This is a genomic window from Clostridium sp. TF11-13AC, from assembly GCF_003481065.1.
GTDB lineage: Bacteria > Bacillota > Clostridia > Lachnospirales > Lachnospiraceae > Otoolea > Otoolea fessa.
In genome coordinates this window covers 1-115,343 of sequence record NZ_QUKJ01000007.1, presented here as the reverse complement: position 1 = coordinate 115,343, position 115,343 = coordinate 1, and the positions used below count along the sequence as shown (strand labels likewise).

Annotated in this window: 103 protein-coding genes and 2 tRNA genes (1 of these 105 running past the window's edge); 19 read left to right on the top strand and 86 right to left on the bottom strand. The window is 49.6% G+C overall.

Features of this window, described 5'->3' with window-relative positions:
- The 7 genes from DXD12_RS12960 to DXD12_RS12930 all read right to left on the bottom strand — a co-directional run.
- Positions 1-349: the 5' portion of an ATP-binding cassette domain-containing protein gene (locus DXD12_RS12960; protein ID WP_118638494.1), read on the bottom strand. It extends 281 nt beyond the left edge of the window; 349 of the gene's 630 nt are visible here — the first part of the coding sequence; its start codon is at positions 347-349; its stop codon lies beyond the left edge, outside the window.
- Position 350: 1 nt separating this feature from the next.
- Entirely contained in the window at positions 351-1,121 is a 771-nt protein-coding gene (locus DXD12_RS12955; protein ID WP_243105394.1) for an ABC transporter ATP-binding protein, read from the bottom strand.
- A gap of 159 nt (positions 1,122-1,280) precedes the next feature.
- Complete coding sequence (locus DXD12_RS12950; RefSeq protein ID WP_118638493.1) at positions 1,281-2,090, bottom strand: ABC transporter permease; 810 nt, start codon at positions 2,088-2,090, stop codon at positions 1,281-1,283.
- The gene (locus DXD12_RS12945; protein ID WP_347561392.1) at positions 2,087-3,073 is read right to left on the bottom strand and encodes an ABC transporter permease; all 987 of its coding nucleotides are present in this window, start codon (positions 3,071-3,073) and stop codon (positions 2,087-2,089) included. The genes DXD12_RS12950 and DXD12_RS12945 overlap by 4 nt, the downstream gene beginning before the upstream one ends.
- Positions 3,066-4,760, bottom strand: coding sequence for an ABC transporter substrate-binding protein (locus tag DXD12_RS12940; protein ID WP_182457088.1), 1,695 nt, complete (start codon positions 4,758-4,760; stop codon positions 3,066-3,068). The genes DXD12_RS12945 and DXD12_RS12940 overlap by 8 nt, the downstream gene beginning before the upstream one ends.
- A 275-nt stretch (positions 4,761-5,035) precedes the next feature.
- Entirely contained in the window at positions 5,036-5,986 is a 951-nt protein-coding gene (locus DXD12_RS12935) for an HD domain-containing protein (protein WP_118472547.1), read from the bottom strand.
- Between the two features lie 23 nt (positions 5,987-6,009).
- Positions 6,010-7,284 carry a S1C family serine protease gene (locus DXD12_RS12930; protein WP_233430292.1) on the bottom strand — a complete coding sequence of 425 codons (1,275 nt, stop codon included), beginning with the start codon at positions 7,282-7,284 and terminating at the stop codon, positions 6,010-6,012.
- A gap of 279 nt (positions 7,285-7,563) precedes the next feature.
- Between DXD12_RS12930 and DXD12_RS12925 the strand changes: the two genes are divergently transcribed.
- The 3 genes from DXD12_RS12925 to DXD12_RS12915 all read left to right on the top strand — a co-directional run bounded on the left by DXD12_RS12925 (position 7,564) and on the right by DXD12_RS12915 (position 12,219).
- Complete coding sequence (locus DXD12_RS12925; protein WP_117796702.1) at positions 7,564-9,969, top strand: endonuclease MutS2; 2,406 nt, start codon at positions 7,564-7,566, stop codon at positions 9,967-9,969.
- Positions 9,970-10,034: 65 nt separating this feature from the next.
- Positions 10,035-10,748, top strand: coding sequence for a response regulator transcription factor (locus DXD12_RS12920; RefSeq protein ID WP_107001860.1), 714 nt, complete (start codon positions 10,035-10,037; stop codon positions 10,746-10,748).
- Between the two features lie 52 nt (positions 10,749-10,800).
- A complete protein-coding gene (locus DXD12_RS12915; RefSeq protein WP_107001859.1) occupies positions 10,801-12,219 on the top strand; it encodes a HAMP domain-containing sensor histidine kinase in 1,419 nt (472 codons plus the stop codon).
- A gap of 29 nt (positions 12,220-12,248) precedes the next feature.
- Here the strand turns inward: DXD12_RS12915 and DXD12_RS12910 are convergent, their stop codons facing one another.
- From DXD12_RS12910 to DXD12_RS12880, 7 genes are all read right to left on the bottom strand, one after another.
- The gene (locus DXD12_RS12910) at positions 12,249-12,881 is read right to left on the bottom strand and encodes a helix-turn-helix domain-containing protein (protein ID WP_022358806.1); all 633 of its coding nucleotides are present in this window, start codon (positions 12,879-12,881) and stop codon (positions 12,249-12,251) included.
- The gene (locus DXD12_RS12905) at positions 12,862-13,539 is read right to left on the bottom strand and encodes a DUF3990 domain-containing protein (protein ID WP_107001858.1); all 678 of its coding nucleotides are present in this window, start codon (positions 13,537-13,539) and stop codon (positions 12,862-12,864) included. The genes DXD12_RS12910 and DXD12_RS12905 overlap by 20 nt, the downstream gene beginning before the upstream one ends.
- 225 nt (positions 13,540-13,764) lie before the next feature.
- Positions 13,765-15,348, bottom strand: coding sequence for an L-serine ammonia-lyase, iron-sulfur-dependent, subunit alpha (locus DXD12_RS12900; RefSeq protein ID WP_118638492.1), 1,584 nt, complete (start codon positions 15,346-15,348; stop codon positions 13,765-13,767).
- A 110-nt stretch (positions 15,349-15,458) separates the two neighbouring features.
- Positions 15,459-16,745, bottom strand: coding sequence for a TRAP transporter large permease (locus DXD12_RS12895; RefSeq protein WP_118469282.1), 1,287 nt, complete (start codon positions 16,743-16,745; stop codon positions 15,459-15,461).
- Positions 16,746-16,754: 9 nt separating this feature from the next.
- Positions 16,755-17,273: a TRAP transporter small permease gene (locus tag DXD12_RS12890; protein WP_118469284.1), complete on the bottom strand. Its 519-nt coding sequence runs from the start codon at positions 17,271-17,273 to the stop codon at positions 16,755-16,757.
- Positions 17,274-17,348: 75 nt separating this feature from the next.
- Positions 17,349-18,413 carry a TRAP transporter substrate-binding protein gene (locus DXD12_RS12885; RefSeq protein ID WP_022358811.1) on the bottom strand — a complete coding sequence of 355 codons (1,065 nt, stop codon included), beginning with the start codon at positions 18,411-18,413 and terminating at the stop codon, positions 17,349-17,351.
- Positions 18,414-18,516: 103 nt separating this feature from the next.
- Positions 18,517-19,557 carry a proline racemase family protein gene (locus DXD12_RS12880; RefSeq protein ID WP_207663959.1) on the bottom strand — a complete coding sequence of 347 codons (1,041 nt, stop codon included), beginning with the start codon at positions 19,555-19,557 and terminating at the stop codon, positions 18,517-18,519.
- A gap of 365 nt (positions 19,558-19,922) precedes the next feature.
- Between DXD12_RS12880 and DXD12_RS12875 the strand changes: the two genes are divergently transcribed.
- On the top strand, positions 19,923-21,032 hold the full coding sequence (locus tag DXD12_RS12875; RefSeq protein WP_118629596.1) for a helix-turn-helix transcriptional regulator: 1,110 nt from the start codon (positions 19,923-19,925) through the stop codon (positions 21,030-21,032).
- A 64-nt stretch (positions 21,033-21,096) separates the two neighbouring features.
- On the opposite strand, the gene DXD12_RS12870 is transcribed toward DXD12_RS12875, so the two are convergent.
- Positions 21,097-21,456 (bottom strand): DUF1622 domain-containing protein, encoded by a 360-nt coding sequence (locus tag DXD12_RS12870; RefSeq protein WP_118472544.1) that lies wholly within the window; start codon positions 21,454-21,456, stop codon positions 21,097-21,099.
- 277 nt (positions 21,457-21,733) lie between these two features.
- Here DXD12_RS12870 and DXD12_RS12865 point away from each other — a divergent pair, with 277 nt between their 5' ends.
- The gene (locus tag DXD12_RS12865; RefSeq protein WP_118469287.1) at positions 21,734-22,720 is read left to right on the top strand and encodes an ornithine cyclodeaminase family protein; all 987 of its coding nucleotides are present in this window, start codon (positions 21,734-21,736) and stop codon (positions 22,718-22,720) included.
- 156 nt (positions 22,721-22,876) lie between these two features.
- On the opposite strand, the gene glyA is transcribed toward DXD12_RS12865, so the two are convergent.
- The 9 genes from glyA to DXD12_RS12820 form a co-directional block, all read right to left on the bottom strand.
- Entirely contained in the window at positions 22,877-24,124 is a 1,248-nt protein-coding gene (gene glyA / locus DXD12_RS12860) for a serine hydroxymethyltransferase (protein WP_022358816.1), read from the bottom strand.
- Between the two features lie 225 nt (positions 24,125-24,349).
- A complete protein-coding gene (locus tag DXD12_RS12855; protein WP_118523632.1) occupies positions 24,350-25,498 on the bottom strand; it encodes an FprA family A-type flavoprotein in 1,149 nt (382 codons plus the stop codon).
- A 133-nt stretch (positions 25,499-25,631) separates the two neighbouring features.
- Positions 25,632-26,075, bottom strand: coding sequence for a ribose 5-phosphate isomerase B (rpiB, locus tag DXD12_RS12850; RefSeq protein WP_022358818.1), 444 nt, complete (start codon positions 26,073-26,075; stop codon positions 25,632-25,634).
- 210 nt (positions 26,076-26,285) lie between these two features.
- Entirely contained in the window at positions 26,286-28,877 is a 2,592-nt protein-coding gene (gene clpB / locus DXD12_RS12845) for an ATP-dependent chaperone ClpB (RefSeq protein ID WP_107001854.1), read from the bottom strand.
- 199 nt (positions 28,878-29,076) lie between these two features.
- A complete protein-coding gene (aroE, locus tag DXD12_RS12840; RefSeq protein ID WP_118638490.1) occupies positions 29,077-29,946 on the bottom strand; it encodes a shikimate dehydrogenase in 870 nt (289 codons plus the stop codon).
- Positions 29,947-29,994: 48 nt separating this feature from the next.
- Positions 29,995-30,774, bottom strand: a complete 780-nt coding sequence (locus tag DXD12_RS12835) for a shikimate kinase (RefSeq protein ID WP_118570134.1) — start codon at positions 30,772-30,774, stop codon at positions 29,995-29,997.
- A 164-nt stretch (positions 30,775-30,938) separates the two neighbouring features.
- Positions 30,939-31,826: a shikimate dehydrogenase gene (locus tag DXD12_RS12830; RefSeq protein ID WP_022358823.1), complete on the bottom strand. Its 888-nt coding sequence runs from the start codon at positions 31,824-31,826 to the stop codon at positions 30,939-30,941.
- Between the two features lie 99 nt (positions 31,827-31,925).
- Positions 31,926-33,947 (bottom strand): FAD-dependent oxidoreductase, encoded by a 2,022-nt coding sequence (locus DXD12_RS12825; RefSeq protein WP_118638489.1) that lies wholly within the window; start codon positions 33,945-33,947, stop codon positions 31,926-31,928.
- Positions 33,948-34,019: 72 nt separating this feature from the next.
- The gene (locus DXD12_RS12820; protein WP_118638488.1) at positions 34,020-34,976 is read right to left on the bottom strand and encodes a LysR family transcriptional regulator; all 957 of its coding nucleotides are present in this window, start codon (positions 34,974-34,976) and stop codon (positions 34,020-34,022) included.
- Positions 34,977-35,434: 458 nt separating this feature from the next.
- On the opposite strand from DXD12_RS12820, the gene DXD12_RS12815 reads away from it, so the two are divergent.
- From DXD12_RS12815 to DXD12_RS12790, 5 genes are all read left to right on the top strand, one after another.
- A complete protein-coding gene (locus DXD12_RS12815; protein WP_118638487.1) occupies positions 35,435-36,649 on the top strand; it encodes an MFS transporter in 1,215 nt (404 codons plus the stop codon).
- A 31-nt stretch (positions 36,650-36,680) separates the two neighbouring features.
- Positions 36,681-37,445, top strand: a complete 765-nt coding sequence (gene aroD, locus DXD12_RS12810; RefSeq protein ID WP_338126570.1) for a type I 3-dehydroquinate dehydratase — start codon at positions 36,681-36,683, stop codon at positions 37,443-37,445.
- Between the two features lie 335 nt (positions 37,446-37,780).
- The gene (locus DXD12_RS12800; RefSeq protein WP_118638486.1) at positions 37,781-38,401 is read left to right on the top strand and encodes a TRAP transporter small permease; all 621 of its coding nucleotides are present in this window, start codon (positions 37,781-37,783) and stop codon (positions 38,399-38,401) included.
- A complete protein-coding gene (locus tag DXD12_RS12795; protein ID WP_118524701.1) occupies positions 38,401-39,690 on the top strand; it encodes a TRAP transporter large permease in 1,290 nt (429 codons plus the stop codon). Before DXD12_RS12800 ends, DXD12_RS12795 begins: the two co-directional genes overlap by 1 nt.
- 132 nt (positions 39,691-39,822) lie before the next feature.
- Entirely contained in the window at positions 39,823-40,869 is a 1,047-nt protein-coding gene (locus tag DXD12_RS12790) for a TRAP transporter substrate-binding protein (RefSeq protein WP_118638485.1), read from the top strand.
- Positions 40,870-41,041: 172 nt separating this feature from the next.
- Here the strand turns inward: DXD12_RS12790 and DXD12_RS12785 are convergent, their stop codons facing one another.
- From DXD12_RS12785 to DXD12_RS12735, 11 genes are all read right to left on the bottom strand, one after another.
- Positions 41,042-41,632: a 50S ribosomal protein L25 gene (locus DXD12_RS12785; RefSeq protein WP_118469307.1), complete on the bottom strand. Its 591-nt coding sequence runs from the start codon at positions 41,630-41,632 to the stop codon at positions 41,042-41,044.
- Positions 41,633-41,867: 235 nt separating this feature from the next.
- The gene (locus DXD12_RS12780; protein WP_118523637.1) at positions 41,868-42,683 is read right to left on the bottom strand and encodes a histidinol-phosphatase; all 816 of its coding nucleotides are present in this window, start codon (positions 42,681-42,683) and stop codon (positions 41,868-41,870) included.
- A 95-nt stretch (positions 42,684-42,778) separates the two neighbouring features.
- Positions 42,779-43,522, bottom strand: coding sequence for a YkgJ family cysteine cluster protein (locus DXD12_RS12775; protein ID WP_118638484.1), 744 nt, complete (start codon positions 43,520-43,522; stop codon positions 42,779-42,781).
- 2 nt (positions 43,523-43,524) lie between these two features.
- Positions 43,525-44,580, bottom strand: coding sequence for an aminotransferase class I/II-fold pyridoxal phosphate-dependent enzyme (locus DXD12_RS12770; protein ID WP_118638483.1), 1,056 nt, complete (start codon positions 44,578-44,580; stop codon positions 43,525-43,527).
- Between the two features lie 75 nt (positions 44,581-44,655).
- Positions 44,656-45,501 carry a CPBP family intramembrane glutamic endopeptidase gene (locus tag DXD12_RS12765; protein ID WP_182457087.1) on the bottom strand — a complete coding sequence of 282 codons (846 nt, stop codon included), beginning with the start codon at positions 45,499-45,501 and terminating at the stop codon, positions 44,656-44,658.
- Between the two features lie 61 nt (positions 45,502-45,562).
- Entirely contained in the window at positions 45,563-46,201 is a 639-nt protein-coding gene (gene nth / locus DXD12_RS12760) for an endonuclease III (protein ID WP_117796723.1), read from the bottom strand.
- 159 nt (positions 46,202-46,360) lie between these two features.
- Positions 46,361-47,227 carry an NYN domain-containing protein gene (locus DXD12_RS12755; protein WP_022358838.1) on the bottom strand — a complete coding sequence of 289 codons (867 nt, stop codon included), beginning with the start codon at positions 47,225-47,227 and terminating at the stop codon, positions 46,361-46,363.
- 396 nt (positions 47,228-47,623) lie between these two features.
- On the bottom strand, positions 47,624-49,144 hold the full coding sequence (gene rlmD, locus DXD12_RS12750; protein WP_118638508.1) for a 23S rRNA (uracil(1939)-C(5))-methyltransferase RlmD: 1,521 nt from the start codon (positions 49,142-49,144) through the stop codon (positions 47,624-47,626).
- A gap of 30 nt (positions 49,145-49,174) precedes the next feature.
- Complete coding sequence (locus DXD12_RS12745) at positions 49,175-49,765, bottom strand: TIGR01440 family protein (protein ID WP_022358840.1); 591 nt, start codon at positions 49,763-49,765, stop codon at positions 49,175-49,177.
- A 91-nt stretch (positions 49,766-49,856) separates the two neighbouring features.
- Positions 49,857-50,960: a chorismate synthase gene (gene aroC, locus DXD12_RS12740; protein WP_118629572.1), complete on the bottom strand. Its 1,104-nt coding sequence runs from the start codon at positions 50,958-50,960 to the stop codon at positions 49,857-49,859.
- A gap of 25 nt (positions 50,961-50,985) precedes the next feature.
- Positions 50,986-52,062, bottom strand: coding sequence for a lactonase family protein (locus tag DXD12_RS12735; protein WP_107001837.1), 1,077 nt, complete (start codon positions 52,060-52,062; stop codon positions 50,986-50,988).
- A gap of 397 nt (positions 52,063-52,459) precedes the next feature.
- Here DXD12_RS12735 and DXD12_RS12730 point away from each other — a divergent pair, with 397 nt between their 5' ends.
- The 4 genes from DXD12_RS12730 to DXD12_RS12715 are packed head-to-tail and all read left to right on the top strand — an operon-like array spanning position 52,460 to position 56,874.
- The gene (locus tag DXD12_RS12730; protein WP_022358843.1) at positions 52,460-52,993 is read left to right on the top strand and encodes a helix-turn-helix domain-containing protein; all 534 of its coding nucleotides are present in this window, start codon (positions 52,460-52,462) and stop codon (positions 52,991-52,993) included.
- 36 nt (positions 52,994-53,029) lie between these two features.
- Complete coding sequence (gene potA / locus DXD12_RS12725; RefSeq protein ID WP_107001835.1) at positions 53,030-54,106, top strand: spermidine/putrescine ABC transporter ATP-binding protein; 1,077 nt, start codon at positions 53,030-53,032, stop codon at positions 54,104-54,106.
- Positions 54,107-54,124: 18 nt separating this feature from the next.
- Positions 54,125-54,946 (top strand): ABC transporter permease, encoded by an 822-nt coding sequence (locus DXD12_RS12720; protein ID WP_022358845.1) that lies wholly within the window; start codon positions 54,125-54,127, stop codon positions 54,944-54,946.
- Entirely contained in the window at positions 54,946-56,874 is a 1,929-nt protein-coding gene (locus DXD12_RS12715) for an extracellular solute-binding protein (protein WP_118638481.1), read from the top strand. Before DXD12_RS12720 ends, DXD12_RS12715 begins: the two co-directional genes overlap by 1 nt.
- A 395-nt stretch (positions 56,875-57,269) precedes the next feature.
- On the opposite strand, the gene DXD12_RS12710 is transcribed toward DXD12_RS12715, so the two are convergent.
- Together DXD12_RS12710 and DXD12_RS12705 are read right to left on the bottom strand one after the other, a co-directional pair.
- A complete protein-coding gene (locus DXD12_RS12710; protein WP_118638480.1) occupies positions 57,270-59,885 on the bottom strand; it encodes a hypothetical protein in 2,616 nt (871 codons plus the stop codon).
- 12 nt (positions 59,886-59,897) lie between these two features.
- On the bottom strand, positions 59,898-60,362 hold the full coding sequence (locus DXD12_RS12705) for a hypothetical protein (protein WP_118638479.1): 465 nt from the start codon (positions 60,360-60,362) through the stop codon (positions 59,898-59,900).
- Between the two features lie 409 nt (positions 60,363-60,771).
- Between DXD12_RS12705 and DXD12_RS12700 the strand changes: the two genes are divergently transcribed.
- Positions 60,772-61,203: a NifB/NifX family molybdenum-iron cluster-binding protein gene (locus tag DXD12_RS12700; protein WP_118638478.1), complete on the top strand. Its 432-nt coding sequence runs from the start codon at positions 60,772-60,774 to the stop codon at positions 61,201-61,203.
- 51 nt (positions 61,204-61,254) lie between these two features.
- On the opposite strand, the gene trmL is transcribed toward DXD12_RS12700, so the two are convergent.
- The 19 genes from trmL to DXD12_RS12605 all read right to left on the bottom strand — a co-directional run bounded on the left by trmL (position 61,255) and on the right by DXD12_RS12605 (position 83,587).
- Positions 61,255-61,749 (bottom strand): tRNA (uridine(34)/cytosine(34)/5-carboxymethylaminomethyluridine(34)-2'-O)-methyltransferase TrmL, encoded by a 495-nt coding sequence (gene trmL, locus DXD12_RS12695; protein WP_107001831.1) that lies wholly within the window; start codon positions 61,747-61,749, stop codon positions 61,255-61,257.
- Positions 61,743-62,918 (bottom strand): aminotransferase class I/II-fold pyridoxal phosphate-dependent enzyme, encoded by a 1,176-nt coding sequence (locus tag DXD12_RS12690; protein ID WP_118638477.1) that lies wholly within the window; start codon positions 62,916-62,918, stop codon positions 61,743-61,745. The genes trmL and DXD12_RS12690 overlap by 7 nt, the downstream gene beginning before the upstream one ends.
- The gene (locus DXD12_RS12685; protein ID WP_022358850.1) at positions 62,915-63,397 is read right to left on the bottom strand and encodes an Lrp/AsnC family transcriptional regulator; all 483 of its coding nucleotides are present in this window, start codon (positions 63,395-63,397) and stop codon (positions 62,915-62,917) included. Before DXD12_RS12685 ends, DXD12_RS12690 begins: the two co-directional genes overlap by 4 nt.
- A 14-nt stretch (positions 63,398-63,411) precedes the next feature.
- The gene (locus DXD12_RS12680) at positions 63,412-64,029 is read right to left on the bottom strand and encodes an AIR synthase-related protein (protein WP_118638476.1); all 618 of its coding nucleotides are present in this window, start codon (positions 64,027-64,029) and stop codon (positions 63,412-63,414) included.
- A 25-nt stretch (positions 64,030-64,054) separates the two neighbouring features.
- Positions 64,055-65,554, bottom strand: coding sequence for a VanW family protein (locus tag DXD12_RS12675; protein ID WP_243105393.1), 1,500 nt, complete (start codon positions 65,552-65,554; stop codon positions 64,055-64,057).
- Between the two features lie 127 nt (positions 65,555-65,681).
- Positions 65,682-66,407 (bottom strand): 3'-5' exonuclease, encoded by a 726-nt coding sequence (locus DXD12_RS12670; RefSeq protein ID WP_118638475.1) that lies wholly within the window; start codon positions 66,405-66,407, stop codon positions 65,682-65,684.
- Positions 66,408-66,670: 263 nt separating this feature from the next.
- Positions 66,671-68,473 (bottom strand): B12-binding domain-containing radical SAM protein, encoded by a 1,803-nt coding sequence (locus tag DXD12_RS12665; protein WP_118638474.1) that lies wholly within the window; start codon positions 68,471-68,473, stop codon positions 66,671-66,673.
- A gap of 4 nt (positions 68,474-68,477) precedes the next feature.
- Complete coding sequence (locus tag DXD12_RS12660; RefSeq protein WP_181357271.1) at positions 68,478-69,530, bottom strand: L-threonylcarbamoyladenylate synthase; 1,053 nt, start codon at positions 69,528-69,530, stop codon at positions 68,478-68,480.
- 150 nt (positions 69,531-69,680) lie between these two features.
- The gene (locus DXD12_RS12655; RefSeq protein WP_347561391.1) at positions 69,681-70,418 is read right to left on the bottom strand and encodes an N-acetylmuramoyl-L-alanine amidase; all 738 of its coding nucleotides are present in this window, start codon (positions 70,416-70,418) and stop codon (positions 69,681-69,683) included.
- 87 nt (positions 70,419-70,505) lie between these two features.
- Complete coding sequence (locus tag DXD12_RS12650) at positions 70,506-71,378, bottom strand: YitT family protein (RefSeq protein WP_107001826.1); 873 nt, start codon at positions 71,376-71,378, stop codon at positions 70,506-70,508.
- A gap of 110 nt (positions 71,379-71,488) precedes the next feature.
- On the bottom strand, positions 71,489-72,943 hold the full coding sequence (locus DXD12_RS12645; protein ID WP_118293786.1) for a sigma 54-interacting transcriptional regulator: 1,455 nt from the start codon (positions 72,941-72,943) through the stop codon (positions 71,489-71,491).
- 149 nt (positions 72,944-73,092) lie between these two features.
- Positions 73,093-74,460, bottom strand: coding sequence for a sodium/glutamate symporter (locus DXD12_RS12640; RefSeq protein ID WP_022358860.1), 1,368 nt, complete (start codon positions 74,458-74,460; stop codon positions 73,093-73,095).
- Between the two features lie 152 nt (positions 74,461-74,612).
- Entirely contained in the window at positions 74,613-75,782 is a 1,170-nt protein-coding gene (locus DXD12_RS12635; protein ID WP_107001824.1) for an alanine dehydrogenase, read from the bottom strand.
- A gap of 333 nt (positions 75,783-76,115) precedes the next feature.
- A complete protein-coding gene (locus tag DXD12_RS12630) occupies positions 76,116-76,793 on the bottom strand; it encodes an RraA family protein (RefSeq protein WP_118638473.1) in 678 nt (225 codons plus the stop codon).
- 84 nt (positions 76,794-76,877) lie between these two features.
- Entirely contained in the window at positions 76,878-78,131 is a 1,254-nt protein-coding gene (locus DXD12_RS12625) for an SLC13 family permease (protein WP_118638472.1), read from the bottom strand.
- Between the two features lie 9 nt (positions 78,132-78,140).
- Positions 78,141-79,187, bottom strand: coding sequence for a beta-propeller fold lactonase family protein (locus tag DXD12_RS12620; RefSeq protein ID WP_118638471.1), 1,047 nt, complete (start codon positions 79,185-79,187; stop codon positions 78,141-78,143).
- 263 nt (positions 79,188-79,450) lie between these two features.
- A complete protein-coding gene (locus DXD12_RS12615) occupies positions 79,451-80,332 on the bottom strand; it encodes a LysR family transcriptional regulator (RefSeq protein WP_118638470.1) in 882 nt (293 codons plus the stop codon).
- An 86-nt stretch (positions 80,333-80,418) separates the two neighbouring features.
- Positions 80,419-81,300: a LysR family transcriptional regulator gene (locus DXD12_RS12610; protein ID WP_118638469.1), complete on the bottom strand. Its 882-nt coding sequence runs from the start codon at positions 81,298-81,300 to the stop codon at positions 80,419-80,421.
- 325 nt (positions 81,301-81,625) lie between these two features.
- Positions 81,626-83,587 (bottom strand): aconitate hydratase, encoded by a 1,962-nt coding sequence (locus DXD12_RS12605; protein WP_118522515.1) that lies wholly within the window; start codon positions 83,585-83,587, stop codon positions 81,626-81,628.
- A gap of 411 nt (positions 83,588-83,998) precedes the next feature.
- Between DXD12_RS12605 and DXD12_RS12600 the strand changes: the two genes are divergently transcribed.
- Positions 83,999-84,883, top strand: coding sequence for a gamma-glutamyl-gamma-aminobutyrate hydrolase family protein (locus tag DXD12_RS12600; RefSeq protein WP_182457086.1), 885 nt, complete (start codon positions 83,999-84,001; stop codon positions 84,881-84,883).
- A gap of 321 nt (positions 84,884-85,204) precedes the next feature.
- Here the strand turns inward: DXD12_RS12600 and DXD12_RS12595 are convergent, their stop codons facing one another.
- The 4 genes from DXD12_RS12595 to DXD12_RS12580 all read right to left on the bottom strand — a co-directional run bounded on the left by DXD12_RS12595 (position 85,205) and on the right by DXD12_RS12580 (position 89,611).
- A complete protein-coding gene (locus DXD12_RS12595; protein WP_107001815.1) occupies positions 85,205-86,890 on the bottom strand; it encodes a glycosyl hydrolase family 18 protein in 1,686 nt (561 codons plus the stop codon).
- Between the two features lie 261 nt (positions 86,891-87,151).
- On the bottom strand, positions 87,152-87,406 hold the full coding sequence (locus tag DXD12_RS12590; RefSeq protein ID WP_022358865.1) for a hypothetical protein: 255 nt from the start codon (positions 87,404-87,406) through the stop codon (positions 87,152-87,154).
- Between the two features lie 93 nt (positions 87,407-87,499).
- Entirely contained in the window at positions 87,500-88,117 is a 618-nt protein-coding gene (locus tag DXD12_RS12585; protein WP_147354025.1) for a hypothetical protein, read from the bottom strand.
- A 72-nt stretch (positions 88,118-88,189) separates the two neighbouring features.
- Positions 88,190-89,611 (bottom strand): serine/threonine-protein kinase, encoded by a 1,422-nt coding sequence (locus tag DXD12_RS12580; RefSeq protein WP_118638466.1) that lies wholly within the window; start codon positions 89,609-89,611, stop codon positions 88,190-88,192.
- Between the two features lie 323 nt (positions 89,612-89,934).
- On the opposite strand from DXD12_RS12580, the gene DXD12_RS12575 reads away from it, so the two are divergent.
- Positions 89,935-90,684 carry an adaptor protein MecA gene (locus DXD12_RS12575; protein ID WP_118638465.1) on the top strand — a complete coding sequence of 250 codons (750 nt, stop codon included), beginning with the start codon at positions 89,935-89,937 and terminating at the stop codon, positions 90,682-90,684.
- Between the two features lie 139 nt (positions 90,685-90,823).
- Positions 90,824-90,994: a 4Fe-4S binding protein gene (locus tag DXD12_RS12570; RefSeq protein WP_107001811.1), complete on the top strand. Its 171-nt coding sequence runs from the start codon at positions 90,824-90,826 to the stop codon at positions 90,992-90,994.
- An 84-nt stretch (positions 90,995-91,078) separates the two neighbouring features.
- Here the strand turns inward: DXD12_RS12570 and DXD12_RS12565 are convergent, their stop codons facing one another.
- The 21 genes from DXD12_RS12565 to DXD12_RS15855 form a co-directional block, all read right to left on the bottom strand.
- The gene (locus tag DXD12_RS12565) at positions 91,079-91,801 is read right to left on the bottom strand and encodes a helix-turn-helix domain-containing protein (RefSeq protein WP_118638464.1); all 723 of its coding nucleotides are present in this window, start codon (positions 91,799-91,801) and stop codon (positions 91,079-91,081) included.
- 207 nt (positions 91,802-92,008) lie between these two features.
- Positions 92,009-92,500 (bottom strand): GNAT family N-acetyltransferase, encoded by a 492-nt coding sequence (locus tag DXD12_RS12560; protein WP_118629546.1) that lies wholly within the window; start codon positions 92,498-92,500, stop codon positions 92,009-92,011.
- 38 nt (positions 92,501-92,538) lie between these two features.
- Positions 92,539-93,870 carry a replicative DNA helicase gene (gene dnaB / locus DXD12_RS12555; protein WP_022358873.1) on the bottom strand — a complete coding sequence of 444 codons (1,332 nt, stop codon included), beginning with the start codon at positions 93,868-93,870 and terminating at the stop codon, positions 92,539-92,541.
- Between the two features lie 16 nt (positions 93,871-93,886).
- Positions 93,887-94,333: a 50S ribosomal protein L9 gene (gene rplI, locus DXD12_RS12550; protein WP_022358874.1), complete on the bottom strand. Its 447-nt coding sequence runs from the start codon at positions 94,331-94,333 to the stop codon at positions 93,887-93,889.
- Between the two features lie 2 nt (positions 94,334-94,335).
- Positions 94,336-96,384, bottom strand: coding sequence for a DHH family phosphoesterase (locus DXD12_RS12545; RefSeq protein WP_118469339.1), 2,049 nt, complete (start codon positions 96,382-96,384; stop codon positions 94,336-94,338).
- Between the two features lie 470 nt (positions 96,385-96,854).
- The gene (locus DXD12_RS12540) at positions 96,855-97,469 is read right to left on the bottom strand and encodes a cytidylate kinase-like family protein (protein WP_118638463.1); all 615 of its coding nucleotides are present in this window, start codon (positions 97,467-97,469) and stop codon (positions 96,855-96,857) included.
- A gap of 320 nt (positions 97,470-97,789) precedes the next feature.
- The gene (locus DXD12_RS12535) at positions 97,790-98,365 is read right to left on the bottom strand and encodes a biotin transporter BioY (protein ID WP_118638462.1); all 576 of its coding nucleotides are present in this window, start codon (positions 98,363-98,365) and stop codon (positions 97,790-97,792) included.
- Positions 98,366-98,383: 18 nt separating this feature from the next.
- Complete coding sequence (bioB, locus tag DXD12_RS12530; RefSeq protein WP_118492758.1) at positions 98,384-99,337, bottom strand: biotin synthase BioB; 954 nt, start codon at positions 99,335-99,337, stop codon at positions 98,384-98,386.
- A gap of 476 nt (positions 99,338-99,813) precedes the next feature.
- Entirely contained in the window at positions 99,814-101,013 is a 1,200-nt protein-coding gene (hydF, locus tag DXD12_RS12525; protein WP_118638461.1) for a [FeFe] hydrogenase H-cluster maturation GTPase HydF, read from the bottom strand.
- A 19-nt stretch (positions 101,014-101,032) separates the two neighbouring features.
- The gene (gene hydG, locus DXD12_RS12520; RefSeq protein ID WP_118638460.1) at positions 101,033-102,460 is read right to left on the bottom strand and encodes a [FeFe] hydrogenase H-cluster radical SAM maturase HydG; all 1,428 of its coding nucleotides are present in this window, start codon (positions 102,458-102,460) and stop codon (positions 101,033-101,035) included.
- A gap of 165 nt (positions 102,461-102,625) precedes the next feature.
- Positions 102,626-103,681 carry a [FeFe] hydrogenase H-cluster radical SAM maturase HydE gene (gene hydE / locus DXD12_RS12515; protein WP_243017809.1) on the bottom strand — a complete coding sequence of 352 codons (1,056 nt, stop codon included), beginning with the start codon at positions 103,679-103,681 and terminating at the stop codon, positions 102,626-102,628.
- A 90-nt stretch (positions 103,682-103,771) separates the two neighbouring features.
- Positions 103,772-104,038 (bottom strand): TM1266 family iron-only hydrogenase system putative regulator, encoded by a 267-nt coding sequence (locus tag DXD12_RS12510; RefSeq protein ID WP_022358889.1) that lies wholly within the window; start codon positions 104,036-104,038, stop codon positions 103,772-103,774.
- A 506-nt stretch (positions 104,039-104,544) separates the two neighbouring features.
- Entirely contained in the window at positions 104,545-105,309 is a 765-nt protein-coding gene (locus tag DXD12_RS12505) for an amino acid ABC transporter ATP-binding protein (protein WP_022358890.1), read from the bottom strand.
- A gap of 20 nt (positions 105,310-105,329) precedes the next feature.
- Positions 105,330-105,980: an amino acid ABC transporter permease gene (locus DXD12_RS12500; RefSeq protein WP_333489850.1), complete on the bottom strand. Its 651-nt coding sequence runs from the start codon at positions 105,978-105,980 to the stop codon at positions 105,330-105,332.
- Positions 105,981-106,179: 199 nt separating this feature from the next.
- Positions 106,180-107,037 carry an amino acid ABC transporter substrate-binding protein gene (locus tag DXD12_RS12495; RefSeq protein WP_107001801.1) on the bottom strand — a complete coding sequence of 286 codons (858 nt, stop codon included), beginning with the start codon at positions 107,035-107,037 and terminating at the stop codon, positions 106,180-106,182.
- 290 nt (positions 107,038-107,327) lie between these two features.
- On the bottom strand, positions 107,328-107,594 hold the full coding sequence (gene rpsR, locus DXD12_RS12490) for a 30S ribosomal protein S18 (protein WP_022358893.1): 267 nt from the start codon (positions 107,592-107,594) through the stop codon (positions 107,328-107,330).
- Positions 107,595-107,671: 77 nt separating this feature from the next.
- Positions 107,672-108,133, bottom strand: a complete 462-nt coding sequence (locus DXD12_RS12485; protein ID WP_022358894.1) for a single-stranded DNA-binding protein — start codon at positions 108,131-108,133, stop codon at positions 107,672-107,674.
- A 25-nt stretch (positions 108,134-108,158) separates the two neighbouring features.
- Positions 108,159-108,446, bottom strand: a complete 288-nt coding sequence (gene rpsF / locus DXD12_RS12480; protein WP_107001800.1) for a 30S ribosomal protein S6 — start codon at positions 108,444-108,446, stop codon at positions 108,159-108,161.
- A gap of 240 nt (positions 108,447-108,686) precedes the next feature.
- Entirely contained in the window at positions 108,687-108,881 is a 195-nt protein-coding gene (locus tag DXD12_RS12475; RefSeq protein ID WP_022358896.1) for a DUF951 domain-containing protein, read from the bottom strand.
- A 23-nt stretch (positions 108,882-108,904) separates the two neighbouring features.
- A complete protein-coding gene (locus DXD12_RS12470; protein WP_117796749.1) occupies positions 108,905-109,627 on the bottom strand; it encodes an NAD-dependent protein deacylase in 723 nt (240 codons plus the stop codon).
- Positions 109,628-109,729: 102 nt separating this feature from the next.
- Complete coding sequence (locus tag DXD12_RS15855) at positions 109,730-111,784, bottom strand: GNAT family N-acetyltransferase (protein ID WP_118638459.1); 2,055 nt, start codon at positions 111,782-111,784, stop codon at positions 109,730-109,732.
- 328 nt (positions 111,785-112,112) lie between these two features.
- Between DXD12_RS15855 and DXD12_RS12460 the strand changes: the two genes are divergently transcribed.
- Positions 112,113-113,477, top strand: a complete 1,365-nt coding sequence (locus DXD12_RS12460; RefSeq protein ID WP_118472505.1) for an MATE family efflux transporter — start codon at positions 112,113-112,115, stop codon at positions 113,475-113,477.
- Here the strand turns inward: DXD12_RS12460 and DXD12_RS12455 are convergent.
- From DXD12_RS12455 to DXD12_RS12435, 5 genes are all read right to left on the bottom strand, one after another.
- A complete protein-coding gene (locus DXD12_RS12455) occupies positions 113,454-113,657 on the bottom strand; it encodes a hypothetical protein (protein WP_118638458.1) in 204 nt (67 codons plus the stop codon). The genes DXD12_RS12460 and DXD12_RS12455 overlap by 24 nt on opposite strands.
- Before the next feature lie 91 nt (positions 113,658-113,748).
- On the bottom strand, positions 113,749-114,408 hold the full coding sequence (locus DXD12_RS12450) for a hypothetical protein (protein WP_118638457.1): 660 nt from the start codon (positions 114,406-114,408) through the stop codon (positions 113,749-113,751).
- A 153-nt stretch (positions 114,409-114,561) separates the two neighbouring features.
- Positions 114,562-114,948 (bottom strand): thioesterase family protein, encoded by a 387-nt coding sequence (locus DXD12_RS12445; RefSeq protein WP_022358901.1) that lies wholly within the window; start codon positions 114,946-114,948, stop codon positions 114,562-114,564.
- A 206-nt stretch (positions 114,949-115,154) separates the two neighbouring features.
- Positions 115,155-115,225, bottom strand: a tRNA-Cys gene (locus tag DXD12_RS12440).
- Positions 115,226-115,230: 5 nt separating this feature from the next.
- A tRNA-Glu gene (locus DXD12_RS12435) sits at positions 115,231-115,302 on the bottom strand.
- Positions 115,303-115,343: the final 41 nt, after the last annotated feature.

Here is a 115,343-nt window from a genome sequence, read left to right as displayed (position 1 = left end):
CTTCCCGGATGCCAAGCCGTCCCCGGCTCTCCTCATCCACCTGACCGCCCTCACTGAGAACCTGGCGCATCCGCCAGCGCGGGTTGACCGCCTGCTCCGGGTGCTGCCAGATTAACTGCACCGGCATACAGCCCCGGATATTCTCAATCGGTATGCCGTCAATCTCTACCGTTCCCGCCTCCGGTCTCTCATATCCCGCCAGCAGGCGACACAGCGTCGTTTTTCCATATCCGCTCGGCGCCACCAGCCCCACGCGCTCTCCCGGCTCAATTTTCAGGGAAATACGCGTCAGCACGTGGCGCCCGCCATTTTCATATGAAAAAGATAGGTTTTCCACCTTTAGTGACATCTCATTCTCCTCCAAAAAATTCATGTTCCGGCAGTGCCCGGTAGAGCGCCTGCGTGTATGGCTCTTTCAGATTCCGTCCCTCCCGGAAGTTCTCCGGCTTTACTTCCTCCAGAATCGTCCCGTCATAAAACACCAGAATCCGGTCCGCCATCTCAATCGCCAGTTCCAGATCATGAGTAATCAAAAGCACCGCTGCCCCGTCCTGTGCCATCTCTTTTAAATGACGGATCACATGGCGCGCGGTCATCGCCTCCAGCCCCGGTGTCGGTTCATCCGCCACAATCAGCCTCGGCTCCTGCATCAGTGCCGCTGCCATCAGGACGCGCCGCGCCATGCCGCCCGACAGCTCAAATGGATAACATTTTTCCACTGATTCATCCAGCCCGTACCGCTTCAAAAGCTGGCGGCATTTTGCCCGCGTCGCTTCATCTTTTCTGCCGCCGCAGATCTGATCCCCGACCCGCATCAACGGATCGAGGTAGGAAACCCCCTGCGGAATCAGGGAAATCCCATTGCCCCGCAGCCCGGCAAGCCGCGTCTCATCCAGAACCTCTCCCTGATAGGAAATTTTTCCTTCCATCCGGCAGTTGTACGGCAAGATCCCCAGAATCGCGTGCGCCAGCAGGCTTTTTCCCGAACCACTCGCCCCGACCACCGCCGTCAGCTCCCCACTGAAAAGTTTGCAGGAAAGGTCGCGGAGCGGATGGAGTTCGCGCCGTCTAAGCCCACGCGCGTACTGCGTAAAATATAAGTTTAGATTTTGAATTTTCAATATCGGCTTTTCCATGGAATCACGATTTTCACGCAATCTCCGTTCTTTGAGAACGTCTGTCTGTTCCAAATCTGATAGCCGCATCGTTTTTGATTGTTTCTGTCTTAATCGCATCATTTTATCAAAATATATGTTTTTCTGCCTCATTCCCAGCATCCTCTACTCATGCACGCTCCCCGGATCCATCAGCCGCCCCAGGCTCTGCCCGATCGCCTGAAATCCCAGCGTTACCAGCACCAGTGCCGCGCCCGGAAAGAGCGCCAGCCACCATTTTCCGGTAATCAGGTACGACATACTCTCGGATAAAATAACACCGATCGCCGGTTGCTCGGAGAAAAGACCGAAGCCCAGAAAGGTCACGCCCGCCTCATGCAGAATCGCATGGGGAAAGAGAAGAATTAACCCGGTCACAAATTGCCGCGATACCTGCGGGACGATGTGGTTCCAGGCAATCCACCAGGGCTTTTTCCCCAGTTTTTCGGAGATCTGCACATACGGACTTTCCCGGATCTGTAAGATTTCCGCCCGCAAAAGCCTCGCCAGCGACGCCCAGTGCGTCAGGGCAATCCCGGCTGCTACACCCCGGAATCCCTTTCCCAGACTGTAGGAAATCAGGATCAGGAGAAGCATGTGCGGGATTCCCATTACCAGATTAATCAGCCCGCATACCAATGAATCCATCAGTCCCCCGCCAAGCGACGCCAGCAATGCAAGCGCCAATGCCACCGCGGCGCTGATCGCCGCGGTCAGAAGCCCCAGCCGGATGCTTAAAGAAAGCCCCGCAACCGTCCGTTTCATCATATCCCGCCCCATCCAGTCGGTTCCAAACAGCCCGCCGGTTCCCGGAGGCAGGTTTTTTCTCGCAAAATCGACCTGCTGTGCGGCATCCTCCCAGACGATTCCAAGCACTGTCACCAGAATCAGGAAAAGGAGGGAAATTCCCAGCAGCCAGAGTGTTTTCTTTCTCATGCCCTGCCTCCTTTCCTAAGTCTCGGATCGACCAGCCGGTACAGCCCATCCGCCGCTGCATTTCCTGCAAATACAAGCACGGCACTGATGAGTGTAATTCCCATCAGAAGCGGGATATCGCTTCCCAGCCCCGCCGTGACCGCCGCCTGTCCGAGTCCCGGATAGGAAAAGACCTGTTCCACCAGCACCGAACCGCCGAAAATCTCGCTGATCGAGCCAAATTGGAGCGTAATTACCGGGAGAAGCAGGTTGCGGAGTCCATGCCGAAAAATCAGCCGCCAGCCGCTCTCGCCCCGCGCCCGCGCATAGAGTACGTAATCACTTTCCAGAATCTCAATCACTTTTTCGCGCGTGTGCATCGCAATCGAAGAAATCCCTGTCAGTCCCAGCGTACACGCCGGCAGAAATGCGTGATACAGGCGATCCGCCAGGCTAACCTCGTCCGCCGCCATTCCCACCGGGACACTGAACCCGATTGGGAAGATAGGAAGCTGCACTGTAAAGAGAAGCAGCAGCACCAGCGCCAGCCAGAAGGACGGCGTTCCCGCGATCACGATGCAATAGCCCGTAATCAGGCGATCCACCCACTTGCCCCGTTTTGCCGCCGCTGCAATTCCTAAAAATATCCCCACGATTCCCGAAAACAGCCACGCAGACAGAAGGAGCCACACTGACGCAGACGCCTTTTCCGCGATCACCTCCAGCACCGGTCTGCGGTACAGAAGGGAAATGCCAAAATCACCATGACAGATGCCCGAAATCCAGTTAAAGAAGCGCTTCCAGACCGGCACACCAACGCCCCAGTACGCCTGCAGCTTCTCGATCTGCTCCGGCGCCATCGAGCCGAGCGCCGTCTGCCCGACATTCGTCTGCAGCGGATCGACCGGAGACATCGACACCAGCAGAAACGATACCAGACTGACTGCCAAAAGCAGCAAAATCAGGTGCAGCAGACTGCGCCCAAACCATTTCATCCTACTCATAGTACCACCGATCGACATTGTTGACGATGGACCAGCCGTGACCGTGCGGATGCACCTTCTGCTCTGCGACATGAAGCCCGTCTCTCACCCAGTACAGATGATCGACATTCACCAGCCAGATCCACGGAAGATCACCCTCGGCTGAAACGCCCGTCTCGCCGTCCCACTGCGCCTTTTTCCACAATTCATACGAACTTTCCAGATCCGGTGCTGCCAAGGCCTCATCCATATAAGCGTCCACGGTCTCATTCGCATACGGCGAATATTCTGCCAGCCCCGTATCTGCCTTTGTATGGTAAATATTATAAAATTCCATCGGCGTGTGCGCGCCCCAGCCCCAGAGAAGCGGCTGCGACTGTGCCTCGTCATACGCAGTATCCCAGCCGGTGCCGCGGATCGATGCGTCAATTCCAATCTCTTTTAACTGCTGCGCCGTATCGGCTGCCAGCGCCTGACGCACCGAATCCCCGGTCGGATAGAGAAATTCCAGAATGGCTTTCACTCCACCCTTTTCGCGGATGCCGTCGGCATTTTTCTTCCATCCCGCCGCATCCAGCATCTCTTCCGCCTTCTCCACATCATAGGAAATGTTCTCCATTTCATCGTTGTACCACGGCATCTTGTCACAGACACTATATGCCGGGCTGCCGTAACCATTTAACACATGATCGATCATTTCCTGTCGGTCAATCGCCAGGTTGATCGCCCGGCGCACCTGCACATCCGCGGTAAAATCATTGCCGATTTTTACGCCATCCTCCCGTATCGTCTCCGGCACTGCCGGGAGGTTAAATCCACGGTTGTCCACTGTCTCACAATCCAAAAGGCTGAATCCTGGAACCGACTGGTCTGCATAGGACGCCGCCGTGTACGCCACATCCACCTGCCCGGCGCGCACCGCCGCAAACGCCGTGTCCTCTTCCATAAAAAGAATCGTGACCTGCCGCATCTTCGGCATGTCGCCATAATAATCCGGATTAGCTTCCAGAATCACCTGCTGTCCCTTGTCCCACTGTTTCAGGATATATCGCCCGGAGCCGATGGGATGTGTGCCGTAATCCGTTCCATATGCATGCTCCGGCACAATTCCCGTCACCGCCATCGTGTATGACCAGATAGCAAACGGGCGTTCCATCTCAAACACAACCGTCACATCATCGATCGCCTCCGCCTGTTTCAGCATTGAAAAATCGTTGACGGAACTCGTCTCTTTCAATGTGTTATAAGTGAATGCCACATCCTCCGCGGTCAGCGTCTCGCCATCCGTGAATTTCGCATCATCGCGGATCGTCACCGTCCATGTCATTCCATCCTCGGAGGTCTCCACATCCGTCGCCAGATCATACCCGATACTCAAATCTGCTTCTGTCACCGTCAGGGTGCTCTGGATCAGCGGTTCATGCATATGCTCGCCCGCGCCCCAGCCATATGCCGGATCAAAGCCCGCCTCCGGCTCTGAAGTCGGCGGCATCGCGATAATAACGCTTGTTTGGGTATTTTCCGCTGCATTTTCGCCGTTTTCAACATTTTCCGTCTGTTCTGCGCCGGAACCGCCTTTCTGCGCCTGATTTTCAGCGTTTCCGCATCCGGAAAGCATGACTGCCGCCGCTAAGGCAGTGACGCCAAGTGCCCTGGCTTCTCCGAACACCTTTCCAATGATTTTGCCTGTATTTTCTCGTTTTTTCATATTTTCTGTTGTACCCCTATATTTTTCTTTATGAAACAAAAGGATATCAGAAAAGTGCGATCCCTGCTGAACCGCTGTACCTTCCTGGTATCCTTCTCCATTTTTCTTATTTATTTTATGTGCGGCTATTTAACTCGCTTCTCTGCCAACAGCATAGACACCTGATTCCTATTTTTTCGTTCCCCCGCTTCTGCAAGGTAGCATCTGCTTGTGCAGCGCTGTTTTCTTTTTCTTATATACATTTAGACTCATTTTAGATGTCTGTTATCTTATTATTATTCTGTCGGCGTCGTCTTTCTCACATTCGTCTCCAGGAAACGGTTATATCCGAGCCAGCCCGGATTCTCCCCGCCGCTTTTTAAGACTTCCAGCATCGTCTCCATCTTCGCATCGGTATTGTCCGCGAAATTCAATGCCAGCGCCTCCAGAAGCGCCGGTTTCTTCGGGGAACCGTACTCTAATTCGCCGTGGTGCGCAAGGATGCAGTGCTTTAACTCCGCCGCTGTCTTTGCCGGGAATCCCGGAATCTCCTTAATACGGTCTGCAACCATCATCGTGCCGATCACGATATGACCTAAGAGCTGACCGTCGTCCGTATAATCATTTTCCGGAAATGCGGATAATTCCTGCACTTTTCCGATATCGTGGAACAGCGCCGCCGTCAGAAGCAGATCGCGGTTCAGCGCCGGATATGACTTCGTGTAGAAATCACAGAGTTTCATAACACTTAACGTATGTTCCAAAAGTCCGCCCACAAAACCATGATGCACACTCTTCGCCGCCGAATGGAAGCAGAATTTCTTCACAAATGCCTTATCTTCCAGGAAATAGCTGGATGCCAGCTTTTTCAGGTACGGATTCTGGAAAGACTGCACCAGAGCCGTCAGATCCTGATACATTATCTTGATATCCTTTGAGCTGACCGGAAGGTAATCACTTTCCTGATACTCGCCCTCGTCTGCCTTGCGTATGCGCTTGATATTTAACTGGTTGGAACCCTGGAAAACCGTCACATCGCCGTCCACATAGACGTACTGCAGCGGCTCAAAATCATTGATGCCCGGGGAACTTAAATCCCAGATTTTGCAGTCTACCGTGCCTGTTTTATCCTGAAGCAGCACGGAAGCGTACTCTTTTCCGTTTTTCGTCACCGCGTGCTGTTTCGTCTTACATAAATATACGTCCGAGACTCTCATTCCTTCCCGGAACTGTTCAATATATCTCATTCTGCCTATATCCTCCTGAATTTCTATCTGGCGCGCAGAGATACCAAAAATGGAATTTCCGTGTATCCGTCGCGCCCTTTCCGCATCACATTTACCGATACAGACACGCCGCTCGCGGAATTTTCAATCTGCGCCTGGAGATCTTTGAAACTTCCGATCTCCTTTGTGCCAAATTTCACAATAATATCGCCGGGCTGGATACCAGCGTCATATGCCGGGCTGCCGGAGACTGCCTCCGTCACGTAAACGCCCGCCGGAATGCCGCTCCCCTGCATCGCACGGCTCACATCCTGTCCCAGGATGCCCAGATATGCCGCCGAAGCGCCATTCGTCAGCCGCTCCAGAATCGGCTTGTAGCTGGAAATGGTGTACGCCGCCGTCCGATCCGTACAGCTCTCGCTGCGGCAGGACTCCGATGTCCAGCCGACCATCTCTCCGGCTGTATTGATCAAAAAGGTACCCGTCTGCGAATTGCTGCTGATATCCGCATACAGGATCCGCGTCAGTCCATCTGTAATCTGCACATTGCGCGCCACGTAGGATACCGTTCCGAACGAAAGCGAATGCACCTGTCCGGACGGACCGCCGATACCTACGAGGACATCGCCTGCCTTGACCGTATATGAATTGGCAAGTGAAAGCACCTGCACCTTTTTCCGCTCTTCTTCCGGCAGATTGCCGGACGGCACCGCCACAACTGCCATTCCGAGCACTTCGTCAATCTGGCGCACTGTACCAGCGATCTTCGTTCCATCCGAAAATCTCACATTGATCGAATCTGCCGCCCGCACCGCATCGGCGTAAGTAAAGATCAGAAATTCTCCATCACTCTCCGCGATGACTGCACCTGCATAATCACCCGTATTTTCCACCGGGTTTCCAAATATATCCGTATCCTGTTTGCCGGAGCTGACCGTCACGATCGACTTATCACCCTGTTCCCCGATTCCACGCAGCACCGACGTCATCGAATTGAAATTGTCTGCGGAAAACTGATAGCTGGAAAGCGCCTCGCTGACCGCCTCATCAATCTCCTGCTCCATTTGTTCCGGCTGCGCTGTCATATCCGCATCTGCACCGTCCGACGGCGAAACAGAGTCCGGATCATCCTTGGAAAACTCGACTGAGGATGTCTCCTGCATCCCATTTTCCTGAAAACACCGATCCGCAAACGGCTTTACCGCCGCAAACGAAACCGCCGCGACTCCTCCAAATGCGGCTGACGCGCATACAAAGAGAGCCACCCGCTTCGCAATCTGTTTTCTGGTCAGCGGCGGCTTCACTATCGTTTCTCTCATGAATTCCCGTTTTTCCTTTTTTTCAAGTTCTTCTGAATCCGGCATTTCACTTTCCCCTTTGCATAACATATCCTAATTATACTTTCCTTCTTAAGGTTATGCAAGAAAAAAGTGCGAATGCTTGGCTAGACGGCGGGGAATGTGATATAATGTGAACACTTGACGAGGTCTTTTCGAGTCTAGTGAGAACTTATACCTGACCACTTAATGAGGTCTTTCACGAATTTAGTGGTCACGGTATCATGTGAACACCATTTAAATTAAGAGGATTACCACAACATGAATGAAAAAGCATTAAAAACTCTCGAATATACAAAGATCATCGACCAGCTCACGGAGTACGCCTCCACAGAGATGGGAAAACAGATGTGCCGGGAACTGCAGCCGTCCTGTGATCTGGGGACGATCCGGCAGAGCCAGACGGAGACGACCGATGCCCTGACGCGCGTCCGCATGAAGGGAAGTCTCTCCTTCGGCGGCGTGAAGGATGTGCGTGGTTCCATGAAACGTCTAGAAATCGGAAGTTCCCTGGGGATCCCGGAGCTTCTCGCTGTCAGCTCCCTGCTGACAGTCGCTGCCCGCGCGCAGAGCTACGGACGCCATGAGAAATCCGAAGAATTTCCAGATGATTCCCTTGATGAGCGCTTCCGCGCCCTGGATCCGCTGACGCCGGTCAACAATGAGATCAAGCGCTGCCTGCCATCCGAGGATGAGGTCAGCGATGACGCAAGTCCGGGACTTGCCAAAGTGCGCCGCTCCATGAAGATCGTGGGCGGACGCGTCCATACCCAGTTAAATTCTATTTTAAATTCCAGCCGGACCTATTTACAGGATGCCGTCATCACAATGCGCGACGGGCGCTATTGCCTGCCGGTCAAGGCTGAGTATAAATCCCAGGTCCCAGGCATGGTGCACGACCAGTCCTCGACCGGTTCGACTGTATTTATCGAGCCGCTCGCGATCGTCAAGCTGAACAACGAACTGCGCGAGCTGGAAATCCAGGAAAAACGGGAAATTGAGTTCGTTCTGGCAGCTCTTTCCAGCCAGCTTATGCCTTACACCGACGCGATCCTCTCGGATCTTTCGATTCTGGCAGAGCTCGATTTCATTTTCGCAAAGGCAGCTCTTTCCCGCCACTATAACTGCGTGGAACCGAAATTTAACAACAAACGGTATATCAATATCAAGGACGGACGCCATCCGCTCTTAAATCCGAAACAGGTCGTTCCGATCAACATCTGGGTTGGCGATTCGTTTGACCTTCTGATTGTGACGGGTCCAAACACGGGTGGTAAAACCGTTTCTTTAAAAACCGTCGGACTCTTTACCCTGATGGGGCAGTCAGGACTCCATATCCCGGCATTTGAAGGATCCGAGCTGGCTGTTTTTGACAATGTATTTGCCGACATTGGCGATGAGCAGAGCATCGAGCAGAATCTGAGTACATTCTCCGCCCATATGACGAATATCGTTTCGATTTTAAATGAGGCGGACGCCAATTCGCTCTGTCTCTTCGATGAGCTCTGTTCCGGTACCGACCCGACCGAGGGCGCGGCGCTGGCGATTGCGGTTTTAAATTTCCTGCACAACATGACCTGCCGGACGATCGCAACCACGCATTACAGCGAATTAAAAGTCTTTGCGCTGACCGCGCCAGGCGTTGAAAATGCCTGCTGCGAGTTCAACGTCGAGACTCTCCGCCCGACCTACCGCCTGCTCATCGGTATTCCAGGAAAAAGTAATGCATTTGCCATTTCCCGCAAGCTGGGGCTGCCGGATTATATCATCGACGAGGCGAAAAACCAGATGGAGCAGAAGGACGAATCCTTCGAGGATCTGCTTGCCAATCTGGAAAACAGCCGCGTGACCATTGAAAAAGAGCGCGAAGAGATCGCCTCCTATAAACAGGAGATTGAAACGCTGAAGAACCGCCTCCAGCAGAAGGAAGAACGTTTCTCCGAGCAGAAGGAAAAAATGCTTTCCAAAGCCCGCGAGGAAGCTCAGAAGATCCTTCAGGATGCAAAGGACACCGCCGATCAGACGATCCGCAACATCAACAAGCTTGCCAAGTCTTCCGGCGTCAATAAAGAACTGGAAGCCGAGCGGACCAAGCTGCGCGGCAAGATCCAGGATGTAGACAAGAAACTGGCAGTTAAGAAAACCGCCGCACCGAAAAAAGCCGTTTCCGCGAAAAAGCTGCGTCTCGGCGATACCGTGCGCGTTCTCTCGATGAATTTAAAGGGAACCGTCAGCTCCCTGCCGAACGCCAAGGGCGATCTGTATGTACAGATGGGAATTCTGCGCTCCCTCGTCAATATCCGAGATCTGGAAATGGTCGAGGAAGCATCCATCACCGGACCGGGACTTTCCGGCACGCATACGGGCGGTTCCCGCGGATCCGGAAGCGGAAGCAGCAAGATCAAGATGTCCAAGTCCTTCAGCGTATCGCCGGAGGTCAACCTGATTGGCATGACCGTCGATGAGGCGATCCCGGTACTCGACAAATACCTGGATGATGCCTACCTGGCGCATCTTCCGCAGGTCCGCGTCGTACATGGTCGTGGAACCGGCGCTTTGAAAGCGGGCGTACACCGCCACTTGAAGAAATTAAGCTATGTCAAGGAATACCGGCTTGGCGAATTTGGCGAAGGCGATACAGGCGTTACAATCGTGACATTTAAATAAGAAATATCCATAACTGTGAAGGTACTGAACAGTTACAAATATCCAAAAAAACAGGAGGAATCAACATGGCTGAAAAGCAGCGCATTCTCATCGTAGATGACGACTACAACATTGCTGAACTAATCTCACTTTACCTGACGAAAGAATGTTTTGAAACGAAAATTGTCGGAGACGGGGAAGAAGCTCTCCGGGTATTTCCCGAATTTCAGCCCAACCTGATTCTCCTTGATCTGATGCTTCCGGGCATCGACGGCTATCAGGTCTGCCGGGAACTGCGAAGCACCTCCCAGGTGCCAATCATCATGCTCTCCGCCAAGGGCGAAATCTTTGATAAGGTGCTGGGGCTGGAGCTGGGCGCCGATGACTACATGATCAAACCATTCGATTCGAAAGAGCTGGTTGCCAGAGTCAAAGCCGTTCTGCGGCGCTACCAGCTGCCGGTGCAGATGCCTGCATCGTCCGTGACCGAACAGCATGGCAATTTTGTCGAATATCCGGATCTCATCGTCAACCTGACGAACTACTCCGTCATTTACAACGGACACTCGATCGAGCTGCCGCCGAAGGAACTGGAACTGCTCTATTTCCTCGCGTCCTCACCAAACCAGGTATTCACAAGGGAGCAGCTTCTCGACCATATCTGGGGATATGAATACATCGGCGACACGCGGACGGTAGATGTCCATATCAAGCGGCTCCGTGAAAAAATCAAGGGCAACGACAAGTGGGCGCTGACGACCGTCTGGGGGATTGGATATAAATTTGAGGTAAAACGGTAACTGTTAGTAAAGGAACTGAACTGTTACGTGAAGAGGTAACCGGAGGTTTACCATGAAATCAAACCACTACACACATTCTCTTTATTATAAACTGCTGATCGGCTATCTCATCTTCGGTCTGCTTGGATTCATCACGATCGCGACCATCTCATCTGAGATGACCTACCACCATCTGGTGGAACGCGAATCGGAGGTTCTGTATGACGAGGCGACCATGATTGCCGATCGGTGCAGCAAAGCCTACGAGGGCAAAACCATCAATCTCGACTCGGCATACCCACAGCTCGAGGCGGTTTCCGCCTATCTGCAATCGGATATCTGGATCCTGAACCATGAGGGCACCATCGTTGCGGACAGCAGCGACAGTCGTACCGGCATCGCAATCGACGATTTCGACCCGACCGCACAGGGCAACCGGCTCTATTCCATCGGACAGTATTACAACCTGTTTGACAGCAAAGTACTCTCCGTTTCCGCCCCGATCACAGGCAATATGAAGACCTACGGCTACATCGTGATTCATATGCCAATCCAGAACATTGAGGCGGAACAGAACGGATTTCTAAATATTATTTACATAACATCGATCATCCTGTTCTTCCTATCCCTGGTGGTGCTTCTTGTTTTTACAAAAGTGGTCTATTTCCCGCTCAAAAAGATTACGGTCGCAGCCAATGAATATGCAGCCGGAAACCTGGCACACAATATCCCGATTACCACCCACGACGAGATCGGCTATCTCGCCAGCACATTAAACTATATGTCCAGCGAGTTAAATGAAATGGAACAGTACCAGCACAATTTCATCGCGAACGTATCGCACGATTTCCGCTCGCCGCTGACCTCCATCAAGGGCTATCTCGAGGCGATTCTCGACGGCACAATCCCGCAGGAACTCTATCATAAATACCTGCACATCGTCATTTCCGAAACCGAACGCCTTAACAAACTGACACAGGGCATGCTGACACTCAACTCCCTGGACAGCAAAGGCTACTTAACCCGGACAAATTTCGATATCAACCGGACGATCAAGGATACCGCCGCAACCTTCGAGGGCACGTGCAGCGCGAAAGGCATCACGTTTGACCTGACCTTTGCGGATAGCATCCAGATGGTTTACGCTGATCTCGGAAAAATCCAGCAGGTTCTCTACAACCTGATCGACAACGCGATCAAATTCAGCCACGAGGATTCGATCATTTACATCCAGACCTCCATCCGGTATGAAAAAATCTTCATTTCCGTCAAAGACACCGGCATCGGCATCCCGAAGGACAGCCAGAAGAAAATCTTTGAACGTTTCTACAAGACCGACTTATCGCGCGGAAAAGATAAAAAGGGCACCGGGCTGGGGCTTGCGATTGTCAAAGAGATTATTCAGGCACATGGGGAAAATATCGACGTTGTCAGCACCGAGGGCGTGGGGACGGAATTTATTTTCAGTCTGCCGAAGGCGACGGCGCTATAGCAAATTGAAACTGTCCAATCCCTTCGCAATTACAGCAAATCTTCCATCTGGCATCCCAGTGACCGTGCAAGCGCACGCACGGTTTCTGCGGATGCTTTTTGAATCTTCTTTTTTCCCTGTTCATACTGCTGAATACTCCGCAGCGTAACCCCCGATTGCTCTGAAAGATCCTTTTGGGTATATCCCGCCATCTTCCGGATCCGCCGCAACGCGTTTTTCCCCTGCTCTTTTCTTCGAATGATTCTGTCTGCCGCCTCAACAAATTTATCCTCCGGAGCTTCATGAAGTGCCGGATACATTTCCACAACCTCCCGGACCGGAAGCCCTGCTTCAATTTCCTTAAATTTCTTCTCACTGTACCACTGATAATACGCCAGTATCCAGCCACTCCAATACTCTCTGGAACAGGTAAATTCTACCTGCGGTTCCGGCAGTTCGTCCTTTTTTCCCGCTTTTCGAAGCACTTCCTCCGCAAGCTCCGTTCCAGAAAAGCCGCTCACTACTCTTGGTACACCTTCCCCAAATTTTTCTGCATACCCGGTTGTAAGAAACAATTTCCAAAAATCTTCCAGATCCATCCCACAGGCATTGACCGCATAATCTGTCATTTCCCCCAGATTTCTCATCGCATCATCCAGATATTCAATCCCATAAGCGCTCATCCTCAGCCGACACCTCCCCTCGAATCAAATCCCGCATATAAATACCGTCGATATCATCCTCTTCCACCTTTTTCCGGTATGCATTTCTAGCTTGCTCATCCCTGGCTCTTCGTTTTACATAATATTCCACTGAATCTACTCCTTCATAAGAAAGAAAGTGTATCGCCTGAAATGCCTTCTGACTCTTTAATACATACTGCTCTCCCAATTTTCCCAGCCGCATCGCATACGAAAGCTGCTCTAACGATATTTCATTATTTACAAACGCCCTTGCAAATGAAAAATACGAATCATCCGCCCGGTACCCAATCACCACATCATATCCGTCCACATCCGGGAGGAAATGTTCCAGCAGCCACTCTCTTCCCCGTTTCATGACCGCCGAAGAAAGGCGGATTTTCCGGTATTTCATCAAAATCGCCAGCCAATGAAGAACGCTGTAGTGCTTCTCCATCAAATTTAAAATCAAAAGACCGGTTTCATCCATTTCATACTGATTCACATAGCCGTCCTCCCGCTCGGCGCACGACCACTCCTTCGCCAGCTCCAGACTCTCCGTACAATAAAAGCCCTGTCCGTAGTCATTATAGACCTTTCCCTGACCATACATAGGAGTAGAAATAATTTCCAAGGAACCGTGATATAAAATTTTTCTCATTCTGAGGAACCTCCTTATCTATTATGGGAGCAAGTAGAAACATGTGGTATATAAAAAATAGATTCGTTTTAATGAAAATAACTCTATAGAGATATTTTTATTAATATTATATCTCTATAGAGTTATTTAATCAATTTTTATTTCAGATCTTAAAAAGATATGCCACCTTACAGTACGCACCTTACACAAACTGTAACTGTCCTTTCACGATGTTTCGAATTACACCTACCGCGCCTCTTCCCCCGGAAAATGCGCGTCGGACCGCTTCAGAATCTCCCGGGCAGTCTTTGTCTTTCCAAGACCACCAAAGGTACAACGCAGTTCCAGCGGCAGCGACAGACCGATCTCATAGATCGCGCCGATCGTCTCATCCAGCGGGATCACCTTGTCGTAGCCTGCCAGAATCATATTGGCGCTGGCGAGCGCATTGCTTCCGCCCATGATATTTTTGCCGAGGCACGGCCATTCAACACGGTTTCCAACCGGATCGCAGGCAAGTCCTGTGATGTTCTGGAGTCCTACAGACGCCGCATCCATACAATTTTCGATGGTTCCGCCCATCATCGCCGTGAGTGCCGCCGCTGCCATACCAGAACCGGCACCGCACTCTACCTGACATCCTGCTACTTCCGCCGAAAACGTCGCTTCCTCTGCGAAAAAGACACCGACCAGACCCGCAACCAGAAGCCCCTGTACTACCGTTTCTCTCGGAAGTGACAGCGCCCGCGCCAGTCCGATGACCGTTCCCGGCAGGCATCCGCAGGAACCACAGGTCGGTGCCGCTACGATCACGCCCATGGAGCTCTTGCTTTCCATCACCGCCGTGATACAGCGGATGATCTCATTAACAATCGGATCCGGAATCAGGCGTCCTGCCTGCTCGGCTGCTGCCACCTTGCTGACCTGCTCGCCCAGAATACGGTCCTGATATTTCGTCCCGGCTAATCCCGTCTCAACCGCCTGTTCCATGACCGACAGAATCTGTTCCATCTGATGGTAAACCGCTTTCTTCGACTGACCGCCCCGACAGGCCTCATATTCCAACGCATACTCCCAGGAATCCATCGGATGCTCTTTCGCATAATCAACCAGGGCAGCTGCCGTCGAAAATGGAACCTGACACGTACTGCTGGAATGCGTCGGAAGCACCGGTTCAAGATAGCACGCCTGACCGACACCCGCCACACCGCGGACGGCTTGAATCACCTCTTTTGTCAGCGGAACAGCTAATTTCCAATTATATAAAATCTGACCTTCCTTCTGATCGCTCTGGAAAAATTCAACATCCGGCAAAAGTGCTTCTATCTTTTCCCTAATTCCCGGTGCCACCTCCGCAATCACCAGAAGCTCATAGAAATCTCCGGCTATCTGCACCGAAAATTCCTCGTATTTCTGCATCTCGACCATACCGCCGCCGACTGCGATCGCCTCCCAATGCACGACATTTCCATTCTGGTCCCAGACCTCTGCCCGGTAATTGCCCGGATGCTCTGCCCCATAATCAAGGATCCGGTATTCGATCTCCAATCCCCGTTCTTTCGCAATCGCCTCATACTGTGCGACATCCGGCGCATCCAGCTCCATATTCAAAAGCCCGCTGGCAAATCCCATATCCGTTCCGTGTCCCGTGTGCGATGCCGCCAGCGCACCATTGACATCAAAATCAACAATCGCTTTTTTCACCGGTGCATCCAGAGATTGCCGGATCATGGAGGCGATCCGCGCCGCCCCCGCCACATGGGAACTGGAAGGTCCGCGCATCACCGGACCGAGTACATCATTGAAGATACTGCAGGGTAGTTTTTCCATGGTTTGTCCTCCTTTTTGTATCAATCATTCCATGTTTTTTATTCATCATTTTTGATTCGTGTTTTTGTAAAGGAAAAGGGAACGTCCAACTTCAACGTCCCCTCTCGTTTCTATCGTCCCATTAAAATAAATGGAATTCTGGATACTACCGGAACATTCGTAATAATCGCTAATGCTGCCAGCATCGCTACTAGGAATGGTATTGCATTTCGAACCGTATCTCCAAATTTACATCTTGCAATATTGGTTGCCGTGTATAAGCAGACACCTACCGGCGGAGTTGCCAGACCGATGGTCAGGTTCAGGCAGACAATCATACCAGTCTGAATCGGGTCAACGCCCAGGCTTGCCATCGCCGGTGCCAGAATCGGCGCTACCAGCATGATTGCCGGAGCACTATCCATAAACATACCAACAACCAGAAGAACCAGATTGACCAGTAACAGTTTCACTGCTAAAGAAGTATGAAGACCAACCAGCATATTCGTTACAGAAACTGCCCATCTCTCATTGGAGATAACCCATCCAAACAGATAGCAGCCGCCGACAATCAGCATAACCGTACCACTGTCGATCGCGCTGTCGATAATCGATTTCCAGAGCTCTTTCCAGCCAACGGTCCGGTATACAAATGCCGACAAAATCAGGGAATAAAGAACCGCTGCCGCCGCTGCCTCGGTCGGAGTAAAGAAACCACCCATGATACCGCCAACAACGATGATCGGAAGTCCGATACATGGAAGTGCCTGTCTGGTTGCTTCCCATTTTTCCTTCCAGCTTGTCTTAGGACCTGCTGAAAAATCACGTTTCACTGCAAATACATAAACAACCAGCATCATGATAATACCCATCAGGATACCCGGTACTACTCCGGCGATAAACATATCGCCAACGGATACCTTCGCTGCCGCACCGTAAATAACGAATGCCAGACTCGGTGGGATAATCGGGCAGCAGCAGGATGCACACGCGGTCAGACCTGCTGTAAACGCCGGATCATACTTTTCATCCTTCATTGCCGGAATCATCAGGCATCCAACTGCCGCCGTACCAGCTACCGCCGAGCCTGAAACTGTACCAAACATCATACATACCAGGATGTCTACCATCGCCAGACCACCCTTGATATGTCCAACGAATGCCTGTGCGAAACGAACCAGACGCATGGTAATACCGCCGTGATTCATAATATTTCCTGCCAGAGCGAAGAATGGAAGACAAAGCATGGTAAAACTATTAATACCATAGATAATTCGCTGCGGAACCAACGCCAGGTTGGCATCACCGGTACTTAAAAGCGCATAGGAGACCGTCGCTACGATCAATACAAAAGCAATCGGAACGCCTAATGCAAGAAACAAGAAAAAGCTTCCAAATAAAATTATACTGCTGAACATATTGACCTCCTACTCTTCATCCCCCGGAAGAGGAATCTTTTTCGCTTCCCCGTAACATATATTTTCAAGAAGCTGCACAAATGTATAATAAATCATAATGAGACCGCTGACCGGAAGGGCTGCATAAAAGAGCGCCAGCGAAACCTTGATCGTCGTTCCCAGATGTGGAATCTGTGCAACTGTATAGTTCCAACCTGAAATTGTAAATAAAACAAGTGCAAATAATAAAATCACATCCGCCAGAACCAGCATAAACTGACGTGTTTTTCCATGGCACAAGTTAATTACCATGTCAACACCGATATGAAGCAGATGACGGCTTGCTACGGCACTGCCAAGCATCGTGGTCCAAACGAAGATATAACAGGAGAACTCCGTTGCCCATGGCATCGTAGCTCCAAACCATCGCAAAATAAACTGGCCGATTACCGCGATACATAAAGCAATTGACGTAACCCCTAATGCAACTCTGGCAACCGTATTGATCACGTCGCCAATCTTGTGAAGTTTTTCAATCAATCCTGCCATTTTTCTCCCCTCTTTGTAAATGTACTCCCGAAAACAGGCTCCGGGAGTACATGATAGTTCAAAAATTATTGTACTTTATTTCGCTGCGCGAACCATCTCAACCAGACCTTCCCAGGTCGGATGTGCCGCGTACATTTTATCATATACCGGAGCAACTTTTTCTTTCCATGCATCAATATCAGTCGGACGTGTTACGGTATAACCTTTTTCTTCATACTCAGCAATCTTTGCCTCGTCATTTTCCAGGAACCAAGCTCTCTGCTCTTCGCCTGCTTTTATAGCTGACTCTTTCACGAGTTTCTGGTCTTCTTCGCTTAAACCCTCATACCATTTTGAAGAAGCAACAATGATACCGCTGGAATAGTAATGATGAATATCGCAGATATTATTAACAACCTCAATATAACCATCTGCTACTGCATATAATGCACTATTGTCTGTTCCATCTACAACGCCATTCTGAAGTCCTGTGAACTGCTCACCAGATGCCAATGCAACCGGTGTAGCACCAAGTGCTTCGTAGGTTGCCACGCAAACTTCATTCTGCATGGTTCTCATACGAACGCCCTTCATATCATCTACGGTATTAATTGTCTTATCTTTAGTCAGGATATTTCTCCAGCCATCCTCATGGAAACCAAGTCCTGTAATTCCATCAACCGCGCTTAACTGTTCCAGAAGGGAATTGCCAAATTCTCCCTCCAGCGCTTTATTGACATTATCCTCATCCTCAAACAGGAATGGAAGCTCAAAAATGCCTAAATCTGGTACAAATCCGCCCAGTGCACCAGTTCCTACCCAGCCGATTTCCAGGTTATTATTCTGAACCATCTCAACACACTCAACCTCGTCGGTTGTCATATCGCCTGCATAAACCTCTACTTTAATCCGTCCGTTGCTGCCCTCCTCGACCAGCTTTTTAAAAGCATTCGCACCGTAATCATACGGAGAACCGGTTCCACATACATGTGCTACACGGATCGTCATCTCCGCTCCGGAAGTATCTACGCTGGAACCACTATCTGCTGCTTCGGTTCCGGCTGCAGATGCGGATGAAGAAGAATTTCCGCCTGAACACCCCGCCATTGCCATCGCTCCGATTACCAATGCCATCGTACCGCAAAGCCATCTCTTTTTCATAAAGTATCCTCCTTTGTACTGTTTTTATGTGAACTCCCGAGGTACTTCTTTCCCTCAGAAGTACCTCCCTGTACCTTTAAACTCTTATTTTGTTTCTATCAATTTAGCCTAATAAGAAACCTTCCGGGAATGGATCGTCCGGATCGAATAACCATGTACTCTCTCCCATCACAAACGCCCGTCCGCTGATCTCCGGTACTACTGCCGGAATTCCTGCCACCTCTGTCTCTTCAACGATATGGCAGTGGAATAAACTTCCAATCAGGCTCTCATGCACAAACGGCTGTCCGACTGCCAGCTTTCCTTCCGCATGAAGAAGTGCCATCTTCGCTGATGTACCGGTTCCGCAAGGGCTTCGGTCAATCGCTGCCGGGGGAATGACAACTGCATTTTTTACATCCGAAACCCCTTCTGTACCCGGTTCGAAAAATTCCACATGCGTTACCTGGTTCATGATTTCCAGATACGGATGCTTGACTGTTACCTGCTCATTGATAAACTTTTTAAGATAATTTCCTTTTTCGACAATCTCTTTTGCATTTTCTTTATCCAGCTTTAAGCCCATTGCCGATGCCGGTACTAACGCAAATACATTTCCGCCGTATGCGATGTCTAACGGAATCTCACCATATCCAGGAACCTGTACCTTTACATCCCGATTCATCACAAATGCCGGGGCATTTTTAAAGGATACCCGCACCGCCTTGCCATCTTTCACCTCAATTTTCACTTTTACCAGTCCAGATGGTGTATCTAAGGTCGCATATGTATACGGTTCCTCCGCTTTTAAGAGTCCGCTTTCAATCAGTGCCGTTGAAACTCCGATCGTATCATGTCCGCACATCGGCATCCAGTTTCCAACCTCGTAATATAAAACACCAAAATCTGCCTCCGGATTGCACGGCTTGGTAACAATCGTTCCGGACATTACGTCATTTCCACGCGGTTCAAAACAAATTGCTTTTCTCATCCAGTCCTGTTCCTGCATCATATAGAGCATCTTTTCTTCCATCGTGTTCCCCGGAATTTCCGGAAATCCCGATAAAATGGTTCGGGTTGGCTCTCCCTCTGTATGTGTCTCGATACAGGTTACTGCCTTTCTCCCCTTAATCTCCTGCAAACAAAATTCATTCTTTTTTTCCATAGGCTCCTCCGTATTAAAAATTTTGTCCGTTCTCTTTCAGTTTTCTGAAATCTCGTTGTTAAAATCATATCATGATGAAAACTTTCAAAAAACATCATTTTTAATACAAAGTTTTTTGTGTTTTGGTTATTATGATGCATGACGTCAGTTAACGGTAGATACTTTCGGTTCTATCATAGTATACTTTTGGATACTTTTTCTATTTTCAAAGTTTTTCCACTTGCAATAATCATAACAACATTTTATTATGCTTTATATATTATCAGTCTATTAAAAATAGTTTAAAACAATAGTTGGACTATAGTCTAGTATTGATTCCATTTTGTTTTCACTAATTGAATACTCACGGGAAAGGAGGCATCTTCATGAGTGCTGAAAATCTTTTTACAACATCACGAATTGAAAACGTCAATCAGATCATTGCTGAACTTTACGACGATTCAATTCTTCTTGAAAAACGGATGGAGAGTTTTTTCCTGAACCTGAACAATATTGTTTTCTTTGAAAAAGCAAATTTTTTGTTTTACCAAAAGCAGGGACAGAATTACAAAACCCATTCCATCTACACCATCAACTGGAATGATGAACAGAAACGGCGGTATCAGGAAGAATACTGCCATATGGATGATGTTCTGTCGATTCTGGACTCCGACAGCAATGTAACTTTCCTGACTAACCAGCTGTTCAATCAGGAGGTTCGAAAAAATTCTCTTTATTTTCAGGAATTTCTACTTCCCATGGGGCTGCATGATTCCATTGAAACGAATTTTTCGATTCGGAACCGGGATCTGCGGGGTGTGTTTTCCATCCACCGATCCAACGATAAAAAAAATTTCCTGCCAGATGAATTAAGCCTTGTCCGGTTATTCCAGCCGCATTTCTGCAACGTATTTAAAAATTACGGGCGGGAGCTCAACATCGGACGGGCATTTCATGTACTGGAAAATTACAACTGCATCGGAATCGGCTGTTTTGACGATAAACTGAATTTTATCGGGTGCAACACAACCTACCATACATACATGGAGAATCATGGATTTGCAGATTTATCCAACAACCCCATTTCCAATTGTTTTCGCTCTCTTTGCCGTCAGCTGCTCCGTTCTGGAAGCATTACCGGACAAAATATCGAATACAAGATGGAAAACAGCCCTTTGTTTCTGGAGGTAAGCCGCTCCCATCTTAAGGAGGGACCAGACAACGACTGCTTTGTATGTCTGTTCTTCGATTTATCCTATGTGATGGATCGTACTCTTTCCCAGATCAGCCGGGATTTTTCCCTGACGAACCGAGAAGTAAATGTTTTAAGCCTTTTACTGCGCGGCTATTCCAACGATCAGATATCTTCCACCCTCTTCGTCAGCATCCCTACTGTCAAAAAGCATCTGGCTTCCATTTATTCCAAAATGGAAATCAAAAGCCAGAAGCAAATTCTGGAACGCCTTCATTTCTACGACAAATATTTTTCGCATTAATCTTGTTTAACCACGAAAAAAGGGAGTCCGCTCATCCTGCAGACTCCCTTTTTCGTGCCCCTTTTTACTCTAGCTTTCCTCCTTGCTCTTCCTGGGTTTCTCTTTTTTCGTTCTTGATCTCCCAATGAATCAAAAATGTAAGCATTGCCCGAAGGACAATGATGGCTCCCAAAATTCCAAGTTCCGACCATTCCCGTACCACAACCGTCCTGAGTACCTCGCCGCCCATCTTAAATTCCAACGCCAGCGCAATTCCCTGTGCCAGATTCAGGCGGATCAGCTGACGCTTGTTTCGTATCCACTGAACAAAGCAGGATACCGCTGTCGAAACCAGCACAATGATTCCAAACAATTCTAGCACGACCGTGCATATCTGTACCAAATTCTCTAACAACCAGTCTAATACTTTAATTACTTCTCCCATTACCCCTTCCTTTCCAGGTATTCTTCCTTTCTCGCTTGTACTAATTTTATCCATTTCCTGTAGCTCAGTAAATGCATAAACCCACTGAACCGCTACAATTTTCTTTACTATACACGCCCCATTTCAAATATGCAACTTGATTTTTATTCTGTTTTCATCTTGACAATGAAACGTGAAACTGCTACAATCCAGCTATACAAACCACATTTGATTTGTGATAAATCTATTTTTAGTATATATGTTTTATTTCATTCATAAATATTCAGGAGGTTTTGATATGTTATTTCTCAGCGAACAAGAAATGTGGCAGTCCGTCACCTTAGAGGATGTCATGGACGCGATCGAAGATGCGTATGCGATTCACAAAAGCGGCAATTATAAGATGCCGGATCGTTTTATCGCACAGCGTGATAAAAATATGATGCTCTATATGCCGTGTTTTCTGGATTCCGTCATCGGTACAAAGATGTTATCCGAATTTCCGGACAATCCCTCTCTGGGAATTCCGTATCTGAACGGACTTATGATTTTAAATAACGCAAAGACCGGTCTGCCGAAGGCGATTATGAACGGAAGTGTCCTGACCGCAATGCGGACCGGTGCGGTCGGCGGTGTCGCACTGCGCTATCTGGCTCCAGAGGATGCTGCCTCAGTTGGTCTGGTTGGCTGCGGTATGCAGGGACTACACCAGCTTCTCTATGCCTGCGAGGTGCGCCCGATCACAGATATTTATCTGTATGACGCATACGCTAAGGATCTTTCCGGCTTTATCGAGCGCTTATCGGCGCGTCTGGCATCGTTTGGAAAAAACGACATCCAGATTCATACCTGCGCGGATACCCGTGAACTGGCTGAGCACAGCCGCGTCCTGATCTCCGCCACCCAGGCGGTCGATCCGGTCTACCCGGATGATGAAGAGCTGCTTCGCGGCAAATGCTTTGTTGCCATCGGCTCCTGGCGTCCGGAACGGCGCGAACTGCCGGATGCGGTGTGGAAACTCGTCAAGAACGCGTACACCGAGCTTCCGTATGCCTGCGAGGAGAGCGGCGATCTGAAAATTCCGCTGGAAAAGGGCGTTCTGACACAGAAGCGCGTCCACTTTATCGAGGATCTGATCGAAGATACCAAGCAGGGACATCCGCATGAGCAGAACGAGACCCGCTGCTTTAAATCAGTCGGCATGGGCCTCTTTGATGTGCGGACGGCACAGCTTATCTATGAAAAAGCATTGGAAAAAGGAATTGGACAAAAACTTAATTTCTAGGAAAAATGGTTGGAATAGAAAAGGCTGTATCACCTACCGCGCGCTTCCATGCGGCAGGCAATACAGCCTTTTTCTTATTGTTATATGTGCATTAATTTTCCAGCATTTTTCTGAATCTATAGACTGGCAAATTTTTCGCTCCATATTCTTCTCTACTTATTTATATAACGGATACTTCTCACACAGTTTCGTCACTTCCGCACGAATGTAATCTGCCTTGTTCTCGAAGTCGGTAGCTGCCAGCCAGATGCACTCTGCGATGACTTCCATGTCTTCTTCTTTCAGTCCACGGGTGGTAACAGCCGGAGTACCGATGCGGACACCAGAAGTAACAAACGGGCTTCTCGGGTCGTTCGGAACGGTATTTTTGTTCAGGGTAATGTATACTTCATCGCAGCGGTTCTGCAGCTCTTTACCGGAAATATCCATGCCGCGCAGATCAACTAACATCAGGTGGTTATCGGTTCCGCCGGTCAGAATCTTGAATCCCTGCTTCTGAAGTGCGGCTGCCAGCGCTGCTGCATTCTTCTTTACCTGAAGCTGATACTCTTTAAATTCTGGCTTCAGCGCCTCGCCGAAGCAGACTGCCTTGCCAGCGATGATGTGCTCTAACGGACCGCCCTGGGTTCCCGGGAAAATCGCCTTGTTGAAGTTGAACTTCTCAGCTGCTTCCTTATTTGCCAGAATCAGACCGCCTCTCGGTCCGCGCAGTGTCTTATGAGTGGTTGTCGTAACAACATCTGCATACGGAATCGGGCTCTGGTGAAGACCGGCTGCTACCAGACCAGCGATATGAGCCATATCGACCATCAGGTATGCGCCTACTTTGTCTGCAATTTCACGGAAACGTTTGAAATCAATCTCTCTTGCATAGGCACTTGCACCTGCAATGATCAGCTTCGGTTTTGCTTCCAGTGCAATGCGCTCTACCTCTTCGTAATCAATCACGCCATTGTCATCGACACCATACGGCACAATGTTGAAATATAAACCGGAGAAATTGACAGGGCTTCCGTGTGTCAGATGTCCGCCGTGATCCAGGTTCATGCCCATAACAGTATCACCCGGTTTCAGCATTGCGATAAATACCGCCATGTTTGCCTGCGCGCCGGAATGCGGCTGTACGTTTGCATAATCACAGCCAAACAGTTTTTTCGCTCTCTCGATCGCGATGGACTCTACAACATCGACACACTGGCATCCGCCGTAGTAACGTTTTCCCGGATATCCCTCCGCATATTTGTTGGTTAATACCGATCCCATCGCCATCATAACCGGCTCCGATACAATATTCTCCGACGCGATCAGCTCCAGGTTTCTTCTCTGACGGGCTGCCTCTGCTTCAATGGCTTCTCCCACTTCCGGGTCTGCCTCTGTAATGAACTTCATTACCTCATCTACCATGTCTGTTTCTCCTATTCTTTTCTGTCATCCATACAAAATCATCAAGTGGATTTTTCATATATAAATATAAAACCACACTTTTGTCTCTCCGGATTTTTTATTTAAAAAAGCCTTTTTCAAGTCTCATTAAATACGCTCACTATTTCGCAATTTTTTGAATTTCTCTGCTCATTTACTTCGCCATCTGCCAAAAGCAAACAAGCTCATTCTGTCACCAGACGCTTCTTATGCCAGTAGCGCTTCCGCCATCTGCTCCAGCGACGGAATATCGCTCTCCTTGAGCGCCCCGCGAACCGTAACGACCGGTTCAACCACCGTGATCTCCTTCATCGCATCCAGCATTCCCTTCATCGTGCGCGCTGCACTCGGCGCCCAGGAACCGTTTTCAATCAGGGCAACGGTGCGTTTCTGGTAATTCTTGCTCTGTAAGTGGTGCAGGAAATCTGCCATAACCGGCATCACACCCGCGTCATAGGACGGTGCTGCCAATACAATTTTTCCATACCGGAATGCATCTTCCAGCGCCTCCGCCATATCACCGCGCGCCAGATCCGCGATTGCCACTTTCGGGCATTCTTTTTTCTCAAGAATTTCCTTGCATTTCTTCGCCGCATCCTCGGTGTTGCCATGCAGGGACGCATATGCGATAAATACACCCTCAGACTCGACGCCGTAGCTGCTCCAAATCTGGTATTTTTCAAGCACATGACCGATCGTCTCTTTCAGAACCGGTCCATGCAGCGGGCAGATGATCTGGATCTCAAGACCGGCTTCTTTCTTAAGAAGTGCCTGCACCTGCATTCCATATTTTCCTACAATATTGAAATAATACCGTCTCGCCTCGCAGTCCCAGTCCTCATCCACATCAAGCGCACCGAACTTGCCGAAACCGTCGGCGCTGAACAGCACCTTGTCGCAGGAATCATAGCTTACCATAACCTCCGGCCAGTGTACCATCGGTGCCATGACGAACGTCAGCTCATGGCGCCCCAGTTTCAGGGTATCGCCCTCCTTGACCGTCAGCGCACGGCTGGTATCAAGATCAAAGTACAGTTTCAGCATCGGAAATGTCTTCGCATTGCCTACCAATGTGATTTCCGGATACCGTTCTACGACTGCCTGGATACTTGATGCATGATCCGGCTCCATGTGGCTGATTACCAGATAATCCGGGGTTCTTCCAGCCAGTGCGGTTTCCAGATTTTCCAGAAATTCCGTCTGTTTGCGCTTGTCTACCGTATCCATGATCGCGATCTTTTCATCCATAATCACGTATGAGTTATATGAAATACCATTTGGCACCTGATACTGCCCCTCAAATAAGTCAATGTCATGGTCGTTTACACCGATGTAGCGAATATCTTCTGTGATCATCTCCTGCTTCCTCCTGTTCTTTTCGCAGCTGCTCCATCTCTTTACAGCTGCCTCTTTTTGTTCTCACAGGCATCTCGCATCCTGCTGTCAGCCTGCCTTATGATTTCATCCGTTACCTCTGACTGACTCTGAATCAGTCTTTCTCCTCAATCGCCATAATCATATCCACGCGTCTCTGATGGCGTCCGCCCTCAAATTCTGCGTTGATCCACTCGTCAACGATCATCTTCGCAAGCTCACTTCCTACCACGCGGGCGCCGAAGCAGAGTACATTGGCATCGTTGTGGCGGCGGGACATCACCGCTGTGTACGGCTCGCTGCATACGCAGGCGCGCACGCCTTTTACCTTGTTAGCTGCCAGTGAAATACCAAGACCGGTACCGCAGATTGCGATACCCAGATCGGCTTCGCCGGAAACAACTGCACGGCCTACCTTCTCTCCGTAAACTGGATAATCACAGCTCTCGCTGCTGTCTGTACCCAGATTTAACACTTCGATTCCTTTTTCTTTCAGGAAATCCACAATAATGTTCTTCAGTTCTACCGCCGAATGGTCATTTCCAATCGCAATTTTCATCTCATCTTCTCCTCATCTGACTGACTTCCGGAACAAATGATATAGTCCGGTCATTATGGAATCATTTTAGTAAAGTTGCCGGGCAATGTCAAGACTGTGAAAATCTCAGAAATACATAAAAAGAGCGCAGAGGAAGCTCTTTCGCACTTCTCCGCGCCCTATTGTTTCTTCTATATAATAGTTATAAATCCGCCGTAAGACGTTTTCCGCTTACGCGCTATGGACAGCCGAAGCCGTCAGCTTGCCATCCGAAAGCCCGATCTCTATCGTATCGCCCGCACGGACGCCGTCCGCCAGAATCAGCTTCGCTGCCAGTGTCTCAACGTTCTTCTGCAGGTACCGTTTCAGCGGTCTTGCACCGTAAACCGGATCGTAGCCATTTTCAATGATGAAATCCTTTGCCTCGTCCGTCAGGGCAATCTTTAACTCCTTATCCGCCAGACGTTTGTTGACATCTGCAATCAGAAGCTCAATGATGCCTCCGATGTTGCCTTTCGTCAGCGGCTTAAAGAGAATAATCTCATCCAGACGGTTCAGGAACTCCGGACGGAAGTGAGCTCTCAAGTCATGCATAACGGAGCTTTCCGCCTCCGGCTTGATCTGTCCCTTTTCATCGATGCCGTCCAGCAGATACTGGGAACCGATGTTGGAGGTCATAATCAGGATCGTATTCTTGAAATCGACAGTTTTGCCGGTCGAATCCGTGATACGTCCATCATCCAGAACCTGCAGCAGGACGTTAAATACATCCGGATGCGCTTTCTCAACCTCATCGAAGAGGACAACGGAATACGGTTTGCGCCGTACTGCCTCGGTCAGCTGACCGCCCTCGTCATATCCGACATATCCTGGCGGCGCTCCGATCAGACGGGAAACGGAATGTTTCTCCATGTATTCACTCATATCGATACGAACCATGTTGTTCTCATCGTCAAACAATGCCTCCGCCAGCGCTTTTGCAAGCTCTGTCTTGCCGACACCGGTCGGACCTAGGAACAGGAACGAACCGATTGGTTTCGTCGGATCCTTGATGCCCGCTTTGGAACGGATAATCGCCTCCGTTACCTTGGTAACGCCCTCATCCTGTCCGATGACACGTTTATGCAGCAGTTCGTCCATATGCAGGGTCTTGCTGCGCTCGCTCTCGGTCAGTTTGGCAACCGGAATACCGGTCCACTTCGAAATAATCCGGGCAATCTCATCCTCGGTGACACTCTCATGTACCAGACTGAGATCCTGATTTTTCACTTTCTCTTCCTCTTCCGCCAACTGTTTCTGCAGTTCCGGCAGCTTGCCGTACTGGAGTTCAGCCGCTTTGTTTAGGTCATATGCCTGCTGCGCTGCCTGAATCTCGCCATTTACATGCTCAATCTCTTCACGCAGTTTGGACAGCTTATCAACGGAAGATTTTTCATTCTCCCACTGGGCTTTCTGGGTCGAAAAGCTGCTCTTGAGCTCTGCCAGTTCTTTCTGCAGTTCTGCCAGGCGATCCTGACTTAAGCGGTCAGTCTCTTTCTTAAGCGCAGCCTCTTCAATCTGCAGCTGCATGATACGTCTCGACAGTTCATCCAGCTCCGCCGGCATTGAATCCATCTCTGTCTTGATCATCGCGCACGCTTCATCAACCAGGTCGATCGCCTTATCCGGAAGGAAACGATCCGTGATATAACGATCCGAGAGGATTGCCGCCGATACAAGCGCAGAGTCGGTAATCTTGACCCCGTGGTAAACCTCATATCTCTCTTTCAGACCACGCAGAATGGAAATCGTATCTTCTACGGTCGGCTCATCAACATGAACCGGCTGGAAACGACGTTCCAGAGCTGCGTCTTTTTCGATGTATTTACGGTACTCATCCAGGGTCGTCGCACCGATACAGTGCAGTTCACCTCTAGCCAGCATAGGCTTCAGCATATTCCCGGCGTCCATCGCGCCCTCGGATTTGCCCGCGCCGACGATCGTATGCAGCTCATCGATAAACAGAATAATCTGTCCCTCGCTCTTCTTGACCTCGTCAAGCACCGCTTTCAGTCTCTCTTCGAACTCGCCGCGGTACTTCGCGCCCGCCATCAGAGCGCCCATATCCAGGGCAAACAATTTCTTGTCCTTCAAGCCCTCCGGGACATCGCCGCGCACGATACGCTGTGCCAGTCCTTCGACAACGGCTGTCTTACCGACGCCAGGTTCACCAATCAGAACCGGGTTGTTTTTCGTCTTTCTGGAGAGAATCATAACCACGTTACGGATCTCACCGTCACGGCCGATGACCGGATCGAGCTTCTGATCTCTCGCACGTTCCACCAGATCGTAACCGTATTTATTTAAAGTGTCATACGTTGCCTCCGGATTATCGCTGACAACACGCTGGTTGCCGCGCACTGTCGAAAGCGCCTGCAAAAAGCTCTCTTTCGTAATGCCGTAGAGACGGAACAGTTCCTTGACCGCCTTATTCGGCTGTTTTAACATCGCCAGAAATAAGTGCTCGACGGAAACATACTCGTCCCCCATCGCCTTGGCTTCGTCCTCCGCGTTCACCAGCACCTTGTTGGCATCGTTGGAGAAATACACCTGACCGCCGGATACCTTCGGCAGCTTTCCAATCGCCTGCTGCACCTCATCACGGAACTGGTCGCCCGAGATTCCCATCTTTGTTATTAATTTAAAAATCAAGCTGTCTTCCACAGTCAAAAGACTGTACAGCAAATGCTCCTGATCAATCTGCTGGTTTCCATATTCATACGCCAGCTTCTCCGTATTCTGAACGGCTTCCAGAGACTTCTGGGTAAATTTACTGATATTCATAAACCTGCCTCCTTTCGAACAATCTGTTAAAACCTTCTGGTCTTCTTTTGTTCTAGCAGTAATATAACACTTGTTATTAGCACTGTCAAGAGGAGAGTGCTAATTTTTTATGAATAATTTGTGAAAACATTTTAAAAAAAACGGCACACCGCATTCTCATCACTAAGTAGCGAGAATGCGGTGTGCCGTTCTTCAAATCCTATTTTGTAAAATATTTCTCTTTAATGATCTCCACCGGCATCTGCTGTCCTGTCCAGAGTTCAAAGGATGCAGCTCCCTGATAGAGAAGCATGTACATACCGTTGCTGGTCTTGCAGCCTGCCGCTCTTGCTTCGCGCAGTAAACGGGTCTCCTGCGGGTTGTAGATGACATCGAATACGAACAGGTCTTTGTGGAACATCGTTGTATCAGTAATGATCGTGTTGTCTGTCTTCGGAGCCATGCCGACGGAAGTACCATTTACCAGAATCGCGCTGTCTGCGATGGACTGGCGCAGGATCTCCGGATCGGAGTAATCATGCAGGGTTACCTTGCACCCTGTGCGCTCGTTCAGTTTCTTTACAATCTCCTCGGCTCTCGGATAGAACGCGTCCTTGACGTTAAATACGTTAATTTCTGCCACGCCGTCTAAAGCTGCCTGTACAAGAATCGCGGTTGCGGCGCCGCCAGCGCCTAAAAGCGTCATTTTCTTGCCAATGATGTCTACACCATTTTCTGCAACTGCACGCATAAATCCGACGCCATCGGTCGTATAAGCAGTCAGAACACCGTCGTCGTTGACAATCGTATTGCAGGCGCCGGAAATCTCGGAAGCCGATGAAACCTTGTCTGCCAGCTTGCACATGATATTTTTGCCCGGCATCGTGATATTCCAGCCGCGCGCGCCCATCGTCCGCAGTCCCTCAACCGCCTGCGGCATCTTCTCTTCCGGCACATCAAACGCCAGATATGTATAATCCAGACCCAACTGGCTGCACGCCTCGTTGTGCATCTCCGGCGAAACACTGTGTGCGACTGGGCTTCCCAGTAAACAAAGTAAACCTGTGTGTCCTGTGATATGATTCGACATCTTTTTTCCCCTTTCGTTTTCTCTGTCAGAACTTTCTGAGCAGTCACATTATTTAAACTTCTTCACCTGTGCAATGATCTCCTCGCAGATCTCATTCGCTGATTTTCCATCGGTCGCGATCACAATATCCGCTGCCGCTTCATACGCCGGTCTGCGCTTCTCCATCAGTTCGGAAACATATTCCACTGTCTTATTATTTTCCAGAAGCGGACGGTCATGGTTCTCTTTGACACGCTCCAGAATCGTTTCCGGCTTCGCGGTCAGAAGTATAACCTTGCCGCTCTTTCGCATCTCCTGTACATTGACCTCGCGCATCGCTACGCCGCCGCCGCAGGATACAATCTTGTTCTTCTCGTTTCCTACCTCTTTAAGCAGGTTTGTCTCCTCGTTGCGGAAATATGCCTCGCCGTGCAGATCGAAGATCTCAGAAATGCTCATGTTGTTCTTTTTCGCGATCATTTCATCCATTTCCACCACATCCATCGCAAAGGTATTCTGCAGTGCATTCGAAACGGTGCTCTTTCCGACTCCCATAAATCCGATCAGGAAAATATTGAATCCAAACAACTCATGGGACTGGATCCGTTTGCTCCGGTAGAGGACGCTGTCGTAAACTGCCATGATTGACTTTTTGTATTCATAATCATCCAGCTTCGCAAGCATCTTGCTCTTCTTGCGCTCTTCCTCCTCTGCCTGATAAATCGGAAGTCCGTTTTTCTGTTTATAATTTGTAATCTCCTGGATAATCTGGCAGCGCATCCGCAGGGCATCGATCAGAATCTCGTCGCACATGTCCAAATCATTTCGCAGCTTCTTTAATTCATCCATCTGTCTCATCCTTCTTCACTTGTATTCATTCAAATCACTTTTGCACTTTACATTGAAAGTGTGTTTTATTATTATACCCGAATCAGGATATGAACGCAAGTGCTAATGCGGAATAGCAGGTATAACTGTGGGGGATAGGTGTTGCTGTTCGAGCTATATTTTTATTAGATTCCCAGCTTCTCCTTCATGTAATCCACCGGTGTTGATTTTCCTGTATACAGTTCAATCGCGATCAGCGCCTGGAACAGCATCATGCTCATGCCGTTGTATACGCGGGTGCAGCCAGCTTCTTTGGCCTGCTTCATCATCACGGTCTCACGCGGTGCATATACCGTATCAGTTACGATCAGATCCTTGCGAAAATAGGACGGATCCGGGATATTGGACAGATCCTCCAGCGGGTGCATACCAACGCCGGTTGCATCACAGAAAATGTCTGCTTCGTGCATTTTCTCTTTTAAGAGTGCCAGATCGCCCAGGTCATGCATCTCGGCCTTGCAGTTAGAGTTCTTGTTGATGATATCAACGATCTCCTCGCCGCGTGCATAGAATTTATCTTTGATATTGAAGATATGCAGCTCTGCAATGCCGTCCAGTGCGCCGCGTACTGCGATAGCGGTTGCTGCACCGCCGGTACCGATGAGAACCATCTTCATTCCCTTGAAATCAATGCCTTCTTCCTTGATTCCCTGCCAGTAACCCATACCGTCAGTGTTGTAACCCTTCAGGTATCCGGTTACATTGCCGTCTTTGTCACGGGTGTTGACTACAGTGTTGATCGCGCCGCACAGCTTTGCAGCCTCGTCTACCTCATCCAGATATTTGTGAACGACGGTCTTGTTCGGCATGGAGATGTTGGAACCCAGCATCTTCAGCGCACGGATACTCTCAACCGCTGCTTCCAGGGTATCGTTGTCTACCTCGAACGCAAGCTGGATAACATCGTCGCCATTCTTGTCATAGGCAAGGTTGTGGGTGGTCGGAGACTGTGTATGACGGATCGGGTAAGCCATTAATCCTACTAATTCGGTATGTCCTGTAATGTTTGGCATGATAATTTCCTCTTTTCTTCTCTATTTTTTATAATCAAATAAAACGATATCATTCGTTCAGCGAACAGTCAGAATCTTTCAAATGCGATATTCAATTTCTTACTCCAATGGTGCCAGCTCTAAAAATCCTCTCGCTTCCAGCACGTTCAGAATCGCACGTCCTTCCATCGTTCCCTCCATGATACGGCGGGCGCGGACAGAGTCTCCGATCGGGTAAATGAAGGTATCTGTGTTGTCAAATGCCTCTTCAAGCTGTTCCAGAATCGGATTGTTGGCGCGCATTCCCAGACAGTTGAAACCGAGGTCAAAGTTCAGATCCTCGATCGTGCCATCCGGCAGCTTCACGGTAAATGCGTTTTCTTTGACTTCCTGCAGCGCAGTATTCACATACTCTTTCACACCATATTTGTCGTGTGTCTCACGCATGGAACATTTTGTGATCGGATCTGCCAGCATACCAATCTGCGGGAGCATATCCACGATGGTACACTTCGCGCCGCGCGGTGCGAAATACTCCACAACATCCAGGCCAACGGAGCCGCCGCCGACTACAACCACTTTTTTGCCCTTGCAGAAATCATCCGGGTATTCTCCGGCTTTTACTTTCTGAATCATCTCGAAAATGGTATCGACATGACCGGCTGCGATGTTTTCCTTGAGTCCCTTGATCGGCGGAACGACTGGAACGGAACCGGTTGCGTTGACAATGATATCCGGCTTGAACTGTTTGATCTTGTCCACGGTTGCCTCGCAGTTCAGAAATACATACAGATTTTTCAGTCTCTTCGCACGTGCTTCCAGATATTTCGGGAAGTCTTTCATACGGTTCTTGCTTGGCAGGTCGGAAATGAAGGTGGAAAGTCCGCCTAATTTACCACTCTTTTCTAATAAGAATACGTTGCATCCAACCTCGGCTGCCGTGCAGGCTGCTTCCAGACCGGCTGTACCGCCGCCGACTACAACTACGTTGCAGTTTTTATTGACTTTCAGCTTCTTGTAGATATCGCCCTCCGGAACAGCCGGGTTGACGGTACAGCGGATCGGACGGTTGACGCCGATTCGGTTTCCCGCACAGCCGACGTTACAGGAGATACATTTACGGAGAATCTCCTCCTCGCCGTTCTGCACCTTGCTGACCCAGTTCGGCTCTGCAATGAGTCCGCGTCCCATGCCGACAATATCGACATCGCCGCTCTCCAATACTTTCTCAACGACCTCCGGATCGCGGTAGTTGCCCGCATTGATAACCGGTTTACCAAATTTATCCTTCACGGCTCTTGCCATGTAGGAACGCCAGCCATCCGGCAGAAAGTTCGAGTCAATCTGATACTGTAAGGACGGGTTCAGACCGCAGGATACATCGTACATATCTACGTACTCATCCAGATATTCGAGGTATTCCAGTGTGTCTTCCAGCGTGTTGCCGCCCGGCACGCGCTCTTCCGCAGAGATACGGACGATGATCGGGAACCACGGACCTACATTTTTCCGCACCTCTTCCAGAACCATCTTCGGGAAACGGAGACGATTCTCGACGGAGCCGCCGAATTCATCGGTTCTTTTGTTGTAATACGGGGAAATAAACTGACTCATCAGATAAGAATGACCACAGTGGATCTCAATCGCATCAAATCCGATCGCCTGTACACGTTTCGCCGCCTCGCCGTATTTTTTTACGGTCGTCAGGATCTCTTCCCTTGTCATCGGACGCGGAATCTCGCCGCCTGCCTTGGTCGGGATATTGGAGGAAGACACCGTCTCCATACCTGTTCTGGCAGAGGATGCAGAAGCGCCCGCATGGTTAACCTGAATCGCTACCATCGCGCCATTCTTGTGAAGATTCTCGACTAACTGATAGTAACGCGGCATAAAGCTGTCGTGATCGATGCGGATCTGGCTTGTGCCATTGGAACCAACCGGATATTCGATATTGGCATTCTCCAGAATAATCAGACCAGTTCCTCCCTTGGCACGCAGGGAATAATAATTCATATGGCGGTTGCTCATCTCACCGCTCGTCTCGCCATAGTTAGTACCCATCGGCGTCATGGCAACACGGTTTTTGATCGTCATGCGCTTAATGGTAATCGGTTCAAAAATTTTGGGGTATTTGCTCTTCATGATGAAATTCTCCTTCTCCATTGCATGAGAGGCATCCCTGTGTTTGTGACACTTTTATCTTAACCGTTTTGCTTAAAAATTAACAATATCTTTCAAGTAAATTTTCAATACGTTTTTGCTATCGGTTTCCCGTTCCGCCTGCAGACCGTCCTGACGCGCCTGCTGTTTCATATATTCAATAAAGCGTTCCACCGCCGGAAGCCGGTAGCGTTCTTTCATCCAGAACATAAAAATCTGGTGATAAATGTCCAGATTTTCAATCGGGTGAATGCAGACTCCCTGAGAAAGCTCCAGAATGTCCGTGCGCGGCATCAGTGCGATGCCAAAACTCTCCCGCACCAGTGCGACGATCGAATATTCGTCCGGACACTCCACAATGATGTCCGGCTGGATGTTGTATTTCGCATAGAGCGCGCGGGTGCGCGTCCCCATCCAGGAGTCCTTATCGTATCCAATTACCGGATACCGGTTCAGCTCCGCAAATGGAATTCTCTCCCGCTCTGCCAGCGGATGATCCTTCGGTGTGATGATGACAAGCTTCTGGTTCGCCACCGGGAAAAATTCCATCTCATCCTTTTCCAGACAGCCGCCAAAGCCTACATCTAATTCACCCGTTTTTACCTTTTTTGCAATCGCCGGTGTGTGATTCTGCCAGAAATTAAACACAACCTTTTGATTTTCCGGCTGTTCTAAAAAGAGCTTGACCCGGTGCGGGATATAGTGACCGGCCAGTGGAAAGACGTAACCGATGTCGATCTTTCCCCCATCCATCGAAATCTCCCGCATTTTCCCGACCGCGATGTGGCAGTCTGTGAGAATCCGGTCCGCGTACTCCAAAAACATCCTCCCCGCCTTCGTCAGGGTCACCCCGCGTCCTTCTTTTTCAAAGAGCGTCACGCCCAGCTCATTTTCCAGTGATGCCATTGACCGGCTCAGGGATGGCTGTGATATATATAATTCCTCCGCCGCCTGATGATAATTTTCCAGATTCGCTATCTTCTGAAAATATAAAATCTGATTCAATGTCATTCCTAACGTCCCCCGTCTTTATGTATCTTCGTATTAACTCTTCGCAATATCAGCCGTAAATGCATCACACCAAACTTCCATAATCGTTACTGTTCACGCATACGTGCCCAGTAACGGAATTTGCCGTGGCTTCGCATTTAAATACGGCAAATTCCTGCTGCCACCACATTTTCTTACGGCACTTTCGGTTCCAAAAGTGCCTACCCGTGAACAGTAACCCATAATCATATTTATAACACATTAATGCTTAAAATGCATTGGTTTTTTGCTATAAAAGTATTAGACTTCGGCTATAATAATTATTAGAATAAAGGCATCAAACGTGTTATTTTTCTAACACTAAAACAGAACTTTTTATATCGGCATCTCCTTTGTGTTTGTGACAGAACATCAGCCATCATCCGCCCGGTTTCCGAAACGGCAGCCCGACAGGCGGATCTTGAATTAAGGAGAAAATCATGAACAAGAAATATCTGCCAAGTGCACTTATCATGTACTTAAACTACTTTATCCATGGCGTCGGCTGTTCGATTCTCGGACAGGCAGTCATCAAGGAAGCGCTTGCCGCAGCCTGGGGCGTTGAGGCAATGGCGATCACCGCGATTTCCGCTGCTTTAGGACTCGGGCGTCTGATTGCACTTCCATTTGCCGGACCACTTTCCGACAAACTGGGACGCCGCATCTCAACCGCGATCGGCAGCGCCTCCTATGCGGTTTACCTGATTGGACTTGCTTTCGCTTTCAGCGCCAGACAAAACGGCGGCTATCAAATTGCTTATGTATGTGCAATCATCGGAGGTATCTCCAACTCGTTCCTTGATACCGGTATCTATCCGGCGGTTGCCGAGATTATCAGCAGCGCTCCGGGTGTCGCTACCATGGGAATCAAATTTTTCATTGCGATCGCGCAGATACTTCTGCCGTTCGTACTCGGTGTTGCTGTGACAACCACCGCCACCGGCATGGTATCTTACAATCCGTTATTTATCGGATGCGGTATTATTTACGCTGTTTTATTTGTACTTATTTTCCTGTTCCCGCTGCCAGATTCTGAGCAGAAGGCAGAGGGCAAATCCGAGGGACTCATCGCCAGCTTAAAACACACAAATTTTTCGTTTGAGTCCATCGCCATGATCGTGATTGGTTTCACCTGCACCGGTACCTTCCAGTTATGGTTAAACTGCGCGCAGAACTTCGCAAAAGAAAATGCAGGCTGGGCGAACCCGTCCATCATGCAGACCTACTATTCCGCAGGTACCCTGATGGCGCTCGTTGTCACCTCCCTGCTGACCCGTAAAATCAAGGATGTACGTTTCATCCTCGTTTACCCGGTTATCTGCCTCGTTACTTTGGTTGCCGTACTCATCGGTCACAGCCAGACCCTTATGATTGCAGGCGCTTTCATCATCGGCTGGGCAGGCGCGGGCGGTCTGTTACAGATTGTAACCTCCGTCTGCAACATGCTGTTCCCGAAGATCAAGGGGACCGTAACCGCACTGGTTATGATTGCTTCTTCCTTATGTAATTACACAATTTTGACTGCCGCTTCCAAAATGGCACCATCCCATGTTATGATAATGAATATCGTACTGACTGCCATCGGCGTTCTCTTAGGACTCTTTGTCAATGCCCGCTACGCGAAAATGGTGTCTCTGGCAGAAAGCGACAAATAAATATTTATTGATAAAATGAAAGGATTCTCTGATTATGAATACTATCAAAGTTAGAAATATCGAAATTGGCTCCGGCACACCGAAGATCATCGTTCCGATCGTAGGCGTTACCAAACAGGAAATCATCGACGAGGCAAAAACGTTTGATTCTATTCCGGTTGATGTGGTAGAATGGCGTGCAGACTGGTTCGAGGGTGTCTTTGATTTTGAGAAGGTAGAAGACGTCTTAAAGGAACTGCGTGCCGTTCTCGGCGAGACTCCGATTCTGATGACTTTCCGTACCTCCAAAGAGGGCGGCGAGAAATCCATCGAGCCGGAAGATTACGCAAAGCTGAACATCAAGGCAGCTCAGACCGGCTATGTCGATTTCATTGACGTAGAGATCTTTACCGGCGACGCGATTGTAACCAAGATCATAGACGGTGCACATGCTGCTGGCGTGAAAGTCATCGCTTCCAACCATGACTTCCACAAGACGCCGGAGAAATCCGACATCATCTACCGCCTGCGTAAGATGCAGGATATGAATGCAGATATCCCGAAGATCGCAGTTATGCCGCAGAACAAGAAAGATGTTTTAACGCTTCTCTCTGCCACCGAGGAAATGACTTCCCTCTATGCGGACCGTCCAATCATTACCATGTCGATGGCTGGCACCGGCGTTATCAGCCGTCTCTGCGGCGAGGTATTTGGTTCTTCCATGACCTTCGGCGCTGCCAAGAAGGCATCCGCACCGGGTCAGATGGGCGTAAAGGATCTGGAGACTGTACTGGGACTGCTTCACAGTGCGATGTAATATCTGGCTTATCCAGTTATTCGGTTACTGTTCACGCTAACGTGCCCAGTAACTGAATTTGCCGTGGCTTCGCATTTAAATACGGCAAATTCCAGCTGCCACCACGCTATCTTACGGCACTTTCGGTTCCAAAAGTGCCTATATTATACTTTTAGCCACCTATTTTTTTACTCCCGGAAATCCCTGTACCTGCGGGTACGGAGGGATTCTCCGCGAGACACTCAAGACCTGCTACCTCCATCGCAGGTCTATTATTGTTATCAAGCGGCACATCCGTTTTCAAACGTGCCTGCATAAACAGCAACCTATTATCCGTATTTACAAGGGGATTATTCATGAAAAAAACACTTCACTGGCTGGATGAAAACCTGGAAGAATTTCTGCTGGTTGTCATGCTGGCTGCGATGACACTCATTATGGGAATCCAGATATTTTCCCGCTACGCGCTGGGACAGTCGCTGTCCTGGTCCGAGGAGGTTACCCGTTTTCTCTTTATCTGGAGCGGTTTTTTAAGCGTCAGTTATTGCAGCAAAAAATGCCTTTCTATCAAGATCGAACAGTTCGTCGCCGCCTTCCCGCGCAGAGGAAAGGCTCTTTTTAAGGTTATCAATCACACCTTTGAGCTGATTTTTTTCCTCTATATGATCCCATTTGCATACTCTTACATGATGTCCGCCGTTCACAGCGGACAGTTATCCCCCGCCTGCGGGATTCCGATGTACTATATTCAGGCAGCGCCGTTTGTTTCCTTTCTTCTGGTAACATTCCGCATTCTGCAGCGCTGGATCATCGAATTTAAGATTGCCCGCGGTGAAGATGTCTACGATCCGGCCCACCCAGAGCGCAATACACCGGAATCCTTTATCCATGCAAATGCAGATATACCGGAAACGGAATCCAATGAAATCGAATCGCTCATCGAGGCAAACACACCATCTGGAAAGGAGGAACACTGATGCCTGCTGCTCTCTTATTTGTTATCTTTGTCGTGCTGCTTGTCATCGCGATCCCGGTATCCATCACCCTCGGTATCGCCTCGGTTCTCCCTTCCGTTTTTGACCCGTCCTTCACGGTCGGCGCTAAGTATCTGATCCGCGCCATGTTCGGCGGACTGGATTCTTTTCCCCTGCTCGCCGTGCCGATGTTCGTCTTATCCGGCATCATCATGGCAAAAGGCGGTATTTCCAAGAAGCTGTTTGACGTATTCGCCTTCTTTCTTGGCAATTTTACCGCCGGTATGCCATGCGCGGTCATCGTGACCTGCCTCTTCTACGGCGCTATCTCCGGCTCTGCCCCGGCAACCGTTGCAGCCGTCGGAAGCATGACGATCCCGATTTTAAGCGCCCTCGGCTATGACCGGACTTTCTCTACCGCGATCGTGGCAGTCGCAGGCGGTCTGGGCGTTATCATTCCGCCGAGTATCCCGTTTATCATGTACGGCATGGCGTCCGGTGCCTCTGTCAGCAGTCTGTTCTTAGCCGGCGTCATTCCGGGTCTGATGATTGGTCTGCTCCTGATGCTGTATGCCATCTATCACTGCCGGCGTTACGGCGAAGATAGAGAAAAAATCCACGCTGAAATCCATCTGCTGCGCGAAAAAGGGCTGTTCCGGGTGCTGCGCGAAAGCTTTTTCGCTCTCTTAAGCCCGGTCATCATCCTTGGCTGTATCTACAGCGGCATCGCCTCCCCCACGGAAGCAGCAGTTATCTCCGTTTTCTATGCCCTGTTTGTCAGCCTGTTCCTCTACCGGACCATGAAATTCCGGGATATCCCGCCGATTTTTGTGGAAGCGATCCGCACATTCACACCGATCCTCTTTATTCTGGCAGCTTCCACGGCATTTTCCAGAGTCCTGACCCTGATGCAGGTGCCGCAGGCGGTCAGCAACTTTATCCTGGAACATTTCAACAGCCCGGTCATGATCCTGCTTGTCATCAACCTGTTCCTGCTTATCGTGGGAATGGTCATGGATACAACCCCGGCGATCCTGATTCTGACCCCGATCCTGCTCCCGATCGTGACAGCGATCAACATGGATCCGGTCCAGTTCGGTGTGATCATGGTTGTCAATCTGGCAATCGGCTTCGTAACCCCGCCGATCGGCGTCAACCTCTTTGTCGCCAGCTCCCTGACCGACGTCCCGATCATGGCGATCGCCAAAAAAGCGATGCCGATGATTGGCTTGTTTCTGGTGGCGCTGCTGCTGATTACGTTTATACCGGCTTTGTCGCTGGGATTGTTATAATGCTGAATGGACGCTTGGAAATGTTGAAGCTCTGAAAGATTTCATATAACGACCTGCTTCACGCTTTCAGGCTGTGAATGGAATATTTCACATATGAAATGGATATTTTTAAATTTGAAAGGATCTCCCATTATGATTTATATTTCAAACCTAGTGTCCCGCCGATGCCGGACTTCTTTCCGATTCGCTGCGGCGCTCATTTCTTCGTCGGTTCTTTTATTCGGCGCCTCGCTCGCGCTGAGCGGCTGCGCCTCCAGCCAGAAAGAACAGCGCTATTCCTGGCCACTGGCGACCGCCAGCCCGGAGGACACGGTAACGCAGCTGTTTGCCGAAAAATTTGCGGAGGAAGTACATGACTTAAGCAACGGCGCAATGCGGATTCAGGTTTACGCCAACTCCACACTCGGCGGTGACCGCGACCTGCTCGAAACGTGCGCGGACGGCGATATCCCATTTGTCGTGCAGAACACCGCCCCTCAGGTTTCTTTCATGAAGGATCTCGCCGTTTTTGACCTTCCATGCGTCTTTGATTCGCTGGATGACTGCCGCAAAAAGCTGGATGATCCGGATTTTTACAATCTCATCAGCCAGGTGTACACCGACGGCGGTTACCACCTGCTCGGCATGGCAGATCAAGGATTCCGCATCATGAGCACAAATAAACCGGTTTACTCTCTGGCGGATTTCAAAGGGCAGAAAATCCGTACCATGGAAAACAGCTATCATCTCGCATTCTGGAAAGCAATCGGCGCCAATCCGACGCCAATGACCTTCAGCGAGGTGTATATCGGTCTCCAGCAGCACACGATCGACGCGCAGGAGAACCCGTATGAGGTCATCGTCTCCAACCGTCTTTACGAACAGCAGGATTATGTGGTCGAGACGAACCACCTGCCACATCTGATCTCCCTGATTGTCAATGACGATTTCTTCCAGAACCTGACTCCGGAAGAACAGGAAATCATGACGCAGGCAGCCAAAACCGCGACCGAGTATGCCAGAGAACAGTCCGACGCGCGCATCTTTGACCGTATCGCTACGATCGAAGCGAGCGGCACCGCGATTTTAACTCTCTCGGATGAAACGCGCGATGCCATCCGGGAGGCGGCTGGAAGCGTATATGAGAGTATCCGTGAGAATATTGATCCGGAAATTTATGACGCATATATGGAGCCATAACCTCATCTTCTTTTACCATCTGCAAAAAAAGTTCATACAAAATTCAAAAGCGGATATACCGACCATCTGGTCAGTACATCCGCCTTTTCTCATGTTTCAATCATTCCGCGAAACTTTTTATCTGCCTTGCGGACAGCATCCCGTTTCGCTTCATCCTGGCACTGCGCTTCAATTATTTAGCTTCTTCTGCGTCAGCCTCTTCATCGGTCTCCGGTACATTGTTGTGAACCGCTGTGACGGTAGCAACTACTGCCTCCAGATCGGTCAGAATATCAACGTCTTTATCTTTTGCGATCGAAAGGTCTTTGACACGAATTGTATCACCAATCTCCATCTCACCAACATCAACTTTGACTTTCTCAACCAGTGCAGCCGGTAATGCGCGGTACGATACTTCTTTCAGTACCTCCTGCAGAACGCCAGTTTCTACCTTGTCGTGGTTCTCGAAGATAATCTCAGCAACGGAATGAACCTTCTCATTGCTTACCAGCGCCTGGAAATCTATTTCTACAACCTGATTTGCCATTGCATCATAGTCAACTTCCTTGATCAGGACATCGTAGACTTCGCCTTCTACATCCAGCATAATCTGTCCGCCCTTGGTCTCGTTCTTCAGCAGACGATCCACGTCTTTCTTTTCCATCTTAACAGGAATGGAGCCCTGAATCTTCTTGCCAAATACGTTGCCTGTTACATAGCCTTCTCTTCTGAGTCTCTTTGCCTTAACATCCATGCTTCTTTTTTCAGCTTTTAAAGTAGTCATTTGTCTTTTCCTCCAAAAATCTGATCTGCGCCTTCCGCACGCCCTGTGTGGAAAACACATTGTGCTTAGCAGCCCTCAGCCATGGGGTTTTGTTAAGTATCTATCTCCTTGTTACGGCTCATATTATAGCAGGGTTCTCTGAAAACGATTCACTAAAAATAAAAATATTTCGGCTTTATTTTCAGCATTTTTAAGGTTGAAATTTAGAATTTGTATATTTTTCTTTCTGTCTTTTTTATACAAGAAGTATCTCCCTAAATCCGCCACCCGGTTTCAGGGCACACACACTTTTAAATCCACACGCCACCGCCAGCTCCTGCGCCTGCTTAAACCCATATCCGATCGTGTCGGCACTGTGGCTGTCGGAGTTGATGAGGATACGTCCGCCGCAGGCACACAGCTCTTTTAACAGGGCTGCAGACGGGTACGGCGCACTCCGGTAGCCGCGGGACATGGCGCCTGTGTTGATCTCAAACGGAATCCCCAGAGCCGCCAGTTTGTGCATCGCCGTGATCGCCGGTTCCAGATAGGCGTCTTTCGTCTCGTCGAAATGTTTATATCCCTCGTTAAATTTTGTCAACAGGTCAAAATGTCCGATGAAATCGCATTTTGTCCGGTCATAAATCTGCGCCTCTGCCTCGAAATACTCCTGTGCAAAGGCGTACCAGTCACCATGCCACAGCGTCTCGACTGCTTTTACCAGTTTCTCTTCCGTATCATCCACACAAACATACTCGCCATCCTTGATGAGCGCATGGGTCGAGCCGATCGCGTATTCTGCTTTCTGCACCGGTCCCAGTCCATCCAGCTCGATCCCGATATAGAGATTCATCTTTCCCCGGTATTCCTCCCGGAGTTCTTGAAGTTCTTCGGTATACTGGCGAAGCTTCTCGTCGTCCATCCCGAATCCCGGCTCAAACATCGAAAAATCAGCATGTCCTGAAACACCAAAATCGGTCATTCCCATCCGGTATGCCGCCTCCACCATCTCCCGCGGTGTACTCTTTCCGTCGCAGAACGTGGTGTGGGTGTGAAAATCTGTATGAAGCATCGGTAATCTCCTTTCTTATTTCACTCTGTCAAAACGTTTCTGCCTCTTCACAGCTGCGGGCAAACATCCTTGCGGATTTGTCTTCAACAAAGGATTTATCGCAAACTCCGCTCCGCCATCTGCATCCGCTTTTCAAACTGCTCGTAAAAGTCCTTCTCTCCATCATACGGAAGCAGATAGAACAGTTTCATAATCAACAGATTGCGCCGTTTTTCGCGCTCGGCTGCCGCAGTAGCACGGTTTTTCTTCTGTATCTCCTGTTCCTCCGGCGTTCCGATGCATGATTCTGCCAAAAGGTTCTGCGCCGCCTCCGTTTCCGCCCTTCTTATATCTTTTAAGAAATAATGCCACCGGCTGATATACGCCTCATACCGCTTTAAATCTGGCGTATCGATCCATTTTTTCACTTTGACTTTCGTCCGGTTTTCCTTTTTACACTCATGAATCTGGAGAAAATACTGGAAACTTCCATTTTCATAAAAGCGCCCCAGTGGAAACAGGCGGCAGATACCCGGCCGGTATGCATGGATCCGGCAGCGCCCTGCTTCATCGAGAAACCCACAGGCTTCATCCGCCCCGCTCCGGAGCGCCAGATTCGGCAGAATCTGTCCGTCCACGACGTTCCACTCTACCTTTTTTTCCTCCAGCAGATGTTCCAGCGTGTCCCCGCGCAAGGCGGTCAGACGGTACACATCATATGGATCCAGCACGATCGAATTACCCATTCCATGGCAGCACGCCGAACAGCCCCGGCAATCATCGCATCCGGCTTTTACCATATCGTCCCGGCTGTACAGCTTTCCATCTGAAATCTCCGCCATCGTTACATTACGTTCCATCTCTACTTCTCTCTTTCTGCCTCAATCCGATCTAAAATCTCCCACAAATGTTCCAGATCCGCCTCTCTGGTCGCCCAGCTCGTCGCAAAACGGACAACGGTGTGATCCTCGTCATACCGCTCCCAGAAGCTCACGGAAACCTCTTTTTCAATCTGCTCCATCCGATCATTTTCCAAGATCACAAACTGCTGGTTGGTCGGGGACTCACGGAAAAACGTATAACCGCGCTGTTTTAACCCTTTCTTTAAAGCTGCCGCCATCTCTACCGCATGGCGTCCCAGGCGCTCGTACAGCCCGTCTGTAAACAGCACATCAAACTGGATTCCCAGCAGGCGTCCCTTTGCCAGCAGCGCGCCCTGCTGCTTGATCCGGGTAATAAAATGCGCCGGAACATTCTTCTTCTCACCAAATACAACTGCCTCTCCGCAGAATGCGCCCACCTTCGTGCCGCCGATATAAAATACATCACACAGATGCGCAATCTCCGAAAGACTCAGGTCATTTCCTTCTCCCGCCAGACCATATCCAAGACGCGCCCCGTCCAGATAGAGCGGGATTTCATACGAACGGCAGATCTCCGAGATCGCCTGCAGCTCCTTCCGGCTGTATAAGGTTCCGTATTCCGTCGGATGGGAAAGATACACCATTCCCGGAAATACCATATGATCATGGTTTGCGTCCGCCTCGAAATTTTGCAGATATTCCTGCAGATCCGCCGGATCAATCTTCCCATCTTTTTCCGGAAGCTGCAACACCTTATGCCCGGTGTACTCGATCGCCCCGGCTTCATGAATACTCACGTGCCCTGTCTGCGCTGCCACTACGCCCTCATACGGTGCAAGCATGCTACTGATCACGGCCGCATTCGTCTGGGTACCGCCCACCAGAAAATAAACCTCCGCCTCCGGGCATCCGGTCGCCTCCTGTATTTTTCTGGCGGCACTCTGGCAGTAGCGGTCCATGCCATATCCCGGCAGACTCTCCCGGTTCGTCTCCGCCAGCTTCTGAAGTATCTCCTCGCAGGCGCCCTCTGTATAATCGCTTGCAAATGAAAGCATCGTAGTATCTCCTCCTGTTCTTTCTTCGAGCAAACACAATCCTGCGTTCTCGAAATTGTTTGTATTTTTATGTCCTCACCAGTGCCAGAGAAGCCCCCGCATCAGCATCGCCGTCAAATTTGCTGCACTGTGAAATAACACAGGTTCCCACAGACGGTTCTTTTTTTCATACAACCACGCCAGTATAAGTCCCATGAGCGCCGCATAAATCCCCTGCGCCCAGTTTCCATGCACCAACCCGAAAAATGCCGCCGACCCAAGTGCCGCCCAGAAAAATGGGAGCGCCATACGCAAGCGCTCAAATATAATGCCGCGAAACAGCAGTTCTTCGGAAAGTGGGGCGGCAATGCCCAGGAGAAAGAACTGCTGCCACAGGTCCCCGGAAAATAAAGCGGCGGCGCCCTCCGACGCACCTTTTCCCAGAGCTGCCGCAAGCATATCCCCCTGAGGCATTTTCAAACATAGAGACACCGCTTCAGCTGCCTGCCCAGTCATCCGAACCTTTTGCACTGCAATATGCAACACTCCCAGGAAAATCTCCTTTTTTTCTAATGCCCAGAAAATCATGTTAAACACAGCACTGAACGCAGCTGCCCCCAGCAGGATTTTCCACACATCCGGCACTTTTTCCCAGAAATATCCACTTTTTTCTTCCTTTGTCGTCTCTATCTGTGGAGAGACCTGCTCTTTCATCCCGTCTGCCTCTGCTATGCGCCTGTTTTCTTTCTTTTTCTGGATCCTCCGCCAGTAAAATGGATAAATCACGGCAAATGTAAGAAACGACGACACGGTTCTTCCCGCATTTCCCTCCAGATGTCCCAGCACCTCCACACATCCGCCGATTAAATCGCTGATGACGCACGGAAAAAACATCTGCCAGACGATGCGCCAATCCGCTGTCTCCTGCCGTTCTTCGTCCATTTTTCTGCCTCCTGTCATCCTTTTCCTATCTGCATCTGTTTCCATGACTTTTTCAGACTTTCTACTCCACGCCTGCCTTCGCGCAGATATCCTGCAGACAGCACTTGTCACAGTACGGCTTCGTCCGCGCCGTACAGACTTCACGCCCGTGATACACCAGGCGGTGGCAGAAATCGCTGCCTTCCTCCGGTGGAATCAGCTTCCAGAGTGCCATTTCCACGCGCTTCGGGTCCTTGATTCCTTCCACCAGCCCTATCCGGTTTACCAGGCGGATGCAGTGCGTATCCGTGACGATCGCCGGTTTTCCAAACACATCCCCCATAATGAGGTTGGCACTCTTTCTGCCGACTCCCGGAAGCTTTAACAGAGCGTTAAAATCATCCGGCACATGCCCGCCGTACTCGTCGCGCAGCACCTTCATACAGGCGCTGATGTCCCGCGCCTTGCTGTGTCCCAGACCGCACGGCTTCACAATCGCCTCGATGTCTTCCACCGGGGCATCCGCCAATGCCGCCACATTTGGATATTTCTCAAACAATCCCTTGACTACCACATTGACACGCGCATCGGTACACTGCGCCGCCAGACGGACACTGACCAGCAGCTTCCACGCCTGATTGTAGTCCAGCGTACAACCCGCATCCGGATATTCTTTTTTCAGGCGGTCAATTACCTCTAATGCAAGCTCTTCCTTTGTCATGTTCCTGTCTCTCCTATCTTCTATCCTTCACTTTTCAATTTACAGTCTGTCTTTGTAACAGCTGACACAACACTACAACCACTGCTGCATTCTTCCAGCCTCATACGAATCACAGCCGCTTCTGCAACTTTTTATTCTCATACGAACCGCATATGCTTACTATTCTTCCGCGTCCGCATCCTTCTTTCGTTTTCCGCCGCGCCGTACCTTGGAAAGTACCGGCTTTTCTTCTTTCTGTTTGACACGCACATAGATGATCGACAGAATCTTATTGTGCGGATTGCGCGCTGACCGAACCTCAACGGAATCAAACAGCTCGATAAACTGCTTTAACTTCGTGCATTTATAATTTCGCGGGTCAAATCCCGGCACACGCTTTGGAAGATTGTCTCCCAGCTCCGATAAATCCACCCATCCGTCATCGTCCGCATGTGTATTGATGATCGAGATAATCTCTTTCTCCATCTCCTCCATGTTCGGAATATTGCTGACTGCATTCGGATCGCTTTCTTTCTCTGCCTCTTTTCTGGAACCATCCGCCTCACTCTCCTTGCGCGTCTGCGGCAGGGACGGATTCTGCGACGGATTTTCATCGTTTAATAAAATATCCAGGAATTTAAATGTCTCACACGCCGAGACAAATGCATTCGGCGTCTTGCGCTCTCCCATGCCGATCACCGTCATGCCTGACTCACGCAGGCGCAGCACCAGCTTCGTAAAATCACTGTCCGAGGTGACGATACAGAAGCCATCCACATTGCCCGAATATAAAATATCCATCGCATCGATGATCAGCGCCGAATCGGAGGCATTTTTCCCCTGCGTATAATTGTACTGGAAAACCGGCGTGATCGCATAGTCGCGCAGGTTCTTCATCCACGCCCGCACGCTCGGCGTCTGAAAATCGCCGTAAAGGCGCTTGTATGTCGCACTTCCATAATTGCTGACCTCATCTAAAATCAGCTTGATATACTTGCCGGACACATTTTCCGCATCGATCAGTACGGCTATTTTTTTGTCATCCATCTCCTGTTTCCTTTCTCAAATACCGCTCAAAATATTCTCTGCCGCTTTCATCAGGGCGCACTTTCCTTTGAAATAAAAAGGCACCGGAACTTTCGCACGGTCGCATGATCGTGACTCTGAAAGCCTCCGGTGCCGGAATTTCTCATTTTCACACCGCCGAAACGGTCGTGATCGACAGCCGATACAGCTTATCTATAAGTGTATCACGTTCATGAGAAATCAGCAAATATTCTTTTTATTGTTCAGGCAAATGGATTCTCCGTCTTATAAAGCATTCCCTTCGGCTGGTTAAAGCCAATCTCCGGGATGGCAAAAATACCGATGAAACCAAAGGAATGCGTCGCGACCGGAAGCACCTCGCCCTGTGCGATATACGCACGCAGGATACCCTGAATTTTACACTTCTCTTGTCGCTATCTTTTTAGTTAATAAAGCTACCGTCTCCACATGCCCGCTCATCCCGAACATATCACAGCATCTCACGCGCTCCACCGCGTATCCTCTTTCATTCAGATACTTCACATCGCGCGCCAATGTGGCGGAATCGCAGCTGACATAGACTACCCGCTTTGGCTGCATCCGGACGATCGTGTCGAGGCAGACGCTGTCACAGCCTTTGCGCGGCGGATCGACGACGATGACATCGGCATAGACCTGATTTTTTTCATACTCCCTTGGAAGTACCTCTTCAGCTTTTCCGACGAAAAACTCGACATTTTCCATGCCATTTAATGCCGCGTTCCGGCGGGCATCCTCGATCGCCGGAGGGACGATCTCTACACCGTACACTTTCTTCGCTTTCTGCGCCAGAAACAGGGAAATGGTTCCGATTCCGCAGTACAGATCCCATACAGTCTCCCCACCGGTCAGCCCCGCGTATTCCAGCGCCGTTCCATAGAGTTTTTCCGTCTGCACCGGATTGACCTGATAGAAAGAAAGCGGCGAAATCTGGTACGATACATTTCCGATTTTATCTGTGATATAACCCGGTCCGTATAAGTTTACAAGCTCCGCACCAAGAATCACGTTTGTTTTTTCCTGATTGATGTTGTAGGAAATACTGGTCATGCCAGGGACTTCTTTTAAGCGTTCCACAAAAATATCCGCGTGCGGCAGCTTCTTTCCATTGATGACGAGACAGACCATCAGCTCGCCGTTTGAAAATCCCTTCCGAATCAATGCATGGCGAATCAGACCCTTATGCGTCTCCTCGTCATATGGCGCAATCTGGTATTCTTCCATGATTTTCTTGATAATATCCAGAATTACCGCATTTTCTTCGACACCCAGCAGGCAATCCTCCGCTTCCACAATATGGTGGGTGCGTCCCGCGTAAAATCCGGCAATGATTCTTCCATCCTTATCGCGTCCAAACGGAAACTGTGCCTTGTTGCGGTAGCGCCACGGGTGCTCCATCCCCAGGATCGGCTCCATGGTGATAGTTTTATCCACACCTTCCCCGGCACTTTTCCCCGACACGTTCTCTGCTTTCACCCCCGCATCGGTTGTCTCCATCCTTTCGGATGTATTTCTTTCAGATACATTCTCAGGCACACTCACTTCATCCGCCCGCTCCGGCAGCCGCAGGTTCTCCATCCCGCCGATCCGGCGCAGGTTATTGTAGACCTTGCGCTCCTTAAAATGAAGCTGCGCCTCATAACTCATCATCTGAAGCTGGCAGCCGCCGCACTGTCTTGCGACCGGGCATTCCGGCATCACACGGTCTTTGGATGCTTCCAGCACCTCCATCAGACGGGCAAAGCCGTAATTTTTCTTCATTTTCATCGCCCGCGCCCGGATCCGATCCCCGATCACGGCATCTTTTACAAACCAGATATAACCGTCCTGCTTTCCGATCCCGGCTCCATCTTCGCTCATATCTTCGATTGTCAGTTCAAATTCATCATTTTTCCTGATTTCCACGTTTTTTTGTACTCCTCATTTTCTTTATTTCGCATCCAGATAATGCGCCCGCTCTCCGCCAATATATTTCAGCCTCGTTCTCGCACACGTCACATGGGCGCCGCCGATCGCACGGATCGAGGTCCGCACCGGAACTGCAACCGGGCGCAGGTGCATACCGATGAAAGTGTCTCCGATATCGATGCCCGCGTGTGCCTGAATCCGCTCTACGGCTGTCGGATGTTCAAATCCCGCATAGGCTGCCGTTGCAAAGGAACCGCCTGCTTTTAGCTGCGGCACGACGTTTACCATCTCCAGACCATATTTTTCCGCCGCTTCTTCTTCCACAATCAGCGCCCGGTTCAGATGTTCACAGCACTGTGCCGCCAGATAAAGCCCTTGCGACTTGGTAACTGCATACAGCTCCTCAAACACCGCTTTTCCGATCTCGGCACTGGAATAGGAACCGATCTTATGCGATGCAATCTCGCTGGACGAGCATCCGACCACCAAAATCTGTCCCGGCTTCATATTTGCCGCACTGAGAAGTTCCTCTGCGGCAATCCGTACCTCCTGGCGCAGCTCCTCTAACTGTCCTGCTGTCTCTATTTCTTTTGAAATTCCTGTTGCACTCATCCTGCTGCCTCCTGATTTAATGCCAGAAAAAGCCGCGGACCAAACAGGCTGAGCCCGCCGCAGCTTTTCCAAAATTTTTATTTACATTCCCTTACTTCCGGTAAAACTCCTGAATCCGATCCAGCCTCGCCGTCATGCCGCCCAGCAGCATATCCGCCGCCGCAAATGCCGCCATCGTCTCAACCACGACAACCGCTCTCGGCACAATGATCGGATCATGGCGTCCCTTGATGCTGATACCGATCTCCTCGCCGCTCTTATTGACGGTTCTCTGCTCTGCGGCAATTGACGGGGTCGGTTTAAATGCCGCACGGAACACAACTTCGCTTCCATCCGTCATACCGCCTAAAATGCCACCTGCATGGTTCGTCGCCTTGCCGATGCTTCCATCCGGATCCATGACAAATGCGTCGTTGTTCTCGCTTCCTGCCATCTGCGCCGCATGGAAACCCTCTCCGATCTCGAAGCCTTTAACAGCACCGATCGAGCAGATTGCCTTTGCCAGGTTCGCATTAAATTTATCAAAAACCGGTTCACCAAGCCCTGCCGGAAGACCGGCAATCACGCATTCCACGATACCGCCAGCAGAATCTTTCTCCGCCATCTTCCTTTCCAGATACTGCTCTGCCTCTGCGGCTGCGGCAGCATCCGGCATATACAGCTTATTCTTTTCACATTCCGCCAGATCAAACCGATCCGGCGCCACTTCCACCGGTCCGATCGCTTTCGTGTATGCTTTTACCTGAATGTTCAAGGATTCCAGCAGCTTTGCCGCGATAGCGCCTGCTGCCACGCGTCCGATCGTCTCGCGTCCCGAAGAACGTCCGCCGCCCCGATAATCCCGGAAACCGTATTTTTCATCGAAGGTATAATCCGCATGTCCGGGACGGTAATAACTGGCGATCTCACTGTAATCCTTCGAATGCTGATCCTGGTTCCGCACCAACATCGAGATCGGCGTGCCCGTCGTCCGCCCTTCAAAAACGCCTGACAGGATCTCCACCGTATCGCTCTCGCTGCGCTTCGTCGTAAAACGGCTCTGCCCCGGTTTGCGGCGGTCCAGATAACGTTGAACGTCTTCCTCACAAAGCGCAAGCCCCGCCGGACAGCCATCTACGACCACGCCCACGCCTGCGCCGTGGGATTCGCCCCACGTTGTCATTGTCAGTATTTTTCCGTATGTTGATCCTGCCATTCTCGCTATTAACTCCTTCTGCCATTTAGTCTGCTTTCTTTCCTCTCGTAGGTACCTTTGTAATCACACAGCAGTTTGGCTCATTCACCGAAATACTGCGTCCGCTCATCACCAGCAGTTTCTCCTTATATTCCACCTGGAAGAAAGAAATGCTGTTACTGCCGTGGTTGATCGACGCCAGATGGTTTCCATCCGGAAAAATCGCGATATCCTTCGGGTAATCTCCACTGATCGGAAGACAGCAGAGCAGCTTCAAAAGCCCCGTCTGTGCATCGCGCTCGTAGACACTGACTGAATTATCGCCCGCATTGCTGCAGAACAGATGTGTCTCGTCCTCGGACATCCGGATCGTGCACGCTGCAGTCAGCTGGCTGGTGCGCTCCGGTGCGGTCGATGGGATCGTCTGGATCTTCTCGATCTTCGGCACACGATCGCCCGTTTCATACGTGTATACATCAATCACATTTTTGATTTCATACATCAAATACAAGAATTTTCCATCCTTGCTGAACATGAAATGTCTCGGACCAGATTCCAAATCACAGCGGATCGCGTCCACCAATGAAAGGGTTCCCTTCTCGCCATCAAACCTGTAAATCTTGACCTGGTCAATTCCCAGATCGGCTACCAGCAGGAATCTGCCATCCGGCGTGCGCTCCGCACAGCTCACATGCGGGCGGAACGTGCGCTCTGCCACGCTTCCAAGTCCCTTGTGGTAAACGCCGTCGGTCACTTCCCCGATAGAACCGTCCGGTTTCAGGCGGACCACCGTCTCCTTGCCGTCATGATAGCCGGATACGAAGATAAACTTGTCCTCCGCATCGGTCGCAATATGGCAGCCGCGCATCGCCTTGATATTTGCGCTGTTCACACGGCTGAGTGCGCCGTTTTCCAGAATCCGGAACGCCACAACGCCCTCATCCGCGATGGAATAGAGCATCCGCCCGTCATGTGAAACAGTTAAATAGGAAGAGTTGTCCACTTCCACCTCGCACCGGTAGATAAATTTTCCCTTTTTTACATCCACATCATACACGGTAATTCCCTTTGCCTGACCGTTGTATGAGTAAGAACCCACATATGCCATATACTTATCCTGCATGAAATGTTCCTCCTTTGATCCCCCAGAACCGTTATAACGGTTTCTATCAAATTATCTGCCCCTATTTTATCATCATACCGCCATTTTTGCACCCTTTTTTCACACAATTTGAGAACCCCCGGATTTTCCCGTTTTTTTCCTTGACACCTCCCCCACATTCTGTATAATAGATACTCGGAAGCAAGTTTATTATTTCTAAACAAAAAGATTAATTTTACATTCATTTTAGAATTTCTAAACTTTCATCTTACTTTTGCATGCTTCTAAAAAACGCCGGACGGATGGTTTTCCCACCCGGTTTTTATAAAAAAGAATGTGCCCTAGCGCATCCTCGCGGAGCGTTTTTTGTTTCATAGGACGCAATTTCCTATGAAACCAGGAAAGGAGGTTCCCTCTGTTGAGTATAGGAGGAAAATTAAAGGAACTGCGAATTTTAAAGGGTCTGACGCAGGAAGAGCTGGCTGACCGCGCAGAGCTTTCGAAGGGATTTATCTCCCAGGTAGAGCGCGATCTGACCTCCCCGTCCATCGCTACTTTGATGGATATTCTCCAGTGTCTCGGCACAACCATAGGGGAGTTTTTCAACGAGGCTCCGGAAGAGCAGATTGTATTTGAAAAAAACGACTATTTTATCAAGGAAGATCCGGAACTGAAAAATGAGATTCAGTGGATCATCCCGAACGCCCAGAAGAACACGATGGAACCGATCCGCCTGACACTCGGTGCCGGCGGCTCCACCTATCCGGACAGCCCGCATGAGGGTGAGGAATTTGGCTACGTTCTTTCCGGCAGCATCCTGATTCATCTGGGGAACCGGACGTACAAAGCCAAAAAGGGCGAATCTTTTTACTATACGAGCGACAAGACGCATTACCTTGAAAGCCGCTCCGGCGCGACGATCCTCTGGGTCAGCTCGCCGCCAAGTTTCTAATACTACACATTATTTTACTATTTACGGAGGAAACCCATGAGCCAGCCATTAATCGATTTACAGCATATCTCGAAACGCTTTGACGACACCCTGGTCCTGGATGACTTGAGCCTTTCAGTAAAGGAAAATTCCTTTGTAACGCTCTTAGGTCCCAGCGGCTGCGGCAAGACGACCACGCTCCGCATCATCGGCGGATTTGAATCCCCAAATACAGGAAAAGTAATTTTCGGCGGCGAAGACATCACCAAACTTCCGCCAAACAAGCGCCAGCTAAACACCGTATTCCAGAAATACGCACTGTTTCCGCATATGAGCATCGCAGATAATATCGCATTTGGGCTAAAAATTAAGAATAAATCAAAAGCATATATTGATGACAAAATTAAGTACGCTTTAAAGCTTGTAAACCTAAACGGCTTTGAGCATCGCAGCATTGACTCTTTGAGCGGCGGTCAGCAGCAGCGTATCGCCATTGCGCGTGCGATTGTCAACGAGCCAAAGGTCCTGCTTCTCGATGAGCCGCTCGGTGCCCTAGATTTAAAACTGCGACAGGACATGCAGTATGAGCTGATCCGTCTGAAAAATGAGTTAGGCATCACTTTTATCTATGTTACCCACGATCAGGAAGAGGCATTGACGATGTCCGATACCATCGTTGTCATGAACCAGGGTTATATCCAGCAGATGGGTTCCCCGGAACAGATCTACAACGAGCCGGAAAACGCATTCGTTGCCGACTTCATCGGCGAGAGCAACATTGTGGACGGTCTGATGATCCACGACGAGCTGGTTGAAATCTTCGGTGCGAAATTTGCCTGCGTCGATAAGGGATTCGGAACAAACCAACCGGTAGACGTTGTCATCCGCCCGGAGGACATCGACCTCGTAAAACCGGAGGAAGGCACGCTGCAGGGCATTGTCACCCACCTGATTTTCAAGGGCGTCCACTATGAGATGGAAGTCACCACACCGGACGGCTATGAATGGCTGGTTCACAGCACGGATATGTTCCCGGTCGGCGAGAAGGTCGGCATCCATGTAGACCCGTTTGACATCCAGATCATGAACAAGCCGGCGTCAGAGGACGAGGAAGCTGTGGGCGTCAATGAATAGAAAGGAGTCGGACTTAGCATGAAATCAAACGTGAAACGGCTCTTCGCCGGTCCTTATATTCTCTGGATGATCGGTTTTACCATCATCCCGCTCCTGCTGATCGTATACTACGGTCTGACAACCAAAAGCGGGGCATTTACACTGGCAAATGTCTGTTCCATCACGACACCGGAGCATATGAAGGCGCTGCTCTTATCCCTGGGTCTGTCTCTGGCTGCGACCGCCATCTGCCTGCTTTTGTCCTATCCGCTGGCTTTGGTGCTGCGCCGCCGCGGCATTGGGGCAGGCAGCTTCATGGTATTCGTCTTCATCCTTCCGATGTGGATGAATTTCCTGCTCCGCACCCTCGCGTGGCAGACGCTCCTGGAGAAAAATGGCGTTATCAACGGCATTCTTTCCTTTCTCCATCTGCCAAATATTGCCATCATCAATACCCCGTGGGCGATCATTCTGGGTATGGTATACAACTTCCTGCCTTTCATGATTCTCCCGATTTATAATGTGCTGGCAAAGATCGACGACAATACCATCAACGCCGCCAAAGACCTGGGTGCAAACAATTTCCAGACACTCATTCACATCTGGATTCCGCTCAGCATCCCGGGCATCATCAGCGGCATTACCATGGTATTTGTCCCGGCGCTGACAACCTTCGTTATTTCCAGTCTCTTAGGCGGCAGCAAGATCCTGCTCATCGGAAATGTCATCGAGCAGGAGTTCACCAAGGGAAGCAACTGGCACTTAGGTTCCGGTCTCTCGCTGGTTCTGATGATTTTCATTTTACTGAGTATGGCGCTCATCGCCAAATACGATAAAGAAGGGGAGGGCAATGCGTTCTGATGAAACATAACCGCTTAAAACAGTTTTTCCAGGACTTTTACCTGGCGCTCATCCTGCTCTTTTTATACATCCCGATCGTGACCATGATCGTTTTGTCCTTTAACAACACAAAATCGAGAACCGTCTGGGGCGGTTTTACCACCCGCTGGTATACGCAGATGTTCCAGGATTCCGCCATCATGAATGCCTTAAACAATACGCTACTCATCGCGTTTGCGTCGGCTCTGATCGCGACCGTCATCGGCACGATCGCCGCCATCGGCATCAACAGCATGAAACGGATTCCGCGCACCATCGTCATGGGAATCAACAACATCCCGATGCTGAACTCCGATATCGTAACCGGTATCTCCCTGATGCTGGCATTTATCGCGTTCGGTATCTCTCTCGGATTTAAAACCGTGCTGATCGCGCATATCACATTTAACATTCCATATGTGATATTAAGTGTCATGCCGAAACTCAAGCAGACGAACCGGTACACCTACGAAGCCGCTCTGGATCTCGGTGCCAGCCCACTATATGCCTTCTTCAAGGTCGTATTTCCAGACATCGTCCCAGGTATCCTCTCCGGCTTTTTGATGGCATTTACGATGTCCCTCGATGATTTTATCATTACGCACTTTACAAGAGGTGCCGGTATGGATACCTTATCCACCCTGATCTACAGCCAGGTGCGCCGAGGCATCCAGCCGACGATGTACGCCCTGTCCACGCTGATTTTCGTGGCAGTCCTGGTGCTCCTGGTAATCACCAACTTTGCCCCGGAGAAAAAATCCACCGGCAATGCGACTGTGATTGACACAGAGACCATCAAGCGCCGCAAACGCAACAACCAGATCAAGAACGGCGTTCTGGGACTTGCCTGCACGCTAATTCTGCTTGTCGTTGGTGTCAGCACCTACAGCCGCTACACCACGACTCATTCAAACGAACTGTACGTCTACAATGCAGGCGAATATATTGATCCGGACCTGATTGAGGAATTTGAACAGGAAACCGGAATCAAGGTTACCTACGACGTATTTGAGACACTGGAAGAAATGTATCCGGTCATCGAAGCCGGCGGCGTCAACTACGATGTAGTCTGCCCATCCGACTACATGATTCAGAAAATGAAGGAAAATGACCTGCTTGCCGAACTCAACTTTGACAACATTCCAAATGTCAAAAACATTGACCCGCAGTACATGGAAATGTCCAAGCAGTTCGACCCGGAAAACAAATATTCCGTGCCATACACCTGGGGAACCGTCGGTATTCTTTATAATACGAAGCTCATCGAAGAAAAAGGACTTCCGGTTCCGACCAAATGGTCCGATCTCTGGAATCCGGCTTATAAAGGCGAGATCCTGATGCAGGACAGCGTCCGCGATGCCTTCATGGTAGCGCTCAAAAAAGACGGCTTCTCTGCCAACTCGACCGACGAAACCGAACTCCAGCAGGCAAAGCAGGATCTGATTGACCAAAAACCGCTCATACAGGCTTACGTCATCGATCAGGTACGTGACAAGATGATCGGCGGCGAGGCAGCCATCGGCGTCATCTACTCCGGCGAGATCATGTACATCCAGGATGAGGTAGCCGCACAGAACCTCCCATTCTCCCTGGAATATGTAATCCCGGAAGAGGGAACCAACGTCTGGCTCGATTCCTGGGTAGTTCCGAAAAATGCGAAAAATAAGGAAAACGCAGAAAAATGGATCAATTTTCTCTGCCGCCCGGATGTCGCAGTCAAAAACTTTGAGTACATTACCTACGCGACGCCAAACAAGGCAGCCAAGGAAATGCTGGACGAAGAAATCCAGAACAACAAAGCCGTCTTCCCAGATGCAAAGCAGCTGAAAAACTGCGAGGTTTACCGGTATCTTGGGGATGAGGCGGACGAGCTTTATAATAGTTTGTGGAAAGAAGTTAAGTCGAATTAAAAATTACTAGCTGAAACTTATTATAAAAAGAATCTTCAGCAGAATTAATTTTTACTCAGACTGCAAACGAAATCCCGCTTTTGCGAGGAGCTATTGTTAGAGGGGCTGTCACATTAGCAAATATTTTTGCTGGGTGGTAGCCCCCAACTTTTTTCTTGCCATAATAAAAGGTCCTCCTAATGATATTTATTTTATCATAGAAGAACCTTTCATAGGGCTTTTACAGAAAAAGGGGCACACAGCCAATTTTTTTATACTCTCCGCTTTTTCAAATCACCTGATTTGGGAGAATGATTCCTCCCCTACAGAACCTGCTACCGGCAGTTACTTTCTAATTCATGACAACAAAAGTTCCAGCTAACCTTTCTGACTATTATCCTCTCCTCTTCTATCTACTACTGCACTAATAACGATAAAACCTTTGGTCTAGCTCCACGTTCATAGGTAAAACCGAGCGGCAAACGGATAATTTCCGGCAAATAATATTTCTCATCGGAAATCTTTAAATACCCTTGAGCCTCCAATTTTGAAATTTCATCACCTGTCAATTGGATTTTATCCAAAGTTAACGGCAAAGTTTTTACCCCTTCCATTTTTTCAAATTTTTCCAAAATTTCATAAATATTACGCATTTCCGTCTTAATTTCTTGATATTTATCTGCCGCACATGCTCCGATTGCATTGCGTATGTCAACCGGCATAATCAATCGATCCTTATACACAAATTTTGCTTCCCTATATCCCTCTGTTGAATATCTCAGAAATCTGACAATATCCCTTGCCTGTAATTGACCGGTAAAGTCTGACAAAGCTGCCAAAATCCAACGATCCGAAAAGGCTTCCCGCGAATCTCTTTTTCCTAATTTTAGTCCCCAAAGCGTTGTTAATTTATCTACCAGAACAGATCTTGTCGCATTCAGTACATCGATTCCATCCGTCAAGTCTGGATAACCCTTTGATGCGATCCATAATGCCAGACGTAATGCTTCCGTCTGGGTCCAGTTCAATTCATAATTGTAATACATACTCCTAAACTGTTCCATATTGGTATCGATTGCATTATTGATCATATCCTTTCGCGCAAACACAACCATTCCGATATTTCCATAGTCAAGTCTCTGCAAATCATTCACAACATTTTGGCACAATGCTTTAAGAAGTGTTTTCCATCTATCATTTTTTTCTGTCTGTGAATCTGCACAAACATCCTCAAGACCATCCACAATAAATACAATTCTTTTTCCGCTGCGTTGAAGCACCTCATCTACTTCCAAAATATCCTTATAATTCTCCTGAAACATTCCAATTATTAAATTAAACCATTGCTTTACCCATTCCATTCTTGACATCTCAGATGATTCTAATAAGCTCATCAACATATTATAATTTATTGTATCTACATTTTTCTTTAACCTCATTTTAGGTAATTTCTGCTCTGCATATTTCATGCATTCTACAATAAGAGGCTGCATATTTCGCGTATTAATACTAGCCAATAACGGAATAATTATCGTTTCATGTTCTGCATTCAAAGATGCACCTGTCTGCTCAATGAAGCTTTCCCATGTTTTTGCTTGTAATAATTGCTTATAGATATATGTCTTGCCTGATCCCTTTGCGCCTGATACAACAATTTTCGGAAGCTCCGTCTTAAAGTTCTTTACCATTTCTTTAATAGAAGAGGTTACAAGCATATTTGCACTTGATGTGCCTTCCGCAGTTGTCTCCGCATAAGAAATTTCATATATTCTCCTCAGGATCTCACGTACCCTACCTTCATCTACAAATATTGTCTCATCTTTCTGCTCATCCATGAACAGGTTCTTCACCTGTTTATCCATTAAAGATGACAATTCGCTTCCCTTCAGTTTTTCACAAAGTGAATTGAAGTCCGTCGTTCTTACAAATGTCTTATCAAATCCCACTTCCATGAAATACTCATCCCGCAAAAAAGTGGCATTATCTGTATCAGCCACACTTTCAACCTCCTCCACTATTTGACTTTCAATTTTCTGAATTTCTTCAGTCTTCATTGTTTCCGGGATCATCGTTAACAGGATTCTTGATTTTAAAAAATCTGCATTCGTTTTTTTATACACCTGTTCCAGAATCTGGTTAATTCCTTTTACTGACTGCAAAGACGTAGAAGTCACATAATATTTGACCACACGGGGGTCAAACAAAAATGGAGCTGAGTATTCTGTAATTCCAGCCCGAAGATCAATCAGCACCAAATTTGCTCCAAGCTTTCTCGCTATTTTAGCTATCGTTTCTGTAATATAAAATTTGTTTTCCTGTGTCATCAATACCTGCTCAGGTTTCGCCCCAATATTCATGATCTGTTCTTTTTCCCTATAAACTGGAATAAAATACTGATCAATTATCTTTTTATCCGTTGCAACACTAACCGTCGAGGTCTTTATTAAATCGCATAATTTTTCCAACATCTGATCTGTGATCTGTTCATAACTCATTATCGACAAAATATCAAGATAGCTGATTTTTCGATATCCAGCTTCAGCCATCCATGTTAAGCCAGGTGCTTCTACGTCAGCATCTAATACAAGAATCTTTTTATCTGGATATTCTTCTGTACACTGCCTTAAAAACGCAGTAAGTGATAGTGTTCTTCCTACACCGCCTTTGTAAGAATGGAAGGCAATCATTTTTAGACCATCAAAATCACTATCTGTATTTTCACATTTCTGAAAATAAATGTCTCTAAATAACGGTCCATATTTCTTCTCGACCTTTTGACCATCATCATACAGAAAAACAATATCTAAATATGTTCCTGTAAAATCAATGAGCAGAGTATTATTTTCTATCGAATAATTCCGTCCAAATATTTTCTTTAAGTATTGAATATCCGCTTCCTGTAGTTCGTCTTCATTTTGGTAAATTTCAATGCTATCACTATAAACCTGTACATCAACCCATGTTTCCGGCCACGTGCTTCGATTTTCTTCAAAAATACATTCTATATCATGCCACGTAAAATAATAATCCATTTTTTACCCTCTCTACATCCGCTTAAGCAACCATTCCGCAATCTGAACCAAAGTTTTTTCTTCTCTCTTCTCTTCCTCTATGTCTTCAATGCCGGCTCCATATCGCCACAATTCATTATATTTTCCTGGCAACACCGAACCACCACCCTTAAGCTGTATCTGTTTCAATGGAAAACTGTTCTCTATTCCCACTTCTTTCGTCATTGCTTTTAAGTCATGCTCAGGTGCCTTCTTTCCAATTTTCTCATAATAGGACTTCAAATCTTTATATGTATTTTTCCCAATTTTTTTGAGAATGAAACTTTTTAATCCACATTCCACCGAATAAAACAACATCAACAGACGTGAACGATACGGCATATCTGTTCCTGTTTCTTTATATACGGTGTAGTGGTTTTTAAAACTTCGCTGAAACTCACTTCTCGTAATATTAATCTGTGACTGTGTTTTTCCCCGTTTTTTCTCTCGTTCTTTCACTACACACGCACCTCTTGTCACAATTTAAAAATATCTATATTATAAATAATAACATACTCCCCTGTCTGCTACAAGCAAAACCCCCCTTGGTAGCATCTTTTTTTAATTTCTGCATTACTATCTATAACGCATACGTACGATAGAATGGAGGTCCCATGGAGCATTTATTTGAAACATAGTAAACGGTACAACGCAGATCCTTGTTAAAAAATAAACTGACTGATTTAATCTCAAGTAGCCAGTTTTATTGTTTCTACTGGCTCTCTTTTTCGTTCTAAAGACACTGTGCTTTCTATACCATTTTTCTTTTATATTGGACTTTCTCATATATACACATAAAATTAAATATACATTTATATTGATTTTTCAATTCTAAGCGCTATACTATCTCTAAAAAAGGAGGTCACTCATGAAAATTGCAGTCCCTTATGAAAACGGAAAAATCTGCTCCCACCTGGCTCAGGTGAAAGAATTTTTAATTTTTGATGTAGTTGATGATGAGATTATTTCCACCAAAACCGTGAAACAGACCTATGCAAACGATCCCGGCGCGCTGGTGGCATTTCTCAAAAAAGAAAATATTGCCGTCCTCCTCTGCGACGCCCTTCCGATCCCGATGATGATCGCCCTGCGCGAAACCAGCATCCAGGTTCTCGGCGGCGCCAAAGGCGCTCCTAAAGACCGCGTCGAAGACTTCTTAAACGGAATGCTTCACTTTGACCGGAGCGGAAATAACGGACCATCCTGCGGCGTCCACCTGCCGGACAACAATAAAAATGGCACTGACTCCGACGCCGAATGCGACGGAAATATCAGTGCCTGTGGGACTTGGTGCCACTAATTCCTGTTTCATCTGAGACGTTGATGACGCACGTGTGGGACAGAATCCACCTTATTTCCACTGGAGGTGATGCAGATGCCCCTCCGTATTCATCTTCTCAAACCCATTCTGCCGCAGCGCCTCATACAGAATGATCGCCACCGAGTTTGACAGATTCAGAGAGCGCATCTCACCCCACATCGGGATGCGGACGCAGCGCTCCGGGTCTTCGATCAGGAGTTCTTCCGGGATGCCGCGGCTTTCCGGTCCGAACATGATATAGCAGTCCGGATCGTAGTGAACGTCCGTATACACCTGCGTCGTCTTCGTGGTCGCCATATACGGGCGCGCGCCCGGATTCTTCTCCAGAAAATCTTTAAAATCGCTGTAAACTGTCACGTCCAGATGCGGCCAGTAATCAAGACCCGCTCTTTTTACCATTTTATCATTCAATTTAAAACCGAGAGGCTCGATCAGATGAAGCCGCGTGTTCGTTGCCACGCAGCTTCGTCCTATATTTCCTGTATTCATCGGCATCTCCGGTTCATAGAGTACAATATTTAACATTTCTTCTCTCCATCCAACCGCGCCACAAACCGTTTAATGCGCTCAATCGCCTTCTGCAGATCCTCCAGCGAATACGCATAGGAAACGCGCAGATAGCCCTCGCCGCAGTCTCCAAACGCGGTGCCCGGCACAAGCGCCAGCTTCTCTTCCTGAAGCAGGCGGTTTGCAAATTCATCCGAGGTCATGCCAAACCGTTTGATGCACGGGAACATATAAAATGCTCCATACGGCTCGAAACAGTCCATTCCAAGCGCCCGGAACTCTCTCAAAAGATAGCGGCGGCGCTCATCGTAGGCTTTCTTCATACGGGCAATGTCCTCATCGCCATTCCGCAGGGCCTCAACCGCTGCATACTGGCTGGTGGTCGGCGCGCACATAATCGCAAACTGATGAATTTTCAGCATCTGTTTTAAGATAATCGCTGGAGCTGCCGCATAGCCGAGACGCCACCCGGTCATCGCATATGCCTTGGAAAATCCGTTGATCAGCACCGTGCGGTCGCGCATCCCGGAAATTTCCGCGATGGAAACGTGCTTGCCGCTGTAGGTCAGCTCGGAATAAATTTCATCACTCAGCACAAACAGATCCTTCTCCTCGATCACCTTCGCGATCGCCTCCAGATCGGTGCGGTTCATGATCGCACCCGTCGGGTTGTTCGGGAACGGAAGAATCAGCACCTTGGTTTTCGGTGTGATCTTCTCCAGCAGCTTCTCCGGCGTCAGACGGAACTCATCCTTCTCCTCCAGCTCAATAACGACCGGCGTACCGCCTGCCAGCACCGTACACGGCACATAGGAAACGTAACTCGGCTGCGGAATCAGAACCTCGTCGCCAGGATTGAGCATCGCGCGCAAGGCAATATCGATCGCCTCGCTGCCGCCGACCGTCACCATCACTTCCGTATTCGGATCATACTCCAGGCGCTGACGGCGTTTCAGATAATGGCTGATCTCCTGGCGCAGTTCCTTTAAACCGGAGTTCGACGTATAAAAGGTGCGTCCTTTTTCCAGCGAATAAATGCCCTCCTCACGGATATGCCACGGCGTATCAAAGTCCGGTTCGCCCACGCCCAGGGAGATCGCGCCCTTCATCTCGCTGACAACATCAAAAAACTTCCGGATTCCGGACGGCGGAATATTTACAATCGTATCTGATAATGGGTTTCTCACGGAACAATCAACATCCTTTCATCCTGAGGACCGTCGCAGAGAACGGTACCGTGGTCTTTGTATTTTTTAAGAATAAAATGGGTCGCGGTACTCAGCACAGAATCGATCGTGGAAAGCTTTTCTGCCACAAACTGTGCAACCGCACGCATGGTTTTCGCCTCTATCATAACGGTAAAATCATAGCCGCCGGACATCAGGTATACCGAAGTCACCTCGCTGTACTGATAGATTCTCTCGGCAATCTTGTCAAAGCCCATCTCGCGCTGCGGCGTTACCTTTACCTCGATCAGCGCAATGACCTTCTCCTCATCTGTATTATCCCAGTTAATCAAGGTATGGTAACCGCAGATGATATGTTCATTTTCCATTTCGGCGATCTCCGCCGCAACCGCGGCTTCATTTTCCCCGAGTAAATCTGCCAGCTCTTTGACGCTGATGCGGCTGTTTTTTTCAATGACCGCTAAAATTCTCTCTCTCACTTTACTACCTCCTGTTAATGGGATTTTTGTAAGTCTTTTATTTTATCTATCTCATCCGGTTTTGGCCGGTCAAGAAAGCTATGTACTTCGCCGCTGTAAATCTCGCGTCCGATCGCAGTGCGCGTCCGACCGATGAGCGCTGCCGGGATGCCCTCTCTCTCCAGATTCTTTAGCAGCTTCGGACCGCTAGACGCTGTCAGCAGAATGCAGCCCTGTGACTGTAAACGGTATGGATTGAGGTCAAATACCTCGCAGATCTCCACTGTCTCCTGGCGGATCGGAAGTCTCCTGAGATCCATCTCAAATCCGAGTCCGAACCCATCAAAAAAATGCCACAGCGCCGCCATGACGCCGCCCCCGCCTGCCGGATACCACGCAGATGCGCCGAGACGGGTCAGCACTTTCCGCTCTTTATGTGCAGCAAATGCCTCCAGAAGCGGAGACGGATTCCATTTCTCATAGAGATTCTGGCATTCTCGCACATACCGGGCAGAAAACCGGTTCAAAAGCGCCGCCTCGCCGCTTTTTGCCGCCATCGAGGTTCCAAAAAGCGCGGTGTAACCGACCGCCAGCAGATCCTGATCTGCCTTCATCTCCCCGTATTCCTCGAAAACTTCATCTTTTATATTCATTCTGGTTCCTTTCCCGGCGTTCCTATCACTCCGCCGGCGCTACTTCCTGCGCCGGACCCGCCGGTCCCTGCGGCTGTGCCGGGGTCGGCTCCTGCGCTGCTGGTGCTTCCGTCGGTGCCGGAACCGGATTTTCCGGCTGTGGTGTCTCAGGCTGCGGTGCAGGCGGAACCGCCGGTGCTGCAACCGCAACGGCCGGACCTACACGGTAGATCGCCTTCGATGCCATATAGGTATCGGTCTGCAGCAAGGTTTTCTCCGTCTCCACACCGTCCACGTAGACGTATTTCCAGAGCCGTGACTGCAACCCATAGTGCGCCGACTGTTCCTTCACTCTCGCACCCGGCTTCAAAGATGCGTCCACCTTCGTGATCGGCTCGCCCGGATCCTTCTTCGACAATGTCTCCGAAACGTATTTGATCGTCCGGTTTGCCGGCCGTGTCTCTTTTCCATATATCGTAAATGAAATAGTCCCGCCGTTCACTGCCCCTTCCATATAGATCGGGGTATCGTATGGATTTTTAAATTTCAGATCCTTATAAGTACCCGCGATCGCCGAATCCTGCGATGCCGGAACGTAAGTAACAATCATCGAATGATTCTGGCGCTGGGTGATATCCATCTCCGCCAGAAGCGCTGCATTGTAGAGCGTCGTGCAGATCTGGCAGGCGCCACCGCCGACCGTATCGACTACCTGACCGTTCGCATAGGAACCTGCCGATGCATAGCCATTTTCCACCGTAAATGGGGTCAGCCATGTATAAGCCGAAAATTCTTCTCCCGGCATCAGAACCGTGCCGTTGATCTTCGCCGCACCGTTCCGCAGATTCTTGGAACGCGACACATTTCCCGGATTGAATCCGGTACTGAATGTTCCAAGGGCATCCTGAATCGTAGATAATGCCTCTGTCGTGCGGGTCGGCTCTGCATTTTTGACTGTTGCATCCACCGAAACCGGTTCCGAAAGACCGCCCGCGAGCGCCTCATTCAGTGCTTTTGTCGTCGCATCTATGTCCACTTCCTGTCCCGCCGAAGACTGGCTGACCTGAAAGACTCCATTTTCATGCGTGATCACAGCGTCCTGCGGCGCTGTCGTAAATTCCGCGCACCGGGTCTGCACAAACTCGGCAACCTTCGCTTCATCGACCGCTGTCTCAATCTGCAGATCCACACCGGACTGCTCTAATTCCTTCTGATTCAGATACCGGCGCAGAAGATTTCCGCCGGAAAGTTTCTCCACTTCCTCATCAATCTCGTTCTGGTTGACCCAGGAAAATCCCAGCTCCGCCGCCGTCGTCTGAACCTCATGACCTTCTACCCGGATCGAAATGGTCTGATTTTCCATCTCCCCGATCGATTTCTCAATCGTCTGATCCGCCTCTTCCCGTGTCATCCCGGAAAGATCAAACCCACCGACCTGAAAGCCCGTGGGAATCGTCCCCGCTGACGCGGTGCCCGTACCGGCTATAAGCAGTCCCATCACTGCCGCACCGCATACGCCTGCCATCCAATTTCTTTTTTTCATCATCTACCGAACCTTTACATCATAAGACCTGCCAAAATGGTTCCCGCTACCATCGCTACTACTACGATTATAATAACAACCGCTGATACGATCTGGCGTGTTTTCTGATTTGAAAATTTAAACATATCTCTCACCTCTTCTGCATTCTGCCATGCTGCGCGATAATCTGATCCGTAAGTCTCGAAATCTCATTTTTCGAAAGCGAATCAATCTGCGCAGATAAATTTATTCTATGATATTTTAGTAATTCCCGCAAGACTTCTTTTTGCTTTTTTGACGCGGGCTGTTCGCGTTTTACCTTGTAAATCAAAGGCTGCGGTGCAAACACCTCCGGCACTTCCAGAAAATACCTGTTTTTAAGCTCCTGATACAGATGGTGCGCCGCCAGCGCATCCGAAAACGCCCGATGGCTCTCGCCCGGATCCACCGCAAAATACCGGCACGCGGCTGCCAGATTCTTCTTTTCCTCCTCCGGCATAAAATGGCGGCAGATTTTCAAGGTATCAAGCCCCGCGTGCTCAAATGTATACTTCCGGTTGACCGCCGCCCGCTTGAGAAAGCTGAAATCAAAGATAACATGATGCCCCAGAAGCGGCAGCTCCCCGCAGAATGCCAGAAGTTCCGGCAAAACTGTATCCAGCACCGGCGCATCCTTCAAATCATCGTCACAGATTCCCGTCAGCTCCCGGATGCGCGCATCCAGTTCCCGCTCCGGGTTGACAAACGTCGAATACGTCTGCACCACGGTTCTATCTTCCACCCGAGCCGCGCCAATCTCGATGATCCGCTCGGTTTTGGGATTTAACCCTGTTGTCTCCAGGTCAATCGCTATATAAGAATTGTTTGTTTTTTCCATTTTATTTATCCATCGTAACTGTTCAGTACCTTCACAGTCACGCGCAAAAATCCATTAAAAATTGCCTACGGCAATGGGATTTTTGCCTGCTGGCCCATGTTTTCGTACGGTCAGCGCAGTAAATGCACAGACCTACTGAACAGTTTACTATCCATCTAATTTAAAATATGGCTGTCTTACATTTCTTCTCGTTCGCAGATGTTCTGACTGCCGCCATCCGCAATTTCTTTTTCCTGTCTTTCTCTGGAAAATCCCATTTCTCACTATATTTCATCCTGTGAAATGGAAAATGCCGCCGCATTGCCAAACAGAACGTCCCGGTTTTTGTAATCAAACAGCACAAACCTTCCGTCTTCCATCCGCTCTAAATGTGCCATTTTCGCCATCTGTCTGGAATCGTATGCCTCGTAGCCCTTCAAATAACGGCGTTCCTTCGCCTCGCGCATGAAAAACTGCTTCGTCTCGTTCTTCCACTCCGACGGATCCGGGGCAAAAGATGGACGGCTCTTGACGTTTTCACGGAGGTAGAGGTCATAAATGAGAAGATCCTGATAGGAAATTTCTTTGTTCCCCCATTTCTGAATAAACAGATACAAAATCTCATACCGTGCCAGCCGGTTATGGCTCACTCCATTCAGTCCCTCTTCCTCATAAAATGCCGCCAAGCGGTCATACAAATCAAACGCATCGCCCCATTCCTGCGACAGGCATTTCATCGTGCGGCGGAACTGCCCGCTGTTGTAATAGACCTCGACCATCTCTTCCACACCCTTGAGACGGATCACCTCTTCATAGGAAAGCCAGTTGGTTCTAAGCACCTCATACGGCGGCTTGCTCTGGCTGAGCAGACCGTATTTCTGCTTCATTTCTTCCATATAGGAACCTTTCAGCACCTTCAGAAAGCCAAGCTGAAGCTGTTCCGGCTCCATTTTGTATACATCGTTGAAGGAACGATGAAAGCTCTCGATATCCTCATACGGAAGCCCCGCAATCAGGTCGAGATGCTGATGGATGTTGCCAAAGGTGTTGACCTGCGCCACACGGCGCGCCACCTTGTCTAGATCCATCGTCCTCCGGATCTCCTTCACAACCACCAGGTTCGTCGTCTGCACACCGATTTCCAACTGAATCAGCCCCGGACGCATCTGTTTCATCAGCGCCAGCTCGTCATCATCCAGAAGGTCCGATGAAATTTCAAAATGGAAGTTGGTAATTCCATTATCATGTTCCAGCAAATACTGCCAGATCGCCATCGAATGGCTCTTTTTGCAGTTAAACGTCCGGTCTACGAACTTCACCTGCGGCACTCTCCGATCAAGGAAAAACTGCAGTTCCTTTGTCACCAGCGAAAGGCTGCGGAACCGCACTTTTTTGTCAATCGAAGACAGACAGTAACTACAGGAAAATGGACATCCACGGCTGCTCTCATAGTAGATAATGCGGTGTTCCAGCCCGCTTAAATCTCCGTAGGAAAATGGAATGTTGTCCAGATTCATGAGCGGCGCCGGGCGATGGACCTCGATGGTGCCATCCGAACGGCGTAGGACAATGCCTGGGAGCTCTGAAAAACAAACCTCCGTCCCGCACTCACACGCCTCCACCAACCGCGTAAAGGTCTCCTCGCCTTCGCCCTGCATGATCAACTCGACCTCCGGCAGCTCATCCATCAGGTGAACCGCGTCATACGAAGCCTCCGGACCTCCCATCCAGATGCGGACCTGCGGAAGAACCTTTTTCAAATCGTGGACCAGTTCCTTCACGTAAACGATATTCCAGATATAACAGGAAAATCCCACCACATCCGGTTTTCTCCGGTAAATATCCTGCAGAATCTGATCCATCTGGTGGTTGATGGTGTACTCGCCGAGATCGATCTGGATTTCCGACACGGTTTTCGTTCGATTCGCGCCTTCTGCTGCCTCCGAAACCATTTCCATTCCAACAGCCGCACCCTGCTCATCCTTCTGTCCCAGCCCCAGCCGCTCCATCGCATACCGTCTCAGGCTGTAAATTCCCAGATTTGAATGTATATATTTGGCATTAATCGCCGCCAATAAGTACCGCATCGTCTCACACCTTCAAAATATGATAGCCAGCCGCCTTATTGAGCCGGTTCATAATCGCCCGTCCTAAATTGTCTTCCGAAAATCCTTCCGAAAAGATATATTCCGCGCCACGATCGTCGAAATCGCGCAGAACCGCATACAGGTTGTGTGCAACAGTCTCCTGACGCGCCCGCGCACCGATGCTTTCCAACATCCCCGCCGGGTAACGATCTTTCGTCTCGTCCGTGCAGATAATTCCAACCTTACGTCCTTCTGCCAGCTTTTCGCCTGCCAGGCGGTTGATCGTCTCCACAACTGCCTCCGTCTCGCCCTCGACCAGTGTCAGATCGGCTTTCGGTGCATAATGGCGGTATTTCATTCCCGGTGCTTTCGGGCGCACATCCGCGCTGACCGGTCCTAAAATCGCCGGATCAATGCCGACTTCCCCGACCGTTTCACGCAGCATCTCCACGGTGATCGCACCCGGCCTTAAAACCATCGGCATTTCCTCCGTAACATCCACGATCGTCGATTCCAGACCAATTCCAACCGGACCGCCGTCGATGATCGCATCGATCTTTCCGTCCATATCCTGAAGCACGTGATCGGCGCGCGTCGGGCTTGGGCGTCCCGATGTATTTGCACTCGGAGCCGCGATCGGCACGCCGGACAGACGGATTAACTCTGCCGCGATCGGATCGGACGGCATCCGGATCGCCACCGTATCAAGCCCGCCGGTCGTTCCATACGGCACGATCGCGCTCTTAGGAAATACCATCGTCATCGGTCCCGGCCAGTATGCCTTTGCAAGCTTTTTGCCATTTTCCGGCATATTCGATACCAGCGGCGCGATCTCCTCCAGACAGGACACATGCGCGATCAGCGGGTTGTCAGACGGGCGTCCCTTCGCCGCATAAATCTTCTTCGCTGCCGCCTCATCCAGCGCATTCGCCCCCAATCCGTACACCGTTTCCGTCGGAAATGCCACCAGACCGCCCGCGCGGATGATCGCTGCCGCCTTCTCAAGCACCTCCCGGTCATGCGCCGTAAAGTCCTTTGGATTTTCTATCTTCCACATCTGGGTGTGAAGTTCTTTTTTGGTTTCGTTTTGCATATTGATTCTTCTTTCTACTATCTTACAATGAATAAATCTATCTTCCGTACTAAGCTCGAAAATACCTCGCTAAGTACTCCTAGTATACACAAGATTCCTCGCCAGTTCAAGGTTTCAGCGCCCATTCAGATACTCCATAATCCCCATATGCAGCGTATACGCCACGCGGTCCTGATATTCTTCTGTTTTCAGCAGTGCCGCCTCTTTCCAGTTAGACAAAAATCCGCACTCGACGATGACAATCGGACATTTGACGTGGAGCAGGAGATAATAGCTGTCATTCGGTTTGGCTTTTCTGCGGTTCTGGTCTCCCAGCGCATAGTCGAAGCGCTTCTGCAGTATTTCCGCCAGCCGTTTCCCCTTCTCTGACTTCCGGTAATAAAATACCTGCGCACCGGATACTTCCTCCTGGTGGTAGCTGTTCTGGTGGATGCTGACGACCAGATCCGCGCCGGATTCCTCGACGCGGGCGCAGCGGTTTTTCATGTCGGACATTTTCCGGCTTCCGGCTGACGTATCGTAAAGTCCCCGGTCATCCTCCCGGCTCATCACGACCTCCACATCCGACTGCTCCAGATACCATTTCAGGCGCTTCGCGATCGCCAGATTGATGTCCTTTTCCAGGCTTCCGTCCACACTCACCTTTCCCGGATCAAAATCCCCATGTCCGGCGTCCAGGAACACCACCGGCTTTTTCTTTCCAAGCACAGCGTCCGCCCCCGCTGATGCCAGCCCCGCATACCGTGCCGCCAGAAAGACGCCGCAAAATAAAAGAAGGCAGACTGCCAATTCCACTGACAGCCGCCTTCGCATTTGTTTTAGAAACGGGTGTGTTTCAAACCATTCGTTCAAGTGCACCGCTCCTGATGCATTCTTATAATATCTATATTCGCCTTGTTCGCGGCATATCCCGCTATTTTCTAATTCCAATCCCGGCTCCTACTGCTGTGCCTCCGCTACATCCTTAAACCCAAGTCCAAAAATGCCCGAGGTTTCCTTCACAATCACAAACGCATTCTCATCCGTCTCCGCAATAATGCGTTTTAAACGATTGAACTCCGTTTTGCGGACGGTACATAAAACCACCGTCGTGTCCTCGCCGCTGTAGCCGCCCTTGCCCGGAAGCAGCGTTACCGTACGGTCAATTTCCTTAATGACACGTTCTGCGATTTTCTGCGGGTATTTCGTCACGATCGACGCCTCGCTTCCGGCATCATTTCCGTAGATGATCATGTCGATGACCTTCGTCTGCGCGTACAGGGAAATCAGTCCGAACAGTGCCGCATCGACATTTCCAAAGACGAAGATCGAGGTGGAGAGGATGATTCCATCGATCATCATCAGGGCGCGCCCGATCGAGACATGCGGATATTTCTTCTGGAGCAGGTAGCCGACCACATCGCTGCCGCCCGTCGTCGAACCGGACAGAAAGATGAACGCCATGCCGACGCCGACCAGAATGCCGCCGTAGAGACTTCCCATAAGCTGGTCGCCCATATAAACTGGAAAGACCGGGGCGATCACGTAGTCAAGAACCACCGAACAGATTCCGCACGCAAACGCCGTCCGCAGCGCAAAGGCACGGCTCAAATGAAACCACGCCAATATTAAAAGCGGCACATTGACCATCAGTGTCAGCCGTCCGACCGGCAGGTTCGTCACATGGTTTAACATCAGTGCCACGCCGACCGCACCGCCCGGCGCAATATTCGCCGTCTCAATAAAGCTGTGCGTGCCGATACTGTAGATAAATGCGCCCAGAATCAGATATAAAAAATCTTTTACAGAATATTTTCCAATGTATTTCTCCATTTCTGCATTTCCTCCTGTTATTCTGTCTGAGCGTTCCATCTTTTCCGGGCTGATTCTGCTGGTTCTGCTTCCCGCATCGTCCTCAATTTTCCGTATCTATCCTCCATCGCTCAGATTTCTTTTTCCTGTTTTTCCTTCGCCTTTTCGCCCCGCAGCTGGCTCGCCTTTCTCTGCAGCGTCTGCCTCGGCACATCCAGAATCCGCGCTGCCTCAGATATATTTCCGTGCGCCGCCTCCAACGCCTGCCAAATCAGTTTTTCCTCATAGGCAGCCACCGCCTCACGAAGCGACGAGCAGAGTTTTGGAACTTCTTCCAGGCTTTCCGGCGTCTTTTTCCTGTCCGCCTGCTTTTCCAGCAGAAGCTTTCCCTTGATGTCTTTATACTGGAGCAGGGCGCTCGTCTCATCCACCATGCTCATGCCGTAAACGATCACGTGTTCCAGCTCCCGGACATTGCCTGGCCAGTCATATTCTTCCAGTTTTTTTAGCAGATCCTTTGACACATACTGAACCTGCTTGTGGAACGTGCCATTGTGTTTGTTTACATAAAACTTGACAAAATGTCCAATATCCGCCTTCCGTTCCCGCAGCGGCGGAATCCGGATCGACATCATGCTCAGACGATAATAAATATCGCGCCGAAGCTGTCCTTTCTCGATCGCCTCAAGCGGTTCCACATTGGTCGCCGCAATGATCTTCACATTCGTGCGTTTCGTCTCACTGCCGCCCAGGCTGCGGAAACTGCCGTCCTGCAGAACCCGCAGAAGCTTTGACTGCAAAAACAGAGGCATCGAATTGATCTCGTCGAGAAACAGTGTTCCGCCGTCCGCCAGCTCAAAGAGTCCCTTATTTTCCATTGCCCCGGTAAACGCGCCCTTGGACGTTCCAAATAAGATACTTTCGAGCAAGGTATCCGGCAACGCCGCACAGTTCTGCGCGATAAACGGTTTATCCCTCCGTTCACTGGCATTGTGGATCGACTGTGCAAACACCTCTTTTCCGGTTCCCGTTTCCCCATAGATCATAACCGGCAGATCGCACGCCGCCACCACCGGTATATAGTCTCTGGCATTTTTCATTTTTTCATCCACTGCGATGATATCTTCCATCGTAAAAGATGCGCCGCTGTGTTTTTTCAGCTTTCCAGCGCCGCCGACCGGGATCTGTTCCGAAGTCAGTTCCACACTCTCCGGCTCTTCCTCGCCGTCTGTCATCTCCTCCATCGACAGATCGATCGCGCCCACCACGGCGCGCCCGCTCTTGATCGGAATCGAAAGAGAGCTGATATGGATGCCCTCCTGCCCCTTGGTCTGAAGCAGTTGATTTTCCACGTAAACCGGCAGTCCGACCTCCATCGCCCGGATCATGCTGCTGTTCTTAGCGTTCAGGTTTTCAAATACATCGAAAAAATTTTGTCCCACCAGCGCCTGGTAAGCTTCTCTCTCTTTCCGGTTTGAAAATTTACTATTTAACTTTGCTGAAAACAGAATCTCGCCATCCAGGTTGATGATCGTGATTCCGTCAATATATCCTTTTCCATGAAATAACTGTCTTAAAAACTCCATGCATTTCTCCCCTGTCTGAAACACCGCTGACCGGAATCACGCGCCAAGTCTCACGGACGTTCGACTTGAATCTGCGTTCATCCGGCCTGACAACGGTGTTATGTTTACACCTGTTCCAAGTGTATCAGAGGAAACAGGCAAAGACAAGTTTATCCGATCTCCTCCACACCTGGGCGATCCAGCGGAAGTTTCAGCCACCACCATTTAAATACGATATTTGCGATGATGCATGCTGCCATGATTACCAAATAGATGCCGATAAACTTCCAATGGCTGCCATTTAAGAGCATCATCGGTCCCATCGACCACGCAAACATCTCTGCCGGAGTTGTAAACGGCGCTGCAAATGCAGTATCGTTCAGCGTCTTGGAGCGGTTTTCCGGATCAACGATTCGAAGAAGGATGAAGCCGATCGCAAAAACGCCCGTTGAATAGCCAAATACGAAGATCGCGCGCTCAAACCAGCTGCCGCGGTTCATCGCCGGACCAAAGAACATCAGAGTTGCCACTACGATTACAATACCGCAGAGCAGAAGAAGTGCCAGCGGAGCTGCATATTTAACGATAACTGCCAGTTTGATGGAAGCGATTCCGAAAAACACCAGATAATCCGTCGCAGTACCGGAGATACGTCCCACTACATTTTCATCAATATAATCACCGACGCCGACTTTTCGGAAAACGAGGAACATCACGATCGCAGTCAAAAATGCCATCAGGTAATTCGGCAGATCCAGACCGATCGCTGCATAGATTCCCTTGCTGAGTCCCACACCGATACCGGATGCGATCAGCATCACTGCCAGATGCCATGCCAGCGGATCCAGGACGTTGGATGAAATAGTTTCCTCGCCCATCGACTTGCGCTCATTTTTGGGCACCAGACCACAGCGCAGATCATCGGAGATCTGATTGAAGCCTTTCATATATTTGGTCCAGCCCTTTTTCGTTCCCAGCTTGATGAAGAACAGACCGCCAAAGATACCCGATAAAATACCAACAGTTGCACAGGTCATCGCGATATCCATTGCATCCAGATCACCCAGTCTCTCAAACGCGGTACCAACAGCCGCTGCCGTTCCGTGTCCGCCGGAGAAACCAGCTGCCAGCAGCAGACCGAAGCCATAGTTAATGTTCGGGAATAATTTCGAAATTACTAAAATACTAAACAACGGTGCCAGTGAGAACTGAATCGCCTGTGCCAGCACTTTATAGGAAAAATAAGAACCAATCCGGTCAATTTCCGCTTTAAAATCTTTCTTATTGAAAGAAAATCCATTAATTCCGACACCTGCGAAAATCAGGATAATCAGAACACTTGCATAAGAACCAATATTTTCAGAAAACGGCAGGATTCCCAGTCCCTGCGCCCCGAGTGCCAGCGCGATAAATCCGGCAATCATGCTTGGCGGAATGAAAAATTTCTGTACCAACGGCACTTTTGCACGTAAAAGCTGACCAACCGCGATAAAAAACGATGCGATCGCAAAGTCCACTAAAATGTCTGTAACACTCACAGATACCCCTCCTATTCTTCTGTATCAAATGCGCCTCCAGCTATTTCCCATCCGGAAGCGCTTCTATTCTCCCCTCAAATGGCAGAGCGCTTTTCATCCGTATCCCCATACGTTTCACGAAAAGCGTTCTGCCGGTATCCTTTATCTGAAAATCACTTTTCTAATTTGATAAAGTTATCCGAATGGCTCTTGGTTGCCGACGGAGCCAGATCCAGTTTCTGATCTGCGATCTCTAAGATGTCTTCCGGACGAACCCACGGTCTGCCCTGGATGGCACTTGTCTCCTCATGGGTTAAGTATCCCTTGTAGGTGGTTAAGCTGCGGCGCAGGAAACCATCCTTTGCACATGCCTGCGCCACGCCATTGTTGATGATGCTTCTGAAGTGCGGCAGTACGGATGCTGCGTATGCGATCGAGGTAGACTGGGAAATTGCACCCGGAATGTTGCTTACGCAATAATGTACGACGCCCTCTTCGATGTAGCGCGGATTTTCATGGGTGGTCTCATGGAACGTCTCGATTGCACCATAATCGTTGCTGATATCTACGATAACGGAACCTTTCTCCATCGAGCGGACCATCTCGCGGTCGATCATGTATTCTTTGGCATCCTTCGGCCATCTAACACAATTATACACGACATCGATCTCCGGTAAAATCTTTTTCAGATTATAACGGTTGGAAATCTGGGTATTGACTTCCTCATTGAACTGTTTTCCGATATCACGCAAGGTTCCGATATTAATATCCATAACCGTTACCCACGCGCCCAGCGCATGAAGAACAGAGATTGCTGCGCGTCCTACCACGCCACCTCCAATGACCAGCGCCTTAACGCCCGGAGCACCGCCGAGACCGTTGACGAATTTGCCCTTGCCGCCGTTGATGGAGAGCAGGGATTCCAGACCAAAAAGTGCGCCCGCCTTACCAGCTGCCTCGCAGTTCGGTGAACCGTAACGGTGGGAATCTTCTGCGGTAAATGCAATACACTTGCTGTCGAGAAGTGCCTGTACCTCCTCCGGATGTGCTGCCGGATGGATGCAGGTAAATACGATCTGGTTTTCACGGAGCAGCTTGTACTCGCACGGTTCAAACTCTTTTACCTTTGCGACGAAATCGCAGGTTGCATAAATTTCTTCCTTTGTATCAACCAGCTTCGCGCCCTCTTTCACATATGCCTCATCCGGGAATCCAGAACCTTCGCCCGCGCCCTTCTGAACGTAAACCTCATTGCCGTCACCTACCAGCATGCTTACCTCTGCCGGGGTTGCGATGACACGGTACTCGCCTACTTTGATGTCTTTCAATACGCCAACTTTCATAATGTGTTCCCTCCATGTAATATATTTTTCTTTTTGCTTGATACTTTTGCTTGATACTCATATATACAGCAAGTTCCGTGCCAACTTTTACGTTTTTCGATTTTATTTAATATTTTTCTTTTTTATTTTCCAAAAAATTCGAGGTTTTCCTTGTAAATACAAGGTTTTTGTCGAATTAAAATTTTTATTTATTTTTTTGATAACCTTCCAGGAATGACTCGTTCTTGTCTCATTTTTTTCATAATGCAAAAAATGACTCATTTATGAGCTTTTATGTGCTCATAAATGAGTCATTCAAATTTTATTTTTAAGTCATATGCCGATTTTTGAGTCCTACTGCCCAACTTCCGCCGCTGCCAGCTTTCGCGACTCCGTCAGCGTCTTTCCCTCGCGCAGATGAACCGCCACGCGCTCCTCGCGCTTCGCGATCCGGGAGGCAGATTCGTAGACTTCCGCGATCTTTCCGGACGGAACCACAACTACGCCGGTCCGGTCCATCACGACCATGTCGCCCGGAAAAATCAGGACGCCGCAGAGTGTCACCGGCACATCCACGCCGACTGTCTCGATATCGTAAGCGCTCTTGTTCGGTGCAGTTCCGGCGCTATATGCCGGAAAACCAAATGCCGCGATGTCATCGGTATCGCGCAGGCAGCCGTCGGTCAGCTCGCCCTGCACGCCGCGAAGCTGTGCCCGGAGTGCCAGCAGGTCACCGCCCGTCGATACATCCATGATACCGCCCATGGAAATCACCAGCAGGTCGCCCGGTTCCGTTTTGTCATCGATCACTTTTCCGTGCTTTGCCAGGTTCACGCCGTCCCACGGTGTACTCCGGCGCTTCTGCAAAATCGTGCGGGCAAATCCGGCTGCACGCTTCTGGGAGGGATCGATCGGATGAAGTCCCAGCACACTGCCGCGTTTTAAACCAAGTCCGTCCATGGCATCTGCCACATTTTCGGTCGGGAGGGCGCTATAGCGCTCCACCCACATCATTCTCTCTTCTGCTGTCATATTTTCCTCTTCCTATTCTCAAACCATATCTTTACAGGCTTCTGCCCGGCTCTTTCATCTATCCGATATGATGCTTTTTTTCCACTATACAAACAGATGGTAAATACCCAGGAAAGAAAATACCGCTACCACTGCCAGTGCCAGGAAGGAAACGGCAAACAGCTCTACAAACATACGGTTCTGCGGGAAACGTTCTTCCGCATTCTCCTGCTGAGAAACACCTGCCATGATGAGCGCGCCGGTTGTGGAAATCGGAGTAAATCCTACGATCGTTCCACCGATTACAATCACCGATACCAGTTCGATGGCATCTGCTCCCAGCGTTGAAGCCAGTCCGCTTGCTGTCGGAATCAGGGTCGGGAATACAACTCCAAGACCGGAACTGAAGAAGGACATAAACCCAGAAGTAATACCCATGATCATCGCAGCAGTCCGTTTGCTCATAACGTGCTCCAGAGCCGCTACCATGATATCGATACCGCCGGACAGGGAGATAACATTCATCAAAATGCCAACACCTAAAACCATGATAATCACATTCCACGGCACCATCTGAACTGCTTTCTTCTCATCACCGCAGCCAAAGATAATTAACAGCGACCCCATTAAAAATCCCATCAGGCCGACATTCCAGGAGAAGAACAGAACGCCGACTGCCAGACCAGCCAGTGCTGCCAGGGAAAGGAGCTGTTTTCCGGTAAATTTCGGAAGCTCTGCTTCTTTTCCGACTGCATTTACATCCACTTTCCAGCCTTTATAGTAAATGTAGACAAGTACCATGGTTGCCAGCGCCGTCAGAATCAGGCAGAACATGATCGGAACGGTATCTGCCTCCAGTCCCTGTGCTGCCATCAGTTCACGGACAACGGCTGCCTCCGGGGTCAGCGGACTCATACGTCCGGACATAACGCCCAGGTCTCCGATGATCGCCGTCATAATCGGGTTGATGCCTGCGGATGCCGCAACCGGGATTGCGATAACCGGGATGATTGCCAGGCTCGGAATTGCGCCCGGTCCTACGGCACTGATGATAAATCCTAAAATATAGATAACAAACGGAATCAGACGTTTCTGTTTGCCAACCAGCGCTACCATCTTGCGTGCTAAAAGTTCTAGGGTTCCGTTTCCGTTAATAATTGCAAACAGATAAGTAATACCGACCATCTGGATGCACAGGGATGCACTAAATCCCTTGATGATATCGGATGCCTTGATGCCGAATACCAGCGCCAGAACGGCAGCGATACCTGTACAGAGAATACCGACGTTACAGTTTTTCACAAAGCCAATCACGATAGCTGCCAGAAGGCAGATTAAAGAAATAAGTCCTAAGTTCATAGCAGCCTCCTATCGAAATGTAATGCAGACCGGGCTCTCGGTGTGGATGATACGTCCGGTATACTCCATGCGGCCTGTTTCCTCGCAGAGACGCATCTCTACGATGGTATCGCTGTCCTCATTTGCCGCATAAAACAAGCTGTAATCGCGGTTGAAGGAGATAAAACGTGGTGTCAGACCCAGAGTCGGGTAATAGCCTAATTCCTTCATATATCCAGTGTTCTGGTCGATACGGTAGAGCACGATAGACTCATGGATACGGTTGGAACCGATGAGAATCTCGCCATTTTTGCTGAGCAAGGATGCACTCGCCTGTCCCTCGCCCGTATAGGTATCTGGCAGAGTCGGAAGTACCTGCAGCGCCTTTAATTTACCGTTCTTGTCATCAAATGAAAGGTAGGTCATCGAATTTCCTTTTTCATTGATTAAGTAAACAAAGCGGTTGTTCGGATGAATCGATACGTGGCGCGGCTCATCGTACTCGCGTCCGCGGTAGCAGTCGGTCTGTGTCAGGCTGCCGTCCTCCGGGTTAAAACGGAATACGACGATCTGTCCGTAGCCCTGCAGTCTCGCCTGGCATACAACAAAAAGGTATTCTTTCTTCTGATCCCAAATACACTGGTGTGCAAAGGAGATAGCGCCTTCTTTCTTTCCTGCCATATGCGCAGTGTGGACAATCTCTCCCAGACTTCCGTCCGCATTGCGGCGGATGACATAGACAGCGCCGCCCTGCAGGGCTGCCACTACCATGTACTGGTTGGTGCGGTCCGGTGTGATGAAAACCGGATTCTTGCCGCCGATCTCGATGGTGTTTAAGGCAGATAAGGTTCCGTCTGCCTCGATCTTATAGCTGCTGACCTGTGTATTGTCGCCGTGTACGGAGTAGAGATATTTCTCCTCCAGATCCATCGCCTGATAGGACGGATTCGGCAGCGTCTCTAAGCACTGAATCTCTTTCCATTCGCCGGTTGCCTCCGAAATTTCGTAAACCTTTAACCCCTTGCCGCGTGCATTTCTCTCGCGGGTGGTACGGCATCCTACGTATGCGTAACTCATGTTTGTTTCCTCCTGACCCTTTTAATGCATTTTATTTTTACCCAAAGAATCCGCGTTCCCTCGAATATGCGGATTCTTTATTTCTTGGTTTGATAAAATTGTAACATGGAGAATTGACAAATGGAAATTCAGGATTTGAATGTAGGGGTATTCCAGAATGGAATGGTGCGGGTGATGGATGAGATCGCGAGAGGGACAGCACAGACCCAGGGATATTCTTCCAGAAAATGCTTGCGCTCTTGGGTCTGCGCCTGTTACCATATTTATTTCCGCTCTATCTTATTGACGTGATAGTACTCTTCTGTAAAGGATATAAAATCCATGATATCCTGGTTCCGATAGCAGGAATCGGAAAGCATCATCCAGACGCGGCGGGAGACAGGTTCCTGTTCTTTGTTGTAGATCGGGATGAGCTGGAAACGGCTGCGGTCAAACGCCCAGTCGGAGCCGAAGAGAAAGCAAATGCCAAGTCCATTTTCTACCATCTCGATCGCGATATCCGAATATGGAACGAAATGAGCGGCATGGAGGGATTCTCCAAAGTGATCCTTCCACCACTGGTTGAGCAGCAGTTTTACCATCGGATTTAAATACGATTCGATGATCGGCAGATGCTCGACATCCTCCAGTGCCGTCCCCATCGGCGCCATGATGTAAAGTTCTTCCTCAAACAGGCAGATTTTCTCTCCAAGAAATGGATAATCGCCACAGACGATCGCGATATCGATCGTTCCGTCAGTAATCTGGCGGATCAGCATATCGCTGGAGTTTGGAAATGTCTTAAACTGAAGGCGGTTGTACGCGTCCACATAACCTTTCAGCAGTTTCGGCATATGGAGTCTTGCAAAGGAGTTCGGGACACCGACGCGCACCAGCTCCTTGACGCCGTGGCGCTCAGAGAAATGTTCACGGATCTCACCGAGGAAATCCAGCATGATCCCCGCTTTTTTGACAAGGTAGCGCCCATCCTCCGTGAAGGTCACGCCCTGGCTGCTCCGTTTCACAACCTCCACGCCCCATTCCTGTTCGATCGTCTTGACGCGCTTCGTCAGGGCGGACTGCGTCACGTACAAATCCTCCGCCGCCTTGCTGATGCTGCGTTTTTCATATAATTTTCTAAGAATCAGCCAGTCTAGTTCCCGCATTTCTTCCAGTTCTCCTTTATCTCAACATTTTAATTGCATATTGCTTTGAGGGTGCGGATTGCTTCATGAATAATTCAGGATGAATTTTATTTTCTATTTTTCCCAGCTTTCGCACCTTCCGCCACATACTCCACAAACTGCGAAAGCGCCGGGGACAGCCGCTTACTCTTCGGATAGAAAAACCAGGTATTCCGTTCCACCGGCGTCCCATCTTTCCAGAAAAGCGAAGTCAGGCACAGGTTGTGTTCATTGGCAAAATGTTCTGGAAGAAAACAAAGTGTATAACCAAACCCTCGTTCTATCATCTGCCATGCCACATCAATATAACCAACTGGCATACCATTCCCGACCGGGGTGCTGAAATTTTCATTCCACCAGCGCTCCAGAATCTCTCTTGTCCGATCATTCGTCTTATACTCGATCCGATCTAACCCCGGCAAATCTTCCATCTTAACTGGTTCTTTTGTTACCAGACAGGCAGCGCTTTTACCGACCCGGATGCGCTCCAGCGCCCCCTCATAATCGCCGCGGATAAATCCGACATCCACCGTCCCGTCAAGCAGCTTGCGAAACAACGCATCGCTCTGATCCGTCACGACCTCAAACTGCACCCTGGGATGTTCTTTCCGGTACTGGAATAAAAGTTCCGAAAGCATGTATTTACTGTATGTATAGGAAGAACCGATCACAATCGTCTCCTCCGTGCTCTTCTGCATTGCCGCCAGCGCCTCCGTCGTCTCCTTCATAAACACCAGATACCGCTCCGCCTGATCGGCAAGATATCGTCCCTCCGGTGTAAACGAAAGCCCCTTCGGCGTCCGGTTGACGATCGTCACACCAAATTCTTCCTCCATCTGCTTGAGACGCTTGGTCAAAGACGGCTGCGTCATGTAAAACGAATTGGCAACCTTCGTCATATTTGGATTTTTATAAAGTGCATGTAAGATTTGCCAGTCTGTATCTCTCACGGAACATCCCCCATTTTATCGCTTAAATTGATTCTGTCGTTATTTTTCTTTCTCTTCTGCCGCTTTTGGATACGATGTTTCTTCCTGTGTTATCCTTGTAGAATCCGCATATCCAAAAAGCGCTCCAAACAATGTCTTTTTCTCAATTTCTTTCACAATCTTCACTCTTATTCTACCACAAGATTACTACAAATGTCTTTCTTCCGTCAAGTCGCACGAAAAAGCGCCTGCACATCCGCACAGGCGCCTTTTCCCAAAATAAATAAGTTGGTGAATAAGTAGTTATTGTATATAAAAATATAATGGAGGCATAATTAATAAATGACTACGCTTCTTTCTCCGCTTCCAGCTGTTTTTTCAGTGTTCTCAGCTGTCCGCCATTTAAGACAACTTCGATTTCTTTATCCGTCAATTCTAATTTAGCCCAGAAAGAGAATCCTTTTGTCTTATCGGTAATCTGTACACGGCGTGCTGCAATCTGCTCTCGCAGGTTATCGATATGAAGCTCATCTGTCTGCTCCAGGCGGTCATAATCAGCTCCATCCTCAAACAACATTGGAATTACGCCATGATTTACCAGGTTTCCCTTATGGATACGGGCAATACTCTTGGCAATGACTGCCTTAACACCCAGATACATCGGGTTGATTGCCGCATGCTCACGGGAGGAACCCTGTCCATAGTTTTCACCGCCGATGATAACGCTCTGTCCCATTTCTTTTGCGCGAGCTGCAAATTCCGGATCATATCGATGATAGCAATACTGGGACATCAACGGAATATTGGAACGCATACTGCTGAACTCAGCACTTGCCGGTGTAATATCATCGGTGGATACATTATCACGGGCTTTTAAGCTGATAGGAGCATCCAGTGTCTCCTGCGGCGGCTCCGGAACCGGAAGAAACTTGATGTTCGGTCCGCGGACAATCTCCACCTTCGCAGCTTCCTCCGGAGACAGCGGCGGAAGAATCATCGAATCATCAATATCGTACTGATCCGGCTCGTGAATTGAATCCAGGATCTTCACATTTTCACCCATAATATCTTCTGCCGTTGCGAAGGTCCCCATAATCGCTGTCGCTGCAGCACTCTCCGGGCTTACCAGATAGATCTTAGCAGTCGGATTCCCGGCACGTCCCTTGAAATTACGGTTGGAGGTGCGGACTGCCACACCGTCGGTCGCCGGAGTCTGACCGATTGCGCAGCACGGACCACAGGCAATCTCCAAAAGACGGACACCTGCATCCAGAAGCATCTCCACATATCCATCGCGCATCAGCTGACGGTACACCTGCTTGGAAGAAACCGCACAGGTACAGCTTACATCCTCATTCACATGATGTCCCTTAAATACAAGTGCTGCTTTTGCAATATCGGCATAGCTTGCATTGGTACAGCTTCCGATAAATACCTGCTGTACTCTCTTCTTTTCCGCCTGATGCAGCGGCATAACATTGTCCGGCTGGTGCGGACATGCGATCAACGGCTCTAACTCGCTTAAATTGATATCGATCGTCTCGTCGTACTCGGCGTCCTCATCCGGAAGAAGCTCTGTGTATGCTTCCGGACGTCCCTGTGCAGCCAGAAATCTCTTTACCTGTGCATCTGCCGGGAAAATGGAAGTGGTCGCGCCCATTTCCGCACCCATGTTTGCGATAGTCGCACGTGCCGGAATCTCCATCTCGGCAACTGCCGGTCCCACGTACTCATATACATTTCCCAGACCGCCCTTGATGGTCACGCGGCGAAGCATTTCCAAGATAACTTCCTTCGAGTTGCAGCCTGGTCTTAATTTACCGGTCAGGTTGACACGGACGACTCTCGGCATCGTCAGACGCATCGGAACACCCGTCATCGCCGTTGCTACATCCATGCCGCCGACACCGATACACAGCATACCGATCGCGCCGCCATGCGGTGTGTGACTGTCTCCGCCCATCGATACCTTGCCTGGCACACCAAAACGGGATACATGAACGGTATGGCAGATGCCGTTGCCCGGTCTGGACACATACACGCCGAATTTCTTTGCTGCGGACTGCAAATAAATGTGGTCGTCCGGCGTCTTATTATCTACATATAATAAATTGTGATCGAGGTAGCTGACGCTGCACTCCGTGCGGACACGGTCCAGCCCGATCGCCTCGAATGCCAGATAAGTCATAACGGCATTGATATCGTGTGTCAATGTCTGATCCACCTTGATAAAAATTTCTTTGCCCGGCGTCATATCGCCCGATACGAAATGTGACTCAATAATCTTTCTGGTAAGTGATTTCCCCATGTTTTGATTTCCTCCATTTGGTTTGTCATATTCTCTCGGAGTCTTTCCTGCACTCCGCCATCTCTATCAGCCCCGCAGCCTTGACCCGGCTGCCCGTCTGTTTTTTCCGTCCTTATTGTAACGCCTGCCTGCGGGGAAAATCCAATTAAGAAAGGGAATGAAGGTATAACTTTCTGTTATCAGGGCTTTTCCCCGTACTCCTCCCTACTCAATTCTTCGCTTCCATTTACGCCTCCTTATTTTCGCTCATTTTTCGTATATCTACAAAATTATATTATATCTTTTAGGTGTCATTAAAAATTATTTTATTTTATTATGTAATTTTATGTATCTTTTTGTATTTTTCTGACTGTTTTATGTTAGAATCCAGCCATGTTTGGGAGGACAATTTGTATTAGGGAGGAAATTCGAATGAGAAAAATTAAAATGATGACCAGTGCAGTGCTTCTTTCTGTATCCCTGGCTTTTTCTTTAACAGCTTGTGGAACAAAGTCTGAACCGGCAGCCGATACAACAGCGGCTGAAGCCGAAGTAACCGAGACAGAAGTCGAAGCAGAGACTGCCGAAGAAGCGGCGAATGACGAAGAAGAGAAAGTCAAAGTCGGCGTTTCATGGAATGCAGACGAAATCGACGAAGATGCACAGTTATATATAGATGCCGTTACCAAAGCTGGCGGCGAAGCAATTTATCTTCCTCAGATCAAAACCGAGGATGACGCGAAAAATGCTCTGGCAGAAATCGATGCTCTGGTTATGACCGGCGGCGAAGATATTGATCCGAGCTACTACGGCGAAGAGCCAAACGAAAAATTAGAGACTGTAAACGAAGTCAGAGATACTTCTGATTCTCTTTTAATCAAGGCAGCTCTCGATGAGGATATCCCGATGCTCTGCACCTGCCGTGGCATGCAGTTCTTAAACGTATTAAGCGGCGGTACCTTATATCAGGATCTTCCGACTCAGAATCCGTCCGATATCGAACATCGCGATCCGGACCGTAAGGTATTCGCAAAACATGAGATTACCGTAGACAAAGATAACATCGTTGCTGCCGCATTTGGCGGAGAAGGCACCTACACTGTAAACTCCTGGCATCATCAGGCAGTCGATCAGTTAGGTGACAACCTGAAAGTCGTTGCTACTGCTCCAGATGGAATCATCGAAGCAATCGTCAGAGAAGATAAAGACTACGTGATGGGCTTACAGTTCCATCCGGAAGCTATGATCGCTGAAGGTGATGACAGTTTTCTTGCTTTCTACACCAACCTGATCGATCAGGCAAAAGAGGCAGAATAATCACATTTCTCCCAGACAAAACAATATTTTTGATGTTTTAATAACCTCCAGGCGGATGAATCAATCTTTCCGCCCGGAGGTTTTTTGTCCAAGACGCTCTTTTTTATAAAGAAGAATGTGCCTTGGCACATTCTCGCGCCGAGCGCGGTCGCTTGCGACAAACTACATCTTCGCGCGAGTGCGCATCATTGGCACGTTAGTGCCTTTTTGTGTAATAGGGGATCCCAAGGAATTTCCTATTACATAAAAAAGCAGAAGCCCCACGCTCCCGCATGAGACTTCCACCCTACTTTGAATCATTGAATCTTAATTAAATTGTCTCTACTCCCAGCCAATCACATCCCAGACGTCGCTGGTTTCCAGCCCCAGCCGCCATCCGGCTACGCCTGCCAGGTCGTATTTCTTGATTAAATCCATCTTGAGTCCCAGAGACCTTGTCTCCTCCATCCAGAGCTGCTGTTCGCCGTTCTGGCTGTCCAGCCTGCCGTAATACTGACCAGCCGAATCATCCCAGGTCAGATCCATGCCGCTCTCCGACACCCATTTTGTCGCCTCGGAGATTCCCATCGCACGGGAGGACGCATTGTCGCCGCTTCCCGTCCAGAGCCTTGTGTAGAACGGGACTGCGTTGATTACCTTTTCCTTCGGAACCAGGGAAAGCATATCTTTGATGCCGTTTTCGACATATCCGATCGAAGAAACAGAACCGGCTTCGCCGCCTGCATAGTGCTCATCATAACCCATGATAATCACATAATCTGCGACGTTGCCCTGCTCTTTCTGGTTGTAGAAACGGTTATATACCGCCGGAACATAGTTATCGACCGACAGCACCAGCCCTTTCTTACGGCAGGAAACCGACAGCTCGCGGATAAACTCAATGTAATGGACACCCGCCGCCGTCTTCAAACTCTCAAAATCCAGATTGATACCGTCAAATCCATAACGGTCCGCCTCTGTCATCATATTTTCAATCAGTTTTTCGCGCACAGACGTCCTGGAAAGAAGCACCTCCGCCTGCACGTTCTTGCTGCATTCGCGGCTGAAATTGTCGAGTACCGCCCAGACCTGCAGACCTTTTTCATGCGCCCGATCCACATAGGACTTATCTGCCAGAGATTCATACGCGCCGCTGTTGCTGCTAAGCGTAAACCACGTCGGCGCGATGACATTGACACCTTTCGTCTTTGCAATCAGAGAATCCATCGCCTGGTTTGCCGCCGCGATCGTTACCTGATGCCAGACCATCACAATCTTCTGATCCAGTGAAATATTCTGGTAGACCGGAGCAGTAAAATCACTCTTTAACGTCTCCTCATGCAGATTTTTCATCTTCCACTTGTGCATATATCCGATATGACCGTCCGGTGTCATGACTCTCGCCCAGTTGTCATACTGTTCCAGCACCGTCACTGTCCCGCCGCGCTTTATCTCAGTCACAATCGGGCTTTTCAAGCCGCCTCTTAAGCGGATCTTGGCGCTCCACGCCGCATCTGCCACCGTGACCGGATCCCAGTTATTTTCCACGAAAACCCGCTTCTGTGCCTCACCATCATACGCCTGCAGACGCACATCGGTGTATTTCTGAATCAGAGCCAGTGAAAGATAAACTGCATCGCCATCCCGGTAAAGGATCTTTTTTCCGTCCTCATCCACGGTCGTCTCGTCGCTTTTCACGATCTCCTCCGGCAGGGCGTACACCAGTATTTCCTCATTGGCATCCCAGTAAAAACGTTCATTTAAGTTCGCATCTACCCACGTAGCCGGCAGATACGTCTGCCCGTCCACGTAGACACCGCTCTCCTCCTGACGTTCATAGTTCAGATACAGCGCCACCCGGTCGCTGCCGCCCGCCGCGTACAGAGCATCCAAATCCGCCCTCTCCCGGCTTGGCATATATTTGACCGCTGCAATCACACCAACGGCTGCCACGATTAAAAACAGCACAAACCCGAAAATCCGTCCCAGACAGCCCGAACGTGCTTTCCTTGATCTTCCTCTTTCCATGTTTTCCTCCGGTATATGTTAAGGTAATACCATAAGCACTAAGCTCAAAAATACCTCGCTAAGTGCCCTTATTATATCACACCAGCTCCATGGAATGTTGACTTTTTTCTTAACTCCTCTTTCATTTTCCCTGTAATAGGTTACTGTTTACGCATACGTACCCAGTAACTGTAATAGCACCATCTAAACAGTTCTCACCATTTTCTCCGAAAGAAAAATCCGGCGGACTGTCCAGATACGGACAAAACGGCACCTCTCTTATCACCGGTTGTAAACCCGGTCAAAATGTATCTCTGTCAGCACTCCTGTCTCCGCTCCGACGTAATCAGCCATATAAAACGAGCCGTCCTCCCGGAACTCACACAGCTTCCTGTACTCTTCTGGTCTGCACTCCCTCCCATCAATTAAAATCTGGATTCCTTTACTCTTATATCGCTGTAATCCCTCGACAAATATTCTCTGCTGTTCCCTACGCCTCCTCTCCGCTTCTTCTTTTTTACTTTTTCTTACTACCATTCCACACCTTCTCCATTCCGCGAAAACAGACCATTCTGCCTTTTCTGACCTTTCGGAGATAATCGGTAATTTATAACCCCTGGTCTGCCTCGCTTATCGTAGGAATTTTCCAAAAAAAGTCATGGACTCTCCCGTAACCATCAACGCGTTCTTCTGCAGTGGGATTTGCCGGATCCGGATATCCAGATATTGCTCTGCCATTTTTACAGCTTCCTCTTCTCCAAATGAGACGAAATACTCACACCATTTTTTCCATTTTTGCTTTTCTGCTGCCAATGCCGCAAAATCTGCCAGCTGCCATCCGCTGACCGAACCGACCAGAAAACAGCGGCTGCATCGAAAAAAGGCATCCTGATTCTTCTGTGTCAAGGCTCCGAAGTCGATCACCATCGCCTCCATCCCCCTTTCCGAACAATCGTACCATTCTGCACGTTCAGCCTTTTGATAGAAAAAAATTCCCCTAATTTCAAACGGCTGTCCTGCCCCGTCTATAACCGGTTTTTCCCTTCTTTTTCCCGTCCGGAATATCTTTTCAAGCTGTGCAAATGAGCCGCTCTCATTTTGTTCCAGAACCGCCGTTCGCCGGCACAGAACCCCGGACAGATATGCTGCCGTCATAAGCGAAAAGTGTGTCACCCCAACCGATGGTCCGCTCCCGGCTATCCCGATACATTCCAGGCGTTCTGTCCCGGTCTGCTTTGTGTCTGGCACTGGTTTTTGCCTGAATTTTCGCCCCACTTTTGAGCCTTCGCCCCGTTTTCCGATTCTAATCTGTATTTCCTCCTATTTCCACTGCCACGGGAATCCACCCATAAAGCGCTCCCACCTTCGCCGGATGTTCCGCCAGAGTCCCCCTTCTTTTGCTGCCTGTCTGGTCCCCCGTCCTTTTTTGAGAGCTTCCTCCCGGAAAATCCTTTCAAAAAATTCTGTCTCCTCCGCTGCCTCATTTTCCTGCCCCCGCCTTCCGCCTGCATCGAACGGCGGGGTTAAAAACGGAAGCCGCAGATACCTAAGATGCCGGACCTCCTCCGGAAGATAATCCCGCTCGCATTTTCTGTGATTTAATAAAATCTGGAGTCCCTCTTCTGCTCCCAGAAACCGGATCGCCCGCAGAGAATCTTCTTTCTCCCACGGCTGCAATCCACAGACGAAAAGAATCAAATCATACTCCCCATCCAGAACCGTCTGGAGCCTGGTTCCGCAGTCATCTAAAATCACTTCAAACACCGGCTGTTCCAGCTGCACCACATCGCTGTATCTGGGTTCCAACGCCAGACCGTCCATGTAATAAATTCCATGTTCATCCGGCACCATCCCATACCAGGATGCCAGCCTGCGGACTGCCCCCGTGTCATTCTGCTCCCTGTAAAGGCAGGAAACTCCTTTCTGCCGCAGATATCGGACCGCGCCAAGTGCGGTATGTGTAACCCCGATTCCGCTCCGGCTGCCTGCTACGGCAATCCTGAGAAGTGGTATATGACGTTCTGCAAATATGCGCGCCTCCAGTTTTTCCAATGCCTCTAACACTTCCCGGACACTCTGGCAGCGCTCTTTTTTCTCTGTTCTGAGACATCGCCCCATAAGAATGTACAGATCTCCCCAACAGCTTCCCTGTCCTGCTTTTATCTCCCCCTCTGGGGCATGCCCTGTCCCCATATAGTACAGGAGGGCGCCAATGGCATAGATGTCGGTCCTCTCATCCAGAGTCCCTCCCTCGTACTGTTCGGGGGCTGCAAAGCCTTTTGTTCCATAGCAAACAGATCGTTCCTGGCTCAAAGACGCCAGTGCCGCCTGATCAAAATCAATCAATTTTAATTGTTCCCGGCAGATTAGAAGATTCCCGGGGTGGAGATCTAAATATAAGATTGGATTTGGTTTGAATGAATGCAGATAATTCATGATCCGGCAAAGCTCAATTCCCAGACGGATAAGCTCTCCCGTTTGCAGACTGCCCGTTCTCTCAATTCGGGCATACAACGACTCACCGCACAGATATTCCTCGATGAGATAATAATAATTTTCGTCAATTTCCAGATCGTAGATGATCGGGATTCCCGGATGGCGCAGCCGCTTCAAAAGCGCTGCTTCCTGAATGAAACCGCTCTCTGTCCGCCTGACACGCTTAATCGCTCTCTCTTCATCAAGCCCCAGATGCCTGGCTAAAAAAACAGTTCCGCTCCGACCGCGTCCGATCACACGTTCCAGCTGGTATTTTCCAAATAGAACGGCTGTTTCCGTACCGCGCCTCCTTTCGGTCTATACCACCTCTCAAGATTCATTGTATACGATCCCCTCAGTTCCCGCAACCGTTTTTAGAAAGATTTTATGCTTTTTTTTCATATTCAAATTGCCAAGTGATTATATTATATAGTATGATGAATACCAAGGTTCCAAAGTCCAAAACATTCGTAAGCAGCCTTTTTCCGCAGAAAAATGAGCGGCTTACGAATGTCTTGCAAAATTGCGGAAGTGCGAAGCACGAAGCATTTGGTATCTTAACCACCCAAAAGACAAGGAAGTGAAAATCCATGAAAATAGAACGCATCAACGAAAACCAGATCCGCTGCACCCTGACCAGCAGCGATCTGAGCGCCCGCAACTTAAATCTGGGCGAACTCGCCTATGGCACGGAAAAGGCGAAAAAACTGTTCCATGAAATGATCCAGAAGGCATCGAATGAAGTCGGCTTCGAGGCGGACGATATTCCTCTGATGGTGGAAGCAATTCCGCTCTCCAGTGAGAGCATCATGCTGATCATTACCAAGATCGAGGACCCGGAAGAGCTGGACACCCGCTTTTCACGCTTTTCCCCGGGAAACGAGGAGGAGCCTCTGACAGCGCTTGCCAACGAGCTTTTAGAGGGCGCGGACGGGCTTTTAAGCCTGTTTACTGACAATGGCAAAAATACCGCCGCAAGCCCGCTGACCGGTTCGGACGCGCCTTCCACTGAAAAGGCAGAGCCAGGTTCCAAACTGCCGGCAGCGCGTATTTTTACTTTCGGCTCCCTCGACGAGGTCTGCCGGGCAGCGCGCATCGCAGCTCCAGTCTGCGAAACACCGAACACGCTTTATAAACACCCGTCCGACGGTCGTTACTACCTTGTTGTCCGCCAGACAGCCGACAGCACCGACGCATTCAACCGCCTGTGCAATCTCCTGTCCGAGTACAGCGAACCATTAAAGACTGCCGCTGCCCCGAATGCATTTGAGGCATACTATGAGGAGCATTATGAGACGATCGTCCGGGAGCACGCGCTCTCAACGCTCTCGACCCTGTAGGAATACTGACTTCCAGAAAAATCGGTTTTTTCCATTGCTTTTATTTTAGAACATGAAAACCATCAATTTCTCCTTGAATATTTCGCATTTTTAGTATAGAATATAGCCAAACGCATAAATATAAAAGGAGGATTTTATCATGGCATTTGTAATTACTGATTCTTGTGTAAGTTGTGGTTCCTGTGCTGGCGAATGTCCAGTTGGAGCAATCTCTCAGGGAGATGGCAAATACGATATCGACGCTAACAGCTGCATCGACTGCGGTACATGTGCAGGCGTATGTCCGACCGGCGCTATTGAGCAGGGCTAATTAAACACAAACAAAAACGAAATATCTACATAAAAAAGCCTGTCGTTTCCGACAGGTTTTTTTTATGCCCTTTTGCAGAACTTATCACATCTTGTTCCCATTCCGTCCAAATTTCTTTTTCTTTACACGGGACCGGAAAAATGGAAACCGCCCTGGCGCAGCCGCCGCTGCTTCCGCTCGCCCCTGGTTTTCCCGCTGATACGCGCGGATGACCTCGTCGAGGCGCTTGAAGCGCTCTTCCTCCCGCTCATCAGAGACCCGCATCAGGTATTCCAGCTCCTTCATCAATTTATCATGCACCAGATAGCTGACGTCCTGGCTCAGTTTTTCGCTGTTTTCCTCGATCGCACGCCCGATGACCTGGTTCATGATCTCCTGAAACTGGCGCATCTTCTCCCCCGCCAGAGGCTGGGAAACCTCTGCCTGCGGCAGTTCTGTTTCCTTGTTTTCTACCTCTGTATTTTTTTTCATTTCCATATTTTCCTGCCTGCTCATGTTACGCTCTCCTGTTCCCGTTTCCCGGAAAACCGCCTGTGCCTGCGCTTCCAAAAGCGCTTCCGGTTCTGTTTTCTGATTTTCTTCCACTTTTCCGATGATTCCCCGTATGGCTTTCAACTGGTACCCCTGTTCCTTCAACTGCTTGATCTGACGGAACAGCTGGATATGAAACTCCGTATAGTACCGATGCCCCAGTTCATTTCTCGGAATCGGAAGCCCCAGCTCGTCCTCCCAGTACCGGAGCACGTGAGCCTCCACCTGCACCTGTCTGGAAGCATCCGAAATCAGGTAATGCTTGTTCTTATTCATTCTGCTTGTCCTCCCCGGTACCTTACTACTACTATATGCGGGGTTCAAACTAAATATGAATAGCATTTACATAAAAAACAAGTTCCGGAACTCCTTCACCATCGATCGGAACGATTACCATATCGTAGCTAAATGCCAGCTCGCTGACGGTAGAAGGCGAATGAATGACATAAATAAAAAGAGGGGATTAAATTTCCCCTCTCCATTCTACAGCTTCTTCTCAAAGCACCAGTAATCATGCCCCTGCAGCACATACTCACCGACCTTCTCAAAGGCCAGCTTCGCGTATGACCGCAGCGCTTTCACATTATCCTTCGCCACCAGCATATGGGCACTCTTGCAGCCGCGTCTTCTAAGTTCCTCCATCGCGCCTGCCAGAAGCTCGCGTGCGATGCCTCGGTTCTGGTACTTCTCCGCCACACCCAGTCTGGAAATTTCTGCCGACGGCTGCAGCTCTTCCGACCAGCACGGAATCGATTCCACCTCCGGATCATCATCGATCGAAACCATCCCCGCGATCTCTCCTGACGCATCATCCCGGATGCAGAACAGCGAATTTCTTGAAACATCCGACTGCAGCTCCGGCTCCCCCGGATAGGCATCCGTCCACGCGCAGAACTCCGTTCCCGCTAGCGCGCGATAAAAATGGCGAACTGTATCTAAATCCGCCACATCTGATTTCTGTATTAATTCAAGCATCTTCCATTCCTTTTCTCCAGTCCCGTCCCCCAGCGACCCTATTTCGCCAAATTCGCAAACTTCGTCAGCTCCGGTCTCCACATCAGCTGCACCGTTCCTATCGGGCCATTACGCTGTTTGGCAATGATTACCTCCGCGATATTCGGCGTATCCGTATCCTTGTTGTAATAATCATCACGGTACAAAAACATAACCACATCGGCATCCTGCTCAATCGCACCAGACTCACGCAGATCCGAAAGCATCGGGCGGTGGTCCGGACGTGTCTCGCAGGCACGGGAAAGCTGCGACAGGGAGATAACCGGCGCATTCAGCTCTCGCGCCAGCGCCTTTAGTGAACGGGAAATCTCCGAGATCTCCTGCTGGCGGTTCTCTCCGCTCTTTCCGCTGCCGCTCATCAGCTGTAAATAGTCGATAATGACAAGGCTTAAACCGTACTCCAGCTTCACCTTGCGGCATTTCGAGCGCAGCTCCGAGATCGAGATACCTGGCGTATCATCGATGATCAGCTTGGAACTTCCGATCGTACCGATGCCTTCCACGACGGCATCCCAGTCGGAATCCGTCAGCGTACCGGTACGCAGCTTCTGGGAATCGACATTCGACTCCATCGACAGCATACGGTTGACCAGCTGTTCCTTCGACATTTCCAGGCTGAATACCATGCACGGAAGCCCTTTTTTGACCGCCACATGCTCGACGACATTCAGAACAAACGCCGTCTTACCCATCGAAGGACGCGCCGCAATCAAAATAAAATCGGACGGCTGGAATCCCGACGTCCGGTAATCCAGATCGATAAATCCGGTCGGAATACCCGTGACGGTGCTGTTGCTCTTCGACGCCGCCTCAATCTTTTCCAGAACATTCAACGCCACCTGGCGGATCGGCACAAACTCTCCGCCTCCGCGGCTCTGAAGCAGGTCAAACACCGATTTCTCCGTGTGCGCCAGAATATCCTCCAGCTTGTCCCTTCCGCCGTAACAGAGGTTTTCAATCTCCTCATTCACTTTTATCAAACGGCGCAGGACTGCCTTTTCCCGCACGATATTGGCATACGATTTGACATTGACCGAGGTCGGCACAGATGTCATGATATCCCGGACAAAGTCCAGGCTGCTGACCTCCGGCGGAACATCTTTTTCGCGCAGCCGATTTTGAAGCGTCACCAGATCGACCGGCTTTCCTTCATTGAAAAGCTCGACCATCGACTCAAACATGACGCCGTACTGGTGCTGGTAAAAATCGGCGCCTGTGATAATCTCAGACGCCGCGATAATTGCTTCCCGATCCATAAGCATGGATCCGATGACTGACTGTTCCGCCTCTACACTGTGCGGGAGAACCCGCTTTATCAGGGCTTCATCCATGATTCAGTCCTCCATATTAAGCTTCTACAACCTTTACTGCCAGTTTTCCGGTTACTTCTTTGTGAAGCTTGATCGGAACTTCGTGTGTGCCAAAGGTCTTAATCGGCTCCGGCAGAACCAGTTTCTTCTTGTCAATATCCAGATTTAACTGATCTTTGATCGCCTTTGCAATCTCCTTGGAAGAAACAGAGCCGAATGCTTTTCCGCCCTCGCCTGCCTTGATGGACAGGGTGATGGACTTATCCTCCAGATGTTTTGCCAGATCCTTCGCTGCTGCCAGGTGCTCTGCCGCGATCTTCGCCTCATTTGCCTTCTGCAGCTTCAGATCATTTAAGTTCTTCGGTGTTGCCTCGATTCCCAGTTTCTTTGTCAGAATAAAGTTGCGTCCATAGCCGTCGCTTACCTTTACAATCTGACCTTTTTTGCCAAGTGCCTTTACATCCTCTAATAATACAACTTCCATCGTTATATTTCTCCTTTCTCCATCATATCCGTAATGAGATCTTTTAATTTCTCTCTGGCTTCATCGATCGTCGCACCCTTAAGCTGTGCGCCCGCAATCGTGCGGTGTCCGCCGCCGCCCAAGCGCTCCATGATAATCTGCACGTTGATCTCATCGATCGAACGCGCGCTGAAATAGATCGTGTCGCCCATCTGCGTCAGGATAAATGACGCCTTGATGCCTACAATATCCAGCAGCTCATTTGCCGCCTGTGCGCCAACCACGGTAGGACTTTCAAGTCCTTCGGACGGACACACGGAAATCGCAAATGCGCCGTGATAAATCTCTGCTTTCTGGATCGCCTCAGCTCTCGCCCGGTAGTCCTCCAGCCGGTCGCGGAACAGCTTTCTCACACGCACGACATCCGCGCCGTTTCTACGCAGGAACGCCGCCGCCTCAAAGGTGCGGACACCTGCCTGGTTCATGAAATTGTTTGTGTCAATCACGATACCGGCGTACATCGCATCCGCCTCCGCCGGCTTGATCTTGATGCCGTCGTCGCCGATATACTGCAATACCTCGGCTACCATCTCACACGCCGAAGACGCATACGGCTCGACATAAGATAACACCGCATTGTCGATGATCTCGCTGCTCTGGCGGTGATGGTCGAGCACCACGATCGTTTTGATCTGCTTGAGCAGTTCCGGTGCCTCCGTGATACTCGGGCGGTTGACATCAACCACAACTAACATCGTGTTGGAATCCGCCCACTCTGCCGCTTCCTCGCCGGTTAAGAACAGATCCTCCGGGTAATCAGAGCTGTTTTCAAACCGCGCCATCATCGGTTTCACGGAAGAATTGACCCCATTGATGACGATCCGCGCCTTTTTATTAAAAGAGGTCGCAATCCGCCAGATACCAATCGCCGCACCAAAGGAATCCGTATCGCCGATCTTGTGTCCCATGATCAGCATCTTATCCTTCGTATCCATCAGCTCGCGCATCGCATGCGCTTTGACACGCGCCTTGACACGGGTCGTTTTTTCCAGCTGCTGCGATTTGCCGCCGTAATAGCGGATCTTCGTGCCATCCTTGACGACCGCCTGATCGCCGCCGCGTCCCAGCGCCATATCAATCGCCGTTCTCGCATACTCATAGTTGCGGATGTAGCTGTCGCCGTTCATACCCATACCGATACTCAGCGTGACAGCCATATCATTTCCGATATTAACCGTCTTGACATCCTCCAGGATCGAAAAGCGGCTCTCCTGAATCTCTTTCGTGTACTGCTGCTTGATCACAAACAGATACTTGTCATTTTCCAGCTTCTTGACGATACCTTCCATCGCCATAAAATACTTCGTAATTTTCCGGTCAATCAGGGCAACCAGCAGGGAACGGCGTACCTCCTCGACACTCTCCAGCGCCTCGTCGTAGTTGTCGAGATAAATAAGTCCCGCCACCAGACGCTGGTTGTTGATCTGCTGCTTGCAGCGCAGAATCTCCGTCTCATCGCAGAGATACAGCACTAAAAGCATCTCACCGCTGTCCTCGTCCACCGCGCCAAGCTTCATACCTTCCGTCTCGCTCAGCGCCACCTGCTGGATATCGATCCGGTAAAATCTGCCGTCAAACGAAGAATGAACGCTCGTTTTTTCGTCCATCTCATCCAAAAATTCCCGCGTCAGTTCCGGAAAGACCGCCGCGATATTCTTACGGCAGTTTTTATCTTCCCCGACGATCTCCGAAAAGGAGTGGTTCAACCAGAGGAAATGTCCCTCTGTGTCCGCGATGGCATACGGCACCGCCATCTCATAGAGGAGCTGTTTCTGCACCCACGCATACTCCGCCGAAAACTCCACCAGTCCGCCCATCAGACGTTTTCTCCGGTATATGAACAGCCAGAGTGCCACCAGCACATATATAACCGTAAATCCGGACATCACAAGACCGGCAGCCGGGCTCACAATCCCAACTGCCAGGTTCGCCGCCAACAGGAATACCGACAGTATGATCGGCCACTGCAGATACGTCCGCAGCTGACCTCGTATTTTCATATTTTCTTTCATCTCATTCTCCCGTGCATACAATGTTGCTGTCCATGTGCCGGTTTTCAAAATACCTGCCATGAGCAGTAACGATAAAGCAACCAAAATGACTTGATGCCCCTTATTATAGCATAGTGAGGGGGATTCGTCCAGACAATCCCCCATTGACAAACCAGAGCCGCCGTGCTAGTTATTGTGCACGCATACGTGCCCAGTAACCTGCGCTCGTATATCTTTTACGAAATGCTTTATATGCTTTAGTCTCGACTATAAAGTTGGTCGAGCTAGTAATAAGACACAAAAATAACCGCCCCGGTCCTGCAAACTTGAGCGGTTATTTTTAACTTATCATTTAAGGGTCCAACCGTCTATCGGTGAGATCCTTTATATATAGATAACATAACTACAAATAATTTCAATCATCTTCTTTGCATCTGTTATCTTAGATATCCTCATATCGACTGCATGAAACTATAAATGCCACTCTTCTTTTACTTCACCGCCTGGCAAATCAACTCCACGCACTTCTCAATTCCCAAATCTCCGCTGTTCAGCATCAGATCATAGTTTTCTCTGTCGCCCCAGCGCTGATTCGTATAGTTTTCATAGTAGATCCGGCGGCGTTTGTCGGTCTGGTGCATAAATTCATCGATATGCTCTTCCAGATCCCCATATTCGTCAATCGCGCGGCGGAGCCGAATATCACGATCCGCATAAACAAAGACACGCAGTACATCCGGACGGCTTCTCAGAATATAATCAGCACATCTTCCGATAAATACGCAGCTTCCGCGCTTTGCCGCCTCCTCGATCGCCTTCTTCTGCGCCACATAGATCTGCTCTGTCAATGGCAGTTCACTGAGCTTCGGCTCCTTCGGATAGGAAAGTCCATACAAAGTTCCCATCGCAAAATTGTAAAGCAGGCTGTTTGTCAGACGCTGCTCACGATCTGCAATAATTTCCGCTGGAAAACCGATCTCCTTCGCAGCAGCATCGATCAATTCCTTATCATAAAATTCCATTCCCAGTTTTTTAGCGGCAGCCAGACCAATCTGACGACCTCCGCTTCCATATTCACGACTGATAGTGATAATCTTTTTCTCCATACAACTGCCTCCTCCCTGTTCCTCCGGAATCTCCCTCTTTTTTCTGTCTTTAGTATAACACACACCCTGGAATTGTTCAAGTTTAGTCACACTCACTTCTTATTTTTCTGTATTTTATTCCATATATGTGATTATTTCTGTTTTCTTTTACCTTTATTTTTTCTTTTCTTCTTAGTTTCTATAAAATGTGAACCAACCTCTTCGTTTCATTCAGCAAAAAAAGATGGATGAAAGCGTTTTATGTATTCCACTTTCACCCATCTGTCCTTCATTTTAAATATCATTTTATCTAAACAGTCATTTTTACAGCCAGACGCTTTTTACTCTCCTAAGCGGTAAATTTCGCGGCGCAGCTTCGGTCCGATCAAAGCTGTGAAAATGATTTTGACTGCATCGCCCGGCAGATACGGGATAACGCCCACACCCAGTCCGGCTACAAAGGTCATGTTAAGCTGACCTGCCAGCCATACCGTTCCGAAAATATAGCAAATCGCCAGTCCCAGTACCATGCCAACGATATGCAGGGCTACTTTGCCCGGAAAATGATCCACGAAAAATCCAACAATCAGCGCCATCAGGATAAATCCGACGAGATAGCCACCGGTCGGTCCTGCCAGCTTACCGACTCCTGCTGTAAATCCGGAAAATACCGGAACGCCCACCATGCCAAGCAGCATATAAATCAGGTAACTCACCGTGCAGGCTTTCATTCCCAGCACATATGCTGCCAGATAAATGGCAAGATTTGTAAAGGAAATCGGAACCGGGCTGAATGGAAGCGGAATCGAGAGCGGTCCCAGAATACAGGTTACCGCCGTCATCACGCCAATCAGCGCCATCCGTTTGGTTGTAAAGTAAGGTCTATGCTCCGCTTCTGCGGAAAGTATTTTACTCATGATATGAATGCTCCTTTTTTATAATGTGAAACCCATCGCCGCCAGCATCTCCTGGTCCTCGCTGATGCGGTTTCCGGAGGTTGTCAGCATATCTCCGGTGATGGCTGCATTCGCGCCGGAGCGGAATGCCCGTTCGCCGGAATGTTCCATTGAATTTCGTCCTGCTGCCAGACGGACCATCGCAGTCGGATTGATATAGCGGAAAATAGCAATCGTCCGCAGGATCTCATCCTCCGAAAGCGCTGCCTGATGTTCCAGCGGCGTGCCCGGAATCGGACGCAGGATATTGAGCGGAATTGACTTGATTCCAAGCTCGCTCAGCGTGATTGCCATGTCGATCCGGTCTTCCCAGGTTTCTCCCATGCCGATGATACCGCCGGAACAAACGGAAAGTCCTGCCGCCTGCGCACGCCGGATGACCTCCAGCTTGTCCTCAAATGTATGTGTGGTACAGATATTCGGGAAATTTCTCCGGGAAGTCTCAATATTAGCATGATACCGTCCCACGCCCGCCTCTTTCAGACGGTTGAAATCTTCCTGTGACAGAAGTCCGTGGGAGGCGCAGAGCTCTACCTTACATTCCTTCTTCATAGCGCGGTATGCCCGAAGCGCCTTCTCCATCTCCGCTCCCGTCAGCGCACGTCCCGCCGTCACGATGGAGTACCGATGTACCTTCTTCGCCTCATGACGCTTGCAGTCCTCCAGAATCTCCTCTGGCTCCAGAAATGGATATTCTTCCACCTTCGCATGATGACAGGCTGACTGCGCGCAAAATTTGCAGTCCTCGCCGCAGCGTCCGCTTCGTCCATTAATGATAGAACACAGATCCACATGGTTGCCGCAGAGCTCCTTTCGGATTTTATCAGCCCCCGCACAGAGCTCATCCAGATCCTCACTCAATAAAAAGCTTAAATCCTCGCCCCGTTTCAGACGGCGTCCCTTTATAATCTCTTCTGCCAGTTGTAAACTCATATCTTCTACTCCTTATCAAAATCAAAACACTTTTTTGGTTATCCTTCGGTCCAACTTAAAAAACATCCTATTTTTCTCATTTAGCTAACTTTCGCTATTATAAACCGTTGATTTTTAAATGTCAACATACCAGATTAATATAGTTTACATTCTGGCATCTGCTAAATCCAAAAAACCTGCATTTTTCCAGATATCCTCCAGCTATTTTCCATACTCATGGCAGCAAAAAAATGTGCCTTGGCGCATCCGGGCGTCTCGCGCGGTCGCTTGCGACAACCTACATCTTCGCATGAGTGCGCATCATTGGCACGTTAGTACCTTTTTGTGTAATAGGGAATTCCAAGGAATTTCCAATGAAACAAAGCTGCTGTCCGACAGGCATTCCCATCGTCCAGCAGCTTTGTCAGCCTTTATTTCTAAGTTTCGTAACTGTTCAGTATCTTCACAGCCACGCGCAAAAATCCATTAAAAATTGCCTACCTGACCGGCTCCAGTGCCCCCATGCTCCGTTTCAAAATTCCCTTCATATAGGCAATCAAAATCCCATAATTGGTCATCGGGATCTCCTGATCGGCAGCGCTGCGAAGACGGCTCTTCATCTCCCGCGCATTCAGCATACAGCCGCCGCAATGAACGATCAGCTTATAACCGGACACATCCTCTGGAAATTCCGTTCCCGATGTAAAATGAAACTCCGGCGCTTTTCCCGTGTACTGGCGGATCCAGTCCGGCAGCTTCTCCGTGCCGATGTCACCGCACTGGCGATGATGCGTACAGCCCTCAGAAATAAGAATCGGATCTCCGTCCTGTATCATTTCCAGCGCTTTGGCGCCCTCCGCTGCCTGTTTCAGATCCCCCTTATACCGCGCAAACAAAATGGAAAAGGAAGTCAGACGCACCTGCGGCGGCGTCAGCCGGTCTACCAGCGGAAATACCTGGCTGTCCGTGATTACCAATGCCGGAGCTTCTTTCAATTTTGCAAACGTCTCCGAAAGTTCACTTTCCCGGCAGACAAACGGCATCGCACCGATGTCCAGCAGATCCCGGATGACCTGCTGCTGCGGCAGAATCAGCCGCCCCTTCGGCGCCGCCTTGTCAATCGGAACAACCAGAATTACCGTATCAAACGGTTTTACTAGATCAGCAGCCAGCCGTTTTTCATCCGTCTCCTGTGACGTAAGACGTGCCATTTGCTCTTTTAACTGCTGGATTCCTTCTCTCGTCCGGGCACTCACATAGGCGGTATGTTCCACAACCGGTTCCTGTTCCGATTTTCCCGTCAGCAAATCCATCTTATTGTAAACCACCAGATACGGGATTTCCTTCTTCTCAAACAGCCGGATCATCTCTTCTTCCCAGCTGCTGATTCCTTCCACCGCATCCACCACCAGGACTGCCAGATCCGCCTTATTTAAGACTTGACGAGTCTTGCCAACTCTCTTTAAGCCCAGCTCGCCCTCATCGTCGATTCCAGGCGTGTCGATGATAACCACCGGACCGAGCGGCAGAAGCTCCATCGATTTATAGACCGGATCGGTCGTCGTCCCCCGGATGTCCGACACAATCGCCAGCTCCTGCCCGGTCACCGCATTGACCAGACTCGATTTTCCCGCATTTCTCCGTCCAAAAAACGCGATATGTACCCGCTCGCCGGACGGCGTCTCATTCATTCCCATTTTGATCCTCCTGATTTAGTTAAAACCTGAAATCCCGCTGCCCCTTTTCAATTTCAACCAGATTTTTTCTCACGATCTCCTGCACTTTTTCTTTCGGAATCGAACCGATCTCCGCCTGAATCAGCTTCTCTCCAATCTCTTTCGTCCCCGGTGCCGCATAATCTTCCAGATACTCCTTGAGCGTCATCAGCGCATTCGGATGACAACAGTTCTGAATCTGCCCGCTCTTGCAAAGGCTCATAAAGCGGTCGCCCGTCCGTCCTTCCCGGTAGCACGCCGTACAGAAGCTTGGGATATAACCTAATTCCATCAGCCAGCGAACCACCTGGTCGAGTGTCCGGTTGTCGCTCACATCGAACTGCGCCGAATTTTCCTCCTCCGGCTCTTCCTCTGCATATCCACCGACACTGGTGCGGGAACCGCCACTGATCTGCGATACGCCCAGCCGCAGCACCCGCTCCCGACAGGCTTTGCTCTCTCTCGTTGAAATAATCATGCCCGTGTACGGAACTGCCACCCGGATGCAGGCTACGATCTTCTCAAAAATATCGTCGCTGATGCCGTTGTCAAAGGTCGATGGGTCGATATCGTCCGCCCGGCGGATGCGCGGCACGCTGATGGTGTGCGGACCAACACCAAAAACTGCCTCCAGATGTTCCGCGTGCATCAAAAGTCCTGCAAATTCATACCGGTACAACTCCAGACCAAATAAAACGCCAATTCCTACATCGTCGATGCCGCCCTCCATCGCGCGGTCCATCGCCTCCGTGTGATAACAGTAATTGTGCTTTGGTCCCGTCGGGTGCAGGCGCTCATAGCTCTCCTTGTGGTACGTCTCCTGGAACAGGATATACGTTCCGATTCCCGCCTCTTTCAGTTTCCGGTAATTCTCCACCGTCGTCGCCGCAATATTGACATTGACCCGGCGGATCGCCCCGTTTTTATGCTTGATGCTGTAAATTGTCTTGATACTGTCCAGCACATATTCGATCGGGCTGTTAACCGGATCCTCGCCCGTCTCCAGCGCCAGACGTTTATGTCCCATATCCTGAAGCGCAATTACCTCCTGCCGGATTTCCTCCTGCGTCAGCTTCTTTCTGGCAATGTGCTTGTTTTTCATGTGGTATGGACAGTACACGCAGCCATTCACGCAGTAATTCGACAGATATAGCGGTGCAAACATGACAATCCGGTTTCCATAGAAATCCTGCTTGATCTGACGTGCCAGCTCAAAGATCTCCTCCACCTTTTCCGGAATCTCACAGTCAAGAAGCACTGCCGCCTCACGGTGGCTCAACCCTTTTCGAAGCCGCGCCTTCGCCAGAATCTGATCGATCAGTTCCACGTTGTTTTTGTTCTTCTCGGCATAGGAAAGAGTCTCTAAAATTTCCTCATGGTTGATAAATTCCTCTGCCTTTTTGGATGATGGGTTGTAATTGTAACTCATAGTCTCTTCTCCTTTTCTTACAGGTCAGGATGATAGCTGCCATGTTTTCCTCCGGCATTTTCAATTTCAAAAATGCCAGCATAACCAGCCGCCAATCGCCTCCTTCCCCGTCAGTTTATTTATCTGTAAGCATCTTTCGATGCCAACAAACCAAATCGCAGGCTTTTACCCCTTATAATCTCCCCGGTCGACGACTACCTCGTACCCGATGCTTTCCATGCGCCGCTTCATGCAGCTGACGCACTCCGCCGCCTCGTCTCCCGTGCAGATTTTATTGTCATAAAGCATATATTTGGCGCGCACCCCGACCGGAGACAGGTTCGGCATCACGACGTTTCCGCCTGCCAGAATCCCCAGTTCGCGCCCCATCGGGTGAATCGTTCCGAGCGCCGTCGTCGCCGGAAGCAGCACTTTCGGCTTCAGCAGGCGAAGCAGCCCTAAAAGAAACAATGTCTCTTCCAACGTTCCCGCCGCCTCCCCGCCAAACGGAGTGTCGTGCTGCGGAATAAACGGACCGATTCCCACCATTTCCGGATCCAGTTCTTCGATAAAACGCATATCTCTCGCCAGACAGCGCGCCGTCTGGTGCGGCGAACCGACCATAAAACCGCATCCGGTCTGATATCCAAGCGCCTTTAAATCACGCAGGCACTGCATCCGGTGTTCAAATGACATCTCTGCCGGATGCAGGCTCGCGTAATGGCACGCGTCCGCCGTCTCATGGCGCAGCAGATACCGGTCCGCCCCTGCCTCTTTCCAGCGTTTCAACGTATCATACTTCTTTTCTCCGAGCGACAAAGTAATCGCACAATCTGGAAATCCTGCCCGGATCGCCTGCACCATCTCCATCACCCAGTCGTCCGTCATCGCCGGATCCTCACCGCCCTGCAAAACAAAGGTGCGGAATCCCAGCTGATAACCATTCTCACAGCAGGAAAGAATCTCCTCCCGACTCAGGCGGTATCGGCTTGCATTTCGGTTGCTCCTTCGGATGCCGCAATAAAGACAGTCGTTTTTGCAATAATTGCTGCACTCAATGAGTCCCCGCACATACACCGCTTTTCCGTACTCTCTTTCCCGGATGCAGCGCGCTTTTTCAAAGAGGTAGTCCGCCAGCTCCGGTGAACGTCCCTCGATCAGACTGACCCACTCATCCTCCGTCAGGGACTCCCCCGCTTCCAGACGGTCAATCAATCTCTTTAATTCTGTAATCGTTTCTATCTGTTCAGCGCCTGGACGGACCGCCTCCCGCCACCAGTCAGACGGTCGAAGCCCCGCGCGTGTAAAATCTGCCATTCCGTCACCTCGTTTTCATTCCTGTGCTTCCGGCGCCTTCGAATACAGCGCCTTCGAAGAAATCCCCCGCAGCATCCCCAGCTTCCCGGACAGCGCACTGATCACATCACCCGGCGCGTCAATCACGACGCTGATAATATTCACGTTCCGTTTGTGGTAAGGAATCCCCATCCGCCCTACGATATACTGCCCGTACTGGTGCAGCACCTTATTCAACTCTTCCGTATCTCCCGTCTGATCGACCACAATACCGATCACGGCAACTCTTGATTCTGTCTCCATGTTTTTCCCTCATATCTTCCTGTTTATCTGTCCAAATTTTTCTCTACAACAGATACCATTTCAAATATCTCCGCTAAAAACCATGCTGCGATCCTGTCCTGCAAAATCTTCCATCCACAGGCACCACTTTTTCCAGCCCCGCCTTTCTATAGAGCAAATGGATCAAAAAGAGCCCGCGCAGACGCGGACTCCATCCATCTCAAAAAGGGTATACGAATCTCCATGAACCGCTCCCCTTTCCTTCAAGACCCGTCTCAAACGTCAGCATCGCTTTTCACCACTTCCAGCATCACCGGAACACTCGATTATTTCTGTTCCATTCCTTTTTGAAAGGTATCTACTGCCTCGCAAATCGGAATACTTGATAAAAGCGTATCACATTTACTGTAAAATTGCAAATAAGACTTATATGCTTCCCCATAAAATGCTTCCCCATAAAAAACGGGCGTCGCCGATTTTCCACTCCAAAACCAGCAACGCCCATCTTCCATTTTCCTAATTATTTCTTACAGAATCTTCCCATACCGTCCCAAAAAGCTCTTCGTTCTCTCATTATCCGAAGCAAACACCTTCTCCGGCGCGCCCTCCTCGACGATGAGTCCGTCTGCCATGAAGATCACGCGGTGGGAAATATCTTTCGCAAACGCCATCTCATGGGTAACAATCACCATCGCGATGTGCAGATCCGCTAACGACTTAATAACCTTCAATACTTCTCCCGTCAGCTCCGGATCTAGTGCGGAGGTCGGCTCGTCGAAAAACAGAATCTTCGGATTCAGTGCCAATGCACGGGCGATCGCCACACGCTGGCACTGACCGCCGGAGAGCTGGTACGGATAATAGTCCTCCTTATCCTCCAGACCCATTTTTTTCAGAAGCTCGCGCGCCTCTTTATAAACCGTCTCCTTGTCGCGCTTCTGCACATGGATCGGCGCGTCTGTGATATTTTTCAGCACAGAATAGTGCGGAAACAGGTTAAAATTCTGGAATACCAGACCGTACTGGCTGCGGATCTCCTTCATGTCCTTCTTATCCGCATAGCTGACCTTGCCATCCGCGCCCGTCCAGGCTGCTCTCTTTCCTAAATATACGATCTCGCCGTGATCCATCGTCTCCAGCATCGTCGCGCAGCGCAGAAGCGTCGATTTACCCGAACCGGACGGTCCGATGATGGACACGATCTCGCCCTCGCTCACACTCAGTGAAATATCCTTTAAAACCGACAGATCGCCGAATGATTTTTCCACATGATTTAATTCTAACAAGTTCATTTTCCACATTCCTCCCGCTTCTATCGGTAATAATCCAGCTTTTTCTCAATCCATTCCATTGCAACTGCCACAACCAGATTGAAAATGTAGTAAAAGACGGCTGCTGCTACAAACGGCATCATATTCGTCTGGGATGCCGCCAGCGCCTTGGCGATTGAGAACATCTCCGCCACGCTCAACGTAAACGCCAGAGACGTATCTTTTACCAGCGTGATGACCTCATTCGTCACCGACGGAAGAATCCGCTTGATTACCTGCGGCAGGATGATCTTGAAGAAGGTCTGTGCCTTTCCATAACCCAGAATCTCCGCTGCCTCATACTGTCCGACCGGCATCGACTGGATGCCGCTGCGGTAAATCTCGGCAAAATATGCCGCATAGTTAATGACAAAACCGATGAAGGTAGCCCACAGACGGTAACTGCTGCCGACTTTGATGCGGAACAGATAATACGGTCCAAAATACACCACCATCAGCTGCAGCATCAGCGGTGTGCCTCGCATAATCGAAATATATACTTTTACAATCGTCTGGATCAGCTTGTTCTTCGACATACGCCCGAACGCGATCACGAGTCCTAACGGAAGTGAAAATAGCAGTGTGATCACAAAAATCTGTGTGCTGACTGCCATACCACCCGCAAGCTGTGTAATCATCTGCTGGAGTGTCATCTTACCCATAATTATCCCATACCTGCTTTCTAAAATGTAGATTCGTTACTGTTCACGCATACGTGCCCGGTAACGGAATGTGCTGTGACTTCACAGTTAAACACATAAACCGCGAATGGGGACTGCCATGAAATCATTCACAGCCGTCCCTATTCCTATTATTTAATAATGTTTCGTTTTTACAATCAACAATTAATTACTATTTGCCGATGGTAGTTACGTCTTTGCTAAACCATTTCTCAGAAACTTCCTGTAAGGTTCCATCCTCTGCCATCTCTTCCAGAGTGCTCTGAACTTTATCTCTTAACTCGGTGTTGCCCTTCTTGAAGCCTACGCCGTATTCTTCCTCAGAAAGGGAATCGTCCAGAATCTTGAAATCAGCGTTTCTCTGCTGAATCTGATAGCCTGCTACGATTACGTCCATCGCAATGGCATCAACGGCGCCCTGCTCCAGATCCATGAATGCGGTGTTGTAATCAGCGGTTGTCAGAAGCTCCTTGAAAGTAGCGGTCAGTTCCGGTGCCTCTTTTAAAGCTGCCTCTGCGGAAGAATCTGCCTGAACCTCTACGATCTTGCCTGCCAGATCCGCCTGGCTGCTGATATCCGAATCATTGGCTACGACAAATACCTGCTGGTTTGCCATGTACGGCTCAGTCCAGGTGTAATCATCCTCACGACCCGTCATCGTAAATCCATTCCAGATGCAGTCGATATTGCCGGACTCAAGCTCCATATCTTTAGAATCCCAGGCAATCGGCTGTGCCTTATATTCCAGACCCAGGCGTTTTGCAACTTCCTGTGCCAGCTCCAGGTCAAATCCGGTGTACTCGCCGTCATCGCCTACAAATCCCATCGGCGGGAAATCCTGATCAAAACCAACAATCAGAGTGCCGCCGTCGGTTGTCTTCGCCTCTTCTGCGGTGGTTTCCTCTGCCTGGCTCTCAGCCGCCTCTGTGTCTGCTGCGGTTGTCTCTGCTGCGCTGTTGCTGCTGCCACATGCGGTCATGGAAAGTGCCATTACTGCAGCCAGCGCTGCGCTCACAAATCTCTTTTTCATAATTGGTGTCCTCCTCATTTTCAGACAGTGGAAGCCGTTCTCCCTTTGCCGGTTTCCGTCTCGCTTTTTAATATGCTACCATATTAGCATACTAAAGCGTTTTTGTAAAGCACTTATTTTTGAAATCTGTCTTTTTGTGTAATAGGGAATTCTATGGAATTTCCTATTATACAAAAAGGGATCCCACATGATCTCTCACATGGAATCCCAATCATTTTTATCCTCAATAATTGAGTGAAATTTGAGTAAAAATCTTCCTTTACCCTTAAAAAACCCTTATTTTACAAGGATTACTCGCAAACATACGGCATCAAGGACAGATGTCTTGCTCTCTTGATAGCTACAGTCAGAGCTCTCTGATGTTTAGCACAGTTGCCAGTGATACGTCTCGGAAGGATTTTTCCTCTCTCGGATACGTATCTCTTTAATTTATTTGTATCTTTGTAATCGATTTCGCCGTTCTTCTCGCCGCAGAATACACAAACTTTTTTTCTTCTACGCATACCGCCTCTTCTGATCTTGGAAGCGTCTGTTTTATCGCCTTTATTGAATGCCATTGGTCTTTCCTCCTTCACACACATCAGCCTGATGGCGCTCTCGCGCACTCCGTCCGCCGGGGGACCGATTCCCGAACCTAGTTGAACGGAAGGCCTTCGTCTTCTACTCCATCAGGAATATTCATGAATCCATCGCCGATTGCGCTGGACGGAGCCGGGCGCTCTGCCGGACGGTAACCGCCGTCGCTGTTGCCAGATGCCGCATTCTTGCTCTCTGCAAATTCCTGATCCTCTACAATCACTTCTGTCGTATATACTTTCTGGCCGTCACGATTGGTATAGCTGCCAGTCTGAATTCTTCCGGTTACTACGAGCTTGGTTCCCTGATGAAAATACTTCTCAGCGAATTCGCCTGCTCTGTCAAATGCAACACACGGAATGAAATCCGCTGTCTGTGCGCTGTCGTCTCCGTTTCCGCCTCTGCGGCCTCTGCGGTCTACTGCCAGCGTGTATCTGGCGATTGCCATAGCTCTCTCGCCCTGAGAGTATCTCACTTCCGGATCTCTCGTTAATCTGCCCATCAGAATTACTTTATTCATACGATCACTCTTTCTTTATCTACTCTTACGCATCCTGTCTTACGCATAAGTATCTGATAACCGGCTCCATGATGCGGATGTGGTTCTCCACCTCATTCGGGCATACGGAATCAGACTCGAAATGTACGAAGTAGTAGAATCCTTCTTTCATTTTCTGAATCTCGTAAGCAAGTCTCTTCTTGCCCCATTCATCAATGTCAGTTACTGTACCGCCGAAACGTGTGATGTAACCTGTTACTTTCTCCATCGCTGCGGCTCTCTCTTCGTCCTCGAGTTTTGCGCTAAGAACAACTGCTAATTCATATTTGTTCATGCTCTTTCTTACCTCCTTGTGGTCACTGACCCCCTGACTCCAGCAGGGAGTAAGGATTTTTGTGTTATATATTACCGAATATCTATGATACCAAAAAAGGAACGGCTTGGCAAGCACTTTTTCGAGATTTTCTATGTAAATTTTCTCGTTTTTTCCGGGCTTTCTGCCCCTTCTTACTGCATTCTTTTACTGACTGCCAGATCATGAAGCTGCCTGCATCTGTACGCCCACCCGCCGTTCTTATTCGGACTTCTCTCCCGCTTTTTTCAGTCCTCTGGTACTCTTTTCCACCAATGGTCGTGCCATCATCACCTGATGCCCGCAGCCGGCACATTTCAAACGGAAATCCGCGCCGACCCGCAGGATCTCCCACTCATGGCTGCCGCACGGGTGCGGCTTTTTGAGTTTTACAATATCTCCAACCTCGTATACCATTTCCTCTCTCCCCTGTTACTACCTTATACTCCGACCGCGTCCCCCAGCACCTTCCCGATGCTGTCGCTGATAACCAGATCCGCCTGACCATCGCGCGAGGTCGCTGATTTATTGATCAGAACCAGTTTATTTCCATGATAATAATCAATCAGCCCCGCTGCCGGGTACACCACCAGCGAGGTACCGCCGATGATCAGCATATCTGCCTTGCGGATATGGGCAATTGACCGCTCAATTACCTCATTGTCCAGTCCTTCCTCATACAGCACGACATCCGGCTTGATCACGCCGCCGCAGCCGCACTTCGGCACGCCCTTCATCTTCAAAATATCATCCAATCCGTAAAACCTGCCGCAGCGCGTACAATGGTTGCGGAGCACCGATCCGTGCAGCTCCAGCACCTCTTTGCTGCCTGCTGCCTGGTGCAGCCCGTCGATATTCTGGGTAATGACCGCTTTCAGCTTTCCTTCCTGCTCCAGCTTCGCCAGCGCCAGATGCGCCCGGTTCGGCTTTGCATTCGGGAACAGCATCTTATTGCGGTAAAACCGGTAAAATTCCTCTGGCTTTCTCATATAAAAGCTGTGGCTTAAAATCGTTTCCGGCGGATAGTCATACTCCTGATGGTACAGCCCGTCCGTGCTTCTAAAATCCGGGATATTGCTCTCGGTCGAAACACCCGCCCCGCCAAAAAATACAATATAATTTGACTCATTAATCCATTTTTTTAATGTGTCTGTCTCTCCCATCTGACGCACTCTCCTCTCCTTTTTCTGAAAACATAAAAGCGGTTGCTATTAGTTTACATGAAATCAGCACATTCTCTATCCTATACAATTACAGCACGCACTCTACACGATCTCATCCAGATACACGCCGTTCACCGTATCCACCTGTGCCAGAATCTCTGCCAGCCCCTTATTTTCAAGCTGTCCGCCCCAGATTTCTTCCGCTTTCCGGCAGCCAAACAGCCAGCTCACCAGCTCTTCCGGCTTCGTCTCCAGCCATATGGAAACATTTTCCGTGCAGCCGCAGGTATCCGGCTCCGGTTTCCGCGCCTTCAGGCTGGAACCTGTCTCCCCAATCGTCCAGACAAACTCACCGTTGTTCATTTCCAGAATCGGATCATTCATACGGATGCCCAGTGTGAGCATACGTTTTTCTTCTCCCTGCTGCTCTGCCTGTTTTAAGCCAAATGCCGCCAGCAGCGCCCCGATATTCGTCAGGCGCGCCATATTCCACGGCTTCTCGCCCGTCTTGACCGTGTATGCGTCCTCCGCATACAAAAGCCGGTGTTCACGGACTTCCCAGCCCCAGTAGGCATCCAGGCCAACCAGCCTGCCGTCCTGTTCCAGAAATTCCAACGTGCCATTTTCAGAAGCCAGCTCCTTGATGAGACGGCTCACATACGCCGCATCCCGGCGCGTATACATCTCATACCGTGCGCCCAGCCACTGTTCCATATAGACGGCAGCCCGCCCGCAGTCCTCCGGAGTATCCTGGCACACCGTGCGCGTCAGCGTCTGTTTCGCCTTCTCGGTCAGCTCATAGGATGCCACATTTCCGATGAAGGTAAATCCCATCGGCGCATACACAGCCGGGTTGACCGGGACCAGATACGTGATCGGCTTTCCGGCTGCCTCCTCGTCGTGAAGCATTTTCACAAATACGTCCCGGAAATGTCCTTCGCGGCGGCGGCTCTCCTCGGTCGCCACCCCGACCAGATAATCGAGCTTCCAGAGGCGTCCACGCAGCTTCACCGCATACGGATTGTACTGCACCATCGAAATCAGAAGTCCATTATCCTTTTTCACCAGAATCTCGTTATCCTTCGTCTTTTCCTTATAATAATACTCGATAAAACTCTCCGAATCTTCCGGGAAACACATATGCCAGAGATGCTTCGTCTCGTCCTTATCCTCCGCGTCCAGATACGTCAGCACACTTCCCGCCGTCGTATTGGCGATCTGCTCCGCCCAGTGATAGCCCTTGCTGCCGTTTAACAGCTGTTCTACCAGATATTTGCGTGCATAATCCGCCGGATAATACGTCATTTTCGCCTTCCGGAGTCCCTCTAATCCCATATCGTCCTCGCGGTTGACCCACTCAGCCTCAGGAAATTCCTCTATCAGGAACTGTTGGTTGATAAACTGGTACAGACCGTTGATCTCCGGGTTTGCCTTCTCAATATGGATAACCGCCATATGTTCCACCGGATTGTAGCTTCCGATCGTAAATGCCTCCATCTGACCGTCGATATACACGCCGCCCATGTGGATGCTGAATTCTGAACAATTTTTCAGAATATCGTGAATGCCCTTTACCTCATAATCGAGATGTTCCTCGACCTCCTCGCCCTTCTGCTGTCTCCAGCGGTCCAGAAAAACCCAGACATCGTGGCTGTCCGAACAGCACAGACGGCGGTACTCATAGCGCCCCTCATATTCGCGCTTAAATGCGTTGACGCGGTTTTTCTTCTTATGCAGTTTCTTTCCCGCCAGGGAACGCATCGCATCGCCGTTGTAGAGATAATCCCTCGAATCGACCTGCTCTTCCACCAGATATTTGTCCTCCGGCAGATTTAAATATTTCACTGCATACTCATCCGCCAGATTGATAACCAACGGATATCCCAGTTCTTCATTAAAATACTCCTCAATCGCCGCAAACGCCCCCGGCAGGTCTTCCTCCCGGCACAGCGGCATCGCGGAAAAACAACGTCCTTCATTCTCCATCAGCCATAAAAGCGCCTTATTTTCCCAAATTGCATAGCGGACATTATAATAATCTTTCCAGACATAGCTCTCCAGAAATACGCTGTCGCACGTCATATTGTGGCGCATCGCGTAAAACGGAAGCATCTCCTGGATACTGTTAACTTCAATTTTTTTAAACTCTAAACTCATGAAACCTCCTGTGTAAAATCAAAGTGGGTTTTATTTGCCTTCTCATATTATACCATAAATACTAAATTCAGCTATCGCCTTTGGCTCTGCTTCATTAAGTATTTAGGTATGACTCGCACTAAGCTCGAAAACACCTCGCTAAGTGCTCATATTATACCACAAATTTCCTACTTAAAAACAAGGATTTTCTTCCCTTGACTCTATAATTATTGTAGACATTATAGTTATTTCTGATAAACTATACTCAGAAAATGATTTCTGCGGCGTTTTCTTTCTGACGGCCGACGGCAGAGTCATCTATTTTTACCAGAAAGACGAGGATTTATTCATGGAAAAGAATCTCACCTCCGGCAGTGTGCTGAAAACAGTTATCTATTTCTCCTTGCCATATTTGTTATCTTATTTTTTACAGACACTCTACGGCATGGCGGATCTGTTTATTATCGGGCAGTTTGGAGGCGTGGATGGGACGACGGCGGTCTCGGTCGGCAGTCAGGTCATGCATATGCTGACGGTTATGATCGTTGGTCTGGCGATGGGCGCAACGGTTCTCATCGGACGCGCGGTCGGCGCGGGTGACCGGAAGCTTGCGGCGCGCGGCATCGGTAACACGATTTCCTTATTTGCAGGTCTGTCCATTCTTCTGACCGGACTTCTGCTGACGGCGGTTCACGGCATTATCAGGCTCCTGTCTGTCCCGGAGGAAGCGGTAAACGGCACCGCGGCATATCTGATGATCTGCTTTGCCGGCATCCCGTTCATCACCGCCTACAATATCATCAGCTCTATTTTCCGCGGCATGGGCGACTCCAAAAGTCCGATGTATTTCGTTGCAATCGCCTGTATTATCAATATTGCGCTTGATTACCTTTTAATGGGCGTGTTTTCGCTCGGTCCGTCCGGCGCGGCGCTCGGCACGACCCTGTCACAGATGTGCAGTGTCCTGATCGCCCTGGTCGTAATCATTAAAAAACGGATGTTTCCGGGTTTTCGTCTCCGTGACCTCCATCCACATAAGACTACCATAGCCTCCATCCTGCAGGTCGGAATCCCAGTTGCAGTTCAGGACGGCTTTATACAGGTTTCTTTTCTGGTTATTACCATGTTTGCCAACCAGCGCGGATTAAATGATGCGGCGGCGGTCGGAATCGTTGAAAAGCTGATCGGAATCCTGTTTCTGGTTCCATCCTCGCTTCTCTCCACGGTTTCCGCCCTCTCCGCTCAAAACCTGGGCGCCGGAAAACCTGAGCGTGCCCGTCAGACGCTGCGCTACGCGATCTGCATCACATTTTCTTTCGGGCTGATCATCGCAATTGCCATGCAGTTTGCTGCCGGTGCCGCCGTCTCCCTCTTTACTGATGAGGCAGAGGTTGTCCGGCTCGGAACCCAGTATATGAAGAGCTATGTGCTGGACTGCATGATCGCCGGTATCCATTTCTGCTGCAGCGGTTTCTTCTGCGCCTGCGGACTGTCCGGGCTGTCGTTCCTGCACAACTGCATCTCGATCGTGGTAGCGCGCATCCCGCTGGCATGGCTTGCCTGCCGCTATTTCCCAGAAACACTGTATCCGATGGGACTCGCAGCGCCGATCGGATCTCTCATCTCCGTTGCCATCTGCCTGATTGCATTGCGGTGGATTAGGCGGCATCCGGAAAAGCTGGTTATGAATTTACATCCAGTTGAAACAGAATAAATGCTGCATTCCCATCTGGATCTTAAAACTTCCATCCGCCAGTTCGACAAGTCTCAGACTGAAACAGCGGTCTGGCTTGGAACGGTTGGTGTCGGCATTTCGCTGAAAGCTCCCTCCGTTCCGGGCACAGACAAATGGCAGGAAACTACCTGCATGGTTGTCCGCTTTCGCGGCAGCCATCAGGAAGCTCCTGCCCCCATATAAAACTCTTCTGCAATTTATCTGGGAGCATTCTCTCCCCATCACCGGATTCTACCGTGAGATCACCCGCTTACTTTTCCCGCATCTCCAGCAGTCTCCACGCCTTCTTATTCTGGACTTCCAGCACGGAACCACAATATTCACACTTTTTCAACCCCAGCTTCTGAATCGGTGCACCGCAGTTTGGACAGATAAGCGAAACCGCTGCCCCTGCTGTTTTCGCATCCTCATAGACATACACCAGTTCCGTCTCATAAACTGTCTGAATCAGATTCGAATGCAGTTCTGACTGCATCTCAGGCGTTTTCTCATATTCAGTCATTTCCTCATACTCGACCGCCGACTCACACAGAATCCGGCAGAGTCCTTTTTCCTTCTGATAGCGGCTGATGACCGTCCGGTGGATATGTACCTTCTGATACTCTTTTTCCAGTTTTTTTCTCAATTCTGTCTCGATCTGAGTCTTCCACTCGCTCCAGTTAAACTCCGGGAAATCTTTTGCAATCTGCGGCAGGCACAGCCGGTCCATTCCCGCCAGCGAACGCGGTTTGGATGCGTCTGGCTGCGTCAAATCACCTTCCGATAAATGCTTTGCCACATACCGAAGCACCTGTACCTCCGGCGTACTCGCCAGCTGCCGTATTTTCCTCTTTATTTTGCGGTAAATCCACCAGACAAGCGCTGCCGCAATCAAAATGCCAATGATCCACCCTATCGTTTCTGTCCGCACCGCTGCCTCTCTTTCTATGTTGCTGCACACACACGTGACCAGTAACCTTTCTTTATCTCTATTCACACGCATGGCATACCACAAACTGATTTTGCCGCTCCCCCTTATTCCAGAACGGCAAAATCCGTGCATGATACTTAAACCTGATACTCCTTATTCCGCCTTGCTCGCTGCCTTGTCGCTCATCGCCTTTGAATTTACCATGATCCGCAGATGGGACCCTTCGCCGCATTTGCCCTTCTCATCGTTTACTTCAATATCAAACCACATTTTCCGGCGCTCAATGCTGCGGAGTTTTGCAGTCGCTGTTACCTTCATTCCCACCGGCGTCGGCGCCAGATGGCGGCAGTGAATCTCCGCTCCGACCGTCGTCTGTCCTTCCTCCAGATACGATTTCGCCAGTTCCAGCGCTGCCGCCTCCATCAGGGCCACCATATTCGGAGTAGACAAAATTTGGGAACCTGCGCTTCCGATTCGCTTTGCCGTCATCTCATCCGTTACTTCCCAGGTCAGGCTGTATTCCTGTAATTTTTCTGCCATTTTCGCTTCCTCCATATTATAAAATAATTTTGTCGCGGCTATGTTAAAATGCCGTTTCTTGAATGATTCTATTATAGCAGAAGATGCGAAAATCCGATAGCGCCATCTTACTTCACAGCGAATCAAACAGTTGAAATCCCGAAAATCCTTGTAAAATACGGCTTTTCAGGCATAAAAAAAGGAACCATCTTTCGATGATTCCTCAGAGGCGACAACCAGATTTGAACTGGTGATCAGGGTGTTGCAGACCCACGCCTTACCACTTGGCTATGTCGCCATAAATGACCCCAACGAGATTCGAACTCGTGTTACCGCCGTGAAAGGGCGATGTCTTAACCGCTTGACCATGGGGCCAGATATTAAATTAAAACTCCCCGAGTAGGACTCGAACCTAC

What these genes read in the sequence shown, in the direction of transcription:
- DXD12_RS12950 (WP_118638493.1), bottom strand. Translation starts at nt 2,090, where the DNA reads ATGAGAAAGAAAACACTCTGGCTGCTGGGAATTTCCCTCCTTTTCCTG.
- DXD12_RS12945 (WP_347561392.1), bottom strand. Translation starts at nt 3,073, where the DNA reads ATGAGTAGGATGAAATGGTTTGGGCGCAGTCTGCTGCACCTGATTTTG.
- DXD12_RS12940 (WP_182457088.1), bottom strand. Translation starts at nt 4,760, where the DNA reads ATGAAAAAACGAGAAAATACAGGCAAAATCATTGGAAAGGTGTTCGGA.
- DXD12_RS12935 (WP_118472547.1), bottom strand. Translation starts at nt 5,986, where the DNA reads ATGAGATATATTGAACAGTTCCGGGAAGGAATGAGAGTCTCGGACGTA.
- DXD12_RS12930 (WP_233430292.1), bottom strand. Translation starts at nt 7,284, where the DNA reads ATGAGAGAAACGATAGTGAAGCCGCCGCTGACCAGAAAACAGATTGCG.
- DXD12_RS12925 (WP_117796702.1), top strand. Translation starts at nt 7,564, where the DNA reads ATGAATGAAAAAGCATTAAAAACTCTCGAATATACAAAGATCATCGAC.
- DXD12_RS12920 (WP_107001860.1), top strand. Translation starts at nt 10,035, where the DNA reads ATGGCTGAAAAGCAGCGCATTCTCATCGTAGATGACGACTACAACATT.
- DXD12_RS12915 (WP_107001859.1), top strand. Translation starts at nt 10,801, where the DNA reads ATGAAATCAAACCACTACACACATTCTCTTTATTATAAACTGCTGATC.
- DXD12_RS12910 (WP_022358806.1), bottom strand. Translation starts at nt 12,881, where the DNA reads ATGAGCGCTTATGGGATTGAATATCTGGATGATGCGATGAGAAATCTG.
- DXD12_RS12905 (WP_107001858.1), bottom strand. Translation starts at nt 13,539, where the DNA reads ATGAGAAAAATTTTATATCACGGTTCCTTGGAAATTATTTCTACTCCT.
- DXD12_RS12900 (WP_118638492.1), bottom strand. Translation starts at nt 15,348, where the DNA reads ATGGAAAAACTACCCTGCAGTATCTTCAATGATGTACTCGGTCCGGTG.
- DXD12_RS12895 (WP_118469282.1), bottom strand. Translation starts at nt 16,745, where the DNA reads ATGTTCAGCAGTATAATTTTATTTGGAAGCTTTTTCTTGTTTCTTGCA.
- DXD12_RS12890 (WP_118469284.1), bottom strand. Translation starts at nt 17,273, where the DNA reads ATGGCAGGATTGATTGAAAAACTTCACAAGATTGGCGACGTGATCAAT.
- DXD12_RS12885 (WP_022358811.1), bottom strand. Translation starts at nt 18,413, where the DNA reads ATGAAAAAGAGATGGCTTTGCGGTACGATGGCATTGGTAATCGGAGCG.
- DXD12_RS12880 (WP_207663959.1), bottom strand. Translation starts at nt 19,557, where the DNA reads ATGGAAAAAAAGAATGAATTTTGTTTGCAGGAGATTAAGGGGAGAAAG.
- DXD12_RS12875 (WP_118629596.1), top strand. Translation starts at nt 19,923, where the DNA reads ATGAGTGCTGAAAATCTTTTTACAACATCACGAATTGAAAACGTCAAT.
- DXD12_RS12870 (WP_118472544.1), bottom strand. Translation starts at nt 21,456, where the DNA reads ATGGGAGAAGTAATTAAAGTATTAGACTGGTTGTTAGAGAATTTGGTA.
- DXD12_RS12865 (WP_118469287.1), top strand. Translation starts at nt 21,734, where the DNA reads ATGTTATTTCTCAGCGAACAAGAAATGTGGCAGTCCGTCACCTTAGAG.
- glyA (WP_022358816.1), bottom strand. Translation starts at nt 24,124, where the DNA reads ATGGTAGATGAGGTAATGAAGTTCATTACAGAGGCAGACCCGGAAGTG.
- DXD12_RS12855 (WP_118523632.1), bottom strand. Translation starts at nt 25,498, where the DNA reads ATGATCACAGAAGATATTCGCTACATCGGTGTAAACGACCATGACATT.
- rpiB (WP_022358818.1), bottom strand. Translation starts at nt 26,075, where the DNA reads ATGAAAATTGCGATTGGAAATGACCATTCGGCGGTAGAACTGAAGAAC.
- clpB (WP_107001854.1), bottom strand. Translation starts at nt 28,877, where the DNA reads ATGAATATCAGTAAATTTACCCAGAAGTCTCTGGAAGCCGTTCAGAAT.
- aroE (WP_118638490.1), bottom strand. Translation starts at nt 29,946, where the DNA reads ATGTCGAATCATATCACAGGACACACAGGTTTACTTTGTTTACTGGGA.
- DXD12_RS12835 (WP_118570134.1), bottom strand. Translation starts at nt 30,774, where the DNA reads ATGGATGAATTAAAGAAGCTGCGAAATGATTTGGACATGTGCGACGAG.
- DXD12_RS12830 (WP_022358823.1), bottom strand. Translation starts at nt 31,826, where the DNA reads ATGCCAAACATTACAGGACATACCGAATTAGTAGGATTAATGGCTTAC.
- DXD12_RS12825 (WP_118638489.1), bottom strand. Translation starts at nt 33,947, where the DNA reads ATGAAGAGCAAATACCCCAAAATTTTTGAACCGATTACCATTAAGCGC.
- DXD12_RS12820 (WP_118638488.1), bottom strand. Translation starts at nt 34,976, where the DNA reads ATGACATTGAATCAGATTTTATATTTTCAGAAGATAGCGAATCTGGAA.
- DXD12_RS12815 (WP_118638487.1), top strand. Translation starts at nt 35,435, where the DNA reads ATGAACAAGAAATATCTGCCAAGTGCACTTATCATGTACTTAAACTAC.
- DXD12_RS12800 (WP_118638486.1), top strand. Translation starts at nt 37,781, where the DNA reads ATGAAAAAAACACTTCACTGGCTGGATGAAAACCTGGAAGAATTTCTG.
- DXD12_RS12795 (WP_118524701.1), top strand. Translation starts at nt 38,401, where the DNA reads ATGCCTGCTGCTCTCTTATTTGTTATCTTTGTCGTGCTGCTTGTCATC.
- DXD12_RS12790 (WP_118638485.1), top strand. Translation starts at nt 39,823, where the DNA reads ATGATTTATATTTCAAACCTAGTGTCCCGCCGATGCCGGACTTCTTTC.
- DXD12_RS12785 (WP_118469307.1), bottom strand. Translation starts at nt 41,632, where the DNA reads ATGACTACTTTAAAAGCTGAAAAAAGAAGCATGGATGTTAAGGCAAAG.
- DXD12_RS12780 (WP_118523637.1), bottom strand. Translation starts at nt 42,683, where the DNA reads ATGCTTCATACAGATTTTCACACCCACACCACGTTCTGCGACGGAAAG.
- DXD12_RS12775 (WP_118638484.1), bottom strand. Translation starts at nt 43,522, where the DNA reads ATGGAACGTAATGTAACGATGGCGGAGATTTCAGATGGAAAGCTGTAC.
- DXD12_RS12770 (WP_118638483.1), bottom strand. Translation starts at nt 44,580, where the DNA reads ATGCTTTCATTTGCAAGCGATTATACAGAGGGCGCCTGCGAGGAGATA.
- DXD12_RS12765 (WP_182457087.1), bottom strand. Translation starts at nt 45,501, where the DNA reads ATGGACGAAGAACGGCAGGAGACAGCGGATTGGCGCATCGTCTGGCAG.
- nth (WP_117796723.1), bottom strand. Translation starts at nt 46,201, where the DNA reads ATGACAAAGGAAGAGCTTGCATTAGAGGTAATTGACCGCCTGAAAAAA.
- DXD12_RS12755 (WP_022358838.1), bottom strand. Translation starts at nt 47,227, where the DNA reads ATGGATGACAAAAAAATAGCCGTACTGATCGATGCGGAAAATGTGTCC.
- DXD12_RS12745 (WP_022358840.1), bottom strand. Translation starts at nt 49,765, where the DNA reads ATGAGTGCAACAGGAATTTCAAAAGAAATAGAGACAGCAGGACAGTTA.
- aroC (WP_118629572.1), bottom strand. Translation starts at nt 50,960, where the DNA reads ATGGCAGGATCAACATACGGAAAAATACTGACAATGACAACGTGGGGC.
- DXD12_RS12735 (WP_107001837.1), bottom strand. Translation starts at nt 52,062, where the DNA reads ATGCAGGATAAGTATATGGCATATGTGGGTTCTTACTCATACAACGGT.
- potA (WP_107001835.1), top strand. Translation starts at nt 53,030, where the DNA reads ATGAGCCAGCCATTAATCGATTTACAGCATATCTCGAAACGCTTTGAC.
- DXD12_RS12720 (WP_022358845.1), top strand. Translation starts at nt 54,125, where the DNA reads ATGAAATCAAACGTGAAACGGCTCTTCGCCGGTCCTTATATTCTCTGG.
- DXD12_RS12715 (WP_118638481.1), top strand. Translation starts at nt 54,946, where the DNA reads ATGAAACATAACCGCTTAAAACAGTTTTTCCAGGACTTTTACCTGGCG.
- DXD12_RS12710 (WP_118638480.1), bottom strand. Translation starts at nt 59,885, where the DNA reads ATGGATTATTATTTTACGTGGCATGATATAGAATGTATTTTTGAAGAA.
- DXD12_RS12700 (WP_118638478.1), top strand. Translation starts at nt 60,772, where the DNA reads ATGAAAATTGCAGTCCCTTATGAAAACGGAAAAATCTGCTCCCACCTG.
- trmL (WP_107001831.1), bottom strand. Translation starts at nt 61,749, where the DNA reads ATGTTAAATATTGTACTCTATGAACCGGAGATGCCGATGAATACAGGA.
- DXD12_RS12680 (WP_118638476.1), bottom strand. Translation starts at nt 64,029, where the DNA reads ATGAATATAAAAGATGAAGTTTTCGAGGAATACGGGGAGATGAAGGCA.
- DXD12_RS12675 (WP_243105393.1), bottom strand. Translation starts at nt 65,554, where the DNA reads ATGATGAAAAAAAGAAATTGGATGGCAGGCGTATGCGGTGCGGCAGTG.
- DXD12_RS12670 (WP_118638475.1), bottom strand. Translation starts at nt 66,407, where the DNA reads ATGGAAAAAACAAACAATTCTTATATAGCGATTGACCTGGAGACAACA.
- DXD12_RS12665 (WP_118638474.1), bottom strand. Translation starts at nt 68,473, where the DNA reads ATGCGGTACTTATTGGCGGCGATTAATGCCAAATATATACATTCAAAT.
- DXD12_RS12660 (WP_181357271.1), bottom strand. Translation starts at nt 69,530, where the DNA reads ATGTGGAAGATAGAAAATCCAAAGGACTTTACGGCGCATGACCGGGAG.
- DXD12_RS12650 (WP_107001826.1), bottom strand. Translation starts at nt 71,378, where the DNA reads ATGGAGAAATACATTGGAAAATATTCTGTAAAAGATTTTTTATATCTG.
- DXD12_RS12645 (WP_118293786.1), bottom strand. Translation starts at nt 72,943, where the DNA reads ATGGAGTTTTTAAGACAGTTATTTCATGGAAAAGGATATATTGACGGA.
- DXD12_RS12635 (WP_107001824.1), bottom strand. Translation starts at nt 75,782, where the DNA reads ATGAAAGTTGGCGTATTGAAAGACATCAAAGTAGGCGAGTACCGTGTC.
- DXD12_RS12630 (WP_118638473.1), bottom strand. Translation starts at nt 76,793, where the DNA reads ATGACAGCAGAAGAGAGAATGATGTGGGTGGAGCGCTATAGCGCCCTC.
- DXD12_RS12625 (WP_118638472.1), bottom strand. Translation starts at nt 78,131, where the DNA reads ATGAACTTAGGACTTATTTCTTTAATCTGCCTTCTGGCAGCTATCGTG.
- DXD12_RS12620 (WP_118638471.1), bottom strand. Translation starts at nt 79,187, where the DNA reads ATGAGTTACGCATACGTAGGATGCCGTACCACCCGCGAGAGAAATGCA.
- DXD12_RS12615 (WP_118638470.1), bottom strand. Translation starts at nt 80,332, where the DNA reads ATGCGGGAACTAGACTGGCTGATTCTTAGAAAATTATATGAAAAACGC.
- DXD12_RS12605 (WP_118522515.1), bottom strand. Translation starts at nt 83,587, where the DNA reads ATGGGGAAATCACTTACCAGAAAGATTATTGAGTCACATTTCGTATCG.
- DXD12_RS12600 (WP_182457086.1), top strand. Translation starts at nt 83,999, where the DNA reads ATGAGAAAAATTAAAATGATGACCAGTGCAGTGCTTCTTTCTGTATCC.
- DXD12_RS12595 (WP_107001815.1), bottom strand. Translation starts at nt 86,890, where the DNA reads ATGGAAAGAGGAAGATCAAGGAAAGCACGTTCGGGCTGTCTGGGACGG.
- DXD12_RS12590 (WP_022358865.1), bottom strand. Translation starts at nt 87,406, where the DNA reads ATGGTAGTAAGAAAAAGTAAAAAAGAAGAAGCGGAGAGGAGGCGTAGG.
- DXD12_RS12575 (WP_118638465.1), top strand. Translation starts at nt 89,935, where the DNA reads ATGAAAATAGAACGCATCAACGAAAACCAGATCCGCTGCACCCTGACC.
- DXD12_RS12570 (WP_107001811.1), top strand. Translation starts at nt 90,824, where the DNA reads ATGGCATTTGTAATTACTGATTCTTGTGTAAGTTGTGGTTCCTGTGCT.
- DXD12_RS12565 (WP_118638464.1), bottom strand. Translation starts at nt 91,801, where the DNA reads ATGAATAAGAACAAGCATTACCTGATTTCGGATGCTTCCAGACAGGTG.
- DXD12_RS12560 (WP_118629546.1), bottom strand. Translation starts at nt 92,500, where the DNA reads ATGCTTGAATTAATACAGAAATCAGATGTGGCGGATTTAGATACAGTT.
- dnaB (WP_022358873.1), bottom strand. Translation starts at nt 93,870, where the DNA reads ATGGATGAAGCCCTGATAAAGCGGGTTCTCCCGCACAGTGTAGAGGCG.
- rplI (WP_022358874.1), bottom strand. Translation starts at nt 94,333, where the DNA reads ATGGAAGTTGTATTATTAGAGGATGTAAAGGCACTTGGCAAAAAAGGT.
- DXD12_RS12545 (WP_118469339.1), bottom strand. Translation starts at nt 96,384, where the DNA reads ATGAAAGAAAATATGAAAATACGAGGTCAGCTGCGGACGTATCTGCAG.
- DXD12_RS12540 (WP_118638463.1), bottom strand. Translation starts at nt 97,469, where the DNA reads ATGGAGAAAAAGATTATCACTATCAGTCGTGAATATGGAAGCGGAGGT.
- DXD12_RS12535 (WP_118638462.1), bottom strand. Translation starts at nt 98,365, where the DNA reads ATGAGTAAAATACTTTCCGCAGAAGCGGAGCATAGACCTTACTTTACA.
- bioB (WP_118492758.1), bottom strand. Translation starts at nt 99,337, where the DNA reads ATGAGTTTACAACTGGCAGAAGAGATTATAAAGGGACGCCGTCTGAAA.
- hydF (WP_118638461.1), bottom strand. Translation starts at nt 101,013, where the DNA reads ATGGGAATGAATGAGACGCCGTCCGGCGAGCGGGTACATATCGCGTTT.
- hydG (WP_118638460.1), bottom strand. Translation starts at nt 102,460, where the DNA reads ATGAGTTACAATTACAACCCATCATCCAAAAAGGCAGAGGAATTTATC.
- DXD12_RS12510 (WP_022358889.1), bottom strand. Translation starts at nt 104,038, where the DNA reads ATGGAGACAGAATCAAGAGTTGCCGTGATCGGTATTGTGGTCGATCAG.
- DXD12_RS12505 (WP_022358890.1), bottom strand. Translation starts at nt 105,309, where the DNA reads ATGAACTTGTTAGAATTAAATCATGTGGAAAAATCATTCGGCGATCTG.
- DXD12_RS12500 (WP_333489850.1), bottom strand. Translation starts at nt 105,980, where the DNA reads ATGACACTCCAGCAGATGATTACACAGCTTGCGGGTGGTATGGCAGTC.
- DXD12_RS12495 (WP_107001801.1), bottom strand. Translation starts at nt 107,037, where the DNA reads ATGAAAAAGAGATTTGTGAGCGCAGCGCTGGCTGCAGTAATGGCACTT.
- rpsR (WP_022358893.1), bottom strand. Translation starts at nt 107,594, where the DNA reads ATGGCATTCAATAAAGGCGATAAAACAGACGCTTCCAAGATCAGAAGA.
- DXD12_RS12485 (WP_022358894.1), bottom strand. Translation starts at nt 108,133, where the DNA reads ATGAATAAAGTAATTCTGATGGGCAGATTAACGAGAGATCCGGAAGTG.
- rpsF (WP_107001800.1), bottom strand. Translation starts at nt 108,446, where the DNA reads ATGAACAAATATGAATTAGCAGTTGTTCTTAGCGCAAAACTCGAGGAC.
- DXD12_RS12475 (WP_022358896.1), bottom strand. Translation starts at nt 108,881, where the DNA reads ATGGTATACGAGGTTGGAGATATTGTAAAACTCAAAAAGCCGCACCCG.
- DXD12_RS12470 (WP_117796749.1), bottom strand. Translation starts at nt 109,627, where the DNA reads ATGGGAGAGACAGACACATTAAAAAAATGGATTAATGAGTCAAATTAT.
- DXD12_RS15855 (WP_118638459.1), bottom strand. Translation starts at nt 111,784, where the DNA reads ATGAGTTTAGAGTTTAAAAAAATTGAAGTTAACAGTATCCAGGAGATG.
- DXD12_RS12460 (WP_118472505.1), top strand. Translation starts at nt 112,113, where the DNA reads ATGGAAAAGAATCTCACCTCCGGCAGTGTGCTGAAAACAGTTATCTAT.
- DXD12_RS12455 (WP_118638458.1), bottom strand. Translation starts at nt 113,657, where the DNA reads ATGGCTGCCGCGAAAGCGGACAACCATGCAGGTAGTTTCCTGCCATTT.
- DXD12_RS12445 (WP_022358901.1), bottom strand. Translation starts at nt 114,948, where the DNA reads ATGGCAGAAAAATTACAGGAATACAGCCTGACCTGGGAAGTAACGGAT.